Raw genomic sequence first — 115,343 nt, 5'->3', positions numbered from 1 at the left:
AGCAAACGGTCGCGCATCGCAATGGCCGTCGCCTCCGGGACATAAAGCCCGCCCGCATCGCCCATCACCGGATCGCAGGCATAGAACAAATCAGGGTTCTTCACGCGCAAGGCTTCAACGAGGCGGGCAACGCCCTCTGCCTGGTGGGCTCCAGCGAGATAGCCGGACAGGACCGCGCGGACTTCGCCCGTCCACGGCGCGCGGATCAGATCGTCGATCAACCGGTCGAAATCCTCGGCACCCACCGTCACCCGCGTCGACGGACCATGGCCGGGATGCCAGGGCAGGATAACCGTCGGCACAGCCCAGACCGGATAGCCCAGCGTCTCAAGCGCAAAGACGGCTGCGCGATTGCCAACGGATCCGCGAATCACATGGCTGGAAATGACGATGACGGCGCCGGGGGCAGGCTCGGACATTTCTGATTTTCCGCTGTTTCGACCTGTCCAGATCGCCCGACAGTCATGCCGCTGTCAACTGCGGCTGCCAAAAGATCGGAAGGCTCATTTCGGCCTCGTCCATGAGGACAATGAAATATGCGAATACAACCGATTGAATTCGAAAATCGGCGAGAACTTGCCGAAAATTTCATAAAGCCATTCCGATTTGGATCAATCTGACCGAAAAATGGCCACAAAAACAATCGCTATGGGCAATTCTTCTGGTAGGTTCGGCCAAAATGGTGATTGCGGGGAGTTACGTCATGGGCACCAAATACAATCCGAAAAAAGACCGTCATTTCGAAGCAGTCAGTGAAGCCGGCAAGGTCCTGGGGCTAAAAATGCTCGCTCCGGAAATCCTGTTTCGCCGCGCCAGCCATGATGATCTGGATGCCTATACGCCGGAGATGCTGGCGCTGACCGCCGCCCACGCGCTGACGGCGATCAACCGCAAGGAAAGCGACCGTCCGGTGATCAGCGTGGAGACCATCGAGGGCATTGCCCCCAATGGCGACGACGTTTCGGTTCTCTCCGTGACCGATCGCAACATGCCATTCCTCTACGACTCGATCATGGGTGAGGTGACCAGCACCCATCGCGACATTCTTCTTGCCGTGCATCCCATTCTGGTTCTTGAGGCCGGGAAGCCAGCTAAGATCTTCGATCCGGAAGAGAAGAGCGATCCGGCTACACGGATCAGCCATATCCAGATTCATATGACCCGCCTGACCGGCACCGAGGCCGAAGACCTGAAGGAGCGGATTGCCAACGTGCTATCCCAGGTTCATCAGGCAGTCGGCGACTGGACCCCGATGACGGCGCTGCTCGACCAGGCCATGAACGAACTGGAAAACCACGCACCAAGCCGCAAGAAGGGCGACCGCGATGAGGCGCTGGCTTTCCTGCGCTGGCTACGCGGCAACAATTTCACCTTCCTCGGCATGCGCGAGTATACCTATTCCGGCAAGGGCGACGATGCCGTGGTGGAACGCGGCGAGGGCCGGGGCCTCGGGATTCTCTCCAATCCCGATGTGCGCGTACTGCGCCAGGGTAAGGATGCCGTGCTGACGACCCCGGAAATCCTGGCCTTCCTCAACGGCCCGGATTTCCTCATTATCACCAAGGCCAATGTCAAATCGGTCGTCCACCGCCGCGCCTATATGGACTATATCGGGGTCAAGCGTTTCGACGAGGCCGGCAATGTCACCGGCGAACTGCGCATCGTTGGCCTGTTCACGTCCAGCGCCTACACGAGGCCTGCCGCAGACATTCCGCTCTTGCGCTTCAAAGTCGAGAAGATCGTCGATCATTTCGGCTTCGATCCGCAGAGCCATTCCGGTAAGATGCTGACCAATACGCTCGAATCCTATCCGCGCGACGACCTGTTCCAGATCGACGTCAGCCTGCTGGCCAGTTTCTGCGAACAGATCAACGAACTGGCCGACCGGCCACGAACCCGGGTTCTGCCGCGTATCGACCATTTCGATCGTTTCGTTTCCGTTATCGTCTATGTTCCACGCGAACAGTATGATTCGGATGTCCGTGAAAAGATCGGGCTCTATCTGAAAACCATCTATGACGGCCGCGTCTCCGCCTATTACCCGGCTTTCCCGGAAGGCGGCCTTGCCCGCGTGCATTTCATCATCGGCCGTTCCGGCGGCAAGACGCCGCGCGTGGCGCAGGCAAAGCTTGAAGACGCGGTTCGCGATATCGTCACCCGCTGGATCGACCGGTTCAATTTGCTGGCCCGTCATGACGGGGTGTCGATCTCCGTCAACGCCGCCTATCAGGCAGCCTTTACGCCAGCCGAAGCCCATAGCGACCTCGCCGATATCGCTGCATGCTCCCTGGATGACCCGATCCGCATCGCCTTCTACCAGAAGCGTGGCAAGGGCCCAGAATCGCTTGAACTGAAGATTTTCCATGCCGGCGAACCGGTCTCGCTCTCGCACCGCGTTCCATTGCTGGAAAATCTCGGCTTCCGGGTCATCAGCGAACAGACCCATGACATTATCGTCTCCTGCGCCAAGGGCGGTGATCGCCTCGTTGTTCTGCACGATATGGAATTGATCCATCGCGATGGGCACCTGCTCAATCTCGACAAGACCGGCCCGATGCTGGAGGAAGCCTATCTTTCCGCCTGGAACGGCGTCATCGAGGATGACAGCTTCAACCGGCTGATCCTGCTTTCCGGCCTGAGTGCCCGCGAAGTCACGGTGCTGCGCGCCTATGCGCGCTATCTGCGCCAGACCGGCATCACCTATTCGCAGGGTTACCTCGCCGATACGCTGAACAAATATCCGGCCATCGCTACAAATATCTTCAAGCTTTTCGTCACCCGCATGGACCCCACGCTGGAAGATAAGCCGAAAACGAAGCGTACGACAGCGCTGAAAGCAGCGATCGAGGAGGCCCTGAACGCCGTTCCGAGCTTGGACGAAGACCAGATCCTGCGCCGCTACGTCAACGCCATCGAGGCGACGCTGCGTACCAACTATTTCCAGCGCGACGCCGACGGTAATCCGAAGGTGATGCTGGCTTTCAAGCTCGATCCGAAGATCCTCGATGGCCTGCCGGAGCCGCGGCCTTTCCGCGAAATCTTCGTCTATGGCACCCAGGTCGAAGGTGTTCACCTGCGCTTCGGCAAGGTGGCCCGTGGCGGATTGCGCTGGTCGGACCGTTCGCAGGATTATCGCACCGAAGTGCTTGGCCTGGTCAAGGCGCAGCAGGTCAAGAACGCCGTCATCGTGCCGGTCGGCGCCAAGGGTGGCTTCTATCCGAAGCAACTGCCCGCCGGCGGCACCCGCGACGAGATCTTCAAGGCCGGCACCGAGGCCTACAAGACCTATATCCGCACCATGCTGTCGATCACCGACAACATTGTCGGCCAGGACATCGTGGCACCGGCCGATACGCTGCGGCTGGATGGTGACGACCCCTATTTCGTCGTTGCCGCCGACAAGGGCACGGCAACCTTCTCCGACACGGCCAACGGCCTCGCGCAGGAAGCCGGCTTCTGGCTGGACGACGCCTTCGCCTCCGGCGGTTCTGCCGGCTACGACCACAAGAAGATGGGCATCACCGCGCGCGGCGCCTGGGAAACCGTCAAGCGGCATTTCCGCGAGATGAACATCGATATCCAGACGACGCCGTTCAGTGTCGCCGGTGTCGGCGACATGTCGGGCGACGTGTTTGGCAACGGCATGCTTCTGTCGGAGAAAATCCGCCTGATCGCCGCCTTCGACCATCGCGACATCATCATCGATCCTGATCCGGATATCGAAAGATCCTTTGCCGAGCGCAAGCGCATGTTCAACCTGCCGCGCTCGAGCTGGCAGGACTATGACCGCTCGACGCTTTCGGACGGCGCGATGATCATTCCGCGCACGGAAAAGTCGGTAACGCTGACGCCACAGGCGATGGCAGCGATCGGCATCGAGAAAAGCCAGGCGACACCGTTCGAAATCATGACGGCGATCCTGAAAAGCCAGGTCGATCTGCTCTGGTTCGGCGGCATCGGCACCTATGTGCGCGGCGCGACCGAAACCGACGCTGATGTCGGCGACCGCGCCAACGACCCTATCCGCATCACCGCTGACGATGTCGGCGCCAAGGTGATCGGCGAGGGCGCCAATCTGGGTGTTACCCAGCGCGGCCGCATCGGCTTTGGCCTCAAGGGCGGGCGCTGCAATTCCGACGCCATCGACAACTCCGCCGGCGTCAATTCGTCCGACGTGGAAGTGAACATCAAAATCGCGCTCGCCTCTGCCATGCGCGACGAGCGGTTGACACGCGCCAAGCGCAACACGCTGCTCGCTTCGATGACTGACGAAGTGGCGGCACTGGTGCTGCGCAACAACTACGAACAGTCTCTGGCGATCTCGCTGACGGAAATGCTGGGTGCCGGCAACCGGACGGCTCTTGCCCGGCTCATGACCCGGCTGGAAGCCGACGGCCATCTCAACCGCAAAGTGGAGGTGCTGCCGAACGATCTGGCCCTGAGCGAGCGCTACCAAAGCGGCAAGGCCCTGACACGCGCTGAAATTGGCGTACTTGTGTCCTATGCCAAGATCGTGCTGTTCGACGAAGTCGTCGCCAGTGAACTGCCGGACGACGACTATCTCGCGACAACACTACGTGATTACTTCCCGGCGAAAATGCACAAGGCGCATGCCAATGACATCAATGAACACCGGCTGCGCCGCGAGATCATTGCCACGGTTCTCGCCAACGACGTCATCAATCGCGGCGGGCCGGCTTTTGTCAGCACACTGATCGACCAGACGGGCTTCATGCCGGCAGACGTGGTCAAGGCCGCAGTTCTGACACGTGACGGCTACGACCTGAAGCGCATCTATGGCGACATCGACGCGCTCGACAACGTCATCAGCGGCGCGGTGCAGAATGAGCTCTACCAGGAGGCGGCACGTATCTTTGCCATCGTCACCGAACGGACGCTCAGGACCAAGGCAATGCAGGCGCCGCTCGGCGAGGCGATCGAGCAGCTGCGCGAAGCCTTGCAGAAACTGAAATCGGCCCTGCAAAGCTCGATTCCCGAGGACGCAAAGGCGGATGTACGGCAAAGGGCCGACTATTTCATCGAGCGCGGCGTGCCGCCGGCACTTGCCGAAGAAATCGCGGCTCTCGCCGTGCTGACCTTCGTGCCGGAGATCATCCAGATCACCGCCGATACCGGCGTGACGCTGGCACGCACGGCACAGAGCTACTTTGGCGTAACCCAGAATCTGCGGATCGCCCGGCTGCTCGCCGCCGCCGAGCGGGTTTCGGCAACCGAGCAATACGAGGCCATGGCCCTTTCGCGCAGCATCAACGACATCTCTACCGCGCGCAAGGACATCACCATCGCGGTGCTGACGAACAAGAAGGATGAGCGCAATCCCGTCGGCGCCTGGCAGGACAGCGATCTCAGCCGGATTTCCCGCGTGACCGACCAATTGACCCAGCTGACGGAAAAGGGAGAAACCACGCTCGCCAAGATCACCGTCGCCGCTGGCCTCTTGAGCGATCTTGCGCAGAACAGGATGAGGTGACACTGTCCGCGCCAGACGGGGCGGGCAGACGGTGGAGAATCAGGTGAGCAGCATCTCGGTGGAGGCTGGCGACGAGCCAAAGGTATCGCGCGCTGGCCTCGGCGGCTGGATGCTGTTCGACTGGGCGGCCCAGCCGTTCTTCACCGTGATCATCACCTTCATCTTTGGCCCCTACTTCGTCTCGCGGCTGACCGACGACCCGGCTTACGGGCAGGCGATGTGGGGCTATACGCTGACCATCTCCGGCATCGTCATCGCCGTGTTGTCGCCGGTACTCGGGTCGATCGCCGACCAGACCGGCGCGCGAAAGCCCTGGATCGCATTCTTTGCCGTCATCAAGATCATTTCACTGGCGCTCCTGTGGTTCGCCGTGCCGGGATCGTCGCTGATCTATCCGTTCATCTTCATTATTCTGGCCTCGATCGCAGCGGAATTCTCGATTGTTTTCAACGATTCGATGATGCCGCGCCTGGTCGGCGAAAAAGAGATCGGCCGTATCTCCAACATGGCCTGGGGGCTTGGCTATCTCGGCGGCATGATAGTCCTGATTGCCGTTGTCACGCTACTTGCCGGAAGCCCGGAATCCGGCAAAACAATTCTCGGAATAGACCCGCTGTTCGGGCTTGATCCGGCAACTGGCGCCGATGCGCGGGTCACGGGGCCGATCTCAGCCCTCTGGTATCTGGTTTTCATCCTGCCGATGTTCCTGTTCACGCCCGATGCCCAGAAGGCCGCTATGCCGGCTATGACCGCGGTGCGCGCCGGACTGACTGAACTGCGCCATACGATCGGCGAACTGCGCCACCGCTCCGGAATCCTGCGTTTCCTGATTGCCCGGATGATCTTTCAGGACGGGGTCAACGGCCTTTTGGCGCTGGGCGGCACGTTTGCTGCCAGCATGTTTGCTTGGCAGACCGTCGAGCTTGGCGTCTACGGCATCATTCTTAATGTCGTGGCGATCGGCGGCTGCCTCTATGCCAGCCGGCTCGATGCAAAACTCGGCTCCAAGGTGATCGTTACCGTCAGCCTGATCTGCCTGACCATCGCCACGCTCGGCATCGTCTCGACTGGACCCGGCTACACATTGTTCGGGCTGCTACCGCTGCCAACCACCGATTCCGGCGCGATGTTCGGCACGGCAGCAGAGAAGGCCTACATCGTCTTTGGCCTTCTGGTCGGGATTGCTTTCGGTCCGGTCCAGGCCTCGTCCCGCTCCTACATGGCGCGCAGTGTCAGCGCCGATGAGGCAGGGCGCTATTTCGGCATTTACGCGCTCTCTGGCCGTGCAACGACCTTTCTGGCGCCCGCCGCCGTTGCCACCGTTACCCTGATGACGGGATCGGCCCGCATCGGCATGATGGCCCTGGTCGTTTTTCTGGGTGCCGGCCTTCTGATCCTCATCCGCACGCCTTATCCGGCGAATAAGCCCGCATAAAAAAACCCGCCGGAAGGCGGGTTTCTTAGCCGGTGATTGATGGATCAATGCCGGAAATGGCGCATGCCGGTAAACACCATCGCCACGCCAGCCTCATCGGCGGCGGCGATGACTTCCGGATCGCGCATCGAGCCACCCGGCTGGATAACGGCAGTGGCGCCAGCTGCGATCATCGACAGCAGACCATCGGCAAACGGCAGGAAAGCTTCCGAGGCAACGGCGGAACCGCGGGTGAGCGGCGCAGCAAGTCCGAGCGCCTTGGCGGCTTCTTCGGCCTTCAGGGCGGCGATGCGGGCTGAATCCACACGGCTCATCTGGCCCGCACCGATGCCGACGGTCTGACCGTCCTTGGCATAGACGACAGCGTTGGATTTCACATGCTTTGCCACCTTGAAGGCGAACTTCATGTCTTCCAGTTCCTGCGCTGTCGGTGCGCGCTTGGTGACGACCTTGAGATCGAGATCCTCGACCATGCCATTGTCACGCGTCTGCACCAAGAGGCCGCCGGACACCGTCTTTGCCGTCAGGCCGGGTATGCGCGGGTCGGGCAGAGCGCCGGTGATCAGCAGGCGCAGGTTCGGCTTGGCGGCGATGACCACCTTGGCGACGTCGCTGACCGACGGGGCGATGATGACTTCCGTGAACAGCTTGACGATTTCTTCCGCCGTGGCGCCATCCAGCTCCTGGTTGAGAGCGATGATGCCACCGAAGGCGGAGGTGGAATCGCAGGCAAGCGCGCGCTCATACGCCTCGAGCAGGGTCGCGCCGGTCGCCACGCCGCAGGGGTTGGCATGCTTGATGATGGCGACGGCCGGGGATTTTGCAACCGGGAACTCGGCAACCAGCTCGAAGGCGGCGTCGGTGTCGTTGATATTGTTGTAGGAGAGCTGCTTGCCCTGCAGGAGCGTCGCTGTTGCTACGCCCGGGCGGTTTTCGCCGGTGATGTAGAATCCGGCTTTCTGATGCGGGTTTTCGCCGTAGCGCATCTCTTCCTTCAGTACGCCGCCGATGGTGCGGTGAATCGGCATTGGCGTATCCAGCACCTCGGCGAACCAGCCTGAAATGGCGGTATCATAGGCGGCGGTGCGGGCGTAGGCCTTGGCCGCCATCTTCTGGCGGAAGGCGAAGGATGTGGCGGCACCGGCGCCCAGTTCGGCCAGAAGCCCCGCATAATCGGAGGCGTCGGTGATGACGGTGACATAGGCGTGGTTCTTGGCCGAGGCACGGATCATTGCCGGGCCGCCGATATCGATATTTTCGACCGTCGTCGGATAATCGCCGCCCTTGGCGCGGACATCCTCGAAGGGATAGAGATTGATCACGGCCAGATCGATGCCGGTAATGCCATGCGTCGTCATCGCCTGGACATGATCTTCGTCATCGCGGATCGCCAGAAGCCCGCCATGGACGCCAGGATGCAGCGTCTTCACCCGGCCATCCATCACTTCCGGAAAACCGGTGAGTTCGGACACGTCGGTGACCGGCAGGCCGGCATCGGCGAGAGCCTTGTGCGTGCCGCCGGTCGAAACAAGATGAACGCCCTTCTGGTGCAGGGCGCGCGCCAGATCGACGATGCCGGTCTTATCGGAAACGGAGAGGAGGGCGGTGCGGACAGTGACCTGATCCGGGGCGGGAATCTTCTTGGAGGCGACAGCCATCATCAAGCTCCTTGGCTTAGGCGCCGGATATCGGGAGGGTCTTCCGGCAAATGTCCGCCTGCCGTTAACACAGCTTTTCACCTGAAGAAACCGCAGTCACGGCAATGAGCGCTCTACCAAGGATATTGTCACCCTTCGCGCGAAAAAATCCACTGGATTTCCGGCTGTGAGGCCGCCGCGAAGGTGACGGTCAGTTGCGACGACTTCCGAACGCCGGAGGGATCGGCAAAGAAGATATCTTCCTCGACCAGAACCTCGCCGTCGCGGCACGTGAACAGCCAGACTTCGCCGTCCGGCGCGCTCAGATAGACCTCATGAGCGCTGTGCTGGCGGATATTGATCGACGGATGAATATGAAACCGGGCAACGGCGACGGCGCTGTTGCTTTGCGCCGGTTCCGAACCATCCGGCTGAAACAGCCGGTCGCGGCCGCGAACCGCATTTGCCTGGCCGTTGACGCTGATGTCGCGCTCGTGCAGCAGGCCAAAGGCCTGCGCGTAGCCATCATGGCTGGCGATGACAGCATCCGGCTGGCCTGCGCGTTCCTCGCGGCGGACCGCAACCTTGGAGACGCCGCCGGTGACGATGGGGCCGAGAAACCCCGACTGCGACAGGCGTGACGACGAGCGGTCATTGATTGTTACGGTCGAATGCGCCGCAGTCGAGCGCGCCAACTGGCGGAATCGTTCGCCGGCAAACTTTGGTGATCCGGAATTGATCACGAACCGGTGTCGGCCCGACGACATTTCGAACGACAGGCAACCCGCATGTGCCGTGCGCGACAATTCCGGCGACAGCGGCTTTCCGGTATCCATGATGACGACGACATTGTTATGCGCTAGCCGTTCATACTGAAGATGCGGCAAGGCCTTGAAGGGCGCACCAGCCGTTTCGTCATAGCGCAGGACGGCCATCAACTCATTGGCGAGCGTCGAGGTGGCGCCGTTGAACAGAGCCAGTTCACCTCCCTCGTGACGGAAGAACCGCAGCGCCGGATACATCCGGTCGATGCACGGGATCAACTTTGCCGGCACCTCATGACCGAGATTGACATAGGTCTGACGCAACGGCAGCAGGTCGATCAGCAATTCCAGACCCGTGCGCGGGTTACGCGAACTGTGGCCGCCATCGGGAAGAATTTGCCGGTCAAGCTCCACATCGAGATTGCGGGCGGCTTTGCGGATCGTCGCCTCGGACGCCGGCATGGCAACAGAGGCCATGGCGAGCGCGATCCGCGCGCGCAAGCGCGCGTCGCCGTCGCAGGTCGTGTCGGTTATGTGGCGCAGATAGCGCACCTGGAAGGCAAGGCTTTTCAGGAACCGCCGATAGAACGGATGCTCGGCATTGCGCAGGATGATCGGCGAATGTGACAGCCAGGCAATCAGGCGTTGAGAAATGATATCCGCTTCCCATGCTATACCGCCGATGTAGCGCCCGTGCGTGATGATCCAGTCATTGACGATATGGCGCAGATGCGCAAACGCCTCATCTTCCTTGACCGTGCGCATATGCCGGACCCAACCGAAGGAATGCAACCTTACGGCGAATTCATGCGATGGAAGATCTATCTCGAATGGCGATTCGCCCGCCGTATCCAATACGCGGCCCGCCAACGGGAAGCGGCCTTGCAGAATTTCCTGCGCCACGAAAGGATCAATGGCGCGCAGGTCGGTGGGAGCGACGATCAGCCGGTCAGGCGCTGTTCCGGTAAAGCGGAATGCGGTGTTGCGGCCCAAGGCGAGGCGGCGCGAGAAGCGGCGCCAGCCCTCACGCGCATACAGATAAAGAAGCCTTTGCCGGTCTGAAATCTGCATTTTCGACGCCTGCGCGTCTCCCTACTCCCGAACTGGCTTCATGCGGCATTGAAAACCGGAATGAGTGCTGTCCGTACCGGATACTCCAGGACGGTGATCGTGCCTGAAAAACCGTTAAACTTTTATGGATCGTACCCGTATTGTTTAGGGCAAAGGCACAAGGAGCGTCAATTGACGCCCGTCATGTGCCTGTTGACAGAGATGTCCCTAAATCTTGCGGCGCAGGACGACGGCATAAAAACCATCGAGACCACCTGCGAACCCGTCCTGCGGATCGATCATGGCCGGCGTGGTGCGGAATTCGCCGAGCGAAGTCACCGCATTTTCGAGACCAGGCCAATCCGCCGGGTTAATCGCTACCCGTTCGCAATGGCCATCAGCCAGGACGCGTTCGGTGACGACTTCGCCTTCGCGTGTATCCAGCGAGCAATTTGAAAAGACCACAAGGCCGCCGGGCTTGACCAGGGTCAGGGCATGACGCAGCAGCTTTTCCTGCAAAACGGCCAGCTTTTCGATATCCTCCGGCCCCTTGGTCCACAGAACATCCGGATGGCGGCGGATCGTGCCGGTCGAGGAACAGGGCGCATCAAGCAGGGCGGCATCGAACAGCTCTTCGGTGCGGAAATCAGCCATGTTGATTTCCTGGGTGGTCGCTTCCAGCCCCAGACGGGCAAGATTGCCCTGAAGCCGCTTGAGGCGGCTCGCCGATTGATCGAGTGCCGTCACCTCGGCACCGGCGAGAATGAGCTGTGCCGTCTTGCCGCCGGGTGCGGCGCAGAGGTCGATGACACGCTTGCCAGCAAGGGGGCCGAAAAGCCTGGCGGGAAGGGCGGCGGCGGCATCCTGTACCCACCATTCGCCATCATCGAATCCGTCCAGCGAAGGAACCGCGCCGGAAAACCCGGCAAGACGCACAGAACCGGTCGGCAGAAGGCGGCCATTCAGCCGCTCCGCCCAGCTCTCCGGGTTGGATTTGACGGTCAAATCGATAGCAGCAGGGGTCAAAAGTGCGTCGGCGATGCGGCCTGCCTCGTCGGCACCGTAATAGGAGACCAGCCGTTTGTGGAACCAAGCCGGAATCGCCGGGATCTTTTCACCGATATTTTCAAGCAGATCCCGCTTTTCGCGGGACATGCGGCGCAGCACGGCATTGACGAGACTGGCGAAACGCTTGTTGCGCGGATCGATCTGCGCTTGCTCGACTGCAAGATCGACGGCGGAATGATCGGGAATATCCAGATAGAGGATTTGCGCCGCGGCCACCGTCAACACATGATCAAGCGCACGGGCGCCTTCCGGCAGCGGATTTTGCAGCAAGGAGCCGATCATCGCCTCGATGCGCGGCAATTGCCGCAGGGCCGAGTTCAGGATCGCGCGAACCAGCGCACGGTCGGCCTCATTCAGCTCGCGATAGACCGGATTGCCGTTGCCGGCATCCAGCATGCCATCCAGCGAGGTTTTGCGATCGACAACGGCGGCAAGCATTTTAGCGGCGGCCTGCCTGGCCCGGATTCCGGGCTTGTCACTGCGTTCGAACGCCGGATTCTCCGAACCATCGCCGCGCGAACGGGCAGGGCGTTTATTTCGTTTCGGGCGCGAATCATTTCTATTGTCGTCAGACGTCAAGACCAGGGACCTTTTTTCGGTGGTTCAGAACCACCGCGACCCCAGCCTGTCGGCGGCACGGAGCGCGATTTGCGCACGGGATTATCAGCCCTGACCGGCCGCGTCGAGACCGGCTGCATTTCTTGCGCCATCTGTTGCAAGGCAGCGATGCGGTTTTCCGTCGCCGGATGGGTGGAGAACAGGTTGTCCATGCGCTCCCCCGACAATGGATTGATGATAAACATATGCGCCGTGGCCGGATTGCGTTCGGCTTCGGCGTTCGGCACCTGATGGGCGAAATTGGAGATTTTGGCCAGTGCCGATGCCAGGGCCAAAGGCTTGCCGCAGATCTCGGCACCGCGCCGGTCGGCCGAATATTCACGCGTCCGGCTGACGGCCATCTGCACGATCATCGCCGCGAACGGCGCGACGATCATCGCCACCAGCACACCGATGAAGCCGAGCGGATTGTTGTTTTCACGATTGCCGCCGAAGAAGAAGGCGAAATTGCCGAGCATCGAGATCGCGCCGGCAAGCGTCGCCGTCAGTGTCATGGTCAGCGTGTCACGGTTTTGCACGTGAGCCAGTTCATGCGCCATGACGCCTGCTACTTCATCATAGGTCAACGCATTCAACAACCCGGTGGATGCGGCCACCGCAGCATTTTCGGGATTGCGGCCGGTGGCAAAGGCATTCGGCTGCGGATTATCGATGACGTAGACCTTCGGCATGGGCAGTCCGGCGTTCCCCGCGAGATCACGGACGATACCGTAATATTCCGGGGCTGTACGCTCGTCGACTTCCTGGGCGCGGTACATGCGCAGCACCATGCTGTCGGAGTTCCAGTAGGAAAAGAAGTTCATACCGGCCGCAATGACAAGCGCGATCATCATGCCGCCCCTTCCGCCGATGAGGAAGCCGACCGCCATGAACAACGCGGTCATGAAGGCCAGAAGCATCGCGGTGCGCATCAGGTTCATCAGTCAGATCTCCAAAGTTGCCGATGTTTCACGTGAATCATGGTTTCGCTTGAACAAAGGTTTCCTATATGATGGGGACATTAGGCGCATTCTTCAACTTTTTCGCGGAAATTCGCATGCAAAACGACAACGACAATTCGGCACTGGAGCCGCGCAAACCCCTTTCGCCCGCAGCAAAGCGCGCGCTGGCCGAAGCTGACGAACGCCGCAAGGCGCAAAAGCCGGTCGAACTGCCGGAAGAACTGGGCGGGCGTGGCGGCGCGGAGCCATCGCGCTTTGGTGACTGGGAGATCAACGGCCGGGCAATCGATTTCTAAGGAAATAATTCCTGTTGATCTGCCGTCATGAACGGTATATTTTCCTATTCATGATGTTTCGCTCGATCCCGTTTTCCGTCGCCACTCTGGCAACCATTTCCCTGGTCGGCTCTTCGCATGCCTCTGAATCCGGCAAACGAATCGAAATCGCCGGGCCGGTGACTGCAGACGTCATCCGTGTCATCGATGGCGACACAATTCTGGTGGCGGCGAAACCCTGGCCGCAACAGACCATGGAAGTCTATGTCCGGCTGCGCGGCATTGATGCGCCGGAGCTTAAATCGGCCTGCGCAGCCACGCGCGATGCCGGACGGCAGGCGCGGTCAGCGCTTGCAAGCCTGACCAGCGAACAGGGCGAAATCCAGTTGACGCATATTTCCGGCGACAAGTATTTTGGCCGGGTCGTCGCCGATGTCAGCCTTTCGGATGGGCGGAATCCGGCTCAGGAAATGCTGCTGGCGGTTATGTCTCGCCTTATGATGGCGGACGAAAATCAAAGGCCTGTACGTCGTTTTGGTGAATCAGCGGGGTTATCCACTTCTCCCCAGCGGGGAGAAGTGCCGAACGGGTGCGAGGCGATGGGGGGCACGGCACATTACGAGCGCTTGGTCCCTCATCCGGCTTCGCGCCACCTTCTCCCTATGGGGAGAAGAGGGAACATGCTGACCTTTCAGCGCTCTATTTCTTGTTTTGACGGTTGGTGATCAGGTCATCGACAACCGCCGGATCGGCGAGCGTCGAGGTATCACCGAGCGAGCCAAAATCGTCTTCGGCGATCTTGCGCAGAATACGGCGCATGATCTTGCCGGAGCGGGTTTTTGGCAGGCCGGGGGCGAACTGGATCTTATCCGGCGAAGCAATGGCGCCGATTTCCTTGCGGACATGGGTGACCAGCGCCTTGCGCAGATCGTCCGAACCGGTTTCGCCGACCATCAGCGTCACGTAGCAATAGATGCCCTGGCCCTTGATGTCGTGTGGATAGCCAACAACGGCGGCTTCCGAGACCGAATCATGGCTGACAAGCGCTGATTCGACTTCCGCCGTGCCCATGCGATGGCCGGAGACGTTCAACACGTCATCAACGCGGCCGGTGATCCAGTAATAGCCATCATCATCGCGGCGGCAGCCGTCACCGGTGAAATACTTGCCCTTGTAGGTGGCAAAATACGTCTGGATGAAGCGCTCGTGATCACCATAGACGGTGCGCATCTGGCCCGGCCAGCTGTCGGTGATGCAGAGATTGCCATCGGCCGCTCCCTCGATCACCTTGCCTTCGCCATCGACCAGCTGCGGCTGCACGCCGAAGAAGGGGCGGGTGGCGGAGCCCGGTTTCAGGGCAGTCGCGCCGGGCAGGGGGGTAATCAGGATCCCGCCGGTCTCTGTCTGCCACCAGGTATCGACCACCGGGCATCGGCCGTCGCCAACCACGTGATAGTACCATTCCCACGCTTCAGGATTGATCGGCTCGCCGACCGAGCCGAGCGTGCGCAGGGATTTGCGCTTCGAGCGGGTGACGAAAGCGTCGCCTTGACCCATCAGTGCCCGTATGGCGGTCGGTGCGGTGTAGAAGATGTTGACCTGATGCTTGTCGACCACGTCCCAGAGACGGCCGGCGTCCGGATAGGTCGGGACGCCCTCGAACATCAGCGTCGTGGCGCCATTGGCCAGCGGACCGTAGACGATATAGGAATGGCCGGTGACCCAGCCGACATCGGCGGTGCACCAGTAGATGTCGCCTTCGTGATAATCGAAAACATATTGATGCGTCATCGACGCATAGACGAGATAACCGCCGGTCGTGTGCAAGACGCCCTTCGGCTTTCCAGTCGAACCGGACGTGTAGAGGATGAACAGCGGATCTTCGGCATTCATCGGTGCCGGCGGACAAATCGCTTCGACGTTGGCGACGGCCTGATGGTACCAGATATCACGCTCGGAGAACCAAGCGATCTTGCCGGCTGTGCGGCGAACGACGATCACCGACGTGACCTCGACGCCGCCGCGCGAAGCGATCTCGATAGCCTGGTCGGTATTGGCTTTCAGCGGGATCGGCTTGCCGCCGCGCAGGCCCTCATCGGCAGTGATGACGACCGTGGATTCGCAATCGACGATACGGCCGGCCAGGGCATCCGGCGAAAAACCGCCGAAAACGATCGAATGCACCGCACCGATGCGCGTGCAGGCGAGCATCGCATAGGCGGCTTCCGGGATCATCGGCATGTAGATGGTGACGCGGTCGCCTTGTTTGACGCCGTTTGCCTTCAGCACATTGGCGAGGCGGCAGACGTGCTCATGCAGCTCGCGATAGGTGATCTTCTTGTCGTCATACGGATTATCGCCTTCCCAGATGATCGCCACCTGATCGCCGCGCTTTTCCAGGTGTCGGTCGATGCAGTTGTAGGAGACGTTGGTGACGCCATCCTCGAACCACTTGATCGACACATCACCGTCGAACGACGTGTTCTTGACCGTCGTGTAGGGCTTGAACCAGTCAATGCGCTTGCCATGCTCGCCCCAGAAAGCTTCAGGGTTTGTGACACTTTGCTGGTACCACGCCTGATAGGTCGCATCGTCGATAAGCGCGCGCTTGCGGGCGGATTCCAGGATCGGATAGGTTTTGGCAGACATGATGATTTCCTCCCTGCACAGGCAGTTTCAGGCGGCGCATCTCCTCGCGCTCGCCCGCTTCGGGCGCCATACATATCAGGTCAAGGCACGGCGTCCATTAGACAAAAGGTCATTTCTTCAAGAAGAATTGCATTTCTGAGAGGACGAGGGTATAGAGGCGCTAATTTCCCGGAAATTAAGTGGTTACACCCCCACGGCCCGCGACACCGGCGCGGACGGACAGAAGGACTATATCCATGGCTCAACAACTGCTTATGCCCAAAGCGACGGCCGTATGGCTTGTTGACAACACTGCCCTGTCGTTCGAACAGATCGCCACGTTCTGCAAGCTGCACCCGCTGGAAGTCAAGGCAATTGCCGACGGCGAATCCGCGCAGGGCATCAAGGGCCTCGATCCGATCGCCACCGGTCAGCTGTCGCGCGACGAGATCGCCCGCGCCGAAGCCAATCCGAACCACAAGCTGAAGATTTCCGAACCGAAGGTTCGCGTCCCGGACAGCAAGCGCAAGGGCCCGCGCTACACCCCGGTTTCCAAACGCCAGGACCGCCCGAACGCCATTCTGTGGCTGGTACGCAACCATTCTGAACTGAAGGATGCCCAGATCTCGCGTCTCGTCGGCACCACCAAATCGACGATCGAGCAGATCCGCGAGCGCACCCACTGGAATTCGACCAACCTGACAGCCATGGACCCGGTTACGCTTGGTCTCTGCACGCAGATCGACCTCGACCTGGAAGTTGAACGCGCCAACAAAGGCCGTCCTTTGCCAACCGCAGCCGAACTTGGCGCCACTCTGGAAGCCTCGAAGGAAACGGAAAAGCTGCCGTTCTCCTACGATCGCGAAGAGGAAAAGGAAATCGACGCCGACGCCGTCTTCTCCAAGCTCAAGGCCCTCAAGTCCGATCGCAAGGACGAAGACGAAGACGACGCCTTCTGATTGGAGAATATAGTTTCCAACAACAAAACCCGGATCGGCTGATCCGGGTTTTTTGTTTTCTGCGGCATGTACTGACGGTTAAAACGGCAATCTGCCTTGGGAAGGCTCAAATAGATCCGGCAACAATCGCCGGAGCGGCTCAACTGGCCACATACCCGGGCTTGCGATCATTCCAGCGATGGGGAAGGATAGCGGGCACGAATCTTGCTTCGCTCTCAGTATCGGTCTGCCCCGCCTTGGGGCAAATCGTTTCCCTTCACGCCAAATCCAGGATCCCGCATGCCTCGTCTCCTTTCCGTCCTCGCGCCGATCGCGGCTGCAGCCTCGGCTGTTCTTTCCACGGCCACGATCGCTTCCGCCGCAGATGCCGTTGCGCCAAAAGTTCTCGTCGTCACCATGTTCGGCGAAGAAGCCAAACCCTGGATCGAAGCGCGCAAGCTTGAGACGAAGATAAAGGTTCCGGGCCTTTCGAAGGAATATCCGGATGTCGCCTGCGACGCCGAGGGCCTGTGCGTCATGACGACCGCCATGGGCTTCGCCAATGCCGCAAGTTCCGTATCCGCCGTGGTCTACAGCGGTCTTTTCGACCTCAAGCAGACCTACATCCTGATCGCCGGCATTGCTGGCGTCGATCCGAACGACGCAACACTCGGCTCCGCACTCTGGGCTCGCTATGCCATCGATGGCGGCTTGCGGCACGATATCGACCCGCGCCAAATTCCCGCCGACTGGCCAAACGGCATGGTCGCGCTGGGCGCCAAACATCCGGGCGAGAAACCCAAATGGGGTTCGGGAACCGAAGTCTACAAGCTCGACGAAGCATTGCTCGAAAAAGCGTTTGCGTTGACAAAGACGATCGAACTCGCCGACGGCGACAAGGCAAAAGCCTACCGCGCCACCTACCCGGCAGGCCCGGGCAGCAGCGCCCCGATCGTCGCGATCTGCGACACGGTCTCCATCGACACCTACTGGCATGGCTCGAAGATTGCCGAGGGCATGCAGGAATGGGCGTCCTTGGTGACCGACGGCAAGGCGAACTATTGCACCACCCAGATGGAAGACAACGCGTCACTGACGGCACTGCGCCGAGGCGCTGACGCCGGACTTGTCGATTTCAACCGGATCGCCCTTTTACGCACCGCCTCCAATTTCGACCGCGAGGCACCGGGACAGACAGCTGTCGAATCCCTATCGGCAGAGTCCGGCGGCTTTCTTCCCTCCACCGCCAATGCCTACCGTGTCGGCTCGACATTTGCGAATGCCGTCATCACTGATTGGGCTGAATGGTCAAAGGGCGTACCCGGCAAATAATGGCAACAGAGATGCACCCGATCGCCGATGGCGATCGGGTGTCCGGCATCCATGTGGAAGCAGAGTTTTGGAGCCCACTGGCCAGCGGAGCCTCACCTCTCTCCGATCGAGGCTCTGACCATCATCCCGGACTCCGGCTAATGGTCGTTGCCTGTTGCTAGAGACCGATACCGCGCGTCTGCAGCACCGCGGCGATTTCGTCGAGCACGGCCGGATCGTCGATGGTCGCCGGCATCTTCCAGTCTTCGTGATCGGCAATCTTCTGCATCGTGCCGCGCAAGATCTTGCCCGAACGCGTCTTGGGCAGACGCTTGACGCAGATCGCCATCTTGAAGGCTGCCACAGGGCCGATGCGCTCACGAACAAGACCAACGACCTCCCTCTCGATATCGGCTGTTTCACGGGAAACATTGGCATTGATGACCAGGAAACCGGCGGGCACCTGACCCTTGATCGGATCGGCAATGCCGATGACCGCGCATTCGGCCACATCGGCGTGGCTGGCGCAGATTTCCTCCATGGCGCCGGTGGAGAGGCGATGGCCGGCGACATTAATGATATCGTCGGTGCGCGACATGATGAAGATGTAGCCATCCTGATCGATATAGCCGGCGTCGGCCGTTCGATAGTAACCGGGGAATTCGGCAAGGCACGTGTCGTGAAACCGCTGATCGGCGTTCCAGAATGTCGGCAGGCAACCCGGCGGCATTGGCAGCTTGATGACGACATTGCCCAGCGTTCCGGATTCCACGGGGTGACCGGCGTCATCCAGCACCTGCACGTCATATCCCGGCAGCGGCACGGCGGCAGAGCCATACTTCACCGGCAGCAAACCGAGCCCGATCGGGTTTCCGGCCACGGGCCAGCCCGTTTCCGTTTGCCACCAATTGTCGATGACGGGAACACCGAGTTTCTCTTCTGCCCAGGCGACCGTATCCGGATCGGCGCGTTCGCCCGCCAGAAAGAGGGCCTTAAAACTCGACAGGTCGTAACGGTGGATCAATTCGCCCTGCGGATCCTCCTTGCGGATGGCGCGAAAAGCAGTCGGCGCCGTAAACAGCGTGGTCACGCGATGCTGTTCGATCACGCGCCAATAGGCGCCAGCATCGGGCGTGCCCACCGGTTTTCCTTCATAGAGGATTGCCGTCGAGCCGTTCAGCAGCGGCCCATAGACGATGTAGCAGTGGCCAACGACCCAACCGATATCAGATGCCGCCCAAAACACCTCGCCCGGCTTGATACCGAAGAAATGCTGCATAGACCATTTAAGCGCGACCATGTGGCCGCCATTGTCACGCACGACGCCTTTCGGCTGGCCCGTAGTTCCCGACGTATAGAGGATATAAAGCGGATCAGTGGCCAGAACCGGCGTGCAGGGCACGTCGGCGCCTTGCTGTTTGGCTGATGTAACAGCGGCGGCGAAGTCTATGTCGCGGTCCGCTTGCAACTCGGCCTTCAACATGGACCGTTGAAAGACAAGGCAATGCTCCGGCTTGTGCCGGCTGATCTCGATCGCCGCATCGAGCAACGGCTTGTAGGCAATCGTTTTACCAGCCTCGATGCCGCAACTGGCCGATAGGACCAGCTTTGCCTCGCAATCGGTGATGCGGGTTGCCAGTTCACTCGCCGCGAAACCACCGAAAACAACGGAGTGAGTGGCACCAATACGGGCCGAAGCGAGCATGGCGAACACGGCCTGCGGGATCATCGGCATGTAGATGATGATCCGGTCGCCCTTGCCTATCCCCAGATCGCGATAGACGGAAGCGAGCGCCACGACCTCATCAAGCATGGCCCGGTAGGTCCAGTGTTCGACGGTGCCGGTCACCGGACTGTCGTAAATCAACGCGTTCTGATCGCCGAGCCCCACTGCTACCTGGCGATCGAGGCAATTGAAACAGGTATTGGTTTCACCCCCGGGAAACCAGCGCCCGTAAACGCCCTGACCGGGATCGAAAACCCGATCGAACGGCTGGAACCAGTCAATCTCGCGGGCTGCTTCGGCCCAGAATGCCTCCGGCTCCTGTTTCCATGCACTGTAAACACCGGAATAGCTGCTCGCCATTGCCGTCTCCTCCACTTCCATACCGGATGAACCGGCCTCCGCAGAGAAGCATAGGAGATTGCCGGAGCAGGGAGAAGCCAGACGAAAGCGTTAGACCTTCAGAACGAGCTGACGGTTCAGCGTGTCCCGAAGATCGCCGAGCCGACACGAACGCTGGTGGCGCCAAACTGTACGGCAATATCGAAATCGCCGGACATACCCATGGAGAGCTTTTTCAGGCCGCACCGTTCTGCAAGCTTGGCAAGCAGCGCGAAATGCGGGCCGGGATTTTCATCCGCCGGCGGAATGCACATCAACCCTTCCACCGGAATGCCGATCGTTTCTCTGCACAGTGTGACGAAAGCCACGGTATCATCCGGTGCGATGCCTGCCTTCTGCGGCTCAAGCCCGGTATTGACCTGGACATAGAGGCGAACGGGCTTGCCTTGCCGTGTGATTTCCGCCGCAATGGCACGAGCGATCTTCTCGCGATCGATGGTCTCGATAACATCGAATAGCGCTACGGCATCCGCCGCCTTGTTGGATTGCAGCGGGCCGATCAGATGAAGCTCGATGTCAGCGGTTTCCGCCTTCAGCTCCGGCCACTTCCCCTGCGCTTCCTGGACGCGGTTTTCGCCGAAAGTCCGCTGGCCTGTTGCAATCACGGGACGGATAGCATCGGCATCGAAGGTCTTGGAGACCGCAACCAGCGCAGCGGTTCCAAACGGACGACCAGCGGCATCCTCTGCATCGCGAATCCGGCTCAAGACATCATTCAACCGTTCTTCCACGTTCATCGCCATCATCTCCATCACTTTCAGCCTGAGGGGCGCAATAGTCAAACTGAACAGGACTGCCAAGCCGTAATCACCGGATGTCGGCCAAATGCTTCAAAGTTTTGCCTCAAAGCCTTCCAAAACTTGACGCTACGCTTGTTTCATGGTGAAGGTCACGCCAAATATCCAGGGGACTGATTTCCCCTCGCCCAATTTCCGGAACATCGATCATATGGCTACCGAACGTTACAATCCGCGCGATTCTGAACCCCGCTGGCAACAGGAATGGGAAAAGAACAACGTCTTCACCACGGACAACACCGATCCGCGCGAAAAATATTACGTCCTCGAGATGTTCCCGTATCCGTCGGGCCGGATTCACATGGGCCATGTCCGCAACTACGCCATGGGCGACGTCGTGGCGCGCTACAAGCGGGCACGCGGCTATAACGTCCTGCATCCGATGGGCTGGGATGCTTTCGGCATGCCGGCGGAAAATGCCGCGATGGAACGCGGCGTGCACCCGGCCGCCTGGACCTACCAGAACATTGCCTCGATGAAGGCGCAGCTGAAGGTCATGGGACTGTCGCTTGACTGGTCGCGTGAGTTCGCCACCTGCGACGTCGAATATTACCAGCATCAGCAGCACCTGTTCGTGGATTTCCTCGAAAAGGGCCTCGTCTACCGCAAGCAGTCGAAGGTCAACTGGGATCCGGTCGATAACACCGTTCTGGCCAATGAACAGGTGATCGATGGACGCGGCTGGCGCTCCGGTGCCTTGGTCGAACAGCGGGAACTGACACAATGGTTCTTCCGCATCACCGATTTCAACCAGGACCTGCTCGATTCGCTCGACACGCTGGATCAGTGGCCGGAAAAGGTCCGTCTGATGCAGAAGAACTGGATCGGCCGCTCCGAGGGTCTGACCATCCGCTGGGAAATCGTTCCAGGCACCGGTGCAGCAGACACGACCGAAGTCGCCGTCTACACGACCCGGCCGGACACGCTGTTTGGCGCCTCCTTCCTGGCCATTGCCGCTGATCATCCGCTGGCGCGCCAGGCGGCGGCCGGTAACGCAGAGATCGAAACCTTCTGCGAGGAAACCCGCCGCGCCGGCACATCGCTGGCAGCGCTGGAAACGGCTGAGAAAAAGGGCATCGATACCGGCATCCGCGTCAAGCACCCGCTTGACCCGAGCTGGGAACTGCCGGTCTACGTCGCCAATTTCGTGCTGATGGACTATGGTACCGGCGCGATCTTCGGCTGCCCGTCTGGCGACCAGCGCGACCTCGACTTCGCCCGCAAGTACGGACTGCCGGTTGTTGCCGTGGTGATGCCGAAGGACGGCGACGCTGCAAGCTTTACGATTGGCGATGAAGCCTATGTCGGCGACGGCGTGATGATCAATTCACGCCATCTCGACGGCCTGACGATCGAAGAAGCCTTTGACAAGGTGGCCTCGGGCCTGGAGCAGGCCTCGCTCGGCAATGCACCGCAGGCTGAGCGCAAGGTCAATTTCCGCCTGCGCGACTGGGGCATTTCCCGCCAGCGCTATTGGGGCTGCCCGATCCCGGTTATCCATTGCGACGATTGCGGCGTCGTCCCCGTGCCAAAGGCTGATCTGCCGGTCAAGCTGCCTGATGACGTCACTTTCGACAAGCCGGGCAATCCGCTCGACCGTCACCCCACATGGCGTCACGTGTCCTGCCCGCAATGCGGCAAGGACGCACGCCGCGAAACCGACACGATGGACACGTTCGTCGATTCCTCCTGGTATTTTGCCCGTTTCACGGCCCCATGGGAAAGCAAACCGACCGATCCGGCAGCAGTCGATCACTGGCTGCCGGTCGACCAGTATATCGGCGGCATCGAGCATGCGATCCTGCATCTGCTCTATTCACGCTTCTTTACCCGGGCAATGAAGGCCACGGGGCATGCCGGTCTCGACGAGCCCTTCAAGGGCCTGTTCACCCAGGGCATGGTCGTGCACGAAACCTATAGCCGCGGGCAGGGCGCTCAGCGCGAATGGGTGACGCCGGCCGAAATCATCATCGTCGAAACCGACGGCAAGCGGCAGGCAAGCCTAATTGAAACCGGCGAACCCATTACCATCGGTTCGATCGAGAAAATGTCGAAATCGAAGAAGAACGTTGTCGATCCAGACGATATCATTGCTTCCTATGGCGCTGATACCGCGCGCTTCTTCGTACTTTCCGACTCGCCCCCCGATCGCGATGTGATCTGGTCGGAAGCCGGCGTCGAAGGCGCCCACCGTTTCGTCCAGCGCCTGTGGCGGCTGGTGTCCGAAGCGTCGGACGCACTGAAAGCCGTTGAAGCAAGACCCGCTTCCACTGGTCCTGCTCTGGCGATCTCGCAGGCCGCCCACAAGACGCTGAAAGCCGTTCAGGCGGACTATGACAAGCTCGCCTTCAACAAGGCCGTGGCGCGGCTCTATGAGCTCGTCAATACCCTTGCCAATCCGCTGACGCAGGTTGCGACGGGAACAGCGGATCAAGAGACCACAGCGGCCGCCAAGGATGCCGTGTCGATCCTGATCAGCCTGGTCGCTCCGATGATGCCGCATCTCGCCGAGCAATGCTGGCAGGAGATCGGCGGAGCGGGCCTGGTCGCCCAGACGGCCTGGCCGGCCTACAGCGACGCGCTGGTTGCCGAAAACGAAGTGACCATGCCTGTGCAGATCAATGGCAAGAAGCGCGCCGATTTGACAATTGCGCGGGATGCAGATCAGACTGCAATCGAAGCTGCCGTTCTGGCGCTCGAGCCGGTCAAGACCGCATTGAACGGACAAAACCCGAAAAAGATCATCGTCGTGCCGCAGAGGATCGTGAATGTCGTTGTCTGAAAAAGCTCAAAGATACGCGCAGATTCTGGCTTTCGGCACTCTTGCGGTCCTCGCCGGTTGCCAGGTCAAGCCGCTCTACTCGGATGGCCCGCAAGGCAAACCGGCAAAAGCACTTGCATCGATCGAGATTTCCGAAGCGGACGACCGTGTCGAGCAGGAAGTCCGCAATGCGTTGATCTTCCTGACATCGGGTGGTGCTGGCGAACCGAAGAACGCGCAATACAAACTGGCTTTGAACGTCACCAGTGAAATCCAGGGCGTTTTGTATGATCAGGACACCACCGACGACAATACCGACACCGCCGGTGCTGGCCGCGTCGTCGTCGCCGCCGACTATAATCTGACACGTGCCGATACCGGCGAAACCGTTCGCTCCGGTAACCGTACGGCCGTCTCGCTCGTCGACTTTCCGGACCAGGAATTTGCCAAGGTTCGGGCGAGACGCGATGGCGAAAAGCGGGCTGCCAAAGAACTGGCCGAGATCATCCGCGCCGATCTCGCAGCGGCACTCGGCCGCTGACCTATCAGCGGCCTAAGGTGGCGGTATGACCGAAATCAAATCGCACGAATTCGAGCAGTTCCTGCAGCGCCCGCTGCGGGACAACCGCATCTACCTGATCTATGGCCCCGACCGTGGCCTCGTCTCCGAGCGCGCCGGGCAGATCGCCGCAAAAAGCGGCGTCGCGCTCGACGATCCCTTTTCCCTGATCAGGCTTGACGGTACAGACCTTCAGCAGAGCCCCGGACGCCTGCTCGACGAGGTCAACACGATCGGCCTCTTTGGCGGTGAAAAACTGGTCTGGATTCGCGCTTCGGGCACCGAAAAAATGCTGGTTGATAGTCTCACCGTGCTGTCGAAGGAACCTCCGCAGGCGAGCTATGTCATCATCGAGGCCGGCGATCTCAAAAAGGGAACAGGTGTCCGCAAAATCGGTGAAACCAGCCGGTCGATCGTATCGATCGCCTGCTATAGCGACGACGCCCGGGCAGTCAATGCGCTTATCGACCAGGAACTGGGGGCCGAAGGCCTGCGTATATCACCGGCCGCACGGGAGCGGCTGAATGAGGCTCTTGGCGGCGACCGTATCGCCTCACGCAACGAGATCCGCAAGCTGGCACTCTATTGCCGCGGCATGGGCTCGATCGAAGAGGACCACGTGCTGGAAATCGTCGGCGATGCCAGCGCCGTTTCGGTCGATGACGCCATCGATGCCGTTCTCAAGGGCGACGCCGACGGTCTTCAGCACGCCATCCGCAAGATAGCCGCGTCCAAGACGGCAATCTTTCTCGTACTTCAGGCCTGTTTGAAGCAGTTTCAGTTGCTGGATCTGATGCGCGCCGAGATGGACGACAAGCGTCAGCAGCCAACGCAGGTTGTGGCGGCACTCGGCCGCCATCTGCACTTCCGCCGCAAGCCCCTGATCGAAGCTGCGTTGAGAACCTGGACGCTTCCGGCAATCCGGCGGGAACTCGGAAGGTTGCAAGCGGCAATTCTCCAGAGCCGTACCCGTCAGAGCCTGGAGGACAGCATCGCGATGCAGACATTGCTGGCAATCACGTTGCAATCCGCCCGCAGATAGAATTCATCTATCTGATATTCCTACATTTTCTCTATTTGTTTCGAGTCCGAATCGATATCAGCGCCGTTCGAGCAAGCGGCAGATCTCTTCCAGCTGGTCGAGCGTCTTGTAGGAAATCCGCAACTGTCCACCGGAAGCCTTGTGATTGACCGTCACGTCCAGACCGAGGCTATCGGAAAGGGTACGCTCAAGCGCCAGCGTATCGGCGTCCTTTTCCTCCTTGGGGGAAGGCTTGCCATAGGATGGATCGCTCTGGGCGCGGATATCGTTCTGCGCCAACCGTTCCGTATCACGCACCGACAAGCCCTTGGCGACGATTGAGCGGGCGAGCGTGACCGGATCGGACGTCGGGATGAGGGCGCGTGCGTGGCCCGCCGACAAGGTACCCGACGACAGCATATCGCGGACGGGCTCCGGCAGCTTCAGCAACCGCAGACTATTGGCCACATGGCTGCGGCTTTTGCCGATGATTTCACCAAGGTCGTTCTGCGTATATCCGTGCTCAGCAATCAGTTGATCATAACCAAGCGCTTCTTCAAGCGGGTTGAGATCGGATCGCTGGACATTTTCCACGATGGCGATTTCCAGGGCGGTGCGGTCGTCGACATCACGAACGATCACCGGGATATCGGTAAAGCCTGCCAGCTGGGCGGCACGCCAACGGCGCTCGCCGGCGATGATTTCATAGCGTTCATCGGCAATGGTGCGAACGACGACAGGCTGGACGATGCCGTGCTGCCGGATGGAGCTTGCCAAATCCTGCAGTTCAGCTTCGTCAAAGGTGCGACGTGGATTACGCGGATTGCGAGCGACAAACTCGATCGGAATACGTCTGTCAGCATTGACCGGGGCAACAGGGGTGCTTGCCTGCAAAGGCTGGTCCATTTCGCCGATCAACGCCGCGAGGCCGCGGCCAAGTCTTCTTCTCGAATTGTCGTCATTCATCGTCAGTACTCACACTTATCGTTACGATGTCGAATCGATTGCGGTTCAAGCTGCCTTGCGCAACCGCTCCCGCTGGATCACTTCCGATGCCAGCTGAAGGTAGGCCTGGCTACCGGCACATTTCAGATCGTAGAGAATTGCCGGCTTACCATAGGAAGGCGCCTCGGAAACCCGCACATTGCGGGGGATCAACGTATGGTAGACCTTTTCACCGAGATGGGTCCGGACGTCGTTAACGACCTGCTGCGCCAGATTGTTGCGGGAATCGAACATGGTCAGCACGATACCCTGGATATCCAGGGTAGGATTGACCGACCGCCGAACCTGATCGACGGTCTCCAGCAACTGGCTCAACCCTTCCAAGGCAAAGAACTCGCATTGCAGCGGAACGAGCACCGAATGTGCAGCCGCCATTGCGTTCATCGTCAGCAGATTGAAGGATGGCGGGCAATCGACAAGCACGTAGGAATAAGCGAGTGCTTCAGGTGAGGCGAGTGCCTTGCGTAAGCGAAAGACCCGGTCGCTGGCCGCCGAAATTTCCATTTCTATGCCGAGCAGATCCATGGTCGATGGAACGATCGACAGATTGGGAACCACGGTATCCTGAACGATCTCGGCGACATTGTGGGAACCGATCATCAACTCATAGGAAGACAGCTTTCGATCACGCCGTTGAATGCCAAGTCCGGTGCTGGCATTGCCCTGCGGGTCCAGATCAACGATCAGGACCTTTTCGCCAATAGCCGCCAAAGCGGTTGCAAGATTGATGGCTGTCGTGGTTTTGCCCACGCCACCCTTCTGATTAGCAATGGTGATAATTCTGTTCTTCTCGCCTATCATGCCGCATTCCGCCGTTATTGAGTTTTCCGCGAAAGATTTGCGATTTCGAGAACCACAGAGTCAGGCTCGACGACGCTTTGATGTTTTACCAGATCAAACTGGAAGCGGCTAACGGCTTTGTCGACTTCCTGCTGATAATCCCGGCCTTTATGGAAGAACGCGGGCGGTTTGTGCTCTGCAGTCATCCACGGAGCACAATATTCAAGAAGTTGGTTGAGATCTGCGAGTGCACGGGCCGAAATCACATCGCATTGAGGAATAGTAGCAACCGCATCTTCAATCCGAATCGGATGCACGGAACCGCGAGCTCCGGTTTCATTCAGCGCCACACGAAGGAACGCCGCTTTCTTGTTATTGCTTTCGACGAGATGCACCCAGCCATCCCCGAGCTCCGCCAGGAAAATGGCAGTAATAATGCCAGGAAACCCGCCACCGCTGCCAAGATCCACCCATCGCTTCGGCCCCGGAGACAATTGATAGATCTGAGCGCTGTCGGCAATATGCCGTTGCCACAAATCCGACAGCGTCGATGGCGCCACAAGATTGATTGACTTGGCCCATTTTTGGAAAAGACTGGCAAAATGTTCGAGCCTATCCGACGTTTCACGTGAAACACGCAATCCGTTTAGCTCACTGGAAGGACTCGCAATCATTGAATCGCCTGTTTGAAATGCTCTGTCTGGCTGTGACTACCCTTGCGCATATGCGCCAGGATCAGTGATATGGCAGACGGGGTTATCCCGTCCACTTTCATGGCTTGCGCCAAATTACGCGGTTTCGCTGCCTTCAGTTTGTGCTTCAGTTCGTTTGACAGACCGGAGAGAGATTGGAAATCAAAGTCCTCAGGGATGACCCGGCTTTCCTCGCTACGAACGCTGGCAATATCTGATGCCTGCCGATCCATGTAAACCGCATAGGTAGCGTCTATCTCAAGCGCCTCGGCCAGCTTACTATCGATCGAATTCAGTTCTGGCCAGACCGTACTCAGCGACTGTATCGAGTGTTCGGCATAGGAAAGAAGCTCGAACGCGGAACGGCGTTGGCCGTCCAAATTCAGTTTCAGTCCATGTGTGCGTCCCTCGGTTGGCGTCACCGTCAGCGACTTCAACAGCTCTCTATTGCGATCGATATCTGCAATCCATTGAGCGAACTTGGCAGTGCGCCCGGTCGAAACACATCCAAGCGCAATCGCTTCCGGCGTCAGTCGAACGTCCGCATTGTCAGCTCGGAGTGAGAGGCGGTACTCGGCACGCGATGTAAACATCCGGTACGGCTCGGCCACCCCACGCGACGTCAGATCGTCGATCATCACACCAATGTACGAATTGGTGCGGCTGAACAGATAGGGTGTATTGCCGGCACAGAGCAGCGCAGCATTCAAACCGGCGACCAATCCTTGCGCACCGGCCTCCTCATAACCGGTCGTGCCATTGATCTGTCCAGCGAGGAACAGCCCGGGGATTTTGCGGACTTCCAAGGATAGCGACAGCTCGCGCGGATCGACATGATCGTACTCGATAGCATATCCCGGCTGGATGATGGTGACATGCTCCAGGCCCGGGATTGTTTGGATGAAGGCCTGTTGCACATCTTCTGGCAGGGATGTTGAAATCCCGTTCGGATAGACGGTATCATCATCAAGCCCTTCCGGCTCCAGGAATATCTGATGGCCGTCGCGTTCGCCGAACTTGACAATCTTGTCTTCGATCGACGGGCAATATCGGGGGCCGACACCTTCGATCTGTCCAGAATACATTGCCGACTTGAGCAGGTTATCCGAGATGATCTTGTGCGTTGCGTCGGTAGTCCGCGTTACGCCGCATTCAATCTGACGGTTACGAATGGCGTCCGTCATGAAAGAGAAGGGAACTGGATCCTCATCAGCGCCTTGACGCCCGACAGATTGCCAGTCGATGGTCTTGCCATCGAGTCGGGCGGGCGTCCCCGTCTTCAATCGTCCCAAACGCAAACCAAAACGTTCAAGCGTTCCGGACAACCCGGTGGAGGGCTCTTCGCCAACACGGCCGGCCGGGATCTTGCGATTGCCAATATGGATGAGACCACGCAGAAAGGTGCCGGTGGTCAGTACCGCGGCGCCACAGGAAATGGTGCGCCCGTCAGCGAGAACGATTCCACTAACGCGGCCTTTATCCAACTGCAGATCAAACGCATCGCCTTCGATAACGTGGAGGTTTTCGATCGCTGCGATCTCGACTTGCATGGCCTGGCGATAGAGTTTTCGGTCCGCCTGGGTGCGCGGGCCGCGCACAGCGGGACCTTTTCTGCGGTTTAACAACCGAAACTGTATTCCGGCGGCATCAGCCACGCGGCCCATGAGGCCGTCCATCGCGTCAATTTCCCGTACGAGGTGACCTTTACCCAGACCACCAATGGCCGGATTACAGGACATAACTCCAATCGTATCCCGCTTATGCGTCACCAAAGCCGTTTTGGCTCCCATGCGCGCGGCAGCACTGGCCGCCTCGCAACCGGCATGGCCGCCGCCGATAACCACAAGATCATAATCGAACATCAAAAACCGTCTCCATCACGGTGTTACGGAAGCGAATCGTTTCACGTGAAACATTTGTTGAGACTCGCCAACGTTGTATGCGCAGTTGTATCTCACTTGCCGATGCAGAATTCGGAAAAAATGACTCCGAGAAGATCCTCGACATCAACCCGGCCGGTAATTCTCCCGAGAGCATCGCCAGCTTGCCGCAAGTATTCTGCCTGAATATCAAGTCCGCGATTTGATTGCACCAAACTCATCTCGATCGCTGAGAGCGTTTGTTTGAGGCAACTTACGTGCCGCTTTCGTGTCGGTAACGATAACGCGTTCCGGCCGGAGAGATCGGGCAGTTGCTCTACAAGAAGTTCTAGAAGCCGGTCAATCCCCGCGCCCGTCTCAGTTGAGATCAGCACGTCGGCATCGGCCTTATCCCATAAATCGGGGGACCGATCAATCTTCGTGCCGATCCGGATAAGCGGTTTTGTCCGCTGGTCCTCGCCCAGAGCGGCAAAGCCATGGGGCGTATCTGCCAGCAAGAGAACAATGTCAGCCTGGTCAATGCTCAGATAGGCACGCCGGATACCTTCCTGCTCTACTCTATCATCGGTCTCTCGCAGGCCAGCCGTATCAAATAACTGAACACGGAATCCGGCTAAGGATAAATCCACCGAAAGAATGTCCCGCGTCGTACCGGCAATATCAGTGACGATAGCAACATCGCGGCGCGCGAGGTGGTTGAGCAGGCTCGACTTTCCGGCATTCGGTTCGCCGGCAATGACGATCTTCAAACCGTCCCGGATAATCTCCGCAACACCAGCCCCGTCGAGATGCGCTTCGATCTCGGTTTTCAACAGGCGCATATCCGCCCAGATTCGATCAGCGACGGAGCCCGGTACGTCATCCTCGTCAGCGAAATCCAGCTCAGCTTCGATCATCGCCCTGGCATGGGTCAACCGGCGGGTCCAACCGTCATAGACCATCGAGAGATGGCCACTGGAATGCTCCTGCGCCAACCGCCGCTGCATCTCGGTTTCGGCAGCAATCAAATCGGCAAGGCCTTCGATTTCGACGAGATCAAGTTTACCATTGTGAAATGCACGGCGAGAAAACTCGCCAGCCTCGGCATGCCTCAGGCCCGGAAACAGCTCAAGTTCAGCGAGGATCGCATTGACCACCGCGCGGCCGCCGTGAACCTGCAGCTCGGCGCAGTCTTCGCCCGTAAAGGAGGCTGGTGCTGCAAAATGGAAAATGAGGCCCTGATCAAGCACATCACCGTTTCGATTGCGAATCGATCTGAGCACAGCCTGGCGCGGTAACGGCAGGGAACCGCACAAGGCGGTCAGAACGTCCGGCGTATGAGGTCCACTGATGCGAACGACCGCAACACCAGCCGGCAACGCACCGGAGGACAGGGCATAAATCGTATCGGACAGTGGCTGCTGCGACTGGTTCAATTTAAAGTCCTTGCGTGCTGGTCCGCCAGATAAGTGATTTCTTTTCATCACATTTGGAATCCGGGCAATGAATCCGGCTATCTAGTTTGCGCCAGAAACACAAAAGCCCAGGATAAACCTGGGCTTCGTGCAAAATATGACCGACGGTCAGGTGTTCATCGAATCGAAGAAATCACCATTGGTCTTGGTCTGCTTCAGCTTGTCGATCAGGAACTCGATCGCATCGGTCGTTCCCATCGGGGCAAGAATACGGCGCAGAACGAAGATCTTCTGCAGATCCTGACGCGGTACCAACAGGTCTTCCTTACGGGTACCCGACTTGAGGATATCCATCGACGGGAAGATACGCTTGTCAGCGACCTTGCGGTCAAGAACGATTTCGGAGTTACCAGTGCCCTTGAATTCTTCGAAGATGACTTCATCCATGCGGCTACCGGTATCGATCAGGGCCGTCGCGATGATCGTCAGCGAGCCGCCTTCCTCGATATTACGGGCGGCACCGAAGAAGCGCTTCGGGCGCTGCAGCGCGTTGGCATCCACACCACCGGTCAAGACCTTGCCCGATGACGGAACGACCGTGTTGTAGGCGCGGCCGAGACGGGTGATCGAATCCAGCAGGATGACGACGTCACGACCGTGTTCGACAAGGCGCTTCGCCTTCTCGATGACCATTTCAGCGACCTGGACGTGGCGTGTTGCCGGCTCATCGAAGGTCGAGGAAACGACTTCGCCCTTCACCGAGCGCTGCATGTCGGTGACTTCTTCCGGCCGCTCATCGATCAGGAGAACGATCAGATAACATTCCGGATGATTGGCGGTAATCGAATGAGCAATGTTCTGAAGGAGAACAGTCTTACCGGTGCGCGGCGGCGCGACAATCAGGCCACGCTGGCCCTTGCCGAGCGGCGCAATCAGATCGATGACGCGGGCGGACAGGTCCTTCGAGGTCGGAACCTCCAGTTCCATCTTGAAACGCTCGTTCGGATAGAGCGGCGTCAGATTGTCGAAATGGACCTTGTGGCGGATCTTTTCAGGATCCTCGAAATTGATCGTGTTGACCTTGAGAAGTGCGAAATAGCGTTCGCCCTCTTTTGGGCCGCGGATCGGGCCTTCGACCGTATCGCCGGTCTTCAGCGAGAAGCGGCGGATCTGTGAGGGTGAGATATAGATATCGTCGGGACCGGGCAGATAGTTGGCGTTGGCCGAGCGCAGGAAGCCGAAGCCGTCCTGTAGCACCTCGACGACGCCTTCGCCGATAATTTCGACGTCCTGACTTGCCAGCATTTTCAGGATCGCAAACATCAGTTCCTGCTTGCGCATGACACTGGCGTTTTCGACCTCAACCGACTCGGCAAAAGCCAGGAGATCGGTTGCAGTTTTGTTTTTAAGTTCTTGAAGCTTCATTTCAGCCATGAAGGGGACCACACTTGGAATTCGGAAAGGAAAGTCGGCGTGCTTGATGTAAGGGGAGCTGCAGCGGAAGGGGCAGGCTCGTAACGTTTACACATGCCACGAAAGAGGAGATGGCGGGAAAATAGCGACTCACTCGTTGCGCCGCAAGGGGGCAACGAAAATTACCGGAAGTTTCCTTCTACAACGCGGCCGGATCAAAAAGGTTTCACCACTGCCATGATGACGATGAGGATCATCAGGATTGTCGGCGCTTCGTTCATCAGCCGCCAATAACGGGCGCTACGGGTGTTTTCATCCCGGGCAAAAGCTCTGACCGCACGGCTGAACATCACGTGGACCCCGGTCAGAAGAATAACCAGCAGAAGTTTGGCATGCAGCCAGCCGCCCTGAAAACCATAGACGCTCCACGCAAGATAGAGGCCAAGCACCCAGGTGATCATCATCGCCGGGTTCATGATGACCTTCAAGAGCCGCTGTTCCATCATCTTGAAGGTTTCCGACTGTTCCGAGCCTGGTGCCGCGTCGGTGTGATAGATAAACAGCCGCGGCATGTAGAGCAGGGCGGCCATCCAGGACATCACGGCAATGATGTGCAGCGCCTTGATCCAGAGATAGAGATTATCCGGTTGCCAGACGAACAGCCCGGCCAAAAGCGCGACGAACAAGCCGATCGCGATGAAGGCGCGGGTACGCGCTTTTTTCCCTGGCCGGATATCCGTCTGACGCTCGATCATTGGCCCATCCCGCGAACACGGGCGACCAGTTGAGAAACATGGTCGGGATTGGCCTGTGGTGTAATACCGTGGCCGAGATTGAAGATCAGCGGCCCATTTCCAAGCTTCTGCAGGATCGCATCGATCCCGTCATCCAGCGATTGTCCGCCGGCCACCACCCGCATCGGATCGAGGTTGCCCTGAACAGGACCATCCCTCTGCAGCTCGGCGGCAAACGACAATGGCACGGACCAGTCGAGACCGATGGCATCGGCGCCGGTTGCCTGGCGGTAATCCTTGAGCAGAATTCCAGCGCCCTTGGCAAAGGCAATGATCTTCGCCTGAGGGCGACGGGAACGAACGCTGTCGATCATCCGGCGCACCGGATTGACGGCGTAGCGGCGGAATTCTTCCTCGCCCAGAACGCCGGCCCAGGAATCGAAGATTTGAACTGCATCCGCACCGGCATCGATCTGTTCGACCAGATAGTCCGCAGAGACCTCAGCAAGCACCGCCAGCAGCCGATCGAACGCTTCGGGGTTCTGATAGGCAAAAAGCCGTGCCGGGGCCTGGTCGGGCGTTCCGTGCCCGGCAATCATGTAGGTGGCAACTGTCCAGGGCGCGCCACAGAAGCCGAGTAGCGTCGTTTCATCCGGTAGTTCCCGGCGCAAACGGCGAACCGTCTCCATGACCGGCTGCAAATGGGCGGATACGGGCTTCACATCGAGTGAGGCAATTTCCGAAACGTCGATCGGATCCATACGTGGTCCATGCCCTTCTTCGAAGCGAACATTACGCTTCAGGGCATCGGGAATGACGAGGATGTCAGAAAACAGGATGGCTGCGTCAAACGCATAACGCCGGATTGGCTGCAGCGTCACCTCAACAGCCATATCGGGCGAATAACAGAGATCGAGGAAGCTTCCGGCCTTGGCTCGTGTCTGCCGGTATTCGGGAAGATATCGACCAGCCTGCCGCATCAGCCAGATTGGGGGAGGTGAGAGTGTTTCACCCTTCAACACCTGTAGGACCTTACGGCTTTGCGCAGTCACCGGACACGTTCTCCCATTCTAAAAGATATCTATATCTAAGGATTCTATTTCTTAGAGTCTGTGACTATCAAGGATTAAACCCCGTCCGACTCTTTTCCACATGCTGGCCCGTTCAATAGAATCTCTTGGCCGATTTTGCCATGCGACAGATAGGAGCGGGAACAAACTTGAAAAAATGATGAAGAGTCATAAGGTTCGCTCATCATGTGCGTCGGCAAACGAATGTGGATGGCTTGTGGATAACGTTGCGGCTTCAAAGCGTGATGAGTCTTCTCCACATGCTTCAGGAATCCAGTTCCCCGGAATCCAGATTGTGAATAACCCGCAGGTTTTCCCCTTGCCTTTGAACCTCGCCGGTCCTTAGCTATCGCTGTCCCGGTTTATCAACAGCCCTCGGAGAATAGCGTGGAGAACCAGAAAAACTATTTCCACCTGCACCTGATCTCCGATTCGACCGGCGAAACGCTGATCGCCGCGGGCAGGGCGGCCGCCTCGCAATTCCAGTCGGCGCATGCGCTTGAGCACGTCTATCCGCTGATCCGCAATCGCAAGCAGTTGATGCAGGTGATGGAAGCGGTCGATGGCGCGCCTGGGATCGTGCTCTATACGATCGTCGATCGCGAGCTTGCCGACATTATCAATGTGACCTGCAAGGAGATGGGGCTGCCCTGCGTCTCGGTTCTGGAGCCGATCATCGATCTCTTCCAATCCTATCTCGGCGCGACCTCGCGGCGGCGGTCCGGTGCGCAGCATGTGATGGACGCCGATTATTTTGCCCGCATCGATGCGCTGAATTTCACCATGGATCATGACGACGGCCAATTGCCGGCGGATTTCAATGATGCGGATGTCGTGCTTGTCGGGATCAGCAGGACATCGAAAACGCCGACCAGCATCTATCTCGCGAATCGCGGCATCAAAACCGCCAACATCCCGATCGTTCCCGGCGTCTCGCTGCCGGACCGGTTGATGGAAGCAACCAAGCCGCTGGTGGTGGGCTTGATTGCGACGGCGGACCGGATTTCACAGGTTCGCCAGAACCGTATCCTGGGTACTGCGACGCATAGTTATCACGCCGAGGACTATGTCGACCGTGCCTCTATTACTGAAGAATTGAAATATGCGCGGTCGATTTGCGCCCGCAACAACTGGCCGATGATCGATGTGACGCGCCGCTCGATCGAGGAAACCGCCGCCGCCATCGTTGCCCTACGGCCCCGCCTGCGTTAAGGCGAATCCGGTCAAACAGGATAAATGACAATGGCAGGTTCTCTTGTCCTCGCTTCGGCGAGCCCGTTCCGTCGCATGCTGCTGGAAAATGCCGGCATCGCTTTCCAGGCGAAAGCAGCCGATATTGACGAGCGGGCGATTGAAGGCGAGGTCGAACGGCAGGGGTCGTCGCCGGAAGAGGTTGCGCTGATCCTGGCCGAAGCCAAGGCGAGAAATGTCGGGGAGGCTTTTCCGGACGATATCATCATCGGCTCGGACCAAACCATGTCGCTCGGTGCCAGGGTCTACCACAAGCCCCGCGATATGAATGAGGCGCGCGATCATCTGCTATCGCTGTCCGGCCGGGTTCATCAGTTGAACAGCGGCATTGTGCTGACACGCGGACATGACATTCTTTGGAAGCATGTGTCTTCGGCACGGATGTCGGTTCGGGCTCTAAGTCCGGAATTTATCGACGCGCATCTCGCCCGCGTCGGAAAAAAGGCACTCTCCAGCGTCGGCGCCTATCAGCTCGAAGGCGAGGGCATCCAACTTTTCGATAAAATCGACGGCGATTATTTCACCATTCTCGGGCTGCCTATGCTGCCGCTGCTCGCAAAACTCAGGGATCTACGGGTGATCGATGCGTGATTCACGTGAAACATTTGTTAACCACGCCTTCGTCACGGGCTATCCGATCAAGCATTCGCGCTCTCCGCTGATCCATGGATATTGGCTGAAACAGCTTGGTTTGCCGGGAAGCTACAAGGCTCATGCCGTATCTCCGGAGGGGTTCCCCGATTTCATCGCGTCGCTGAAAAATGGCCAATCCGGTTTCACGGGCGGCAATGTGACGATCCCTCACAAGGAGCTGGCTTTCGCCCTGTCCGACCGGCCGGATGCGTTGAGCACTGAACTCGGCGCTTCCAACACATTGTGGATCGAAGACGGCCTGGTGCATGCGACCAATACGGATGGGCATGGCTTTAGCGCCAACCTTGATGAACGCGCTCCGGGCTGGGACCAATGTCAAACCGCTGTCATTCTTGGCGCTGGCGGTGCCAGTCGGGCGGTGATCCAGGCGGTGCGCGATCGGGGCGTCAAGACAATCCATGTCGTCAACCGCACGGTTGATCGCGCCCGGGAACTCGCCGACCGGTTTGGGCCAGCCGTGCATGCGCAGCCGATGGCTGCGCTGGCCGAGGTCATGACCGGAGCTGGCCTTTTCATCAACACTACGTCGCTCGGGATGGATGGGACGGAAGTGCCGCAGATCGATTTTACGGTCATGGCTTCCAGCAGTATCGTGACGGATATTGTTTACGTGCCGCTGAAGACGCCGATCCTCGCACAAGCCGAGGCACAGGGTTTTGCCACGGTCGATGGGCTTGGCATGCTGCTGCACCAGGCCGCACCCGGGTTCGAGAAATGGTTCGGCAAGAGGCCGACGATCGATGAGACCCTGCGCCAGATCATCATCGATGATATGGCGAGCCACGCATGATCATCCTCGGGCTCACCGGATCGATCGGCATGGGCAAGTCGACCACGGCTGCGATGTTTGCCGAGATGGGTGTGCCGGTGAATGATGCCGATGCGGTCGTGCACGCCCTCTATCAAGGTGAAGCTGTGGCGCCGATCGAGGCGGCATTTCCGGGAACGGCGAAGGCGGGTTCGGTCGACAGGACCGAACTCTCCCGGCAGTTGGCTGCCGATCCATCCTTGTTCAAGACGCTGGAAGCGATTGTCCATCCGCTGGTGCGCGAGAAGGAGCGGGCGTTTCTCGATCATCATCGAGCGGCCGGTGCGCCACTTGTCCTCCTCGACATCCCGCTTCTGTACGAGACGAATGGCCAAAGCCGCGTCGATGCCGTCGCCGTCGTCACCTGCGATCCGGAGATCCAAAGGGAGCGGGTGCTGAAAAGACCGGGGATGACGGCGGAAAAATTCGCCCTCATCCTCTCGCGTCAGGTCCCCGACCAGGAAAAACGTGCGAAAGCCGATTACATCATCGATACGGGCCACGGACTTGATTCGGCCCGCGACCAGGTGGCGGCGATCGTCCAGAGGCTGACAAGCCAGAAGAGGCCATGATGCGCGAAATCATTTTCGATACGGAAACGACAGGTCTCGACAACAAGCTCGATCGGGTCATCGAAATTGGCGGCATCGAACTCGACAATCATTTTCCAACCGGCCGCAGCTTTCACGTCTATATCAATCCGGGCGACCGCAAGGTGCATCCGGACGCGCTGGCTATCCATGGCATTTCCGACGAGTCGCTGAAGGACAAGCCGAACTTTGCCGGTATCGTCGATGAACTGCTCGAATTTTTTGGTGACGCCCGATGGGTAGCGCATAACGCAACCTTCGACATGGGTTTCATGAATGCCGAATTTACCCGGCTGGGCCTACCGGTAATCACCAACGATCTGGTCACGGATACGCTCGCACTCGCGCGCCGCAAGCATCCAATGGGTCCGAACTCGCTCGATGCGCTTTGCCGTCGCTATGGCGTCGATAATTCGCACCGGACGAAACACGGCGCGTTGCTCGACTCCGAGCTTCTGGCGGAAGTCTATATCGAGCTGATCGGCGGGCGGCAGACAACGTTCGGTCTGCACTCCAGCGACAATGGCGGTCAGGCTGACGAAGCCGACGAGGCTATCGCGGTTGCCGGGCAACGGCCACGTCCGCTTGGTGCGCGCCTCACCGTTGGCGAGGCCGACGCCCATGCAGCCCTTGTCGCGAAGATGGGCGCCAAGGCTATCTGGGCAAAATACGAACCGGCCAAATAAAAATGCCCGGTCGAAACCGGGCATTGAAACAATCAGATCCAGATTTCAGCCAAATCAGTTCGCGGTGGTGGAAACCTGCGAGCGAACCTTTTCCTCAGCCATACGCTGGGTGAACATCTGGGCAAAATCGATCGGGTCGATCATCAGCGGTGGGAAGCCGCCGTTGCGTGTCGCGTCGGAAACGATCTGGCGGGCAAACGGGAAGAGCAGGCGCGGGCACTCGATGAAGAGCAGCGGCAGCATGTGTTCCTGCGGGAAACCGGTAACGCGGAAAACGCCGCCATAGGAAAGCTCGACATTGAACAGCATCTTGTCGCCGTCCTTGGCTTCTGCGTTCAGTGTCAGGATGACGTCAAATTCCGCATCCGACAATGGATTGGCGTTGACGTTGACATTGATGTTGATCGCCGGAGCCTTTTCGCGTGCCTGAAGCGAACGCGGCGCACCCGGGTTTTCAAAGGAAAGGTCCTTGATGTACTGGGCCAGGATGTTCAGGGACGGGCTTTCGGCAGAGCCGTTTGTCGGGGATGCGGTATCGGTCATAAGGCCATTTCCTTCGGACATGAAATTTGGTGAGGCATCTAGCATTTCGCACCCGGGCTTACAACCCGGTGCCGCCGTTCACTTGAGGCGGTCGCGCTCGTTGGGATCGGTGCGGCCCCGGCCATCGGTGCGGGAAAATTCGTCGTCGTCGAGGTCGATCACCTGGGGACCCCCATTGCGGGAAGCGCCACGCTCCGGTTCCGGGCCGCGAGAAAAGCCACGCGAGCCTCCCGCCATGCCGGTTGTAACGATCGTCAGGCGGTTCTTGACGAACGACCAGCCAAGATCCCGAACCGCCGGTATGAACAGCAGCAATCCGATGATGTCGCTGATGAACCCCGGAATGATCAACAGCAAGGCGGCGATCACGATCATGACGCCGTGCACCAATTGCCGGCCTGGATCCGTGCCGGTTTGTGATGCCTGCTGTATCTTTCTAAGAACCCCGAACCCCTGGATACGCAACAAAAGCGCGCCAGCAACGGCACTGGCCAGAACAAGAAGAAGCGTCATGCCGACGCCGATTTCACGGCCGACGACGATGAAGGTCGCGATCTCCGCGATCGGCATCAAAAGGAAAAGAATCGGGATGATCAGGGAGCGCATTGATATCTACTCAGGTGAATATGATTGAGCCGAACCGCACCGGCAATTGCAAAGAAGTGATATAGCCATTTGAATGATCGTGTCATGCAGACTATATGGGATGATCGCACGGCATATTAACAGCGGTTCTGGGTGGAAATGGGCTCTTTCGACTTCGTCACATTGTTTTTCTTGGTCGCCGCGGTGATCATATTCCTCCAACTGCGCAGCGTCCTGGGCAAGCGGACCGGCAACGAACGTCCGCCGGTCGATCCCTATTCGCCGCGCGAAGCCGCCGATGGCCCTGAAGCGTCCGGCAAAGTGGTGCAATTGCCACGCCGCGATGGCGCCGGCGAGGAGATTTCCCGTTACGCCGAGATTGATGCCTTCACAAAGGCTGGCACGCCGCTGAACGACGCACTGCGCCGCATGGTCGATAACGATCCGTCCTTCGATCCGAAGGAATTCGTCAATGGCGCCAAGATGGCCTATGAGATGATCGTCATGGCTTTCGCCGATGGCGACCGCAAGACGCTCAAGGGTCTCTTGTCCCGCGACGTCTATGACGGTTTCGACGCCGCGATTTCCGAACGCGAAAGCAAGGGCGAAGTCGTCAAGTCTACCTTCGTCGGCATCGAGAAGGCCGATATGGTGCATGCCGAGATCAAGGATAGCGAAGCCAACATCACGCTGCGCATCATCAGCCAGCTGATTTCCGCGACCTATGACAAGGCCGGCGCGATCGTCGATGGCGATGCCGAAGCGGTTTCCGAGGTTAACGATCTCTGGACCTTCGCGCGCGATACCCGTTCCCGCGATCCGAATTGGAAGCTGATCGCGACGGAATCGGAAAACTGATCAGGACGTAAGGCGCGGCGGCGATGGATTTCGATTTGCAACGGGTCGACTTTTCCGACCTTCCCGGTTGGCAGTCCGACGATCCATCCCCGCTTCTGCCGGCGCTTGAACGCTGTCGCCGGCAGGTCACCCAGGTCAAGCCACACAAGACGGCATCGCTTGGCATTTCCACTGCCGATCTGATGCCGGCCTATGAAGCGGCCGAAGCCACACAGCCCCGCAATGCGAGCGAAGCCCGCGCTTTCTTTGAACAGCATTTCGTTCCGTTCAAGATTATTCGCCATGATGGTAAGCTTGGCTTCGTCACGGCTTTTTTCGAGCCCGAAGTTCTGGTCAGCGCGACACGGGACGAGACCTTCCGTTTCCCTTTTTATAGCCGTCCGGACGATCTCATCGATATCGATGATGGCAACCGCCCCGGCGGCATGGATCCGTATTTTGCTTTTGGGCAGCAGACGGATGGGCAAATTTCCGAATATCCGGACCGCAAGGCGATAGAGCAGGGATACCTTGCCGGCCGCGGGCTGGAGATCGCCTATGCCAAATCCAAAACCGACGTGTTCTTTGCCCATGTCCAGGGTGCCGCCCGGCTCGTCTATCCCGATGGCGCGATGAAGCGGGTGACCTATGCGGCCAAGACCGGCCATTATTTCTCCGCCACCGGCAAACTTCTGATCGAGCGTGGCAAGATCGACGCCGCAACCGTGTCGATGCAAACGATCAAGCAATGGTTGGACGATCATCCGGACGAGGCGGGCGAAGTTCTGTGGCATAATCGGTCGTTCATTTTTTTCCGTGAGGCCGAGGTCGATGATACCGGGCTCGGACCGGTCGCGGCTGCAAAGGTAGCGCTGGAACCTGGCCGTTCGCTCGCTGTCGACCGGCTCATTCATACGTTCGGGGTTCCCTTTTTCATCTCCAGCGACAGCCTGACCTCGATCGAGGGTGGCCGGCCTTTTCGAAGGCTGATGCTGGCGCTCGATACCGGGTCGGCCATCGTCGGTCCTGCGCGGGGCGATATCTTCACCGGCTCCGGTGACGAGGCCGGACGGCTGGCTGGTGCCGTGCGCAACGAGGCTGATTTTTTCATTTTCATTCCGAAGGCCGCAGCCGCAAGATACGGCCATGGTTAAGGGAAAGAAGCTCACCAGCGAAGACCGCATCCTGTGGGGCAAGGTCGCGCGCACGACGCGTCCGCTGCCGGGGCGAATGGATGAGCTGGCGGAATTCGAAGAGCCAAAGCCCGAACCCCAGCCCGAAAAATTGCCGATGCCGGTGATCAAGGAGGGAAAATCGCTTGCCGAAGCTTTCGGCGCTGCCCCGCCCGAGGCTCCGAAAAAGACCGTCCGTATGCATCACCCACTGGAAAAGCCGGTGAAGCGCAAACTTGCCAAGGGCCATCTCGCCATCGAGGCGCGGATCGACCTGCATGGCATGATCCAGAGCGAGGCGCATGGTTTGCTCTTACATTTCCTGATGCGCGCCTATGATCGCGGCCTGCGGCATGTTCTGGTCATCACTGGCAAGGGAACGTCGCTTGGCAGCGATGGCGCGCTCAAGCGAGCGGTGCCGATGTGGTTTTCGCTGCCGGAATTCCGCATGCTGATCTCGTCCTACGAGCCGGCCGCCCGCAATCACGGTGGCGACGGCGCGCTCTATGTCCGTCTGTCGCGCCCGAGAGGCGTGGCCCCATGACCCCCTTCGGCGACGCGGTGCGCCGGCTACGGCAAAAGAAGGGTGTTTCGCAAAAACAGATGGCAACGGCGATCGGCGTATCGCCCGCTTATCTTTCGGCTCTGGAGCATGGCAAGCGCGGTGCGCCGAGCTTTGAATTCCAGCAAAGGGTCGCCGGTTACTTCCACGTCATCTGGGACGATGCCGACGAACTGTTCGGGATTGCCGCCCTTTCCGACCCGAAAGTAGTGCTGGATACTGCCGGTTTACCGTCGGCTCACACGGCCTTTGCCAACCGACTTGCCGGCTGTATCCGTGGCCTATCCGGCGAAACCATCCGCATTCTGGAAGATGTTTTGGAAAAAGCCCGCTTTCCTGATAAGGAACTCTGATGATCCCCTGATTTCTGCCGCTTTCAGGCTGCATGGGATTTGGAACTATGGACAAAATCCCTATATTCGGGGAGCGCCATCGAGGGGTGATTCGCACGGAATCCGATCCCGAAGACATGGCATCGTAACCTGGAAAGACCTATAGCCGAATGACCGATTTGCCTGAAACCGAAGCCGGCGCAAGCGCCGAATATGGTGCCGATTCCATCAAGGTTCTGAAGGGCCTTGATGCCGTCCGCAAGCGGCCGGGCATGTATATCGGCGATACCGACGACGGTTCCGGCCTGCATCACATGGTCTACGAAGTCGTGGACAATGCCATCGATGAGGCGCTGGCTGGCCACGCTGATATCGTCACCGTGACGCTCAATCCGGATGGTTCGGTCACCGTGACTGACAACGGCCGCGGCATCCCGACCGACATTCACAAGGAAGAGGGCATCTCGGCTGCCGAAGTGATCATGACGCAGTTGCATGCGGGCGGCAAATTCGACCAGAACTCCTATAAGGTTTCCGGCGGCCTGCACGGCGTCGGCGTCTCGGTCGTCAACGCGCTCTCGGTCAAGCTGACGCTCAAGATCAAGCGTCAAGGCAAGATCCATGAGATCAGCTTCACCCATGGCGTCGCCGACGCACCCCTGAAAGTGATCGGCGACAGCAACGGCGAGACTGGCACGGAAGTCACCTTCCTGCCGAGCACCGAAACCTTCACGATGATCGAGTTCGATTATGGAACGCTGGAGCATCGCCTGCGCGAGCTCGCTTTCCTGAATTCGGGTGTTCGCATTCTTCTGACAGACAAGCGTCATTCCGATATCCGCGAGACAGAGATGATCTATGACGGCGGCCTCGAAGCCTTCGTTGCCTATCTCGATCGGGCGAAGAAGCCGCTGGTCAACCGGCCTGTCGCCATTCGCGGCGAAAAGGACGGCATCACCGTCGAAGTGGCGATGTGGTGGAACGACAGCTATCATGAAAATGTTCTCTGCTTCACCAACAACATCCCGCAGCGCGACGGCGGCACCCATATGGCCGGATTCCGTGGCGGCTTGACGCGCCAGATCATTTCCTATGGTGACAGCTCCGGCATCATGAAGAAGGAAAAGGTCACGCTCACCGGCGAAGACTGCCGCGAAGGCCTGACCGCCGTTCTCTCCGTCAAAGTGCCTGATCCGAAGTTCTCGTCGCAGACCAAGGACAAGCTTGTCTCCTCCGAGGTTCGCCCCGTTGTCGAAAGCCTCGTCAACGAAGCGCTCAGCACCTGGCTTGAAGAACATCCGGGCGACGCAAAGATCCTCGTCGGCAAGGTGATCGAGGCCGCCGCTGCTCGCGAAGCAGCCAAGAAGGCGCGCGAACTGACCCGCCGCAAGGGCGCTCTCGACATTTCGTCGCTGCCCGGCAAGCTCGCCGACTGCTCCGAGCGCGATCCGGCCAAATCCGAACTCTTCCTGGTGGAAGGCGATTCCGCCGGCGGTTCGGCCAAGCAGGGCCGTTCGCGTGAAAACCAGGCGATCCTGCCGCTGCGCGGCAAGATCCTCAATGTCGAACGCGCCCGTTTCGACAAGATGCTGTCCAGCCAGGAAATCGGCACGCTGATCACAGCGCTCGGCACGTCGATCGGCAAGGACGAGTTCAATCCGGACAAGCTGCGTTATCACAAGATCATCATCATGACTGATGCTGATGTCGACGGCGCCCATATCCGCACCTTGCTTTTGACCTTCTTCTTCCGGCAGATGCCGGAACTGATCGAGCGCGGGCATCTCTTCATCGCCCAGCCACCGCTCTACAAGGTGGCGCGCGGCAAGTCGGCGCAATATCTGAAGGACGAAAAGGCGCTGGAAGATTATCTGATCTCCACAGGCCTCGAAGACGCGGCCCTTGAACTCGGCTCCGGCGAAGTCCGGGTCGGGCAGGATCTGCGTGAAGTCATCATCGATGCGTTGCGGTTGCGTACGCTGATCGAAGCGCTGCATTCGCGCTACAGCCGGTCCGTTGTCGAGCAGGCGGCAATTGCCGGCGCGCTCAATCCGGAACTCAACCAGCATGCCGAGCAGTCGGCAGCAACGGCAGCCGAGGTTGCCAAGCGCCTCGATCTGATCGCCGAGGAAACAGAGCGCGGCTGGACGGCCGTTGTTGCTGGTGATGGTGGCCTGAAATTCGAGCGCATGGTGCGCGGCGTCAAGGAAGTCGCCTCGCTCGACATGGCGCTGATCGGATCGCAGGATGCGCGTCACATTGATCTGATGACTCCGCGCCTCAAGGAAATCTATGCCATCCCGCCGGTTTTGAAGCGCAAGGACGGTGCGATCGAGATCAGCGGTCCGCGCGCGCTTCTCGACGCCATCTTCGCCAGCGGCCGCAAGGGCCTGTCGATGCAGCGTTACAAGGGTCTTGGGGAAATGAATGCCGAGCAGCTCTGGGAAACGACGCTCGATCCGAACGTCCGTTCGCTGCTTCAGGTCCGGGTATACGATGCCACCGATGCCGATGGTCTGTTCTCGCGCCTGATGGGTGACGAGGTCGAGCCGCGGCGCGATTTCATCCAGGAAAACGCGCTCAGCGTCGCCAACCTGGATATCTGAGGTAGGCGCAGCCTCCCTTGTGACTTATTGAAAACCGCGCCTCCCATCTGGAAGGCGCGGTTTTTGCTTTTTAACTTAGCCGGCGATGAACGTGCCATTGAAGGCAATTTCCGAAAGCGGGCGGCGCGGGCTTGGCGTTTCGCGGGCCTGCAGATAGTCCGGCAACTGGGCCTTATCGCCTAGGCGGCCGATAGCGGCTGCGGCTTCGACGCGATAGCCTTCCGGAATACCGAGGATTTCAACAGCCTTGTCGAAATGCAGGCCGGTCATGCCGTGGGCCTGCAAGCCAAGCAGATGGGCCTGATGGGCGATCGCTCCCCAGGCGGCACCGGTATCGAAGCTGTGGCTATAGGACAGGGCTTCTTCGGCAGCACCCGGTGCTGCGAAATGGGTCTTGGAGACCAGGATCACCAGTGCCGACGCGGATTTTGCCCAGCCCTGGTTGAACTCGTTGAGGATCGGGAAGATCTTGTCCCATTGTTCAGTGCCGCGCAAAGCATAGACAAAGCGCCATGGCTGGGAATTGTAGGCGGAAGGCGCCCAGCGGCCGGCTTCGAGAATTGTCAGCAGTTCCGTTTCGGCAATGGTCTCGCCGGTGAAGGCGCGCGGCGACCAGCGATTGAGGAAGCTCGGCTCGATGGGATAGTCTGCCTGGCGGTAGTTGCTGGTTGTTGTCATGGCATGTTCCTGTCTTGGGAGGTCGGAGGGCCGGAATTCGATTAGCGGACGAAGTCCGCATATAGCGATTGGATAGTCTAGTAATAGACTCCAGTTTGTTGATGGACTGTTTCCAATTCGGCGACAGCGGTTGCGTGGCCGACTGCCGGGGACGTGGCGAAACAGACTGCAGAAACGTTCTTCTGGGTTATTGTCGAACGCCAGAAAAAAGTTGTATAAGTTCTGTAGATTTTTCGAAGCAAAGGATTTGCTGCTGATGACCGTGACCTTGAAAGACCCTTCGCTGTTCCGCCAGGCCGCGCTCGTCGGCGAAAACTGGATCGAAGCCGACCCGAAAAATGCCATCGAGGTGAACAATCCGGCGACTGGAGAGATCATCGGCCGGGTGCCGAAGCTCGGTGCAGCAGAAACAAAGGCAGCCATCGAGGCGGCGCGCACTGCGCAGAAGGGATGGGCCGCAAGAACAGCCAAGGATCGCTGCGCCGTCCTGCGCAAATGGTACGACCTGATGATCGAAAACAAGGACGATCTCGGACGCATCCTGACGCTTGAACAGGGCAAGCCGCTGGCGGAAGCGACCGGTGAAATCGTCTATGGTGCCAGCTTCATCGAATGGTTTGCCGAGGAAGGCCGCCGCATCTATGGTGACATGATCCCCGGCCATCAGCCGGACAAGCGTATCATGGTGATGAAGCAGCCGATCGGCGTCGTCGCGGCGATCACACCGTGGAATTTCCCCAATGCGATGATCACCCGCAAGGCCGGTCCAGCCTTTGCTGCCGGTTGCGCCATGGTTCTGAAGCCGGCTTCGCAGACGCCGTTCTCGGCTATCGCCATCGCGGTTCTGGCTGAACGTGCCGGTCTGCCGAAGGGCCTGTTCAGCGTCATCACCGGTTCGGCCGCCGCCATCGGAGGCGAAATGACCTCCAACCCGACCGTCCGCAAGCTGACCTTTACCGGCTCGACGGAAATCGGCACCGAGCTTTACAAGCAGAGCGCCCCGACCATCAAGAAGCTCGGCCTCGAACTGGGCGGTAACGCGCCTTTCATCGTTTTCGATGACGCCGATCTCGATGCGGCCGTCGATGGCGCGTTGATCGCCAAGTATCGCAACAATGGCCAGACCTGCGTCTGCGCCAACCGTATCTATGTTCAGGACGGCGTCTACGATGCCTTCGCCGAAAAGCTGGCAACAGCCGTCGGCAAGCTGAAGACCGGCAACGGTTTTGATGAGGGTGTCATTCTTGGGCCGCTGATCGACAAGGCAGCGCTGAACAAGGTCGAGGAGCACATTGCCGACGCCCTGAAAAAGGGTGCGCGCATCCTGCAGGGCGGCAAGCCGCACGCGCTCGGTGGCACCTTCTTCGAGGCGACGATTCTTGCCGATGTCACAAAGGACATGGCGGTAGCGAAGGAAGAAACCTTCGGTCCGCTGGCGCCGCTGTTCCGCTTCAAGTCTGAGGCGGATGTTATCGAGCAGGCGAATGATACCGAGTTCGGCCTCGCCTCCTATTTCTACGCCAAGGATCTGTCCCGCGTCTTCCGGGTTGCCGAAGCGCTGGAATACGGCATGGTCGGCGTCAATACCGGCCTGATTTCGACGGCCGAAGCGCCGTTCGGTGGCGTCAAGCTCTCCGGTCTTGGCCGTGAAGGCTCGAAATACGGCATCGAGGAATTCACCGAGATCAAATATGTCTGCCTCGGTGGCATTGCCTGATTTGCAGGTCGAGACCTGATCTGCCAGTCAGGTTTTGGAGCGAACCGGCCGGATAACTCTGGCCGGTTTTTTCGTTTGACGGTACAAAGCCATAGTGACAGCAGGAGACAGCCATGCCCGCCCCAAAAAACACGTTCAAGGCCGCGATCCGTGAGGACCGTTTTCAACTGGGTCTCTGGGTCGCTCTGGCCAGTCCCTATGCGGCGGAGATCGTTTCAGGCAGCGGCTATGACTGGCTGCTGATCGATGGCGAGCATGGGCCGAACGATATTCCGCTTCTGTCGGCGCAGATCCAGGCTGTCGCCCGCTCCGGCAGCCATCCGATGGTCCGGCTTCCGGTCGGCGAAACCTGGCTGATCAAGCAGATCCTCGATACGGGTGCCCAGACATTGCTGATCCCGATGGTGGAAAGTGTCGAACAGGCGCAGGCTCTGGTGCGTGCCGTGCGTTATCCGCCGCATGGGGTGCGCGGTGTCGGCGCAGCGCTTGGCCGCGCATCTCAGTTCAGCCGGATCAGCGATTACCTCGAAACCGCCAATGACGAAATCTGCCTGATCGTGCAGATCGAGAGCCGTGCCGGTCTCGCAGCACTTGATGATATTGCAGCGCTTGATGGGGTCGACGGGTTGTTCATCGGCCCATCCGATCTGGCGGCGGACATGGGTTATCTTGGCCAGCCGGGGCATCCAGACGTAACCGCGGCAATCAAGGACGCTTTTGATCGCATCGGCAAGGTGGGCAAGGCGCGTGGCATCATGACGCTCAGCCTCGACCAAGCCCATATGTACCGGGAGATGGGCGCGGACTTCATGGCGATCGGAACCGATGTGACGCTTCTTGTCAGCGCCACGACAAAACTGCGTGACGATTTCCTGGCCGGCGGGAAAGGTGATGCCAAGCCGGTTGCCGGCTACTGATCAGCGGCTTTCAATGATCGCAGTGAGATTCGGCATGCCAACATCCGGGCTCCAAGCCCTGAAATCGGCAAGTCGCCGGGTGACTTTTTCCGCATGGTGATTGGCTATGTCGCGGATGCGGTGGTCCAGAAACGGATTGCGAAAGCGGTCGAGCGTCAGAGCGACGTAACTGGTAGCCTCGCTGCCGAGATTCTTCGCGGCAAAGCCGGGAATCACTTCGGTTTCATAGATTTCTAGCAGAGCGGCGAGCACGACCGGGTCTTTCAGGATGGCTTTCACGGTTTCATCCTGAGGACGGCCGGTCTTCAGCCAGATATCGGCCAGCACGGTATGGCCGAGATTGAGGATATGCAGCTTGAGCTTTTCGTATGGGGTGAGGTCGTCCACCACCTGGATGGAAGGATGCGTGCAAGGCGGTTTCAATCCAGGCTGGGCTTCGATCGCCCAGAGCGCATAGGGTTCCGCCACCGCACCAGCCGGATCCAAAGGTTCCGATACGATCCGGTCGACCAGCGTGTTCCCCCAGATGACGTGTGTTTCCAGCCATTGCGCGAAACCCGCATCCGCAACTCGCGCGGACTGAAGGCGCAGGACCACAGCCTTCAAGGTATCGCCGTTGCGGCTCATCAATTCGCAAGGCAGCACGGTGATGGGCTTACCTTCGACGCGATAGCGTTCGTGAAGCAGGAACAGCAATTTTCCGGGAAATGACGCTGGAATTTCCGTTTCCAGGTCGTCGTTGCCGACGGCATAGCCTGTGTCACCGGTGTTTGAGATCAGCACTTCAGCTTCCGTGGCGACGATGCGCTTGATCGCCTCCCAATCGGATGCCGTGGACAGCGCCCGGGCAACACTTGCCACCTGCTGGATACGATCGATTTCGGTACCCTCGACGATCCCTCGAACGATAACGGGAAAACCGCCCGGGGCCGCCAGCGCCTTCAGCCGTCCGGCGCGTTCCGCCGAGCCTGTGGTCTGGACGACAGTGATCTTGCCGAGTGCCTCACCCTTTTCCAGCGCCTCGCTGACAAAAAGGTCGGCATGGGCTTGCAGGAAGCGGCTGGTTCCAAACTGGACGATGGGTGTGATCATCATATTGGTGAATCCGGCTATTGAATGGATTGGAGCAGGGTTTCCCGTGCCGATTTCAGATGGCGGCGGCAAGCTGTCTCGATGCGTGCCGGATCACGGGACCGTAGCGCGGCGATATAGTCGAGATGTTCTTCGAGCGCCCGGGCATTGCGCTCACGCGCATTCGTCTTGTTCCACTGATAGTGATAGTGAAAGACGATGGTGATGATGTCGTAGAAATCGACGATGAAGCGGTTGCTGGACGATGTGTGCACCAGGAGATGGAAACGCTCATCGAGTTCCGAGAATTCCTTGTAGCGATTGTCGATGTCGGCAAGGATTTCGTGATGCAGGGTCTCGATCCGGTTGAGGTCCGCCCAGGCCGGATGATCGGGGGCAAGAGCAGCAAAGCTGGCGGCCGAGCGCAACTCGAACATTTCACGGACTTCCGTCAGTTCCAGCGCAAATTCACGGGTAAACCCCTTGAGGATCCAGTGGCTGTTCGGGCGTTTCTCGATCAGGCCGAAGCGGCTGAAACGGATCAGGAATTCGCGTACGCTGGTCGTGCCGGTACCGATATCGCGGGCCAGTTCCAGCTCGTTGATCTGCATGCCGGGCTCGGCGCCGCCGGCCAGAATCCGGCGCATGAAACTGCGCTCGATGATATCGGACAGCGAATCGGTTTCTTCCGCCGGATAATAATCCTCCGGCTTCGGCTGGCGCAGAACCACCTTTGCCCGCTTGTCCCAGGCCAGCAACTGCAGCTCTTCCATGCGCGTCAGGATGGCGCGGATGGTGGTGCGGCTGACGCCGAGCGTCGTTCCAAGCTCGGGCTCGGACGGCAGGCTGGAGGTTTCCGCCAGCAGCTTGAGGCAGCGGTTGAAGGCGTCCTTGAAGACGGTATTCTGTTTCGCCATGGCTGTATCGACCAGATAGGAGTTTCTGTCAGCCCAACTGGGGGCAGGTTTTCAGGCTGCTCTATCCGGTCCGTTTGATCCTGTCTTCGATTTTGCTCTTGCGGTTCACGTGTTTCGTCCCTGATTTTGTTTTGGTGCAGTGGTTGCGGATTGGTACCGCGCCGCGGCCCCATAATACCCATTGACGGCAAACTGTCTATTGTGGATAAAAGACAAAATGAATGACAGGCTCATTCGGATAAAAACCGTCCAGGGAGATACCAAGGGTGACCGCACCTTCCTTCATCGTTTTGTCGCCGGAAGACAATATCGCCGTCGCGTCGCTGGCCATCGAGGCAGGTGGTGAACTGCCGGGCGGCGTCCGCGCAAACGGCAAGATCGATCCCGGCCACAAGGTGGCGATCCATCCCGTCCATATCGGTGAACCGGTGGTGAAATACGGCCAGGCGATCGGCCGTGCGACCATCGAGATCGCCGCGGGCGACCATGTCCATTCGCACAATCTCGCCTTCGATCAGGACCGGTTGTCGATCGGCGCGCCGGTGCCGCCGGAAGCCGCCAGCATCGCGGACAAGGCCCGGACGTTCATGGGCTATCGCCGGGCCGACGGCCGTGCGGCGACCCGCAATTTCATCGGCATCATCGCCAGCGTCAACTGTTCCACCACCGTCTGCCGTGCCATCGCGGAGGAGGCCAACAAGGTCATCCTGCCGCGTTATGACGGCATCGACGGTTTCGTCCCGATCGTCCATGATCAGGGCTGTGGCATGAGTTCGACTGGCGATGGCATGAAGAACCTGCACCGCACCCTTGCCGGCTATACGCGCCATGTAAATTTTGGCGGCGTGCTGATGGTCGGTCTCGGCTGCGAGGTCAACCAGTTGACGCTGTACGGTCAGTCGGGTGCCGGTGCCGGCAAACGGCATTTCAATATTCAGGATGCCGGTGGTTCGCGCCGCGCCGTCGCCCGCGCCCTTGGCGTGCTCGAAGAAATCGCCCAGGAGGTCGGGACGGCGAAGCGCACCGCGATCCCGGTCAGCGAAATCATCGTCGGACTGCAATGCGGCGGCTCGGATGGGCTTTCCGGCATCACGGCGAACCCGGCTTTGGGTGCGGCAGTCGATATTCTCGCCGGTGCCGGCGGTACGGCTATCCTGTCGGAAACCTCGGAAATCTATGGTGCCGAGCATTTGTTGCGCAGCCGCGCTGTCAATGATGGTGTCGCGGAAAAGCTCGACGGGTTGATTACCTGGTGGGAAGAGTATGTCGCCATGCACGGCGCATCGCTCGATAATAATCCTTCGCCGGGCAACAAGCGCGGTGGCTTGACGACCATCCTTGAAAAATCGCTGGGGGCCGTCGCCAAGGGCGGCCGGTCGCCGCTGACGGCGGTCTATCATTATGCCGAACGCGTGACGGAACATGGCCTCGTCTTCATGGATACACCCGGCTACGATCCCGTCTCGGCGACGGGGCAGGTGGCGGGCGGCGCCAATGTCATCACGTTCACAACCGGCCGCGGCAGCTGTTTCGGTTCGCGGCCCTGTCCGTCGATCAAGCTGACCAGCAACACGGCGCTCTATCGCGCCATGGAAGAGGACATGGACATCGATTGCGGCACCATCGCTACCGGCGATGCAACGATTGCCGGGATGGGCCGTGAAATCTTCGACCTGATCATCGACACGGCGTCCGGCAAGAAAACCAAGAGCGAGCTGTTTGGTTACGGCGACAATGAATTCGTGCCCTGGCATCTGGGCGCGACACTCTGACGGGGAACTGTCGGAGCGGAGGAGAAGATCATGCAACTCAGAAAAATCGGCCGGACGGATCTGTCCGTCACCGAATACAGCTTTGGCACGGCGCCGCTCGGCGGCATGTACCGGGCCTGCCCGCGTGAAACGGCGATGGAAACGCTGGAGGCTGCCTGGTCTGCCGGGCTGCGGTTCATCGACACCGCGCCCTGGTACGGCTTCGGTCTTGCCGAACGCCGCGTCGGTGATTTCCTGCGCGACAAGCCGAAGGGCAGTTATGTTCTGTCGACAAAGGTCGGCCGACTGCAGCGGCCTGTACCCGACGACAAAGTTCCAAGCTACGGTTTTGTCGATCCGCTGCCGTTCGATACCGATTACGACTATTCCTATGACGGCATTATGCGGTCGGTGGACTTCAGCTATGCCCGTCTCGGCCTCAACCGCATCGATATCCTGTTCGTCCACGACATCGGCGTCTACACGCATGGCGCCGAGCGTAACGCGGTCTATCTTCGCCAGCTGCTGGATGGTGGTTTGAAGGCGCTGGAACAGCTGAAATCAAGCGGCGCCATCACCGCCTATGGGCTGGGTGTCAACGAGGTGCCGGTCTGCCTCGATGTGATGCGCGAGGCGGATATCGACTGCATTCTTCTGGCCGGGCGCTATACGCTTCTCGATCGCACCGCCACCGCCGAACTGTTGCCGCTGTGTGAGAAAAAGAAAACATCGCTGGTGGTTGGCGGCGTATTCAATTCGGGTATTCTGGCCACCGGTCCGGTCGAGGGATCGCATTTCGACTACATGCCGGCGACGCCGGACGTGCTCGACAAGGTGAGGGCGATGGAAACGATTGCGCGATCACAGGGACTGCCATTGGCGGCACCCGCCATCCAGTTTCCGTTGCAGAGCCCAGCGGTCGCCTCTGTCCTGCTCGGTACGGCCAAACCGTCGAGCCTGATGCGCAATATGGAACTGACGGAGCAGCGTCTGCAGCCGGGTGATTTCACGGCCTATGACGCACATACGCTGGTCGCCCCGGAACTCGGCACGGATGCCGTCCGGGTTTAGCCGGCTTTCAAGAGACAAAGGAAAACCGAATGCTCAAGGGAATACATCCATTGCTCGGCCCGGAATTGCTGCATGCGATCCGCACGATGGGGCATGGGGACGAAATCGTCATTGCCGATGCCAATTTCCCGGCCAGCAGCATGGGTCCAAAGGTCGTGCGCGCCGATGGTGTCGATGCGCTGGGTATTACCGAGGCCATTCTGGCGCATATGCCGCTCGACACATTCGTGGATGAATCCGCCTGGCGCATGGAAGTTGTCGGTGACCCGCAGGCGGTGCCGGAGGTCTGCGTCGAATTCCAGAATCTGGTCACCAAACTCGCCGGTGATTTCAAGGTCGTACCGATCGAGCGCTTTGCCTTCTACGAGCGCTCGCGCAAGGCAGCCTATATCGTCGCGACGACCGAATTCCGGCTGTATGGCAATATCATCCTGAAGAAGGGCGTTGTGCATCCGCAGGAACTCTACCGCGTCTGACGCGGCATACAACCCGGCCCATGGAGGTGGGCCGGTTCATCTTCGTGATGAAAAACAAAGACTTGGCGTTGGGAGGAAAACAATGTTCAAGGGAAGTTTCGAACGCTTGCAATTTCGAAAATGCTGAGATAGCTTGCCAAAGCGAAATGTTTTTTATGGATAAAAGATCGAACTGTTAGCGTCTTGCAGCCCGGTCTGAGGAGAACTGAACAAGACGTTGTTGGAGGAGAACAACACCATGACCCTTATGAAGAATATCCTGTCCCGTCGCGCTTTTACCAGCCTGGCCGGCGCTGCAGTCTTTGCAACCATGATGCCGGTGGCGTCGTTCGCGCAGGACGTCACGATCCCGATCATCGTCAAGGATACGACATCGTTCTACTGGCAGATCGTTCTGGCGGGCGCCCGCGCGGCCGGCAAGGATCTCGGCGTCAACGTGCCAGAACTCGGCGCTCAGTCGGAATCGGATATCAACGGCCAGATCACCATTCTGGAAAATGCCGTTGCCGGCGCACCTGCTGCCGTCGTCATCTCGCCGACCGAATTCAAGGCGCTCGGCAAGCCGATCGATGAGGCGGCCAAGGCCGTGCCGATCATCGGCATCGATTCCGGCGCCGATTCAAAAGCGTTCACGTCCTTCCTGACTACCGACAACACACAAGGTGGCCGCATCGCCGCTGACGGTCTTGCTGCCGCCATCAAGGAAGCAACCGGTAAGGAAGAAGGCGAAATCGCCATCATCACCAGCCTGCCGGGCGTCGGTTCGCTCGATCAGCGCCACGAAGGCTTCGTCGAAGTCATCGCAGCCAAGTATCCGGGCCTCAAGGTCGTGGCTGACAAATATGCTGACGGTCAGGCAACCACCGGCCTCAACATGATGACTGACTTGATCACCGCTAACCCGAACCTCGTTGGCGTCTTCGCGTCGAACCTGATCATGGCACAGGGTGTTGGCCAGGCGATTGCTGAAAACAAGCTCGGCGACAAGATCAAGGTCATTGGCTTCGATAGCGACGAAAAGACGGTCGGCTTCCTCAAGGAAGGCGTTCTGGCTGGCCTCGTCGTCCAGGATCCGTACCGGATGGGCTATGACGGCATCAAAACCGCGCTTGCCGCTTCGAAGAAGGAAAAGGTCGAGGCCAATGTCGATACCGGTGCAAATCTGGTGACCAAGGCCAACATGGCCGATCCGAAGATCGACGCTCTTCTGAACCCGAAGGTCAACTGATCGAAACAACGCGGTAGGCCGTTCAAAGCGGCCTGCCGACTGTCGCATAACACCATCCGGACCTGTTTCAGCAAGGCCTGACCGTGTTGAAGCAGATATCGGATTGGGGAGGAGAGCCGCCATGACAGGACTTTATGATGTCAGCCACCGGCACGACGATGGCGCGACAACAATTGCCAAGCATCCTGTCCCCAAGGGGCAGCCCATCCTGGAATTGCGCGGCCTGCAGAAGAAATACGGTGCTGTCGAGGCCCTGAAACCGGCCAATATCACCTTCCTTTCGGGCGAAATCCACGCCATCGTCGGAGAGAATGGCGCGGGCAAATCGACCCTGATCAAGCTTCTGACCGGTGTTATCCGGCGAACGTCCGGCGAGGTCTTCTGGTGCGGCGATGCGGTGCAGCTCGCCACGCCGAACGAGGCGATTTCCCGCGGTATCAATGCCGTGCATCAGGAAGTCGTGCTTTGCCGCCACCTGTCCGTCGCGGCCAATATGTTTCTCGGCGACGAGATCAATAAGAACGGCCTGATGCGTAAGCGCGCCATGACCGATGCGGCCCAGGCCGTGCTCAACGATCTCGGCTTCAATCTGCCGGCTGCCGCCCTTCTGAGCGACCTGACGATCGGCCAGCAGCAGCTGGTGGCGACGGCGCGCGCGGCGATGCGTGGTACCCAGTTCTTGATTTTCGATGAGCCGACCGCTTACCTGACCCGCCAGGAATCGGCACAGCTCTTCCGCCTCATTCGCCGGCTACAGGCTGAAGGCGTGACGATCGTCTATATCAGCCATCGCATGGAAGAGGTTTTCGAGCTGGCCGACCGGGTTTCGGTGCTGCGCGACGGCACCCATATCGGCACGCGCAAGATTGCCGAAACCAATGATGCCGAACTGATCTCGATGATGATCAACCGCACCATCGAGCAGATCTATCACAAGGAAACGCTGCCGATCGGCGCGACGATTGTCGAGACGCGCGGCTTGTCAGGTCCAGGTTTCACGGATGTCTCGCTATCGGTGCGAGCAGGGGAAATCGTCGGGCTTTATGGCCTGATCGGTGCCGGGCGCAGCGAATTTGCGCTCGGGCTCTATGGCCGCCAGCCGCTGAGTGCCGGGGAAGTCCATTGGCAGGGCAACAAGGTCAGGATCCGCAACGAGCGTGATGCGATGGACCTCGGTATTGCGCTCGCGCCCGAAAGCCGCCGCGATCAAGGGCTCTGCCTCAATCTGCCGATCGGCCTTAACATCAACCTGCCGGTGTTCGACCGGCTGTCACGGGGTCTCACCATCAATCGCGGGCGTGAGATCGAGAACGCCGACCGGCAGATCAAGGATCTGAAAATCAAGACGCCGACACGGCGTGTACTGGCTTCAGCCATGTCCGGCGGCAACCAGCAGAAGATCGTCATCGGCAAATGGCTGAGCCATGGCGCCAAGCTGTTCATCTTCGACGAGCCGACGGTTGGCGTCGATGTCGGCACCAAGGCGGAAATCTATCGGCTGTTTGCACGGCTTCTGGAACAGGGGGCCGGTATCATCCTGATCTCCTCCTATCTACCGGAAGTCTATGAGCTTTCGGATCGGCTGCATGTGTTTCGCCAGGGAAGGCTCGTCGCCAGCCACACCTATCGTAGCGCCTCGCACGAGGAAGTGCTGACCCAGGCCATCGGCGTTTAAAATTCAGAAAAGACCGGACAAGAAAATGCGTGGAGGGAAATCATGAGCGTAGAGACAACAACGGAAACCGCACCGGTGCCGAAGAAGGGCATGAACATCCTGTTCGGCCTGACCCTGCTCGGGCTCTTGCTGTTTCTCTGGCTGCTTCTCGGTCTCTCGACCACGAGTTTCTGGACCTCCAACAATATCAGCAACCTGCTGCGCCAGGGGTCTATGACGGCGATCCTTGCCGTCGGGCAGACATTCGTCATCATCACGGCCGGTATCGATCTGTCGGTCGGTGCCGTCGTCGGTTTCTCCAGCGTCACCGTTGCCTGGCTGTTGCAGCAAGGCGTGCCGCTCTGGCCGGCCATGGGCATTACGCTCCTGGTTGGCGTGGCGATCGGCGCCTTTCACGCCTTCGGCATCGTCCGCATGGGCCTTCCCGCCTTCATCATCACGCTGGCGACGCTGACTTCGCTCCGCGGCATCGGCCTTCTGGTGACCAATGGCTCGACAATCTCGATCAGCAACGAGGCCTTCACCAACTTTTCCCGCGCCGATTTCCTCGGCATTCCCAGCCTGTTCTGGATGGTCATCGCCGTGGCGATACCGGCCTACATCTTCCTGCACTTGAGCCGCTGGGGCCGTTATCTCTTCGCCGTCGGCTCCAACAGCGAAGCCGCGCGTCTCTCCGGCGTCAATGTCAACCGGACGATCTATCTCGCCTATATCCTGTCTTCCACCTGCGCCGCCTTCGTCGGCCTGCTGCTCGCCTCGCGTATCGGCATCGGTAACGCCACCCAGGCTGAAGGCTGGGAACTGCAGGCGATTGCTTCCTCGGTCATCGGCGGTACCAGCCTGTTCGGCGCGGTCGGCTCGGTGCATGGGCCTCTGCTCGGCGCCTTCATTCTGGCGACCATCAATAACGGCGCCAATCTGCTCAACGTCAATGCGTTCGTGCAGCGCATCATCACCGGCGTGCTGATCATCGTCATTGTCTATTTCGATCAGTTGCGCCGCCGCGGTTCGCGCTGACCAATCCGGCACCCGGCCGGTTCTATCCCGGTCGGGTGCTGCTGCCATCCACCCATCTGTGAATAGAGACTGCAAGGAACTGCCTGCCATGAAAGCGGCTATCTGCCCGGAACCCGGGCGCCTGGATATCATCGACAGACCAGCGCCGGGCGCGCCGCCAAAAGGCTGGGCGCGGCTGGCGGTCAGCCATGTCGGCATCTGCGGCACCGACTATCATATTTTCGAGGGCAAACATCCCTATCTCGAATATCCCCGGATCATGGGGCATGAAATCTCGGCAACGGTGATCGAATCCGGCGAAGGAGTTTCGCTGACACCGGGCACGGCCGTCATCGTCAATCCGTATCTTTCGTGCGGGACCTGCGTCGCCTGCCGCAAGGACAAGCCGAACTGCTGCACCGCAATCAAGGTTCTGGGCGTGCATACGGATGGCGCGCTCTGCGAGGAAATCCTCGTCCCCGAAACCAATCTTTATCCGGCTGGCGATCTTTCGCTGGAAGCGGCGGCAACTGTTGAGTTCCTGGCCATCGGTGCCCATGCGGTTCGACGCTCGCTGGTGCCTGCCGGGTCACGGGCTCTGGTCATCGGCGCTGGGCCGATTGGCCTCGGCACTGCGCTGTTCTCCCGCATCGCCGGCCATCAGGTCACGTTGCTCGATGCCAGCGCCGAGCGTTTGCAGATGGCCGAAGAACGGTTGGGTTTTGCGGAAGGAATATTGGCCGGGGATGGCGCTTTGGACGCCGTATTGTCGGTCACAGGTGGCGACGGTTTCGATGTTGTCTTCGACGCCACCGGCTTTGGCGGTTCGATGGAGAAATCCTTCTCGTTCGTTGCCCACGGTGGCTGTCTGGTTTTCGTCAGCGTCGTGAAGGACGACATCCGCTTCTCCGATCCCGAATTTCACAAGCGAGAAATGATGCTGGTCGGCAGCCGCAATGCCACCCGGCAGGATTTCGAGCATGTGGCGGCATCCATCCGTGCCGGGCATGTTCCGGTCTCCTCGCTGATCACACATCGGACAACTCTGGACGCCGTCGTCACCGACCTGCCACGCTGGGCGCATGAAAAGGCCGGACTGATCAAAGCTGTGGTCAAGGTTTCCTCTTAGCCAAATGGTTGAGCGATGCGGTCTCTCGCGTCGATAGTCTCGGGCAAGCACCTTTACTTACTATCAAGTCCTCTGTGGCAGGCTGAACCTTGTCACAGAAGCGTTGCGGCATATTTATTGCGTCGCACAAGAAAAGTGCTAGTGTCGGCCTCGCTTGCGGACACGAACAAGAAGAATTGCAAGGTTGCGTCCGGTTGGGAGCGGCGTTGTCGTTTACGGTAACAAGGAGAACGCTTCCAATGTTCTACCAGCTTTACGAATTGAACCATGCAATGATGGCCCCCTGGCGCGCTGCGGCCGACGCCATGCGGCTGGCCTATGCCAATCCGCTCAATCCTATTTCACATACCTATATGGGCAGGGCGGCCGCTGCCGGTCTCGAAGTCTTCGAACGCACAACGCGCCGCTACGGCAAGCCGGAGTTCGGCCTGCCCGAAACCGTTGTCGATGGAGTCCCGGTTGCGGTGCGGGAACGGATCATCTGGCGCGAGCCGTTCTGTAATCTTATCCATTTCCAGCGCGCGTTACCGAAGGGCCGGGCATCCGATCCCAAGGTTCTGATCGTCGCGCCGATGTCCGGCCACTACGCCACGCTGCTGCGCGGTACCGTCGAAGCGCTGTTGCCGCAGTCGGATATCTACATCACCGACTGGATCGATGCCCGCACGGTGCCGTTGACCGAAGGGACGTTCGATCTCGACGATTACATCGACTACGTCATCCAGATGCTGCATTTCCTTGGGCCTGACACCCATGTTATCGCCGTCTGTCAGCCGGCGGTGCCGGTGCTGGCGGCAGTTGCTTTGATGGAAGCCAATGACGATCCGCTGTCGCCGTCTTCGATGACGCTGATGGGTGGGCCGATCGATACGCGCATCAACCCGACAGCAGTCAATCAGCTCGCCAAGGACAAGCCACTCAAGTGGTTCCGCGATAATGTGGTGATGCCGGTGCCGTTTCCGCAGGCGGGTTTCATGCGTCCGGTCTATCCGGGCTTCCTGCAGTTGTCCGGCTTCATGTCGATGAACCTCGACCGCCACCTGACAGCCACCAAGGATTTCTTCGAACATCTCGTCAAGAACGACGGCGACGCTGCCGAAAAGCACCGCGATTTCTATGATGAATATATGGCGGTGATGGATCTGACGGCGGAATTCTACCTGCAGACCGTCGAAACCGTCTTCATGCGCCATGCGCTGCCGAAGGGCGAGATGATGCATCGGGGCCAGCGGGTGGATACGACGGCGATCCGGAAAGTGGCCCTTTTGACGGTCGAAGGCGAGAACGACGATATTTCCGGCGTTGGCCAGACGCAGGCGGCGCAGACGATCTGTACCAATATCCCCGACAGTATGCGCCTGCACTACATGCAGCCGGATGTTGGCCATTATGGTGTTTTCAACGGTTCGCGTTTCCGCCGCGAAATCGCACCGCGCATCGCCGCGTTCCAACGCGAACATGCCCGCAGCGCCAAGCCGGTACGCCGGGTCATCAAGGGCGGCAAAACCGCCTGAGCGCATAGCATATCGATTTCATGGATGGATATCAGAGGCTTGCCGGATTTTGCGGACAATTGTCTTGTACACCGCTGGGCCTCTTCCCATCTCGTAATAAGCGGGCCCAAGGAGAGGCCCACTTTTAGCGAGGACTTCTGAACATGAACCAATCTGCATTGATCCGTCCTGACTGGACGCCAGCGACCATTGCCATGATGGTGCTCGGTTTCGTGATTTTCTGGCCGCTTGGGCTTGCCATGCTTGCCTATATCCTGTTCGGCGAACGGCTGAAGGGCTTCAAGAGGGATGCCAACAACAGCGTCGATGGCTTCTGCTCGTCCTTCAAGCGCAAAAGCCAGCGTTATGGCCGTCCGAACTTCGGCACCGGCAATGTCGCCTTCGACGACTGGCGCGATGCCGAGCTCGCCCGCCTTGACGAGGAACGCCGCAAGCTCGACGAAATGCGCGAACAGTTCGACGACTACGCCCGCGAACTTCGCCGCGCCAAGGATCAGGAAGAGTTCGACCGCTTCATGCGCGATCGCAATTCCGGCGGTTCAGGCTCGGTCCCGGGCTTCCCGGCCAATTGATCGGGTCATCCGCAAAACAAACAAAACCGGCATCCGCAAAGGTGCCGGTTTTTCTTTTCTATGCGGTCTTGCTTGTTCAGGATCATGCGTCCTTCAAACGAATCGGTTATCAAGACACTCATGTTCTCCCTGCTTCGAAAGCCGCGTCAGCCCAAATCCCCGCCGCCACCGGTGACGCGGACGATTGACGTTGCCGGCAAGGTGATGCCGTTGACCATTCGCCAGAATGCGCGGGCAACACGGATGACCTTGCGTATCGAACCGGGTGGCCGCGCCTTGAAGATGACCATTCCGGCCGGATTGCCTGAGCGCGAGATCAACGCTTTTCTCGATCGCCATCAGGGATGGCTGATGACCAAGCTTGCCCGGTTTTCCGGCGAGAGTGTTCTGGAAGAGGGGGGCACTATTCTGTTGCGCGGCGTTGCCCACCGGATCGAGCGGACTGGCAAGCTGCGCGGATTGACGGAAGCCGTAACCATTGATGACGAACCGGTTTTGCTCGTCAGCGGTGCCGAGGAGCACCTACGCCGCCGGATTGCGGATTTCCTGAAGAAGGAAGCCCGCAAGGATCTGGAGCGTCTGGTGTCGGTTTATGCCCGGATGGTCGGCCGCAAGGTGAAATCGCTGAGCTTCAAGGATACCCGTAGCCGCTGGGGCTCCTGCGCCGCCGATGGTGCCCTGAGCTTTTCCTGGCGCATCGTCATGGCGCCGCCGAAAGTGATCGACTATCTCGCCGCCCATGAAGTCTCGCATCTGCGCGAGATGAACCATGGGCCGGACTTCTGGGATTTGTGTGAAGAGCTTTGCCCGGCGATGGACGATGCCAAGCGCTGGCTGAAGCGCAATGGCACGATGCTGCATGCAATCGACTTCGATTGAGCCCGTGTGGCCTTAGCGCCGGTACTGGCTGCCCAGCGCTTCCCTGATCTTCTCGTCGGTCTTGTACTGGCTGAGCGCATAGACCGACCAGATCGCGGCTGGAATCCAGCCGATCAGCGTAATCTGCAGAATCAGGCAGACAATGCCGGCAATCGGCCGGCCGATGGTGAAAAACTGAAGCCAGGGCAGGATGAGGGCAAGCAGAAGGCGCATGATGGTCTCCGTGATCGTCAAACGCGATATGGGTCCACCATCCTGCATATGCAATGGTGGAAGCCCGTTCACGCCGCCTTTTGCCGTGTTTTGCGCTCGACTCCGACGGAATTTCATGTCAGTTCGCTGTGCATGAAAACGGAAGTCAAAATTTGCGGACTGAAGACTGAAGAGGCCGTGGATCGGGCCGTGGCGCTCGGTGCGGGCTACACGGGTTTCATCTTCTTTCCGAAGAGCCCGCGTAATATCGAGCCTGATGATGCCGGCCGGCTAGCTGAGCGCATTCGAGGCAAGGCGAAGATCGTCGCGGTCACCGTCGATGCGGATAATGACGATCTAGACGAAATCGTCTCGGCGCTGTCGCCGGACATTCTCCAGCTTCACGGCAACGAAAGCCCCGAGCGTGTCCTGAACGTCAAGGCGGTCTACGGATTGCCGGTCATCAAGGCGCTGTCCATTCGCGACGCTGATGATCTGAAGCGGATCGAACCCTATATAGGGATTGCCGATCGCTTTCTGTTCGACGCCAAGCCGCCGAAAGGCTCCGATCTGCCGGGTGGCAACGGTGTGTCTTTCGACTGGAAGCTTCTCGATACGCTTGACGCAAGCGTCGATTACATGCTTTCCGGTGGCTTGAACGCGGAGAATATCGGTGAAGCCCTGGCTTTGACCGGCGCTAAGGCCATTGATACGTCCTCCGGTGTCGAAAGCGCGCCGGGTGTCAAGGATCTGGGCCGCATGGAAGAATTTTTCGATGCCATCGCCCGCGCGGAAGCGGATATGGCCGGAGCATCGGCAGGGAGAAGCAAGTGAACGAGACGCCAAACCTGAATTCGTTCAAGACCGGACCCGACGAGGATGGCCGCTTCGGCATTTTCGGCGGCCGTTTCGTTGCCGAAACCCTGATGCCCTTGATCCTCGACCTGCAGGACGAGTGGAACAAGGCGAAAACCGATCCGGAATTTCAGGCTGAGCTGAAACATCTCGGCGCCCATTATATCGGCCGCCCCAGTCCACTTTATTTCGCTGAGCGCCTGACGGCCGAGCTTGGCGGCGCCAAGATCTACTTCAAGCGCGAAGAGCTCAACCATACCGGTTCGCACAAGATCAACAATTGCATCGGCCAGATCCTGCTCGCCAAGCGCATGGGCAAGACCCGCATCATTGCCGAAACCGGTGCAGGCCAGCATGGCGTGGCCTCCGCCACTGTTGCTGCTCGCTTCGGTCTTCCTTGCGTCGTCTATATGGGCGCCACCGATGTCGAGCGTCAGGCGCCGAACGTCTTCCGCATGAAGCTGCTCGGCGCTGAGGTCAAGCCGGTGACGGCTGGTTCCGGCACGTTGAAGGACGCGATGAACGAGGCGCTGCGCGACTGGGTCACCAATGTCGACGACACCTATTATCTGATCGGCACGGCAGCTGGCCCGCATCCCTATCCGGAAATGGTGCGCGATTTCCAGGCCGTGATCGGCACGGAGGCCCGCGCGCAGATGCTGGAAGCCGAAGGCCGCCTGCCGGATCTGGTTGTCGCGGCTGTCGGTGGCGGATCGAATGCGATCGGCATCTTCCATCCGTTCCTGGACGATGAATCTGTCAAGATCGTTGGCGTCGAGGCTGGTGGCAAGGGGCTGGAAGGCGACGAGCATTGCGCATCGATCACGGCCGGATCGCCGGGCGTGCTGCATGGCAATCGCACCTATCTGCTGCAGGACAGCGACGGGCAGATCAAGGAAGGCCATTCGATTTCGGCCGGCCTCGATTATCCCGGCATCGGCCCGGAACATTCCTGGCTCGCCGATATCGGCCGCGTCGAATATGTGCCGATCATGGACCACGAGGCATTGGAAGCCTTCCAGACGCTGACGCGCCTCGAAGGCATCATTCCAGCGTTGGAGCCGAGCCACGCGATCGCCGAAGTGATCAAGCGCGCGCCCAAAATGCGCAAGGACGAGATCATCCTGATGAACCTCTCCGGCCGCGGCGACAAGGATATCTTCACCGTCGGAAAACTGCTTGGAATGGGGCTGTAACAGCATGACCGCACGCATGGACAAACGATTTGCCGATCTGGCAGCCGAAGGCCGGCCGGCGCTGGTCACCTATTTCATGGCAGGCGATCCGGATTTCGAGACGTCGCTGGCGATCATGAAGGCGCTGCCGTCGGCCGGTTCCGATATTATCGAGCTCGGCATGCCCTTTTCTGATCCGATGGCCGACGGCCCGGCAATCCAGCTGGCCGGTCAGCGCGCCCTGAAGGGCGGCCAGACGCTGGTCAAGACGCTGGAAATCGCCCGCCGTTTCCGCGCCGACGACCAGGACACGCCGATCGTTCTGATGGGGTACTACAACCCGATCTATATCCACGGCGTCGACCGTTTTCTCGACGATGCGCTGGAAGCGGGTATCGACGGCCTGATCGTCGTCGACCTGCCGCCGGAAATGGATGACGAGCTGTGCATCCCGGCGTTGAAGAAGGATATCAACTTCATTCGCCTGGCAACACCGACCACCGACGACAAGCGGTTGCCGAAGGTTCTCGAAAATACCTCCGGTTTCGTCTATTATGTCTCGATGAACGGTATCACCGGCTCGGCTCTGCCGGATCCCGCCCTCATCGGCGGTGCCGTGCAGCGGATCAAGGGGCACACGAAACTTCCGGTCTGTGTCGGCTTTGGCGTCAAGACGGCTGAACATGCCCGCGCCATTGGCGCGTCGGCGGATGGTGTTGTTGTTGGCACCGCCATCGTCAACCAGGTGGCGTCCAGCCTGACCGAGGACGGACACTCAACAGGGGCAACGGTGCCAGGCGTGGAAACGCTGGTTCGTGGCCTCGCAGCCGGCGTTCGTTCCGCGAAACTTGTCGCGGCCGAATAAATGCCCATATTCTGGGCCACGACCGGTTTTGACTATTCAGGAGTTTGGATTTGAACTGGATCACAAATTACGTTCGACCGAAGATCAACTCGATGCTCGGCCGCCGGGAAGTTCCGGAAAATCTCTGGATCAAATGCCCGGAAACCGGCGAGATGGTGTTTCACCGCGATCTCGAGGAAAACAAGTGGGTCATCCCCGCCTCTGGCTTCCATATGAAGATGCCGGCCAAGGCGCGGTTGAAGGACCTGTTCGATGATGGCGTCTACGAGGCCCTGCCGCAGCCGAAGGTGGCGCAGGACCCGCTGAAGTTCCGCGATTCGAAGAAATATGTCGATCGCCTGCGTGACAGCCGGATCAAGACTGATCTGGAAGACACGATCGTCGCCGGTGTTGGCCGCTGCCGCGGCGTCAAGCTGGTTGGCGTCGTGCACGAATTCAACTTCATGGGCGGCTCGCTCGGCATGGCTGCCGGGGAAGCGATCGTCAAGGCATTCGAAAAGGCCATCGCTGAAAAGTGCCCGCTGGTGATCTTCCCGGCTTCGGGCGGCGCCCGCATGCAGGAAGGCATCCTTTCGCTGATGCAGCTGCCGCGCACGACCGTTGCGGTGCAGATGCTCAAGGAAGCAGGCCTCCCCTATATCGTCGTGCTGACAAACCCGACCACGGGTGGCGTCACGGCATCCTATGCCATGCTGGGCGATCTGCATCTGGCCGAGCCGGGTGCTGAAATCTGCTTTGCCGGCAAGCGCGTCATCGAGCAGACCATTCGCGAAAAGCTGCCGGAAGGTTTCCAGACCTCGGAATACCTGATGGAACACGGCATGATCGACATGGTGGTCAAGCGTCACGATATTCCAGACACGCTGGCTCGCGTGCTGAAAATCCTGACGAAGAAGCCGGTGGATGCTGCAAAGCTCAACGGCAGTGCAGCGCTTGCCGCCATTCCAATGGCAGCCAGCGCCTGAGTTGCCACGCGTAGGGCGGTCGGGATTGACCGGTCGCCCGCAAGCTATTTAAATCATTTGAGATTGGCGCGTCTTGAGCGCGCTTGAATGCGCGCCCGGCGCTCCAGCGGCAGTTGGAGGAGCGGTGATGACGGCGGTACAGGTCTCTGAAGCGGGGCAGGAAATCGACAAGCTGCTGGCGCTTCATCCGAAGGGCTTCGATCTTTCGCTTGACCGGATCACCCGGCTTCTCGATGTGCTTGGCAATCCGCAGGACAGGCTACCGCCGGTCATTCATGTTGCCGGCACCAATGGCAAGGGGTCGGTCACGGCCTTTTCCCGCGCCATCCTTGAGGCCGCCGGCCTCAGCGTCCACGTCCATACATCGCCGCATCTGGTCAATTGGCACGAGCGTTATCGTCTCGGCAAAAAAGGCGAACGCGGCGCGCTGGTCAGCGATGCCGTCTTGGCCGATGCCGTTCGCCGTGTCGGCGAAGCCAATGCCGGGCAAAAAATCACCGTTTTCGAAATTCTCACAGCCGTCACCTTCGTATTGTTTGCGGAGCATCCGGCCGACGTCGTCATCATCGAAGTTGGCCTCGGCGGACGTTTCGATGCGACCAATGTCATCAAGGCGCCGGCCGTTTCCGTGATCATGCCGATCTCGCTCGATCATCAGGCCTACCTCGGCGATCGCGTCGAATTGATTGCTGCCGAAAAGGCCGGGATCATGAAGCGCGGCTGCCCGGTGGTGATCGGTCATCAGGAAGAAGACACCGCGCGGGATGTTCTGATCTCGATTGCCGAACGGCTGAAATGCCCCCTCTCGGTCTATGGGCAGGACTTTATGGCCCATGAGGAATTCGGACGTCTGGTCTATCAGGATGAATTCGGTCTGGCCGACCTGCCGGTACCGCGTCTGCCCGGGCGCCATCAATACGCCAATGCGGCTGCCGCCATCCGGGCAGTGAAAGCTGCCGGGTTCGATATCTCCGATACTGTCATCGATAAAGGTTTGACCACTGTTGAATGGCCTGGCCGCCTGCAGCGCTTGACAGAAGGCAATCTGGCGCGTCTGGCGCCGGAAGGGTCGGAAATCTGGGTTGATGGCGGGCACAATCCCGGCGCCGGTCAGGTTATCGCCGAAACCATGGCCAATCTGGAAGAGCGAGACCCGAGGCCGCTGTTCATGATTATCGGCATGATCAATACAAAGGATCCGGCCGGGTATTTCCAGGCCTTCAAGGGGCTCGCCGAACAGGTGTTTACCGTGCCGATTCGCGGTTCCGATGCGGGCATTGACCCGGTGGCGCTCGCCGATGATGCAGCATCGGCCGGATTTGAAGCCGGAGCTATGTCTTCGGTTGCCGAGGCGCTGGCCGCGATCACGGCAATGTTCGATGACGATCCGGTCGCGCCGCGTATCCTGATCGGTGGCTCGCTCTATCTGGTTGGCGATGTTCTGGCCGACAATGGTACACCGCCGAAATAAAGCGGCGGCGCCACCATTCTGAATTTTTGAACAGAGAAGATGAATGCGCGACAAGAATCCTGAACTGCCAGAGGGCTATTCGCCTGTGCCGGCCGGCAAGGTTGCCAATGTGGTGACATTTCTGGAGATGCGTCAGCGTCCGGCGGAAATGGCTGATTTGCCGGAACTGCCACTGACGCTGATGCGCCTCGGCCCTGAGAATCTGGATATCTACCGGCGGCTGTTTCGCGAGGTCGGCGAGGATTGGCTATGGGGCTCGATGCTTGATGTCAGCGATGAGGACGTGCGCGGCATTCTCGCCAATCCGTCAATGGAGACCTATTCGTTACGCGACGGTGGCCGTGATGTCGGCCTGCTCGAACTCGATTTCCGCGTGTCCGGCGAATGCGAAGTGGTCTATTTCGGCGTGATCAAAGATGCGATCGGCAAGGGTACGGGACGCCTTCTGATGAACCAGGCGATTACCAAGGCCTGGGCGCATCCAATAAATCGGTTCTGGCTGCACACCTGCACGTTCGATCATCCGGCCGCCGTCGGCTTCTATCAGCGCTCCGGCTTCAAGCCTTACAAGCTGATGGTCGAGGTCCACGATGATCCGCGTCTGACAGGCCTGCTGCCGAAAACCGCCGCACCACACGTTCCATTGCTGGAACCTGCAACCGGCGCTGAATGATCTGATAAACGAAAAAAGCCCGGTTTCCCGGGCTTTTTGATTCCACTTGGAATTTCACTTACGCAGCAGCGTTGGAAATCCACGAGGTCAGGGCTGTCTTCGGTGCGGCGCCAACCTTGATGTCGGCAACTTCGCCGGCCTTGAACATGGCAAGTGTCGGGATCGAGCGAACGCCATACTGGGCGGCGATTTCCGGGTTCTCGTCGATGTTGACCTTGGCAACCTTGACCTTACCGGCCAATTCAACAGAAATTTCTTCCAGGCTCGGAGCGATCATCTTGCACGGGCCGCACCATTCGGCCCAGAAATCAACGATGACAGGCTCGACGGAGTTCAGGACTTCGTCCTGAAAATTGGAAGTATCGACTTTTACGGTAGCCATAGGCTGCTCCTTGGTTTCGAAATCGGCGTTCTTCGAACGGTTACCCATCATGTGATGGTTGAGCGTCAGCTTTTCAATCCCATTCCTATCTCACTTTGTCGCGAGGTCCACAAGACTCCTGTCCAGCATCGCCTCCGGCAGCGCGAGAACGGTGGGACCTCCGGTATAAATCAGAGCACATTGAATGTTGTGATCAGGATAGAGCGGCTGCAGCAGCGCGCGATAAATGGCCAGCTGGGCGCGGTAAACGAAAGGGATGGCTTCAGCGGAGGCGGGAATCTCGCGATTGGTCTTGAAATCAGCAATGATGATGGTGTTTGCCGATACTGCCAGCCGGTCGATCCGGCCCGACACCGCAAAGTCCCTGGCGCCGAGTTTGAGTGTGCCCATGACAGACACCTCCGCCCGGCTGCCTTCGGAAAACAGTTCGGCGAGTTCCGGGTGATCGATCACCCTCAACACCGATTCGGTCAATGCTTGCCGTTGCGGGGCGGACCAGCGCGGCACCGAGCGAAGCAGGTAACGTTCCGCTGCTGCCCGCCGTTCTTCCGGTGCGATCGACGGCAGCACCTGCAGGAACCGGTGCAGGATCGCTCCGCGCAGTAGTGACGTATCGGCGCCGGGCTTTTGCGAGAACAGGGCTGAGCCGACGACAGCTCCGCTATCCTCCTCATCGATCACCGCACCTGCGCCGGAAGGACTGAGGGGCCGGGGCAGATGCTTTTGCGGCGGCAACGGCTGCAACAGCGCCGGCGGCAGGCCGACGCGTTGAACCTCAACGGTTTCCCCGTCCTGTTCCTGCATTTGCAGGTCCCGGCCGGACGCGGAAACCTGCCAGCGATAACCGGTCCACTCCTGATCGCTGGCGGCAAATGTCATTGGTGCACTGCGGCCGCGCTCATCGGCGGAAAGGCTGGCGGTAACCATGGCATGCCAGCTTTCGGGATTGGCGCGTTTGCCCTGATAGCCACAGACGATCAGCCGGTCGGCGGCGCGCGTCATGCCGACATAGAGCAGCCGGCGGTATTCTTCCTCGGCCGCTGTTTTCAGCCGGTCGGTGTCCGCATCCACCAGCGCATTCGATGTGGCGCCCGGCGGGCGCCAGACCGGCAGCGGCATGGCGTGATCGCCCTGCTTGATCATCCTGAGGCCAGAGACATGCTGTGAATTAAAGGCCTTGCCGCCGCCATCGACCAGAAAGACGACCGGCGCTTCCAGGCCTTTGGCGGCGTGGACCGTCATGATGCGGACTTCGTTGCGCTCCTTGTCCTGCTCGCGCTTGACCGTCGGCGCTTCCATTTCCAGGCCGGAAATGAACGCCTGCAGGCCGGGAAGGCCGTTCTTTTCGTGGTCGAGGGCAAAGGTCAGGAACTCGTCGAGGATATCGCTGACCTCACTGCCCAGCCGTCCAAGGTAGGCGGCGCGTCCACCGTCCTGACCCAGAATCTGGGCGTAAAAATCATGAACGGGCAGGGTGCGCGATAGAGCCCTGTAGCGCTGCAGCTTCTGCAGGGCGGGATGATAACCGCTCGCCTCGTCGGCGCCGGAATCCAGAAGGCTTTTCCAGACACTGACGGATGGCAACCTTCCCACGGCCAACGCGGCGATATCGTCTTCGCCAAGGTTGAACAGCGGGCTTTTCAACAGGGCAGCCAGCGACAGGTCATCCTGTGGCAGAAGAACGAAACGGCCGAGCGCCATCAGGTCCTGCACCGCGATGTGGTTGGTCAGCACCAACCGGTCGGCACCGGCAACGGGAATGTTCTGCCGGGTCTTCAGAGCACGGGTCAGCGCATTGACGAACGCGTCGCGCTTGCGCACGAGAACGATGACATCGCCCGGTTGCATCGGCCGTTTGACGCCTTTCTCGATCACCGTTTCCCGGCCGATCCAGTCGGCAAGCACAGCGGCAATGCGCTGCGCCAGAATATTGGCCGGTGCATCTTCGGGCGTTGCGTCGAAGGCTGCTGTCCAGTCGTCTTCCTGAATGCTGTCGGCCGGCGCGATTGCTTCCCAGACCTCAACGAGACCGGGATGGCCGATGCGGTTGGACGCGTGCACCACGGCATCATTGCGGGCGCTGAGGCCACGGGCATGGACCGGATTTTCAAACACGGTATCGACGGCTGAGAGCACATCTTCGGTCGAGCGGAAGGAGAGCTGCAGCCGGATCGGGCTGAAGATCTTGCCGCCATCGCGAACCCGCCGCTCGGTCTCGATGCTCTCATTGGAAAACCGTTCGGGCCGGGCGCCCTGGAACGAGTAGATCGACTGCTTCTCGTCGCCGACGGCAAACATCGTCCGGTTGCCGCCGCGCGCCGTTTCGCCGGAGAAGAAGTCCTCGGCGAGCGACTGGATGATCGTCCATTGTACAGGGCTGGTATCCTGCGCCTCATCGACGAGGATATGATCGATGCCTTGGTCGAGCTTGTAGTGGATCCAGCGGCTGACATCACCGCGTGACAGAAGCGTCGCCGTGCGGTTGATCAGGTCATCGAAATCCAGCTGGCTGCGGCTTTTCTTGATGTCCTCATAGTCGTTGTTCAGCCGGTCGGCGAGCACCAGCGCGGCCTTGGTTGCGTCGAACATCGCAATCAGGTTGAGCCTGTCTATGGCAGCGATGACATGATCGCGGGCAGCATTGACAATGCCCTCCAGATCCGGCGCCTTGTCGCGTATTCCCTTGGACAGGAACGTCGAATCGGCCCTCGGTTTTCCGGACTTGGTGAAGAACAGGTCCTTCAGCGCGTTATAGCGTTGCAGCGGCTCGACGAGCTTGGCGGCTGCGCGCAGGCCATCGGCAAAATCCGTAACCTTGGTGCCACCGCTTGAGAGTGCAATGCCGATGTAACGCTCTAGCGCCGCGCCGTTCAGTCCCTTCAACGGCCAGAAGCCGGCTATTGCTGTTTGCGTTGTTTCATCGGGTTCGAGCCCCAGAGCCAGGCGAAGCGCCGGATCGATGCCGCCCTTGCTGGCGGCATCATCGAGAAACAGTTGGATCGGCGTGCGTTGCGCAACGATCGCCGACAGCAGTTTTTCCAGCCCGGTGTCATCGGCAAGATCGAGCACCGTGGCAAAGGCCTCGGTCAACTCGTGGTCGTCCTCGCTTGCGGTAGCCGTCAGCAGCGCCCGCCGTGCATCGGCCAACAATGTCGCAGAAGCGCGGTCGTCCAGAACGGAAAAATGACCGGCGACATTCGCTTCCAGCGGAAATTGATGCAGCAGGGCTTCGCAGAAAGCGTGGATCGTCTGGATTTTCAGGCCGCCGGGTGTTTCGAGCGCCCGCGCAAACAGGCGGCGGGCTTCCTGGCGTTTCAGAAGATCGGGCCGCTCGCCCTCGATCGCTGCGATCCTGTCGTCCAGGGCGTCATCATCCAGTGTCACCCATTCGGCCAGCCGTTCGAATACCCGGTTCGACATTTCCGACGCCGCCGCCTTGGTATAGGTCAGGCAGAGGATCGCCGAAGGCCGGCAGCCGGAGAGCAGAAGCCGGATAACCCGCTGCGTCAGCACATGCGTCTTGCCCGAGCCGGCATTGGCCGACACCCAGGCGGAGCGGGCGGGGTCGGAAGCGAGCGCCTGTTTGGCTGAGGTCCAGTCGAGCCAGGCCTGCGGCGTCGGCTCGAGCGGGCCGAAATCGTCATCCGTCATTGCTGTCATCCTCGCCTTCCGCCGTTGCCCATTCGGCAACGCGGGCCAGATGGTCGTATTCGCCGCCGTAATCGCGCTCCTTCTGGACGATCAGGCGGGAGGCGAAGCCATATTTGCCGCTCATCAGGGCAGCCAGAAGCCCGGTCAGCTCCTTCAGCGAATCCTCGGCCAATTGCTCGGCCGACTTGTTCTCGACATTGGCGCGCTCCTTGGCATGCTCGTTGTTGACCTCCTGAACGGCAAATCGTTCGCCGGGTTTCAGGCGGACGTAAAGCAGTGATTGCGGATGCTTTGCCCCGGTCTTCTGGAAGGCACCGGCCTTGAGCGCTGCGGCTTCCAGCGCCAGCTGTGGATCCAGCAAGGCGCGAGCCTCGTTGGTCGAGGGATTTGATCCAGTCTTGTAATCGATGATGACAGCGCTGCCATCGCCGAGAATATCGATGCGGTCAGCAATGCCGGTCAGCTTGATGCCGGACACGCCAAGCTCCATCGATGCGTAGAGTTCGGTAAAACTGTTCCGGATATCGGCCTGGCGGCTGATTTCCCAGTCGATAAAGGCCTTGCCGACGGCGGCAAAGCGCGGCCGCCAGACGATGTCGATATGAGCGGGCAGGGCCTGCTCGTTAAAAGCCGCGTCAAGAATCCGGCTCATTTCCTCTTGCGCTTGTGGCGATGCGGCATCCAGCTTCGCACGCACGAACCGCTCGACGATCTTGTGATACAGCGTGCCGCGTTCGGCGGCACCCGGATCGCGGTTGAATGGATCAATCGGCTGCAGGTGCAGGATGCGCCGCGCATAGACGGCATAGGGGTCGCGCCGTAGCCGGCTCACTTCGCTGAAGGAATAGCTGCGCGGCTGGTGCTCTGGCGATGGTTTCGGTTCCGGCCGTTTGGCCAGCGGCTGGGTCACACCCTGATCGAGCATTCCGGCCCATTGCTGATAATCCCGCCCGTTGTCCCGAAGCGTTGCCGCAAACGGCTTGCCGCCGACCGCCAGAAGCCGCTGCAGCCAGCGGGAGGCGACGGTCGGGGTGGCACCCTTGCGCATGGCGCGGGTCAGAATGAGCTTGCGCGTGCCGCAAGCCATCTGGAAATCGTGGGCCAGCTGGCCAATCCGCCGTTCCGGCGGTTCAAGCCCCATTGATGTTTTCATGGTGCGTGACAGGAAGGGATCGTTTGCCGTCTGGCCGGGCCAGGTGCCTTCGTTCATGCCGCCGAGAACGACCAGATCGACGCTTTGAAGGCGGGATTCGAGTGCGCCGAAAATGAACACACGCGGATGACGCATCGAGCGCGGCTTGATCGATTCGCTTGCCGACAAGGCCTCGACAATATCGCCCCATTGCGGCCCGTCTGCCATCAGCTGGCCTTCTGTCTCGATGACGGAGCGCAACTGTGTTGCCAGTGCTTCGCCGGCTTCACCTGACCACAGCCCGGCGAGACTGCCCTGTTCATCGACGGCAACGGCTTCGAGAGCAACCCCGGTTTTTTCGGCCCATTGCGACAGCGGCAAGGCTGCCGTCAGCCCCCTGCCGCTTCTGTGATGGCGCACTAGGGTCCCCGCCAACGGCTCGGCTGCCGCGGCAATGCGCCGGGCAAGATCGCGGGCCTGTTCGATGGCCGCGTCATCGATCTGGCCGCGCCATTCCGGCAGGTGTTTCTTGCCGATTTCGTGCTGCAGCGTCTGATCGAGAAGGGTTTCCAGCTCCGAAATATCGGCGCTGCCAGTGCCGCCGCGCAGCGCCATCAGCTCCAGCGTCGTGGCGGCAGCGTTCATCGCCTCGGCCGAGAGGCCGAAACGGGCGAGCGGATGTTTGAGGAGTGCCACAATCGATACCGGGTCGCCCGGCCGCAACGCTGCTTCAAGCAGCAGACGGGTCAGGCTGCCTGGTCCGGTGGACGAGAGCGGCGTGCCGGCGGAATCGTCGGCCTCGATCCCGAAGCGCATCAGCTCAGTGGCCACGCGACGGGCCAGATCGCGGTCTGGCGTGATCAGCGCCGCCTGGCTGTCATCGTTGCCATGCAGCGCAAGCCGCAAGGCTATTGCGATAGCCGTTGCCTCCTCACGCTCATTGGTCGTTTCGATCAGCGCCGCATCGGAGAACGCAGCGGTTAGCTGAATGGGATCGATATCACCGCGTAGAGCCGTCCAGCCGCTGGTCGCCTGCACCGGCAAAAGGGCATGGGAGATCAGCTCAGCCCGGTAATCGAGATCAGGCTCCGAGTTGCCAAGAACCGAAACGTCCTGACGCGAAACCTCCATGAGCTTCAGCAGGCGGAAGAATCCGTATTGCGGATGGCTGCGGCTGGCCGAATCCGGCCTGCCGGTCAGCGTCCCGGTTTCTGGCGCGATCATCATCCACTCGGCGTCGCTCATCGTCTGGTCGAGGCCGGGAAGGACGATGGTGCCATTGGGAAGTTTCTGGACCGCCGCGATCAGCTTGGCGGTTGCCGGGATCGAGCCGGTGGAGCCGGCAATAATAATCGGACCGGTGACCTTGCCGTTCGCGATCCGCAAGGCTTCGGCCTCAAGGATGGCGTTGCGGTGGCGGGCGGGAGAGGACTGTTTCAGTTCCTCCAGCCGTGCTGGCCAATAGGTGCTGGCAATTTTCAGGAATGCCAGCGTCAGCTGCCACCAGAGTGCATGGTCAGCGTCATCGAGCTTGTCGAGCGCGTTCCAATCCAGCTCTTCCGTCTCCATCGCGTCGATGATTTCGGAGAGATTGCGGGCCAGCCAGATGGCATCGGCAGGGCTTGCCGGAGCGATCAGCGGACTTTCCGCGTGCACGTCGAGCACGGCCTTCGGCAGCTGGTTTCGCCAGGCAAGAATGAGACAGCCGAGCTCGATAAGCCGCGCAATGTTGGGCAAGGGTGGTGCGAGATCGAGGATCGCCGGGATTTCGGCATCGAAGAAGCCACTGTCATCATCGGTTTCGCCGAGCGCCCGGATCATTGGCAGGATCGCCGAGCGCCCACCAAGGCAATCCACCAGTTCAGAGCGCAGCACGCGGGCCGAGCGCCGGGTCGGCACGAAAATGGTGACGCCAGCAAGCGACAGCGGGTCGGCCGTGTCGTAGCGGAAACCCGGAACCAGTTCGCCGGAACACAGCTTCTCGACAACGGTCTTCAGGAAGGGAAGGCCGGGCGGAATGGTGAAGACGTTGGAGACCGCGTCCGTCACGTCATCAGGCTCCTGTTACAAGCTGGCGGATCGCATCTTCGGCCTGGCCGATCGCCTCGGGCGTGCCGACGGTTAGCCAGTGACCATCGAGAACGATGCCGGAAAGCCGGTTCCGGGCGATTGCCCGGTCGAAATAGATATTGAGGTTGAAGGCGTCATCCGGAGCGTCAGCGAAAAGGCCACTGTGCAGCGCGATGGCGCCGGCATAGACGACGGGATTGTCCATACCGTCTTTGTAACGCGACAGTCGCCCTTCTTGATCGAGCGAGAAATCCAGCTTGCCATTGTGTCCGGTCGTATCTTCGTTGCGCACGCAAAGCAGCGCCATGTCCATCGTTTCGGGATCGAAGAAGGATGCGAGCCGTTCGAGATTGGAGGGCGCATCCGACTTTTCTCCGACCCAGAACAGGTCGGCATTCATCACCAGAACCGGCCCCTCCGGCAGAAGCTTCAATCCCTTGGCCAACCCACCACCGGAGTTCATCAGCGCCGCCCGCTCGTCGGAAATCACGATGTTTGGCCGGCTTCGCTCAGCCAGATGCGCTTCCATCCGGTCGGCAAAATGATGGACGTTGACCGCCGCCGTCGTCACGCCTGCAGCCTCCAGAAGATCGAGCACATAGTCGATCATCGGCATGCCTGCGATCGGAACCAACGGTTTCGGCATGGTGTCGGTAATGGGGCGCAGACGGGTTCCAAGCCCCGCGGCAAGCACCATGGCGTTTTCGATGATGGACATGGGCACACGCATTCCGCTGAAGCTTCAGCCGTTGATTCGGCTTAAAGGATTCCAGCCTTTATGCACCAATCGCGCAAGGGTGCGAGCGCTTCGTGTTGCAGCGCCACTTCGAGATAGGAAAATGTCCGCGGCATGTGCTTCATGTAGAGAGGCTTGCCGTCACGCTGCATCAGCCGCACCCAGATGCCCACGAGCTTGCAATTACGCTGCGCTGACATCAGATGCCAGTCGCGCCGGAATGTCGCTTCATCGAAGGAGCCAAGAGCGTGGCGTTCGGAGCAATAGAGCGACAGCATCGCATCGCGCAGCTCTGGCTCGATCGTGACGCGGGCATCCTGCGAGATCGAGGCGACGTCATAGGCGGTCGGGCCGATCATCGAATCCTGGAAATCGATGATGCCGATCCGCTCAAAACCTGCGTGATCACCGCGCCAGATGATGTTCGGCGAATGGAAGTCCCGCAGCAGCAGTTTCTGTTCTGACGAACCCAACAGATCGATCAGTTGGTCCCAGACCGCGAAATAACCATGACGCTCGGCATCGGAAGCTTTTTCGCCGCGCTTCCAGGGCAGGTACCAGTCGAGCAGCAGACTGGTTTCGATCTTCATCGCCGTGCGGTCGAAATCGGGGATGTGGTGGGTGACGGCGCCGAGGGAAATATCCCGTGTCACGGGCTGCGCATGCAGATGCGCCAGCACGCGGGCGCTTTCCAGATAACGCTCGGCAATCGGTTGTCCCTCTGCGTCGAGAATACCCTCACTGCCGAGGTCTTCGATCAGCAGGATGCCGGCATCGAGATCGGCCTCATAGATATCCGGTGCGCAAAAGCCCTTAGTCCGAATATCGTGGGCGACGGCGACGAAGGGGATGACATCTTCGGCGATATGGGCGAGCTGCTGATAATATTTGCCGTCCTGAAGGATGGGGCCGGGCTTGTGACGGGCCGAGTCCATCAGGATGCGGGCGGGTTCGCCGGGCATGAGAATGCGTTCATAGGCACGTGCGGAAGCGTCGCCGCTCAGATGCCGGCGCTTGGCATCGCCAAGACCCTGCTGTTTGAGAAAAGCGCGGATGGCAAGGCTGCGTTCAATCCGCGCAAGGGCGGAAGCTTCGCCGGTGATCGTGACGGTGCGTCCGTCACCAAGATGAGAAAACGTGGCGGTCAGCCGTGACTTCGGCAGCGCTGCCAGGGCATTTTCCGGCCATTCCACCAGGCAGATACCCTCGGACAGGGCCTCGTCGAAACCTAGCTCGTCGAGTTCCGAAACGTCGGCCAGCCGGTAGAGATCGAAATGCGAAACCGGAATACGAAGGTCGTAGCTTTGGACCAGCGTGAAGGTCGGACTTGGAACCTCCAGCATCTCGTCGTCGGCCATGGCGCGCAGGAAGGCGCGTGCCAGTGTCGATTTGCCCGCACCCAGATCGCCCGACAGGGCGAGACAGTCGCCGGCCTTCAAGGCCAGCGCAAGGTCTTCGCCGAGCTCGATGGTCGCCGCCTCGTCCTTGAGGGTGAGCTCGATCACCTGCATTATTCCGCCGCGGCGATCTGTGGCAGTTCGCCGGATGGGATGCGGCAGGTCACTTCCGTTCCTTCGCCTTCGCGGCTTCGGATTGATACAGTTCCGTGATGCAGGCTGACGAAACTTTCGACGATTGACAGTCCAAGGCCGGCGCCACCATGCTGGCCATGGCTTTCGAACCGCTTGAATACGGTGTCGAGCACATCCTGCGGAATGCCGGCGCCGCTGTCGGTGACGCTGAACACAAAATCGCTGCCCTCGCGGCGGCACTTCAGGCTGACGGTGCTGCCGTCAGGGGCAAAATTGGCGGCGTTGGTCAAAAGCTTGATGAGGATCTGCTTCAGACGTTGATGATCGGCGACGAACAGACCCAGCATATCCGGCGTATCGATCTGCAGGGTGACGGCGCTTTCCTGCAGCCTGTCGGCCATCTGCAGCGACACTTCATCGAGGAAGTCGGTCAGGTTGATTTCCGAGAGGTCAAGCTCGACGATGCCCGCATCGACGGTTGCCAGATCGAGAATATCATTGACGATCGTCAGAAGCAGTGAGGACGAGGTGGAAATGTGATCGACATATTCCGCCTGCCGTTCCGTCAGCGATCCGAAGGTGGGCGTTTTCAGGAGGTCGGCAAAGCCGATGATATTGGTCAGCGGTGAGCGCAGTTCATAGGATACGTGCTGGACAAAATCGTTTTTCAGATGGTCCGCCATCCGCAGCGCATCGTTCTTTTCGGTCAGTGCGCGCTCGACCCTTGCGCTGTCGGTGATGTTGACGAAGGTCAGCATCGTCTGGGCGTTGGGTAGCGGGATGACGGCGAAATCGAGGATCAGGCCGGTGCGCAATTCGAGAATACCCTGGCAGGACGGGCGTTCGTCGTCGAAGCTGGTGATAAGATGCGAAAACTGCTTCCAGCCATCCGGCTGGTCGTAGGACGGCGCACAGGCCTGCTCGATGGAGCGGATATGCGTCCCTGGCTTTGCCTCGAGCTCGGTGACGCCCCAAAGTGCGCGGAAGGCCGGATTGGATAGCTTGATGCGGCCGTCGGGGCCGAACACGGCGACGCCTTCGGACAGATGGTCGATGGTCTCGCCCTGGACCTGGACCAGCGTGTTGTAGCGGGTTTCCAGATCGACTTTCTCGGTCAGGTTCTCAAACACCCAGGTTGCGCCGCCTTGCGGGCGGGCGGTGGCGAACACACGCAGGGTCTGGCCGTTGGGCAGATGCCAGAGGTCGGATTGCGTCTCGATCGCCTGATAGACAGCGAGCGCCCCATCCTTCCATTGCTTCCAGTTCAACTGTTCGGGCAGTTTGCCGGCGGCGCGCAGCCGGTCGAGGATTTCGCCATTGCCGGGCTTGCGCTCAAGGAAGCCCATGTCGAGGTCCCACAGGCGCTGGAAAGCCTGGTTGTAGAACTGCAACTGCTGACTGCCATCGAAGATCGCGACGGGCGTTGCAAGATGATCGAGCGTTTCGGCGTGGCTCTTCAGGGTGCGGTTGAGCTCCTCGCGAACGGCCTCGACATCGGAGACGTTGATCGCCATGCCGGCAGAACCGCTGGTGCTCTTGGCGTCAACCACGTCGAAGAACGTCCGGTTTCCACGCACGACGGTGGAGACCTTGTCGCGATAGGGCGAATCATAAGTGCTGATGACGCGGATTTTCTCACGGGCTACAGTTGCCAGAAGCTCACGGCTCTCCTTGACTGCAGCGGACGGATCGGCGGCTTCAACGGCTTCGGCATAGGCGTCGTTCACCCACAGAAGGGCGCCGTCCGGCCCACGCTGCCAGACAGGCAGATCGATCGCATCGAGCAGCGTGTGCAGGTTAGAAAGCGAGCCGTGCAGGCGGTCGCGTTCCATTTTCACTTCCGCAAGCTCGGCTCGCAGATTGTTCAGCGCCACGAACCGGACGAAGGCACGGCCGCCGGAAACGCGGCCCTGGGTTTCTATGATTTCGCTCCGGCTGGTTTCGACGATGAGGTCGAAGCTCTCGGCATTGGAGCGCAGCAGTTCGATGGCTCTTTCCAGCTCGGATGCCGATTGCGATTTCATCCAGCGGCCGAAAGCGAGGAAGTCACGGTCATCCTGGGGTGCGCCGGTTTCGGCCGGTAGCTGGCCGAGAAATTCGGGTTTGTTCGACTGGCCTTCCCAGACGACAATGCGCCGGTTCTTGTCGGCGATCAGCGCCTGGAATCGCGAAATCCGATGGTTGGCATCGGCCAGCGCCGTGTTCAGTTCCCGGTTGTCGATTTCCATATTGCCGCGCTGGCGGATCAGCCAGATAGCGGAGAGCATTGCCGCAGAAACGATGCCGATCAGCACGGAAAAGGTGACGACTTCGGACGAACCGAAGAGGTTGGCTGTTGCGACGCCCTCAGCCGCCGCAAAAGCAGGGCAAGCAAAAGCGACGAGCGTCGAGCTTGCCATGAACCGGCGCAACAGGGACGGAATCCGGCTGCCGACGCGTTTCAAAGGACCTGTTTCCATGGCGTGCTTCCCCGTTTGCACCACATATGACCAATGTGCCGGAAAACCCGAATCACGTGATCATCTGTGTATTCAATACCTTGAAGCGTGCCCCGGCCTTTCGGCCAGGTAACGTTCAAAGCTCATTCGCCTGGGTGCAAATCGCCACGCAGTACCAAATCGAAATCCCGCCAGGGCAGGCCTCGTTCAAATCCGATTGCAGTCCGGCATGTCTTCGTCTGTTTGCCGCCTCAACGACAAGACATCCCATTCGCGACGCGTCTGTTCCGCATCTTCGTCACGAATCATTGTGCCAAAAACATACGCCTTCGGGGAATCCTCGGGAAGGGCAGGGCAAAAAAAGAGGCCACGATCTTTTGTCAAGATCGCGGCCTCTATATGTTGTGGATTATCCGGGTAAGGACTAGTAGCGGTAGTGTTCAGCCTTGAACGGGCCTTGCGGCTTAACACCGATATAGCCGGCCTGTTCTTCCGAAAGCTCGGTCAGCTTGGCGCCGAGCTTGGCGAGGTGAAGGCGTGCGACCTTCTCGTCGAGGTGCTTCGGCAGGATATGAACGCCCTTTTCGTACTGATCACCCTTGGTGAACAGTTCGATCTGGGCCAGCGTCTGGTTGGTGAACGAAGCCGACATGACGAAGGACGGGTGGCCGGTGGCATTACCGAGGTTGAGCAGGCGGCCTTCCGACAGAAGGATCATGCGGTTGCCCTTGGGGAACTCGATGAGGTCAACCTGCGGCTTGATGTTGGTCCATTTCAGGTTGCGCAGTGCGGAAACCTGGATTTCGTTGTCGAAATGGCCAATGTTTCCAACGATCGCCATGTCCTTCATCTCGCGCATGTGGTCCATGCGGATGACGTCCTTGTTGCCGGTCGTCGTGATGAAGATATCGGCCGAAGACACAACGTCTTCCAACTGAACGACTTCAAAACCGTCCATGGCGGCCTGCAGGGCGCAGATCGGGTCAACTTCCGTGACCTTGACGCGGGCGCCAGCGCCAAGCAGCGAAGCAGCAGAGCCCTTGCCGACGTCGCCGTAACCGCAAACGACTGCAACCTTGCCGGCCATCATGACGTCGGTGCCGCGGCGGATGCCGTCGACCAGCGATTCCTTGCAGCCATACTTGTTGTCGAACTTCGACTTGGTAACCGAATCGTTAACGTTGATCGCGGGGAAGGGCAGCAGGCCCTTGGCATGCAGCTGGTAGAGACGGTTGACGCCCGTTGTGGTTTCTTCGGTCACGCCCTGGATGGCATCGCGCTGTTTGGTAAACCAGCCCGGCGAAGCGGCCAGGCGCTTCTTGATCTGGGCAACGAGGATTTCTTCTTCTTCCGACTCCGGCTTCGAGAGAACGTCCTCACCGGCTTCGGCGCGGGCACCGAGCAGGATGTACATGGTGGCGTCGCCGCCGTCATCGAGGATCATGTTGGAAACGCCGCCGTCGGCCCACTGGAAGATCTGGTCCGTGTAGGTCCAGTAGTCTTCCAGGCTTTCACCCTTGATGGCGAAGACCGGGACGCCAGATGCCGCGATCGCGGCGGCAGCATGGTCCTGCGTCGAGAAGATGTTGCAGGAGGCCCAGCGAACTTCCGCACCGAGCGCGACCAGCGTCTCGATCAGGACAGCCGTCTGGATGGTCATGTGCAGCGAACCGGTGATGCGGGCGCCCTTCAGCGGCTTGGACGCGCCGAATTCCTCGCGGCAGGCCATCAGGCCCGGCATTTCCGTTTCGGCAATGATGATTTCCTTGCGGCCGAAATCGGCAAGGCCGATATCCGCAACAACATAGTCGTTTTTCGTGCTCATGAGAGTCTCCGGGCTGGTGCCATGCACGAAGTCCTGACGTTTTGGCAGGGCCGGGCAGGGCGCACTATAATTCGGCACTTCCCGCAGTCTGCAGGAGGTTTGTTCCTCAATTATCAGGAAAAGTGAACAGGAGCAACAGGACATAAAGAAGTCTTTATGTCTTTATGTGTTTCCGCCCGAGCCTAGATTTCTTCGCCGAACTTGTCGGCAACCAGTGCGTCGAGAGCATCGAGAGCCTCCTGTGCCTGACGGCCGCTGGAGGTGACGGAAACCGAACAGCCGGTGCTGGCAGCCAGCATCATCAGGCCCATGATCGAAGTGCCGCCGACAGTCATACCGTCCTTCGAGACGTGGATTTCGGCATCGTAGCCTTCGACCGTCTGTACGAACTTGGCAGACGCGCGGGCATGCAGTCCGCGCTTATTGACGATCAGGAGGTCGCGGGAGAGGGTCATGACCGGAGTCCCGTTATTTTCCACTGAGGACACGGCTTGCGACATTGATGTATTTCCTGCCTGCTTCGGACGCTTCGACGAGTGCCTTGTCCATATCGCTCTCGCCTCGGACTCCGGCCAGTTTGATCAGCATGGGAAGGTTGACACCGGCAATCACTTCAACGGTGCCACTCTGCATGACCGAGATTGCCAGGTTGGACGGCGTGCCGCCAAACATGTCTGTAAGGATAATAACGCCATTGCCTTCATCGGCAGCAAGAACAGCGTGCAGGATATCCTGCCGGCGCTGATCCATGTCATCCTCGGGGCCGATGCAGACAGTCTCGATTGACTTTTGCGGACCAACGACATGCTCCAGCGCATGACGAAACTCTTCAGCCAGCTTGCCGTGTGTGACAAGCACAAGTCCGATCATGGTGTCTTCGCTCCAACTGCATCTGCAAATCTATAAGGAGGGTCAGATATCGCAATGCAGCAATTTCGTCCACCTTAGGGCGGCCATCTTGGCAAGGAAAAGCCGAATGGCAAGTTAAAAATCCGCAAATGCTGCTTTAAAAGGCATCAAAGTCCTTGAAAATTGGCATTTTGAGGTAAAATAAGCCGCAGAATTTCAAAGGAATTCAAGCCTTCGGCCATGGGAAGGCGGTACAAGGGTAAAAAATCACCGGACGGCAAAGAAAACCTCTCGTTTTCCGGGGGTAAACGCGGCTCAAACGGCGATTTGACCGGCAGAATGGCAAAATCGATTGCGGCGGCCGGTATCGTCTCGACGGCAAAGATCCCTGCACCGCGGACTTCGGCAAGGCCTGCAATCGCGGCGGGCCGGCGGGCGATAATGTGCCCGTCATGCACTGAGATCAGCACCTGATCATCCGAGACGAGCGCCGCAAACAGCCCGCAATTCCTTGCCGCCGACAGGCAAGAGAGCGCCAGCATTGACTTGCCTGCGCCGGACGGGCCAACAAACAAAAAACCCTGGGTTCCAAGCACCACGGCGGTCGCGTGAACATTGACCGCCGGGTGGGTCATGCGTGACTTTCGATCGGAAGCGAAAGAATGAAACGGGCGCCGGTAATCTTGCCGCTCGCATCCATCATGTTCTCGGCCTTCAGCGAGCCGCCATGGGCTTCGGCGATCTGGCGGGAGATGGAAAGACCAAGGCCCGAATTCTGGCCAAAATCCTCGCCGTCGGGACGGTCCGTGTAGAAGCGTTCGAAAATCCGGTCGATGTCTTCGGCCTGGATGCCCGGGCCGTTATCCTCGACATAGATGATGCAACGGCTGCGGGTCCGGGTCAGGCGCAGGACGATGCGTCCACCCTGGTCCGGAACGAATGACCGGGCATTCTCGATCAGGTTGGTGATGATCTGCCCAATGCGCAACTCGTAGCCGCCCACATCGAAGCGCGCCTTCGGATTGTCCTTGCGCTCGACGACGAAGCTTAGTTCGACGGCCTTCTTGCCGCTGCGGATCTGCCGGGAGATATCGACAAGGCCACCGAGCAGCTTTTCCAGATCAACGGCTTTTGCGTCGCTGCGGGCAAGCTCGGCATCGAGCCTCGAGGCATCGGAAATATCGCTGATCAGCCGGTCGAGGCGGCGCACGTCGTGCTGGATGACGTCCATCAGCCGCTTCTTGGAATCGTCGGTGCGGGCGAGCGGCAGCGTCTCGACGGCGCTGCGTAGCGAAGTCAGCGGGTTCTTCAGTTCGTGGCTGACATCGGCGGCAAAGTTCTCGATCGCGGCGATACGATCGTAGAGCGCCGTCGTCATTTCGCGCAGCGCAACCGACAGGTTGCCGATTTCGTCCTGGCGGGAGGAGAAATCCGGGATTTCCTCACGCTCCTTGGCGCCGCCGCGCCGCACGCGGATGGCAGCTGCCGACAGCCGGCGCAAGGGGTTGGCAATGGTGCTCGACAAGAGCAGCGACAGGATGACGTTGACGAGGGCGGCGACGCCGAAGACGCGAATGATCGCCAGCCGCTCGGCGTGAACGATCTTGTCGATATCACCGGCCTGCGTTGACAAAAGCAATACACCGAGAACCGCACGGAAGCGCTGAACAGGCACGGCAACAGAGACGATCAACTCGCCCTTTTCGGTGACGCGCACAACAGCGCCACGAACACCGGTCAACGCATTCATGACTTCGGGATAGATCGCGCCGTTCCCGCCCGGAGGTTCCTTGTAAAGCGGCAGATTACCCGGTTGCAGCACGCGGTTGAACCAGGAGTTGAACCGTTCGGACCATGTCGCGGCTTCCGGCTCGATCGGTGGCAGGTCGAAACGCAGCACCTGGCCACCGGTATAGAGATGGCGGGAATCCAGCAGCAGGTCGGCGTCGGCATCGAACAGACGGGCGCGGGTGCGGGTCGGCGAGATCAGCCGCCGCAGCACCGGTGCCACACGTTCCTGATTGATCGGGAATTCGAGATCCTCGTCGCTGGGCAGCGGCGTGATGCTTTGGCCGGCCTGCAGTTCCAGGAGTTTTTCAGGATCGATGGTGATCGAGTTGGTATCGACGGAAGCAGACGCCGCAATGGCGCCGGCGATGATTTCTCCTTGTGTCAAAAGACTTTCGACGCGTGCATCGATCAGCCCCTCGCGGAACTGGTTCAGGTACATGATGCCGCCGACAAGCACGACCAGTGCGACGAGATTGAAGAACAGGATGCGGCGCGTCAGGCTGGAAAAGACGGCGTTGCCGAAGATGCGGCGAATCAGCGTGAAGGGATGCGCCCACTTGCGGCCCGCTGCCGCCCGTGTTTCGCTGTCATCCATATCGATGTTTCGCAAGACTTCGACCAAGCCTTCAACTCCCGCTTTCGCGGCCCCTGTATGTCAATGGCAGGTTACTGCCGTCCGCCCGGGGGCGGAATGGAGATTACGCTCTTGTATCTCACGTTGGCGCGGAGCCGTATCATACAGCTCCGTCCTTGGCCACGCCAGACATGCACATCAGGGTAGATGCCCGGCGTGGTCAGGAGACAAGGCTGGGCTTCAGGCGGATTCGCGGAAGCGGTAACCGACGCCGTAGAGCGTTTCGATCATGTCGAAGTCGTTGTCGACCATCTTGAACTTCTTGCGCAGCCGCTTGATGTGGCTGTCGATGGTGCGGTCATCGACATAGACCTGCTCATCATAGGCAGCGTCCATCAAGGAATCACGGCTTTTCACCACGCCGGGGCGCTGCGCCAGCGAATGCAGGATCAGGAACTCGGTGACCGTCAGGGTCACGGGTTCGTTCTTCCAGGTGCATGTGTGGCGCTCCTGGTCCATCGACAGCTGGCCGCGCTCCAGCGAGCGGGCCTGGATATCGGCTGCACTCTTGGCCGCGCCGCTGCCAGTGCTCGCGGCGGCCGCTGCTTCCCGGTTGGCCGAGCGGCGCAGGATCGCCTTGACGCGTTCAACCAGCAGTCGCTGCGAGAATGGCTTGGTGATGAAATCGTCGGCGCCCATCTTCAGGCCGAACAACTCATCGATCTCCTCATCCTTGGAGGTCAGGAAGATCACCGGAATATCGGATTTCTGGCGCAGGCGGCGCAGAAGCTCCATGCCGTCCATGCGCGGCATCTTGATATCGAAGATGGCGAGCTGCGGCGGCCGGGCAAGCAGACCGTCGAGCGCCGAGGCACCGTCGGTATAGGTTTCGACCTTGTAGCCTTCCGCCTCCAGTGCAATCGACACCGAGGTCAGGATATTCCGGTCGTCATCGACAAGTGCAATCGTCTGCATCGTATAGGGCTCCACCATTTCGCTGCGCCTCCGAGGCCAGCCCGGTTGTCCGGGCTCTGCTGCGGCAAGACGCGTTTCATGAGTATAAAGGTGGAACAAATTGTGGCGAAGTAAAATGCAAAAGCAACGAGCCGGATGCCGAGAGGGTGTTTCCGGCAAAAAAAGGATGTCTGAAAACGCGCGATTCAACCGATTAAAAAAGCGATATTTTCTTTTAAATCGATTAATATACTGAAATCATTATATTTTTTACGACAGCAATCTTGTCTTTTTGCCTCCGTCCTTTTATGGTCGCTAACATTCAACGTTCTGTCGGCAAACCACGGAGGAAAGCTGGACCATGCAGGAGCTCGGCATTCGCAACCCATCCCTTGGGCTGGAATCAATCGGTTTCAACAACCTGGACACGGTTCGGTACAACTTTGGCACCGCTGAACTCTACGAGGAAATCCTGCGCCGCAGCGAAGCGCAGCTGACCGCAGACGGGGCCGTGCGCGCCCTGACGGGCCAGCACACCGGCCGCTCGCCAAAGGACAAGTTCGTCGTTCGCGACGAAAATACCGCGGACGAAATCTGGTGGGACAACAACAATGCAATGTCGCCGGAGCATTTCGCCATCCTGCACCAGGACATGCTTGATCATGCCGAGGGCAAGTCGCTCTATGTGCAGGATCTGATCGGCGGTGCCGACGCGGAAAATGCCCTGCAGACCCGCGTCATCACCGAATTTGCATGGCACTCCCTGTTCATCCGCAACCTGCTGATCCGGCCGGAAACGGCGTCGCTCGCCAACTTCGCGCCGAAGCTGACGATCATCGACCTGCCGGATTTCAAGGGTAATCCTGCCCGTCATGGTTGCCGCACCGAAACCGTGATTGCCTGCAACTTCACCAAGGGCATCATTCTGATCGGCGGCACGTCCTATGCCGGTGAGATGAAGAAGTCTGTCTTCACTATGCTCAACTACCTGTTGCCGGCCAAGCGCGTCATGCCGATGCACTGCTCGGCCAATGTCGGTCCGGACGGCGACGCAGCCGTATTCTTTGGTCTTTCGGGTACGGGCAAGACGACGCTGTCGGCCGATCCGAAGCGCACGCTGATCGGTGATGACGAGCATGGCTGGGGCGAAGATGGCATCTTCAATTTCGAAGGTGGCTGCTACGCCAAGACCATTCGTCTGTCGGCAGAAGCCGAACCGGAAATCTTCGAGACCACCCGCCGTTTCGGCACAGTGCTTGAAAACGTCATTCTCGATGAAAACCGCAAGCCGGACTTCAACGATGGTTCGCTGACCGAAAACACCCGCTGCGCCTATCCGCTCGATTTCATCCCGAATGCCAGCAAGTCGGGAACAGCCGGGCATCCGGGCACGATCATCATGCTGACGGCCGATGCTTTCGGCGTCATGCCGCCGATCGCCCGTTTGACGCCAGACCAGGCCATGTATCACTTCCTGTCCGGCTACACCGCAAAGGTTGCTGGTACGGAAAAGGGCGTGACTGAGCCGGAAGCCACCTTCTCCACTTGCTTCGGTGCGCCGTTCATGCCGCGTCATCCGTCGGAATACGGCAATCTGCTCAAGGCTTTGATCGCCGAACATGGTGTCAATTGCTGGCTGGTCAACACCGGCTGGACTGGTGGCGCCCATGGCACGGGACATCGCATGCCGATCAAGGCAACGCGGGCGCTGCTCGCTGCAGCGCTTGATGGTTCGCTGGCCTCGGCCGAATTCCGCACCGACAGCAACTTCGGCTTTGCCGTGCCGGTTGCGGTACCGGGCGTCGATACCAGCATCCTTGATCCGCGTTCCACCTGGAGTGACGGCGTTGCCTATGACGCGCAGGCCCGCAAGCTGATTGATATGTTCGTTGCCAACTTCGCCAAGTTCGAAAACCATGTCGACGGCAGCGTCCGCGACGCGGCTCCCGGCGTGAAGCTCGCAGCGGAATAAAACAACCCTCACAGAGGGTTGCAGATGATGATTCACGTGAAACCCGGCACGAAAGTGCCGGGTTTTTGCGTTGCCGGTGGGTTCGCGCGTTTTCAACGCCTGTTTCCTGTGAGATAGAGCGATGGAAGGATGAAAACCACATGGCCAGCGATCCGCTTTACATCAACGACCGCATTGTGATCGCCGGCTGGGAGCTGACGGAGCAATTCGTGCTGGCCGGGGGGCCTGGTGGGCAGAACGTCAACAAGGTCTCGACCGCAGTTCAGCTGTTCTACGGCATCGCCGCTTCGCCGGCCTTGCCGGAGCGGGTGCGCGACAACGCCATCAAACTGGCGGGCCGCAAGGTTTCCAAGGATGGCGTGCTGATGATCGAGGCCAGCCGCTTCCGCAGCCAGGAGCGCAATCGCGAGGATGCGCGCGAACGGTTGAAGGAGCTGATTTTCAAGGCCGCCGAGCCGCCACCGCCGCCGCGCCGGAAAACCAAACCGACCAAGGGCTCGATCGAGCGGCGGCTGAAGGAAAAGACCGGGCGGAGCGAAGTCAAGAAGATGCGCGGCCGCCCGCAGAACGATTGATCGCGGCAATTTTCATCCGGGCCTTGTTTTTTTCCCATCACTGCACTCTGTTAGGGTTGAAGAAACCCGCAAAAGGAGATGCGCCATGGGTCTGTTCAGCTTTATCAAGAATGCCGGCAAGAAGCTCGGCATCGGCGGCGATGACGACGCACCGGATGTCGAAGCGGTGAAGAAGGAGCTGGCCTCCCACGATCTCGGCACCGATAAGGTCGATGTTGCGGTCGAAGGCGACAAGATCGTGCTGACCGGCGTGGTGAAGGACCAGTCCGCCTTTGAAAAGGCCGTTGTTGCCGTTGGCAATACGCTTGGCATCTCGAAGGTGGAAGCCGCCGAGCTCAAGGTCGCCGATGGTGCTGCGGCGCCCGTCGCGGCCAAGGAGCCGGTCTTCTACACTGTAAAGAAGGGCGACAACCTCTGGAAGATCGCCGAATCGCAGTACGGCAAGGGCAAGGGGGTGAAGAATACCGTCATCTTCGAAGCCAACAAGCCGATGCTGACCCATCCGGACAAGATCTATCCCGGCCAGGTCCTGCGTATTCCGGCGCTGGATTAAGCTTCATGAAAAGGCTCAGCGCGGTTCTGCTGGTTTTCCTGGCTGCTGCGGCAGCGATATTCAGCGGACCTGCGCTGGCTTTGACGTTCCGCGAGCCCGCCAAGGGATCGGCGGAGCGGGCTGCCATTATGGATACCCTGCGCCCGGCGGTGGAGGCCGAGATGCGCGGCCCGGTCGAATTCGTGGTCACCACCATCCGGGTGACGCCGAACTGGGCCTTTGTGCAGGTCGAGCCACAACGCCCCGGCGGCGGCGTGATCGATCCCGAGGAAACCGGTTTTGCCGGCGATACCGACATGATGGACGGGCTGACGGTCTATGGGTTGATGGGCTTTCAAGCCGGCCGCTGGAACCTGATCGACCATATGGTCGGCCCGACCGACGTCGGTTACGCCGACTGGCAGCAGCGTTACGGCGTTCCCGCTGCCTTGCTCGGGCTGGAATAGGTTTCCGATGAAGGCGCTGCCCCAAGGTGTCCGGCACATTCCGGATTTTCTCGACCGGGAAAAACAGGAAGCTCTGGTCGAGAGCATCCGGACCGTCGTGGCGGAAGCCCCGCTGTTCGTTCCGGCCATGCCCCGCACCGGCAAGCCGATGTCCGTGCGCATGACCAATTGCGGCTCGCTCGGCTGGGTGACGGACAAGGAACGCGGCTATCGCTATCAGCCGCACCATCCGGTCACCGGCAAACCATGGCCGGCAATGCCCGATGTGCTACTCGATATTTGGCGCGCGGTTTCCGGTACCTCAAAGGAGCCGGAGGCCTGCCTCGTCAATTTCTATGCCGATGATGCCCGCATGGGCCTGCATCAGGATCGTGACGAAAAGGATCTGGAAACGCCGGTCGTGTCGATTTCGCTGGGAGACAGCTGCCTGTTCCGCGTCGGCGGCACCGAGCGCAGCGGCGGAACGCTGTCGTTCAAGCTGTCGAGCGGCGATGTCGTCGTGTTGGGCGGCGAGGGGCGTCTCGCCTTTCACGGCGTCGACAAGATCTACCCCAACACGTCGACATTGCTGAAAAACGGCGGCCGCATCAACCTGACGCTCCGCCGCGTCACGCTGTAAGCGTCAGAGTTTGCGCAACGCCACTGTCTCGGTCAGGTGATTGGGGCCTTTTTGAAGAATAAGATCAGCACGCGGCCGGGTCGGCAGGATGTTCTGGCGCAGGTTCTTCAGGTTGATGTTCTGCCAAAGCCCCTCGGCGATCGTCAGGGCTTCCTCTTCGCTCACCTGCGCATAACGCTTGAAGAACGAATCCGGATTGCGGAAAGCGGTCTGGCGCAGCCGCATGAAGCGGTTGACGTACCAGGTGTGGATCAGACTCTCTTCCGCATCGATATAGATCGAGAAATCGAAGAAATCCGACACCATCGGCACGATCTTGCCGTCAGCGGGCAGATTGCGTGACTGCAGGACATTGATGCCCTCAAAAATCAGGATGTCGGGACGGTCCACCACCTGGAACTGGTCTGGCAGAACGTCATAGCTGAGATGGGAATAGCTTGGCGCCTGGACATTCGGCTGCCCGGCCTTGATCGCCGACAGGAAACGCAGCAGCGCGCCGATATCGTAGCTTTCCGGAAAGCCCTTGCGGTCCATCATGTTTTCCCGCAGCAGCGTCGCGTTGGGATAGAGAAAACCGTCCGTCGTCACCAGATCGACCTTCGGGCTCGATGGCCAGCGCGACAGAAGCTCGGCCAGAATACGCGCCGTCGTCGATTTGCCGACGGCAACGGAGCCGGCGATGCCGATCACAAACGGCGTCTTGGCATCGTTCGACATGCTGAGGAAAGCCTGGCGCTGGGCAAACAGCTTTTGCGAGGATTCCACGTGAGTCGACAGAAGACGGGATAGCGACAGGTAGATGCGCCGGACTTCGCTGAGATCGATCGGGTCGTTCAGCGAGCGCAGCCGCTGGACTTCATCGGCCGACAGGGTCAGCGGCGTGTCTGCCCGGAAATGCGACCATTCCTCAGCCGAAAAGAACCGGTAGGGCGAATAGTCCTTGTTGTCGAAATGATCCGGAATATCGGCCGGCGCGATGTCTTTTGCGGCGATGGTCATGACGTCTACCGGCTTGCCTTTTCCTGGAGGCCCGACTGGCTGGTGCGCCGTTCGAGTTCATCCATCACATCCTGCAACGGAATATCAGCAATTTTCAATACGACCATCAGATGATAGACCAGATCGGCACTTTCGGCGATCAGGTTGGTCCGGTCATTGGAAATCGCCGCGATCACGGTTTCGACGGCCTCCTCGCCAAGCTTCTTGGCGGCCTTCGCCTGCCCATGGGCAACGAGTTTGGCGGTCCAGGATTCGTCGGGTGACGCTTTTGCCCGCGTGGCGACGATCGCTTCAAGGTCGGAAAGGCTGAAATTGCTCATCTGTCTTTGTCCTGAAGCTCAATCGAGCCGCATGGCAATGCCATGCTCTGCCATATAGCGCTTGGTTTCGCCGATGCTATAGGTGCCGAAATGGAAGATCGACGCCGCCAGCACCGCGGTCGCATGGCCGTCGCGAATGCCTTCGACCATATGATCGAGCGTGCCGACGCCGCCGGACGCGATGACCGGCACGGACACACGGTCAGCAATGGTCCGGGTTAGCGCGATATCGTAACCGGCCTTGGAGCCGTCGCGGTCCATCGAGGTCAAAAGCAGTTCACCGGCGCCAAGCTTGACCATCTTTTCCGCAAACGTCACCGCGTCGATGCCGGTCGCATTGCGGCCACCATGGGTGAAGATCTCCCAGCGGTCTTCCTCGCCAGGCTTCGAGACTTTCTTGGAATCGATCGAGACGACGATGCATTGGTTGCCGAACTTGTCGGCTGCTTCAGCGACGAAATCCGGATTGCTGACAGCAGCGGAGTTGATCGACACTTTGTCGGCTCCGGCCAGCAGAAGCTTGCGGATATCGGCGACGCTGCGCACCCCTCCACCAACGGTCAGTGGCATGAAGCAATGATCGGCGGTGCGGGCCACAACATCGAAGATCGTGTCGCGATTATCGGAGGAGGCGGTAATGTCGAGGAAACAGAGTTCGTCAGCACCGGCAGCGTCATAGGCCTTGGCCGATTCGACGGGGTCACCGGCATCGATCAGGTCAAGGAAGCTGACACCCTTGACGACACGGCCGTCCTTGACGTCGAGGCAGGGGATGACACGGGCTTTAAGGGTCATGCCGCTTTTCCTTTCGCACTCTGGATGAGTGCCAGCGCTTCGGCCGGATCGATGCGTCCATCATAGAGCGCCCGGCCGGAGATCGCGCCTTCGAGCTTTGCCGCATCCGGCTGAACCATGCGGCGGATATCGTCCATTGAGGCAAGGCCGCCCGAGGCGATGACGGGGATGGAAACGGCATCGGCCAGTTCCAGCGTCGACTCCCAGTTGATGCCTGTCAGGATGCCGTCACGGTCGATATCGGTGTAGATAATGGCTGAAACACCGGCCCCTTCGAATTTCTGCGCCAGTTCGATGACACCGAGTTCGGAGGCTTCTGCCCAACCCTCGACCGCCACCTTGCCGCCCTTGGCATCGATACCGACGGCGACCTTGCCGGGGAATTTTTTACAGGCCTCGATCACCAGCGCCGGATCGCGCACGGCAACGGTGCCGAGAATGACACGCGCGAGGCCACGCGACAGCCAGTTCTCGATATGGTCGAGCGTGCGAATGCCGCCACCGAGTTGCACCGGGTTCTTCGTGGATTTCAGGATGGCATCGACGGCAGCACCGTTGACGGTCTCACCGGCAAAGGCGCCGTTCAGATCGACCACGTGGAGCCATTCGAACCCCTGGTCCTCGAAGGCCTTGGCCTGGGCGCCGGGGTCGGGATTGTAGACGGTCGCCTGTTCCATGTCGCCGAGCTTGAGGCGCACGCACTGGCCGTCTTTAAGGTCGATAGCGGGAAAAAGGATCATGTCAGGGCTTCCAGCGCAGAAAATTCGAAATGAGGGCGAGGCCGAGCGTCTGGCTCTTTTCCGGATGGAACTGGGCGCCTGCCGTGTTGTCCCGGGCAACAAACGCCGTCACCGTGCCGCCATAGGCCGTGGTGGCGATCAGGTCGTCCGGGTTTTCGACGGCCAGATGGTAGGAATGGACGAAATAGGCGTGCAATCCGTCCTCGCCGGTGGTGATGCCGTCAAACAGCGCATGCGGCTTCCTGAGTGTCAGCGTATTCCAGCCGATCTGCGGGATTTTCAGTGATGGGTCGGAGGGAACGATTTCGACGACGTCGCCCTTGATCCATCCAAGCCCCTGCGTAGTGGTCTTTTCCAGGCCGCGCGCCGACATCAGCTGCATGCCGACGCAGATGCCGAGAAACGGACGGGCGGATTGCTCGACGGCGTGCGCCAGTGCTTCGCGCATGCCGTCGACAGCATCAAGGCCGCGGCGGCAGTCGGCATAGGCGCCAACGCCGGGCAGAACGATCCGGTCGGCGCTGGCAACCCGGTCCGCCTTGTCGGTCAGCTCGATCGTGGCGTCGATGCCCGCTTCACGTGCAGCCCGTTCGAACGCTTTGGTGGCCGAGCGCAGATTGCCGGATCCATAATCGATGATCGCAACGCGCATCAGCGTTCTCCATAATTCTCAAAAAGGCCGACAGCAGCGCGATTGCCGCCGGTGGCTACCGTCGTAGCGGCCGGCAAGACCGGCGGCTGCCAGGTATCGGCGGCATCGGCGGTTTCCGCCGTTGTGTGGTCGTAGATCATTTCGGCGGTCGGCAGGTCATCGGCGGTGATGACCGATTGCAATGTCCAGCCCGCAGCCTCCAGGCGGCGGGCAATAAAGGCCGGACCTTCAAGCGCGACCAGCAGGCGCAAGGCCAACTCAATCAGGAAACCGGCCAGGCTCGGCTCCGGGGTCGCAAAGGCAACCAGCCCCTGCAGGATGGCGACAGCAATACCTGCCACCCATTGGCGCTGGAACAGAAGCCAGATTGCCGGGAAGATGAAGGCAATCCAGGAAAACTTGTCGGCGATGAACCGGGCGTCCACGTCGGTTCGCGGTGCGCCGGGAGATGTCAGAACCAGATAGGAGGCCATATCAGCCAACTTTCAAACTGGGCCGGATCAGACCAGCGTACCCTTGGTCGAGGGAACGCGGCCTGCCTGGCGCGGATCGATCTCTGTTGCCGTGCGAAGCACGCGGGCAACGGCCTTGAAGCAGGTTTCGGAGATATGATGGTTGTTGGCGCCATAGATGTTCTGCACATGCAGCGTGATGCCGCCGTGCTGGGCCAGCGCCTGGAAGAATTCGCGCACCAGTTCGGTATCGAACGTGCCGATCTTCGGCGCCGAGAAATCGACGTTCCAGACGAGGAACGGCCGGCCGGAGACGTCGACGGCCGCACGGGTCATCGTTTCGTCCATGGCAAGATCGAGCGAAGCGTAGCGGGTGATGCCGCGGCGGTCGCCAAGCGCCTTGGAAAGGGCCTGGCCGATGGCGATGCCGGTGTCTTCCACGGTGTGGTGGTCGTCGACATGGCGGTCGCCCTCGGCAACGATATCCATGTCGATCAGCGAATGACGGGAAAGCTGCTCCAGCATATGGTCGAAAAAGCCGACGCCGGTGGAAATCTGCGACGTTCCGGTGCCATCGATATTGACGGACACGGTCACCGAGGTTTCGTTGGTCTTGCGCGAAACGCTGCCGGTGCGGCTCACTTGCTTGTCGGCCATCAGGTTCTCCCGAATGTAATAGAGCCGCTCCTTATCAGGCGGTGGGCGAAATATCCAGAACTGCCGCCATGATTCTCGCAAGCGCGAAATGGTGCCGGATCGAGGCGGAGCATGGGAGCGCGGCGTGGGCTATTTGCAATCGGCAAAAGCGCTCTTACATAGGTTTCAACAGGGCCGATGTACGGCTCTTCGAAAAGCCCGCAAGCCGGGCAGGGTGGTTTCATGACAACGATTATTACCGTCCGCAAGGGCGGACAAGTGGTGATGGCCGGTGATGGCCAGGTGAGCCTCGGCCAGACCGTGATGAAGGGCAATGCCCGCAAGGTTCGCCGCCTCGGCAAGGGCGATGTTATCGCCGGGTTTGCCGGTGCAACGGCCGATGCCTTCACGCTGCTGGAGCGGCTCGAATCCAAGCTCGAGCAGTATCCGGACCAGTTGATGCGCGCCGCCGTCGAGCTTGCCAAGGACTGGCGCACCAACAAGTATCTGCGCAATCTCGAAGCGATGATGCTGGTGGCCGACAAGAACATTACCCTCGCCATCACCGGTAACGGCGATGTGCTTGAGCCGGAACACGGCACGATCGCCATCGGCTCGGGCGGCAACTACGCCTTCGCGGCGGCCCGCGCGCTGATGGATACCGATAAGAGCGCCGAGGAAATCGCCCGCAGGGCGATGGAGATCGCCAGCGATATCTGCGTCTACACCAACGGCAATATCATCGTCGAAAAGCTCGATGCCGCGTAATCGCGACGCAGTTCCGCGTAACCGGCGTATTTTTGAAAGAAGACCATGACCACATTTTCCCCCCGCGAAATCGTGTCGGAGCTCGACCGGTTTATTATCGGCCAGCACGATGCCAAGCGCGCCGTCGCCATCGCCTTGCGCAACCGCTGGCGCCGCCAGCAGCTTTCTGATGAGCTGCGCGACGAAGTCATGCCGAAGAATATCCTGATGATCGGCCCGACCGGCGTCGGCAAGACGGAGATTTCCCGCCGTCTGGCCAAGCTCGCCGGCGCGCCCTTCATCAAGGTCGAGGCAACGAAATTCACCGAAGTCGGCTATGTCGGCCGCGATGTCGAGCAGATCATTCGTGACCTCGTCGAAGTCGGCATCGGCCTGGTGCGCGAAAAGAAGCGCGCTGACGTCAAGGCCAAGGCGCATCTGAACGCGGAAGAACGCGTGCTTGATGCCTTGGTCGGCGCGACCTCCTCGCCCGCCACCCGCGACAGCTTCCGCAAGAAGCTCAGGGCTAATGAGCTGGACGACAAGGAAATCGACATCGAGATCGCTGATACGGCAACGCCGGGCGGCGGCTTCGAAATCCCCGGCATGCCCGGTGCCAATATCGGCGTTCTCAACCTGTCGGAAATGTTCGGCAAGGCGATGGGACAGCGCACCAAGAAGGTTCGTACAACCGTCAAGGAAAGCTATGGCATCCTGATCAACGACGAATCCGACAAGCTGCTCGACAATGAGGAGATCCAGCGCGAAGCGGTACGTTCGGCGGAGAATGACGGCATCGTCTTCCTCGACGAGATCGACAAGATCGCTGCCCGCGATGGCGGCATGGGCGCCGGTGTTTCACGTGAAGGCGTGCAGCGCGATTTGCTGCCGCTGGTCGAAGGCACGACGGTCGCGACCAAGTATGGCCCGGTGAAGACCGACCATATCCTGTTCATCGCGTCCGGTGCCTTCCATGTTGCCAAGCCGTCGGATCTTCTGCCGGAACTGCAGGGCCGCCTGCCGATCCGCGTCGAGCTGAAGGCGCTGACCAAGGAAGATTTCCGCCGCATCCTGACGGAAACCGAGGTCAGCCTGATCCGCCAGTACAAGGCGCTTCTGGAAACCGAAGGCGTCGATCTGGACTTCACCGAAGACGCGCTGGATGCGCTGGCCGATGTTGCGGTCAAGCTCAACACCAGCGTCGAAAATATCGGTGCGCGCCGCCTGCAGACGGTGATGGAGCGGGTTCTCGACGAAATCTCCTACGCAGCACCGGACAAGTCCGGCGAAGCGCTGAAGATCGATGCCGATTATGTGCAGAAGCATGTTGGCGATCTCGCCGCCAATACGGACCTGTCGCGTTACATTCTGTAAATTTGCAACGGACGTTTGTTAACGATTGGGGCACTTGCTATAATGGCTGGTGCCCTTGTTGTTTGTGATATCCATACGCGATAAGGCTTTCGCCGGTGCCGGGCACAATTCCGGCACGATTTTGCCGCAGCGTCCCGGTGCATCCGGAACGTCAAGATTGCTTCACAGGAAACAGAGCGTGCGCCCCATCCTTCACATGCTTCTCGTCGCGGCAATGATTGCCGTTACCGGCCCCGCCATGGCGGACGGCATTCGTGTGGTGCCTGAGGGCAACCGGTATCAGGAGCAGCCGAATGTCCCGGGCGCATCCGTGCGCCGGACCAAGGCCGGTAAGACCTCGTTTGATGCGAAATACGACAAGGTGCGCAATCTGCTGGCCAATGACGGCAAGCTGATGGGCAAGATCAAATCGACGGCGCGCGCCTATGGTATCGACCCGATCCACATGATCGGCGCCATCGTCGGCGAGCATACCTATAATGTCGACGCTTATGACCGGCTGCAGTCCTATTACGTCAAGGCCGCAGCCTATGCCGGCGACAGTTTCCGCTTTGGTTATGAAGGCGAAACGGTAGCGCAGTTCGTGGCGCGTCCGGAATTTTCAAAATGCGAAGCCAAGAAAAGCTCCTATGCGTTGTGGACCTGCCGCGAAAGCGTCTGGGACAGCCAGTTCCGCGGCAATACGGTCGGCGGCACGTCCTATCCGAACAATCGCTTCAGCGCAGTGTTCTTCCAGCCGTTCTTCGCTGGCCAGACCTTCGGCCTTGGCCAGATCAATCCGCTGACCGCCCTGATGCTGACCGACATGGTGTCGCGCGTGTCCGGCTATGACCGTCTCGACGAAAACGATGCGGCGGGCGTCTACAAGGCCATCATGGATCCGGACCAGTCGCTTGCCTATATGGCTGCCTCGATCCGTCATTCGATCGACGCCTATAAGTCGATTGCCGGTATGGATATTTCCGACAATCCCGGCATCACCTCGACTCTCTACAATGTCGGCAATCCCGACCAGCGCGCCGCTGCACTTGCGGCGAAGAACAAGGGCGGCGCGGTGCAGTGGCCGGAGGAAAATTATTACGGCTGGCTGGTCAACGACAAGCTTGCTGAGCTGAAGGGCCTGCTCTAGTTTTCCTGAAATAGCCACACCTTCGTGCGAGGGTTGCGGCTGGAGCTGCCAGCCGGTGGCGGCGTCCGGAAAGCTGTCGCCCCATGGACATGAGACCCGAACCGTTCGAACCACCTGCGCCAATCCCGCGCACGGTGCCGCCGTCGCGTTTGCAGATCATCCGCACGGTCATGCGCAATCCGCTGGAACTGTGGGGCGAGCCTTCCTACACGCTGCCATGGATCAATACGAAATTCGTTACCCAGCGCACCCTGATCGTCAACGATCCCAATCTGATTCGCTATATCCTCGTCGAGAATGCCTCGAATTATGAGATGTCCAAGGTTCGCCGCCTCATCCTGCGGCCGATCCTGCGCGACGGGCTGCTCACGGCCGAAGGGGAGGTCTGGAAGCGGTCGCGCAAGGCCATGGCGCCGGTGTTCACGCCACGCCACGCACGCGGCTTTGCCAAGCAGATGCTGTCGAAGACCGAGGAATATGCCGCCAAATATGACGAGGCGGCATCGGCCGGGGAAACCGTCAATATCGCCACCGATATGACAGAGCTGACCTATCAGATCCTGTCGGAAACCCTGTTTTCCGGGCAGATTGCCGCCGAGACCGAGGGTTTTGCCGATAGCGTCGAGCGGTTGCTGCACCGCATGGGCCGTGTCGATCCGATGGATATTCTGCTCGCGCCGTCCTGGGTGCCGCGGCTGACCCGCATCGGCGGCGCTAAGGTGATGGCGGAGTTCCAGGGCATCGTGGCGGAAACCATGGATCAGCGGCGGCACTTGATGCGCACGGACCCGCGAGCAGCGCCACAGGATTTCCTGACGCTGCTGCTGCAACTGGAGCGGCCACAGGGCCTTTCGACTGACGAGATCGCCGACAATATCCTGACCTTTATTGGTGCCGGCCATGAAACCACGGCGCGGGCACTCGCCTGGACACTTTACTGCGTCGCCAATTCCCCGCATGTGCGCGAAAACATGGAAGCCGAGATCGACACCGTGCTGTCGAGCGGCGCCGAGCCGGTCGACTGGCTCGACCTGATGCCGCATGTCCGTGCTTCCTTCGAAGAGGCGATGCGGCTCTATCCGCCGGCGCCCTCGATCAATCGCGCCGCCATCGAGGCCGATTCCTGGACGTCGCCCGATGGCGAGCGGGTGGATATTCCCAAGGGCATCGCGGTTCTGGTCATGCCGTGGACCCTGCATCGCCACGCACTCTATTGGGAAAAGCCACGTGCCTTCATGCCGGAGCGCTTCCTGCCGGAAAATCGCGACAAGCTGCACCGGTTCCAGTACCTGCCGTTCGGAGCCGGGCCGCGCATCTGTATCGGCGCGACGTTTGCCCTGCAGGAAGCGGTGATCGCGCTCGGCGTGTTGATGAAGCGCTTCCGGTTCGATGTGACGCCGCAGACAAAGCCCTGGCCGGTTCAGCGGCTGACCACCCAGCCTAGGGGCGGGCTGCCGATGAGGGTGTCGGCGCGCTGAAGGTTTTTCCAGGCGTCTCCGATTGCACGGCGCGGATCGGCGAATCGGAAGCCACCGGCTCCTGCATCTGCTTCTTTGGCCGCTTGATCGTCTTGATCGCCGCACAGGTTGCGTCACCAACGCCCTCGCAGGGCTTGTAGACGACGATTTCGCTGCCGGCGCCATCGTCCCAGACGGCCTGGATCGCGAGCGTCTTTGCCTCTCCGGCCGGCAGCGAGATGTAGATATACTCGTTGGTACTGCTGTCGGGCAGGTTGAACGGAATCTGCGGATTGCATTTGCCAAGCGGAAAGCGCTTGTCGAGCGCGTCGGAATTGACCGAGTAGCGGATTTCAGACAGCCGGCAATGCATGGTCTGCAGCGCGGTGAAATAGATCAGCTGCTTGTCGTCGTAATTGCGGAACTGGATCCAGCCGGTGGTCTTATTGGCATCCAGCATCGCCTTGTAGATGGCGACATCCGGAAGCACCGGCTTGTATTCTTCGTCGTCGTTGGCCTCCTGCGCAAAGGTGGGCAGCGAGAGCGCAGGCGCGCCTGCAATCGCAAGAGCCAGAAAGAGCATGCGTGAGAAACCAGTCATGCCATTATCCTTGCTTTTGACAGTGTCGCGCAGCCTCGTTGCTATGTCGGCGAAGCGATGGCCTTTCGCTGATAGATGTCATATCACCTCGTGCATATCCTTTGAAGCCGGGTTTCCGGTCTTGCCCGAATGGACGCTCTCGTGACTGATCATCTTCTCCTCGGTATCGATACCGGCGGAACCTATACCGACGCGGTTCTTTTCAGTGAAACCGAAGGCGTCGTCGCCAAGGCAAAGGCACTGACAACGCGCCACGATCTTTCTGTTGGTATTGCCGGTGCAGTGGAGGCCGTGCTGGAACAGGCAAAGGCGCCTGCATCGGCGATCAGCCTTGTGTCTCTGTCCACGACGCTTGCGACCAACGCGCTGGTTGAGGGACAGGGCGGCCGCGCCGGTCTTGTCATGATAGGATTTGGTCCGGAAGACCTGAAGAGGGATGGCCTGCAGGAAGCGCTGGGCTCCGATCCTGTGATCTTTCTGCCCGGTGGCCATAATGTCCATGGCGGCGAAACATTGCTCGACATGACGCTGCTTGACGAAGCCCTGCCTGAGCTTGCAACACAGGTCGCGTCCTTCGCCGTGGCCGGTTATTTCGCCGTGCGGAATCCGGCTCATGAGCAGCGCGTGCGTGAGCGTATCCGCGAAATGTCGCATCTGCCGGTCACCTGCAGTCATGAGCTGTCCTCCAAACTTGGCGGCCCCCGCCGGGCGCTGACGACCCTTCTCAATGCCCGCCTGGTCTCGATGATCGACCGGCTGATTGGCGCCTGCGAAGGTTTCCTGAAAAGTCGCGGCATCGATGTACCGATGATGGTCGTGCGTGGCGACGGCGCGCTGATATCGGCGTCGGAGGCGCGGCTGCGGCCGATCGAAACCATTCTCTCAGGCCCCGCTGCAAGCCTTGTCGGTGCCCGGCATCTGACTGGCCTCGACAATGCCGTTGTTTCCGACATCGGCGGTACCACCACCGATGTCGCGGTGCTGGATCAGGGCCGTCCCCGTCTGGATGGCGAAGGCGCTGTCGTCGGCGGGTTTCGCACCATGGTTGAGGCGGTGGCGATGCGCACCTTTGGCCTCGGCGGCGATTCGGAAATCCGTATCAACGATCGCGGCCTGCAGGCGAAGATCGATCTCGGCCCGCGCCGCTTCCTGCCGCTCAGCCTTGCGGCTGTGGAGCATGAGGATGCGGTTATTTCCGTGCTCGAGCGCCAGTTGCGTACGGCCCACGTCGGGCGTCACGATGGCCGCCTGGCCGTGCGGACCGGGCTTCCCGATCATCTGGCTAGCGGCCTGCAGCCGCAAGAAACGGCTCTGTACGAACGGATCGGCGCGGTGCCCGTGGCGCTGGAGAGCCTTTTGACCAGCACCTTGCAGAAAGCAACGCTGGACAAGCTGGTGGCGCGTGGCCTCGTCCATATCTGCGGCTTCACCCCATCCGATGCCATGCATGTGCTGGGGCGGCAGAACCAGTGGAACGCCACGGCGGCCCGGCTGGGCGCGGAACTTGCAGCCCGCATCAAGGATGGATCCGGCAAGCCGATCGCTTCTTCTGCGGAAGTGCTGTCGGAAATGATCGTCGCCCGCCTGACCCGCCAGTCCGCCGAAGTCATTCTCTCCTCCTGCCTGGCGGAAGACGGAGCGGCCATCGATCCCACTGTGTCGCTAGCCGTCGACCGGGCGTTGAAGCGTGAGCCGGGCATTGTCGCATTTTCGCTGTCGCTCGATCGTCCGCTGGTCGGGCTTGGGGCGTCCGCCCCGGTCTATTATCCGGCAATCGCCGATATGCTCGGCGCTGAATCGTCGATCCCCCCGGAGGCCGGGGTCGCCAATGCCGTCGGCGCCGTCGTCGGCCAGGTGCGGGCTTCGGTTACGGTGTTTGTCACGGCGCCGGAAGAGGGTATCTTCATCGTCAATGGTGCCGGTCCGAGCAGCCGGTTCCTGGATCAGGAACAGTCTTTCGCGTTCGCCCGCGATCGGGCGCAAGCCGCAGCCTTGGCATCGGCCCGGTCAAACGGCGCAGACGAGCCGGCCTTGGTCATGCGGGAGGAAATCGACGCTCCGGAAACTGAGGGGAGCCGAAAGCTGATCGAGGCGCGGTTCACCGCGACTGCCAGCGGCCGCCCGCGTGTGGCCAATGATTGATTTGTTCTGATTTGGAAATAATTCTTCGCATTTTTGCTGGATTGACAGAGAATGAAACCGTGAGAGACTGCGGCCTCTCAAATTCAAGCGTTAATTCATGGAGTTGCCGATGGGCCGGATAGAAAAGAATGGGTTGGGAATCGATGCGGATTTGCACGAATTCCTCGTCAAGGAAGCGTTGCCCGGCACCGGAATCAATGTGGATCAGTTCTTCGCGGCCTTCTCGCAGATCGTCCATGATCTCGCGCCGAAAAACCGCGAGCTGCTGGCCAAGCGTGATGCGTTGCAGGAAAAGCTCGACAACTGGTACCGCCAGAACGGCGCGCCGGTCGATATGGCTGTTTACGAAGGTTTCCTGAAGGAGATCGGTTATCTCCTGCCGGAAGGTCCGGATTTCACGGTTTCCACCAGCAATGTCGATCCGGAGATCGCTACCATTGCCGGGCCGCAGCTCGTCGTTCCTGTCATGAATGCGCGCTATGCGCTGAACGCCGCCAACGCGCGCTGGGGTTCACTCTATGATGCGCTCTACGGCACCGACGCAATTGCCGAGGATGGCGGCGCGGAAAAGGGCAGGGGTTACAACCCGGTCCGCGGCCAGAAGGTCATCGCCTGGGCGCGCAGCTTTCTTGATGCCAGCGCACCGCTGTCGGCCGGCAGCTGGAGTGACGTCACGGCATTGACCGTCGATGGCGCAGTCCTGTCGATCTCGACCGCCTCAGGCGCGGTCAAACTCGCGGACGCCGCTCAATTTGCCGGCTATCGGGGTGAAAAGGCCTCGCCGTCACACGTTCTTCTGAAGAAGAACAACCTGCATATCGAGATTGTCATCGACGCCTCGACGCCAACCGGGAAGGACGATCTCGCCCACATTTCCGATGTCATCCTCGAATCGGCCATCACGGCGATCATGGATTGCGAGGATTCGATTGCTGCCGTCGATGCCGAAGACAAGATCGTCGTCTATCGCAACTGGCTGGGCCTGATGAAGGGTGATCTGCAGGAAGAGGTCACAAAGGGCGGCAAGACGTTTACGCGCAAGCTCAATGCGGATCTCGGCTTTACGGCGCCGCAGGGTGGCGAGATTTCGCTGAAGGGCCGCGCGCTGATGCTGGTGCGCAATGTCGGTCACCTGATGACCAATCCGGCCATCCTCGATCGCGATGGCAACGAGGTTCCGGAAGGCATCATGGATGCCATGATCACCGGCCTGATCGCGCTCTATGATATAGGACCAAACGGACGCCGGATGAACTCGCGCGAAGGCTCGATGTATGTCGTCAAGCCGAAGATGCACGGCCCGGAAGAGGTTGCCTTCGCCTCGGAAATCTTCGGCCGCGTCGAGCAGGCGCTCGGCATGGCTGCGAACACCATGAAAATGGGTATCATGGACGAGGAGCGCCGCACGACGGTCAACCTCAAGGAATGCATTCGCGCTGCCAGGGAGCGCGTCGTCTTTATCAATACCGGCTTCCTCGATCGCACCGGCGATGAGATGCACACCTCGATGGAAGCGGGTCCTATGATCCGCAAGGGTGACATGAAGCAGGCGGCCTGGATCGCGGCTTATGAAAACTGGAACGTTGATATCGGCCTGGAATGCGGCCTGTCCGGGCATGCGCAGATCGGTAAGGGCATGTGGGCGATGCCCGACCTGATGGCGGCGATGCTGGAGCAGAAGATCGCTCATCCGAAGGCTGGCGCCAATACCGCCTGGGTTCCGTCGCCAACGGCTGCGACGCTGCATGCGACGCACTATCACAAGGTCGATGTTTCAGCCGTTCAGGCAGACCTGAAGAGCAGGGCTCGGGCGAAACTGAGCGACATCCTTTCGGTTCCGGTCGCCTCGCGGCCGAACTGGACGGCAGACGAAATCCAGCGCGAACTCGACAACAACGCGCAAGGTATTCTCGGTTACGTCGTGCGCTGGGTTGATCAGGGCGTCGGTTGCTCCAAGGTGCCTGACATCAACAATGTCGGCCTGATGGAAGACCGCGCTACCCTGCGCATCTCCGCCCAGCACATGGCCAACTGGCTGCATCATGGCGTCGTTACCGAAGCGCAGATCGTCGAGACGATGAAGCGCATGGCTGCGGTCGTTGACTGCCAGAATGCCGGGGATGCAGCCTATACGCCGATGGCCGGCAACTTTGATGGTTCGATCGCATTCCAGGCGGCGCTCGAACTGGTCCTGAAGGGACGCGAGCAACCAAACGGCTACACCGAACCTGTCCTGCACCGCCGCCGTCTGGAGCTGAAGGCAAGCCAGGCTGCTTAGCAAGGCTTTCTGTTCCACGTGAAACCCGCCCAATTCCGACACTTAGCTCAAGGCCCTTCTTATCTCCCTCGAGGAATGAGGAGGGCCTCGAAGTATTGGTGTCTTTTCGCAGCGCCAGGATGTGCAGCTAAATCGCTGTGTCAAAAACAAAAATCCCCGGACAAGCCGGGGATTTGAAAACGCTACATGGTTTGAACGGCAATTACTGCTGGACGATGACGTGGGTGTTCTTGCCCGGACGTACGCGCGCGTAAAGGTCGATGATGTCCTGGTTGATCATGCGGATGCAGCCGGACGAAGCGGCGGTGCCGATCGAGGCCCATTCCGGCGAACCGTGGATGCGGAACAGCGTGTCCTTGCCTTCATCGTTGAACAGGTACATGGCGCGCGCGCCGAGCGGGTTGCGCAGGCCCGGGCCCATGCCGTTTTCGACATACTGGGCAACGTCCGGCTTGCGCACGGCCATTTCCTTCGGCGGATGCCATGTCGGCCATTCCTGCTTCCAGGCAACATAGGCGCGGCCTTCCCATGCAAAGCCGGCCTTGCCGACGCCGATGCCATAGCGAACGGCCTTGCCGCCGGGCAGCACGAAATAGAGGAAGCGGTTCGGCGTGTTGACGATGATCGTGCCGGGCTTTTCAGCCGTGGCATAGTCGACGATCTGGCGGTGAAAACGCTCGTTGACCTTGTTAATCGGGATAGCCGGGAGGGCGTAGCCATGATCTTCGACCGGGCCGTAGCCGTCCGAGAAAATCTGGTTTGTCGCTACTTTTTCGCCGATGGGAGCGATCGGCGCCGTGGAGCAACTGGCCAAGGCGAGTGTAGCCGCGAGGCTGCACAGCAGAACTGCATTGCGGAAGCGCATGGGTGTCTCTTGTAATGAAGTTAAGAATATCTGGGCTGATTCGACCATCAGCGATTATGGTTTATTTTCGATTGGTCTCATGATTGCAAGTGAATGCGGTGCAGCATGCCTGCAGGATGATTCAAAAACTCCACGGAGTGTTTTTTTGCAACAAAAGCGGCCTTGTGCCAGAGTCTAAAGCATGGCGATTCTCTCTATCCACAACGATAGTCCTTTGATTGACGGCCGTCAGTCGCAGCGCGCCATGATGGTGCGTCGCGGTGTCCAGCGTTACTTGCATGAAATGCGCCATGCGGTGCTGCCGGAACTGACGCTTGCCAGCGGCAGGCGTGCCGATCTGATCTCGATTTCCCCCAAGGGCGATATCTGGATCGTCGAGATCAAGACGTCGATCGAGGATTTCAAGGTCGACCGCAAATGGCCGGACTACCGGATGCATTCCGATCGGCTCTACTTCGCCACCCATAGCGGCGTGCCGCTCGATATCTTTCCGGAAGAATGCGGGCTGTTGCTGTCGGATGGCTATGATGCCGAGATGATCCGCGATGCGCCGGAACACAAGCTGCCTGCGCCAACCCGCAAGTCGGTGACCACGAATTTCGCCCGCGTCGCCGCCCAGCGGCTGATGCTGGCGGAATGGTCGGCAGACAGGGCAGGCGACACCAGTCCGAATATGCGCGACATCGTTTCGGGCTCGCTGGACGGCGAAAGCTGAGGCGCGCCGTTACTTCGGCGCGCGCTTGGCCAGGATTCGCTGCAGCGTACGGCGATGCATGTTGAGCCGGCGCGCGGTCTCCGACACATTGCGTTCGCACATTTCGTAGACGCGCTGAATATGCTCCCAGCGCACACGGTCGGCCGACATCGGGTTTTCCGGCGGTTCGGCGCGCTCGCCGGTCCTTTGCACCAGTGCTGCGAAGATATCGTCGGCATCGGCAGGCTTGGCGAGATAGTCGACGGCCCCAAGCTTCACCGCGTTGACGGCGGTCGCGATATTGCCATAGCCGGTCAGCATGATGATGCGTGTGTCGTCGCGCCGGGCGCGGATCGCTTCGATGACGTCGAGGCCGCTACCGTCGCCGAGCCGCAGATCGACGACCGCATATTTCGGCGGACGAGTCTTGGCCTTGGCGATGCCTTCGGCAACCGATTCGGCGATATCGACGGCAAAGCCACGGGTTTCCATGGCGCGGGCCAGACGGCGCAGGAAAGGTGCGTCGTCATCGACGATCAAAAGGGACGTGTCAGTGCCGATCAGCGCAGCATCACTCGGGGCGGCGTCTGCCTGTTCGGGAAGTTTTTCCGTCATGTCGCAATCCTTGATGCAGTCTCTTATTCCTGCACTCTATGTAAGTTCGCTTATTCGCGCTACCGGACGGCGTAAAGTCATTTTGACAGTTTCGTATCCATCAAACTGCGCGGCCATTCGACGCTGACACGGGCGCCGGGCTTCTCGGGGCCGCGGTTCTCGAAGGTCAGTTTGGCGCCCGATCGCTCCAGCAGCGTCTTGGCGATAAACAGGCCAAGGCCCAGGCCTCCGGCGCTGTCGTCCTTCTGGCGCTTGGTGACATAGGGTTCGCCGATCCGGCTAAGGATATCCGGCGCATATCCGTCGCCATCGTCCTCGATCACTACCGAAACGATAGAAGGCGTATGGGTGACTGTCACCGTCACTTCCTTCTTGGCATAGTCGACGGCGTTCTCCAGCAGATTGCCGAGCCCATAGAGAATACCGGCATTGCGGTTGCCGACGGGTTCGGCTGCACGGTCTCCGCGTTCAACGAGGTTGATCTGGATGCCAAACTCCCGATGCGGCGCCATCACCTCCTCCACCAGCGAGGAAAGCGGCAGGTTGCGCATGTGATCTTCGTTCTCCGAAGACAAGGTCGTCAGACGCCGCAGAATATCACGGCAACGTTCGCTCTGGCTGCGCAGCAGGTGAACATCCTCGCCGAAGCGCGGGTCGTCGCCGAGTTCCCGCTCCATCTCCTTGGCAACGACGCTGATCGTGGCGAGCGGCGTGCCGAGTTCGTGAGCGGCGGCGGCGGCAAGGCCGTCGAGCTGCGACAGGTGCTTTTCGCGCTGCAAGACCAGTTCCGTCGCGGTTAGTGCTTCCGACAACTCGCTGGCTTCCAGAGAGACGCGATAAGTGTAGAAGGCCGCGAATGCCGTGGTCGCAACGATGGCGAACCAGATGCCGGCAGTGAGGACCGTTGGCATCTGGAGGACGAGACCGGGATACCAGGGTAGCGGGAAGGGTGAGAAGGCAAGTGCGGTAATCCCGAGGATGGCAAGGCTTGCCAAAGCAATGCTGTGCCACTTCGGCTGCGAGGCAGACGAGATGATGACGGGAACACAGACCAGCGGCGCAAAAGGATTGGCAAGACCGCCAGTAATGAACAGAAGTGCCGTCAGCTGGGCAAGATCGATACCGAGCAGCGCAAAGGCGGCCGGTGGCTGCAACCGGTGCGTCGGAGGATAGCGGATGGTGAGGTAAGCGTTCACCCAGGCAAGAAGGGCTATCAGCGAGCAGCAGGCAATCAACGGCAGCGGAAATTGCAGCCAGAAGGCGGTGATCGTCACCGCGATCGATTGCCCGCCAACCGCCAGCCAGCGCAACCGCACGATTGTCTGCAGACGCAGAACGCGGCTTGTGGTGGCTTCTTCCCCGTCGAGTGCGGCCGTCGTCATCCGGTTTCCTGTCGTCATTGCCATTGAAGCCTCATGTACCACGCGGTTTTGCCCGTGTCGTTGGCGGCGCGTTTGCCGGATCTTCCGGCCAGGGGTGTTTCGGATACCGGCCACGCATATCGGCGCGAACATCCTTCCAGGACCCGGCCCAGAAACCGGGCAGATCACGCGTCATCTGCATCGGCTTGTGGCCCGGCGAGATCAGCTCCAGAAGCAGCGGTAATCGCCCGCCGCCAATCGACGGATGCGTCTTCAGCCCGAACAGTTCCTGAACGCGGATCGACAGAACCGGCTCGTCGCCATCATAGCGGATCGGATGGCGCTGTCCGGTCGGTGCTTCGAAATGGGTCGGGGCCAAACGTGCAAGATCGCGGGCGATATCATGCGGCACCAGCGACTGCAGCCCTTCGGAAAGGCTGCCCGCGCTGATATCGTCGATACCGCGTGTATCTCGCTGGAAGGGAACGAACCACTCATACAGCCGCGACAGCAAGCTCTCATCCGACATATCCGGCCAAGGCTCGCCGAGGGTGCGATAGAGAAAGCCGATGCGGTCGCGCAATTGCGCGGCTTCCTTGGAGAATGGCAAAACCGCAAGCCCAAGCTGGCGAACGCCATCCGCAAGCGCGCGGGCGGCCGGTTCGCCCTTTGGCTTGCTGAGTGGCGTTTCGTCAAAAATGATCGCGCCAAGCCGCGTCACCCGCCGCGCCCGGACCTGTAGGCTCGGCCGGTCGAAGAAGGTCTGGTCTTCCTGGACGATTGCTTGCGGCATATGCGCTTCGACATCGGCGCGGGTGATTTCCGCTGCGGCGAGAATGCGCTGCCCGCCCGCCCGGCCGGTCAGGTCGGCGATAACAAGCATGGAGGCGCCGGCCAGCCGCTCGGTCTCCGGCAGTTCGGCTCCACGGCCATTGGCCATGACGAAGCGTCCGCGGCCGCCGCGCTGCAATGCGATCCGGTCGGGAAAGGCCTGCATCAAGAGAATGCCAGGTTGAACCGCCTCGCTGGAATCCTTTCTCGCACTCAAGCCCTTGGCCATCCGGCGGGCCAGCCCCCGCGAGGCATCGGCACGGTCGCCGCGCTCGGACTTGAACCGCCGCAACCGGTCCTCGAGATCGATGCTGTTGCCGCCGAGACCCTGCTCGGTCAAAACCACGGCCAGAAGGCATGCTTCGTATGCCTGACCATCATCCGCTGCGGCAACAGCCATGGCGGCAAGACGGGGCGGCAGTGCCAGTTGGCGGATCTGTTTTCCCCGCGCCGTCAATGCGCCGGTGCTATCGAGCGCCCCGAGCTGAACAAGCAGCGCCTTTGCCTCCTGCCATGTCGTCACCGGCGGCGGATCGAGAAAGCCAAGACCGGATGGATCTGTCACACCCCAATGGGCGAGATCCAGCACGAGACCCGATAGATCGCTTGAGAGAATCTGAGGCGGGGTAAACGCTGGCAGAGCCGCCGTCTGTCCCTGATGCCAGAGACGGATGGCGATGCCAGGCTCGGTGCGCCCGGCGCGACCCGCCCGCTGATCGGCAGAGGCGCGTGACACGCGCACGGTTTCCAGCCGGGTGATCCCGGTCGAAGCCTCAAAGGCGGGAAGCCGCTGCAGGCCACTATCGATGACGATGCGTACACCATCAATGGTGATCGATGTCTCGGCGATCGACGTGGCCAGCACGATCTTGCGCGTTCCCGCTGCAGCTGGGCGGATTGCCGCGTCCTGCTCTTTCTGGCTGAGGTTACCGAACAGCGGCGCGATGATGGTTTCCGCGCCAAACCGGCCGGTCAACCGTTCAGCCGTGCGGGTGATTTCCGCCTGTCCCGGCAGGAAAGCCAGGATCGAGCCGGTTTCCTCGCGGTGTGCCTCGATGATGGCGCGGGTCACGGCATCTTCCACGCGTTCCGTCGATGGCCGTTCGCGATAACGAACCTCCACCGGAAAACTGCGCCCCTGGCTCTCGATCACAGGAGCTCCGTCCAGCAGCTGCGCCACCCGGCCGACATCCAGCGTCGCCGACATGACGATCAGTTTCAGGTCGTCGCGCAGCACCTGCTGCACATCGAGTGCCAGCGCCAGCCCGAAATCCGCATCCAGCGAGCGCTCGTGAAACTCGTCGAACAGCACCGCCGACACTCCTGGCAATTCCGGATCGTCGAGCAGCATCCGGGCAAACACGCCTTCGGTCACCACCTCGATACGGGTCCTTGCCGAAATCCGGCTGTCGAGCCGCATGCGGTAGCCGACCGTATCGCCAACACTTTCGCCAAGCAGGCTTGCCATGCGCCCGGCAGCGGCGCGGGCCGCCAGCCGGCGTGGTTCAAGCAGGATGATCCGGCCATCGCCGCGCCAGGGCTGGTCCAGTAGAAACAACGGCACAAGCGTCGTCTTGCCTGCACCAGGCGGCGCCGACAGCACGACCGCCGGAGCCTGCACCAATGCTTCGCCGAGTGCTGGCAAAATGGCTTTAACGGGCAGATCGGGGAGTGCGTCCATCATGTTCATCGGCGGTTATCCTCGCCGATCACGATGACAGGTCCGCCAGCGGCGTCCGCGTCCGCCTGATCATGCGTGACCAGAACAACCGGCAGGCCAGCGGATTTTGCGCGCGCGAAGATCAGTCCGCGGGTTTGCTGTCGCAGGTCGCTGTCAAGTTTGGAAAAGGGTTCATCAAGCAGCAGCAAGCGCGGCGCCGACAGCATCACCCGCTGCAGCGCCACCCGGGCTTTCTGCCCACCGGAGAGCGTGGCGGGATCCCGGTCGTAAAACCCTTCGAGCTCCACATCGATGAGTGCCTGCTCGACCATTCGCCGCCGCTGGTCACGCTGTGCGATCGAAGGGGTCAGCCCGAACAGGAGATTGCCGCCAACCGAAAGATGCGGAAACAAAAGCGGGTCCTGGAACAGCATGCCGCACCGGCGTTTTTCAGCGGCAATGCCGGTCAGGTCGCCTCCATCGATCAGGATACGGCCGCTGCCGGTGAAAACTGGATCAAGAAAGCCACATATGTAAGCAAGCAGCGCCGATTTCCCGGCGCCGGATGGTCCCATCACCGTCAGGATTTCGCCCGGCCGGACATGGGCCGACAAAGACAGCAGCGTCCGGCCGTCAAGGGCGATTGAAATCGTCTCCAGATGCAGGCCGTCTGTCGTCTTGGGTGTCATTCAAATCCTCATCGCGCGCCGGCCGCGGAATAGCAAGTGCGGCACCAGCGATGCAATCAGAAATCCGCCGAAGGGAACCAGCGTCTGCAAAAGCGCATAGACCCCGATCGCCCGGCGGTCGCCACCGGACGATAGGGCCACCGCCTCCGTGGTGATGGTGACGATCCGCCCGGCGCCGATCAGAAGCGTCGGGAGATAGAGCCCGGCAGAAACCGCGAAACCGACGGCGAAGGCCGTCAGGCATGCCCGCGTCAGCATCGGCAGGCGGATTTGCAGCAGGATCTGTAATGGCGATTTGCCGATCCCTGCCGCCAGCGTTTCGTAACGCCGGTCGAGCGCCCGCCAGGGCTGCGACAGGGAGAGAACGACATAAGGCAGCACGAAAATCAGGTGCACGAACAAAAGCAGAGGAAAGGACGCGGCAAACCCGAGCGTCACGCTGAGGATCTGCAGGCCGAAGACGAAGCAGAGCTGCGGCATGATCAACGGCAGATAGAGCACGCTGCCCATCGGGTGGCCGTCGCGATGGCCGCCTTGCCACAACAGGCCAATCGCCAGCAGAAGGGCGATGGCCGCAGAACTGCCGGCAAGCGAGATCGTCGTTGTGATCGCCACCCCGGCCTGCGGGAGGGCGCGCAACCAGGGCTGAAGCGTAAAACTGTCCGGCAGCAGCGCGGGAAACGGCCAGAGACCGGCAATCGACCAGACGAGGAGCGTGGCAAGACCGAGGAAGACGAGGCCCGCCGACAGGGCCATGACGGCGCAGGCTGAGCGGCGTAACAGCCGGTCGTCAGCCTTGCGAACACCGGAACCGGACATCCGTCGCAGCAGCACGGATCCGATCTGCTCAAGGGCCAGCCACGTCACCATCGCCGCCATCGTCAGCCCAAACTGTAACAGCGCCCCCGCCGATGCCAGGAACCGCATCCGCAGATCGCTATCGGCCATCCATTCGGTGATGCGTACGGCCAGTGGCGCCGGCAACGCCGGGCCGAGGATCATCGCCACATCGACGACCGAGCTGGCATAGGCGACAACGGCAAAGACCGGTAGCCGGATCTGGCGGTAGAGAAGCGGCCAGACGCTGATCAGGAAACCCCGGATGCGGCCATAGCCAAGGCTGGCTGACAATTGCCGCGCCTGGAGGAGGGGCACCTGCGGCAGGGCCGCCAGCGTCACCAGAAACAGAAACGGCATTTCCTTGACGATCAGCCCCGCCATCATCGTCAATCCCAGCGGGTCTTGTGGCACCAGCCAGTCGGGCGGGCTGACATAACCGGTGAGATCGGGTGAGACGAGACGCATCGCCAGGCCAGAGGGTGCGACAAGGAAAACAAGGCCAAAGGCTGCGGCGGCATGCGGGATGGCGAGCAATGGTGAAACGAGGTGCTGGATGCGGGAAAACATCCGGGTTCCGGCATATCCGGCGGTAAACAGCATGACGATGGCGAGCGACAGGCCGGTGGTGACGATTGCCGTCGAAAAACTGATCTGCATCGAGCGCAGCAGGTGCGGCTGCGCTGCAAGTTCCGCAAAATGGGAAAGGGTCAGATGATCGCCGCCAAGTGCCGGCAACAGACCGAAGGCAGGTCCGACCGTACCCGCTAGCCCGGCCAGGATCGGCAGGCCGATCATGACCAGTACGACACCCGATAGGCTGAACCGGCGGCTCACGGTTTTGCCGTTGGCCAGCGGCCGGCCAGGATGGTCCTCAGTTCGCCGCTCCATAACGCTTGATCCATTCGGCCTCGATGCGCGTCATCCAGTCGGGATGCGGTTCGGCCAGCGCCGGCCCGAGCTTGTCCGGCGGCAGTGTCGCGACACCCAGATCAAGTGCTGCAAACGCCACCCTGTCGGCCTCCGGCAGCTTGCCCAAAGCCAGCACCGTCGGGTCCCCCCAGACTTTCGGGTCCTGTTTCCGCACCTGCGCTTCCGGCGACAAAAGGAAGTTGGCCAGCACCAGAGCACCTGCCTTGGCGTTGGCATTATAGGGGATGCCAACGAAATGTGTGTTGCCGAGCGTTCCCTTCGAAAACACGAAGGAGCGGACGCTGCCGGGCAGTTCACCGGCGGCAATTCCGGCCGAAGCCTCCGCCGGATTGAAGGCGAAGATGATGTCGAGTTCACCATCGGCCAGCTTCTGCTTCATATCGGGATAGTTCTTTGGGAAAGCCTTGCCCTTGCGCCACAAGAATGGATGCAATTGGTCGAGATAGGCAAACAGCGGCGCCACATCCGCATTGAACGTCACATCATCGACCGGTTTCTGCAGTTTTTCCTTGTCGGCGATCAATTCGCTCAGCACCTGCTTCAGAAACGACGAGCCGATGAAATCCGGCGGCTGCGGATAGGAAAACCGGCCGGGATGCGCTTGGGCAAAGGACAGCAGGTCCCTCGCCGAATCCGGCAGGTCTTTCCGTGCCGTGCGGGCTTCATCATAGAAGAACACCAGTTTTGCTGCCCCCCAGGGGCTTTCCAGCCCATCGGTCGGAATAGTAAAATCCGTCAGGGTGGTCGGCTGGTTGTCGATATCGACCAGACCCCAGTGGGGTAGCTTCGTTGCCCAGTCCGGAGAAAACAGCAGGCCCTGGCGCTTCATCGCGGCAAAATTTTCGCCATTGATCCAGATGAGATCGACGGACCCGTGCTGGTCGCGCCCGGCCGCCTTCTCTGCAAGCACCGTCGTCACCGCCTTGGCGGTATCGTCCAGCTTGACCTGCACGACCGTGACGCCGTAGCGCGCCTTCACCAAGTCGCCGGCCCATTGGATATAGGCGTTGATATTGGCCGAGCCGCCCCAGGCATTGAAATAGACAGTCTCGCCGCGCGCCTCGGCCAGCACCTGATCCCACCTGGCCGCATCTATGGCCATCGCCGGTCCAGTCGCCGTGAGCGCAAGCGGAACCAAAAGCGCCACCTGTATGAACATCCGCCGTGTCGACCTGATCATTCTTCCCCCAACCTGCGCTTGAAATGTGCGCTCCAACCTAAGCCAAGGCCGCGATCCGTCAACGCCGGCAGGTGTCAACCGCCATCACGATCCGGTGACGGGTATTCAGCTGCGCCGTGACCGCTCAAAGGCAAGAACAGCACCAGCGAGATCCTCGAGCGCTGCACCGACGGATTTGAACAGGGTGATTTCGTCCGGGCTGGTTCGGCCCGCATGACGGCCGCCGGTCAGCTCGGCCAGGTCCGCCCGAACGGAGCCTGCGGCAATGATCTCGGCCCGCAACGGCTGGACCAGGTCGCCGCCTTCGGTGAGTGCCCCGTCGCGCGTATCGACGAACAGTGTGGCGCGCTCGACGGCGCGGTCGTCGCTCTCGCGCATGCTGGGCTTGAAGGCGCCGACAAGGTCGAGATGCGCCCCGTCCTTCAGCCAGCCGCCGCGGATCAGTGGTTCGGATGAGAGAGTTGCGCAGGAGATGATGTCGGCCTGGCGGGCGGCGGCCTCTATATCCGTGGTAACGGAGACGGTGATACCGGGGAGATCGAGTTGTGCCGCCGTTGCCTCCGCCTTGCTTCTGTCGCGGGCCCAGATCGTCACCTCGGAAATCGGCCGCACTGAAGCATGCGCCTCGATCAGGTTCTGCGACAGCCGGCCGGCGCCCACCATCAACATGCGGCGCGCATCCTTGGCTGCGAGGTAGTCTGCGGCAAGCGCCGAAGCGGCGGCGGTCCGGCGGGCGGTGAGCTCCGCGCCATCGATGATCGCCAGAAGCTGACCGGTCTTGCCGGACGAAAGCAGATAACTGCCATGGATGGCCGGCAGGTTCCGCGCGCTATTGCCTGGAAACACCGACACCATCTTGACCCCGATATAGCTGCCCGGCTGCCAGGCCGGCATCAGAAGCAGGGTCGCGGCATCTTCTCCTGGCACCTTCACATCATGATGATGGCGCACCGGCATTTCGCAACCGTCGCGAAACATTATGCGCAGTGCCGCGATCAGATCGGGCCAGGGCAGGGCGGCGCGTGTTTCGGCTTCATTCAGGACCAACATCTGTCTCTCCCATGATAAATGTCGATGGACATTAACAGGAGTTTTTAAGGGGACCAAAGGACGGGATGTTTTGATGTTGTGCGGGCTGGGCATAACTGGAGAAAGGGGCCAACCGGCCCGTTTCCTAATTTTGACCATTTGGGAAAGATTTTGGCTGTTGGATTCCGGGTATTTTTGGTGGATTTTGTGGGTTGTTTTGGTTGTTTATGAAATATCTCATATAAATCAGTTAGTTATAAGAAACTTCATTTTTTTGAAATTGGTGTGTTGACTTCGTTTGGGGGGTGGGACTATAAACCGCTCACCAACGAGGGCGGCGGCGCTGCTGGCGACCGACGAACTCGCTCTGAAGTTTCTTACGAAAGTTTGGTGCGGATTTGGGGTTTCAGGCGGGAACGCTTCGGGCT

General features: G+C 59.9%; 100 protein-coding genes (1 of these 100 running past the window's edge). 49 read left to right on the top strand and 51 right to left on the bottom strand.

Translation table 11 applies throughout. The annotated features are described in order from the left end of the window. Positions 1-419, bottom strand: partial view of a pyridoxal kinase PdxY gene (gene pdxY / locus ASC96_RS08110; RefSeq protein ID WP_060502526.1) — the 5' portion only. Its footprint begins 457 nt before the window's first position; the window shows 419 of its 876 coding nt (coding positions 1-419); its start codon is at positions 417-419; its stop codon lies beyond the left edge, outside the window. A 284-nt stretch (positions 420-703) separates the two neighbouring features. Between pdxY and ASC96_RS08105 the strand changes: the two genes are divergently transcribed. Together ASC96_RS08105 and ASC96_RS08100 are read left to right on the top strand one after the other, a co-directional pair. Then, on the top strand, positions 704-5,491 hold the full coding sequence (locus ASC96_RS08105) for an NAD-glutamate dehydrogenase (protein WP_060502525.1): 4,788 nt from the start codon (positions 704-706) through the stop codon (positions 5,489-5,491). Between the two features lie 43 nt (positions 5,492-5,534). Then, positions 5,535-6,926 (top strand): MFS transporter, encoded by a 1,392-nt coding sequence (locus ASC96_RS08100; protein ID WP_244481945.1) that lies wholly within the window; start codon positions 5,535-5,537, stop codon positions 6,924-6,926. Positions 6,927-6,970: 44 nt separating this feature from the next. On the opposite strand, the gene purH is transcribed toward ASC96_RS08100, so the two are convergent. From purH to htpX, 4 genes are all read right to left on the bottom strand, one after another. Beyond that, positions 6,971-8,584, bottom strand: a complete 1,614-nt coding sequence (purH, locus tag ASC96_RS08095; protein WP_060502838.1) for a bifunctional phosphoribosylaminoimidazolecarboxamide formyltransferase/IMP cyclohydrolase — start codon at positions 8,582-8,584, stop codon at positions 6,971-6,973. 128 nt (positions 8,585-8,712) lie between these two features. Further along, complete coding sequence (locus ASC96_RS08090) at positions 8,713-10,398, bottom strand: heparinase II/III family protein (protein WP_060502524.1); 1,686 nt, start codon at positions 10,396-10,398, stop codon at positions 8,713-8,715. A gap of 207 nt (positions 10,399-10,605) precedes the next feature. Further along, entirely contained in the window at positions 10,606-12,024 is a 1,419-nt protein-coding gene (locus tag ASC96_RS08085) for an RsmB/NOP family class I SAM-dependent RNA methyltransferase (RefSeq protein WP_060502523.1), read from the bottom strand. Next, the gene (gene htpX / locus ASC96_RS08080; RefSeq protein ID WP_060502522.1) at positions 12,021-12,983 is read right to left on the bottom strand and encodes a zinc metalloprotease HtpX; all 963 of its coding nucleotides are present in this window, start codon (positions 12,981-12,983) and stop codon (positions 12,021-12,023) included. Before htpX ends, ASC96_RS08085 begins: the two co-directional genes overlap by 4 nt. Positions 12,984-13,099: 116 nt before the next feature. Between htpX and ASC96_RS08075 the strand changes: the two genes are divergently transcribed. After that, a complete protein-coding gene (locus tag ASC96_RS08075) occupies positions 13,100-13,300 on the top strand; it encodes a DUF1674 domain-containing protein (RefSeq protein ID WP_112834679.1) in 201 nt (66 codons plus the stop codon). A 14-nt stretch (positions 13,301-13,314) separates the two neighbouring features. Continuing rightward, a complete protein-coding gene (locus ASC96_RS08070) occupies positions 13,315-14,004 on the top strand; it encodes a thermonuclease family protein (RefSeq protein WP_244481943.1) in 690 nt (229 codons plus the stop codon). Here ASC96_RS08070 and acs read toward each other — a convergent pair. Next, positions 13,979-15,928 carry an acetate--CoA ligase gene (acs, locus tag ASC96_RS08065; protein WP_060502520.1) on the bottom strand — a complete coding sequence of 650 codons (1,950 nt, stop codon included), beginning with the start codon at positions 15,926-15,928 and terminating at the stop codon, positions 13,979-13,981. The genes ASC96_RS08070 and acs overlap by 26 nt on opposite strands. Positions 15,929-16,164: 236 nt before the next feature. On the opposite strand from acs, the gene ASC96_RS08060 reads away from it, so the two are divergent. Together ASC96_RS08060 and ASC96_RS08055 are read left to right on the top strand one after the other, a co-directional pair. After that, positions 16,165-16,866 carry a DUF1013 domain-containing protein gene (locus ASC96_RS08060; RefSeq protein ID WP_060502519.1) on the top strand — a complete coding sequence of 234 codons (702 nt, stop codon included), beginning with the start codon at positions 16,165-16,167 and terminating at the stop codon, positions 16,864-16,866. 279 nt (positions 16,867-17,145) lie between these two features. Further along, positions 17,146-18,177 (top strand): purine nucleoside permease, encoded by a 1,032-nt coding sequence (locus ASC96_RS08055; RefSeq protein WP_060502518.1) that lies wholly within the window; start codon positions 17,146-17,148, stop codon positions 18,175-18,177. Positions 18,178-18,334: 157 nt separating this feature from the next. On the opposite strand, the gene ASC96_RS08050 is transcribed toward ASC96_RS08055, so the two are convergent. Continuing rightward, the gene (locus ASC96_RS08050; protein WP_060502517.1) at positions 18,335-20,242 is read right to left on the bottom strand and encodes a propionyl-CoA synthetase; all 1,908 of its coding nucleotides are present in this window, start codon (positions 20,240-20,242) and stop codon (positions 18,335-18,337) included. Between the two features lie 116 nt (positions 20,243-20,358). After that, complete coding sequence (locus ASC96_RS08045) at positions 20,359-21,018, bottom strand: YggS family pyridoxal phosphate-dependent enzyme (protein WP_060502837.1); 660 nt, start codon at positions 21,016-21,018, stop codon at positions 20,359-20,361. A 211-nt stretch (positions 21,019-21,229) separates the two neighbouring features. On the opposite strand from ASC96_RS08045, the gene leuS reads away from it, so the two are divergent. Genes leuS through holA form a run of 3 tightly spaced genes read left to right on the top strand, consistent with a single transcriptional unit; the run spans position 21,230 to position 25,440 of the window. Then, positions 21,230-23,860, top strand: coding sequence for a leucine--tRNA ligase (gene leuS / locus ASC96_RS08040; RefSeq protein ID WP_060502836.1), 2,631 nt, complete (start codon positions 21,230-21,232; stop codon positions 23,858-23,860). Beyond that, positions 23,847-24,380 (top strand): LPS assembly lipoprotein LptE, encoded by a 534-nt coding sequence (gene lptE, locus ASC96_RS08035; RefSeq protein ID WP_060502516.1) that lies wholly within the window; start codon positions 23,847-23,849, stop codon positions 24,378-24,380. The genes leuS and lptE overlap by 14 nt, the downstream gene beginning before the upstream one ends. Before the next feature lie 25 nt (positions 24,381-24,405). Continuing rightward, entirely contained in the window at positions 24,406-25,440 is a 1,035-nt protein-coding gene (holA, locus tag ASC96_RS08030; RefSeq protein WP_060502515.1) for a DNA polymerase III subunit delta, read from the top strand. Between the two features lie 57 nt (positions 25,441-25,497). On the opposite strand, the gene ASC96_RS08025 is transcribed toward holA, so the two are convergent. The 8 genes from ASC96_RS08025 to hemE form a co-directional block, all read right to left on the bottom strand. After that, a complete protein-coding gene (locus ASC96_RS08025; protein WP_060502514.1) occupies positions 25,498-26,385 on the bottom strand; it encodes a ParB/RepB/Spo0J family partition protein in 888 nt (295 codons plus the stop codon). 45 nt (positions 26,386-26,430) lie between these two features. Further along, the gene (locus ASC96_RS08020) at positions 26,431-27,225 is read right to left on the bottom strand and encodes a ParA family protein (RefSeq protein ID WP_060502513.1); all 795 of its coding nucleotides are present in this window, start codon (positions 27,223-27,225) and stop codon (positions 26,431-26,433) included. A 14-nt stretch (positions 27,226-27,239) separates the two neighbouring features. Continuing rightward, on the bottom strand, positions 27,240-27,878 hold the full coding sequence (gene rsmG, locus ASC96_RS08015) for a 16S rRNA (guanine(527)-N(7))-methyltransferase RsmG (protein WP_060502512.1): 639 nt from the start codon (positions 27,876-27,878) through the stop codon (positions 27,240-27,242). Further along, a complete protein-coding gene (mnmG, locus tag ASC96_RS08010) occupies positions 27,875-29,758 on the bottom strand; it encodes a tRNA uridine-5-carboxymethylaminomethyl(34) synthesis enzyme MnmG (RefSeq protein WP_060502511.1) in 1,884 nt (627 codons plus the stop codon). The genes rsmG and mnmG overlap by 4 nt, the downstream gene beginning before the upstream one ends. A gap of 92 nt (positions 29,759-29,850) precedes the next feature. Then, entirely contained in the window at positions 29,851-31,239 is a 1,389-nt protein-coding gene (mnmE, locus tag ASC96_RS08005) for a tRNA uridine-5-carboxymethylaminomethyl(34) synthesis GTPase MnmE (RefSeq protein WP_082511984.1), read from the bottom strand. A 99-nt stretch (positions 31,240-31,338) separates the two neighbouring features. Beyond that, complete coding sequence (gene rho / locus ASC96_RS08000; RefSeq protein ID WP_099050890.1) at positions 31,339-32,604, bottom strand: transcription termination factor Rho; 1,266 nt, start codon at positions 32,602-32,604, stop codon at positions 31,339-31,341. Between the two features lie 194 nt (positions 32,605-32,798). Then, complete coding sequence (hemJ, locus tag ASC96_RS07995) at positions 32,799-33,338, bottom strand: protoporphyrinogen oxidase HemJ (protein WP_112834680.1); 540 nt, start codon at positions 33,336-33,338, stop codon at positions 32,799-32,801. Further along, on the bottom strand, positions 33,335-34,369 hold the full coding sequence (gene hemE / locus ASC96_RS07990; RefSeq protein WP_060502509.1) for a uroporphyrinogen decarboxylase: 1,035 nt from the start codon (positions 34,367-34,369) through the stop codon (positions 33,335-33,337). The genes hemJ and hemE overlap by 4 nt, the downstream gene beginning before the upstream one ends. A gap of 405 nt (positions 34,370-34,774) precedes the next feature. On the opposite strand from hemE, the gene ASC96_RS07985 reads away from it, so the two are divergent. From ASC96_RS07985 to dnaQ, 5 genes are read left to right on the top strand one after another with little or no spacing between them, the layout of a single operon-like run. Beyond that, positions 34,775-35,599 carry a pyruvate, water dikinase regulatory protein gene (locus ASC96_RS07985; protein WP_060502508.1) on the top strand — a complete coding sequence of 275 codons (825 nt, stop codon included), beginning with the start codon at positions 34,775-34,777 and terminating at the stop codon, positions 35,597-35,599. A 30-nt stretch (positions 35,600-35,629) separates the two neighbouring features. Continuing rightward, positions 35,630-36,229, top strand: a complete 600-nt coding sequence (locus ASC96_RS07980) for a Maf-like protein (RefSeq protein ID WP_112834681.1) — start codon at positions 35,630-35,632, stop codon at positions 36,227-36,229. Further along, on the top strand, positions 36,222-37,082 hold the full coding sequence (locus ASC96_RS07975) for a shikimate dehydrogenase (protein WP_060502506.1): 861 nt from the start codon (positions 36,222-36,224) through the stop codon (positions 37,080-37,082). The genes ASC96_RS07980 and ASC96_RS07975 overlap by 8 nt, the downstream gene beginning before the upstream one ends. Continuing rightward, positions 37,079-37,672, top strand: coding sequence for a dephospho-CoA kinase (coaE, locus tag ASC96_RS07970; RefSeq protein ID WP_060502505.1), 594 nt, complete (start codon positions 37,079-37,081; stop codon positions 37,670-37,672). Before ASC96_RS07975 ends, coaE begins: the two co-directional genes overlap by 4 nt. Next, a complete protein-coding gene (dnaQ, locus tag ASC96_RS07965; RefSeq protein WP_060502834.1) occupies positions 37,672-38,376 on the top strand; it encodes a DNA polymerase III subunit epsilon in 705 nt (234 codons plus the stop codon). Before coaE ends, dnaQ begins: the two co-directional genes overlap by 1 nt. Positions 38,377-38,430: 54 nt before the next feature. Here the strand turns inward: dnaQ and secB are convergent, their stop codons facing one another. After that, positions 38,431-38,919: a protein-export chaperone SecB gene (secB, locus tag ASC96_RS07960; protein ID WP_162246337.1), complete on the bottom strand. Its 489-nt coding sequence runs from the start codon at positions 38,917-38,919 to the stop codon at positions 38,431-38,433. Between the two features lie 78 nt (positions 38,920-38,997). Beyond that, the gene (locus ASC96_RS07955; protein ID WP_060502503.1) at positions 38,998-39,525 is read right to left on the bottom strand and encodes an FxsA family protein; all 528 of its coding nucleotides are present in this window, start codon (positions 39,523-39,525) and stop codon (positions 38,998-39,000) included. Positions 39,526-39,663: 138 nt separating this feature from the next. On the opposite strand from ASC96_RS07955, the gene ASC96_RS07950 reads away from it, so the two are divergent. From ASC96_RS07950 to gyrB, 5 genes are all read left to right on the top strand, one after another. Then, positions 39,664-40,362: a Tim44/TimA family putative adaptor protein gene (locus ASC96_RS07950; RefSeq protein ID WP_060502502.1), complete on the top strand. Its 699-nt coding sequence runs from the start codon at positions 39,664-39,666 to the stop codon at positions 40,360-40,362. 23 nt (positions 40,363-40,385) lie between these two features. Continuing rightward, on the top strand, positions 40,386-41,495 hold the full coding sequence (locus ASC96_RS07945) for a murein transglycosylase A (RefSeq protein ID WP_060502501.1): 1,110 nt from the start codon (positions 40,386-40,388) through the stop codon (positions 41,493-41,495). Further along, on the top strand, positions 41,488-42,057 hold the full coding sequence (locus ASC96_RS07940; RefSeq protein WP_060502500.1) for a Smr/MutS family protein: 570 nt from the start codon (positions 41,488-41,490) through the stop codon (positions 42,055-42,057). The genes ASC96_RS07945 and ASC96_RS07940 overlap by 8 nt, the downstream gene beginning before the upstream one ends. Beyond that, positions 42,054-42,428: a helix-turn-helix transcriptional regulator gene (locus ASC96_RS07935; protein ID WP_060502499.1), complete on the top strand. Its 375-nt coding sequence runs from the start codon at positions 42,054-42,056 to the stop codon at positions 42,426-42,428. Before ASC96_RS07940 ends, ASC96_RS07935 begins: the two co-directional genes overlap by 4 nt. A gap of 149 nt (positions 42,429-42,577) precedes the next feature. Further along, positions 42,578-45,013 (top strand): DNA topoisomerase (ATP-hydrolyzing) subunit B, encoded by a 2,436-nt coding sequence (gene gyrB, locus ASC96_RS07930; RefSeq protein ID WP_060502498.1) that lies wholly within the window; start codon positions 42,578-42,580, stop codon positions 45,011-45,013. Between the two features lie 75 nt (positions 45,014-45,088). Here gyrB and ASC96_RS07925 read toward each other — a convergent pair whose 3' ends face one another. Next, entirely contained in the window at positions 45,089-45,691 is a 603-nt protein-coding gene (locus tag ASC96_RS07925; RefSeq protein WP_060502497.1) for a nitroreductase family protein, read from the bottom strand. A 262-nt stretch (positions 45,692-45,953) separates the two neighbouring features. Between ASC96_RS07925 and gabD the strand changes: the two genes are divergently transcribed. Together gabD and ASC96_RS07915 are read left to right on the top strand one after the other, a co-directional pair. After that, positions 45,954-47,408: an NADP-dependent succinate-semialdehyde dehydrogenase gene (gabD, locus tag ASC96_RS07920; protein WP_060502833.1), complete on the top strand. Its 1,455-nt coding sequence runs from the start codon at positions 45,954-45,956 to the stop codon at positions 47,406-47,408. A gap of 113 nt (positions 47,409-47,521) precedes the next feature. Then, the gene (locus ASC96_RS07915) at positions 47,522-48,325 is read left to right on the top strand and encodes an HpcH/HpaI aldolase/citrate lyase family protein (protein ID WP_060502496.1); all 804 of its coding nucleotides are present in this window, start codon (positions 47,522-47,524) and stop codon (positions 48,323-48,325) included. Here the strand turns inward: ASC96_RS07915 and ASC96_RS07910 are convergent, their stop codons facing one another. Beyond that, on the bottom strand, positions 48,326-49,420 hold the full coding sequence (locus ASC96_RS07910; protein ID WP_244481941.1) for a mannitol dehydrogenase family protein: 1,095 nt from the start codon (positions 49,418-49,420) through the stop codon (positions 48,326-48,328). Between the two features lie 14 nt (positions 49,421-49,434). Continuing rightward, positions 49,435-50,313 (bottom strand): GntR family transcriptional regulator, encoded by an 879-nt coding sequence (locus tag ASC96_RS07905; RefSeq protein ID WP_060502495.1) that lies wholly within the window; start codon positions 50,311-50,313, stop codon positions 49,435-49,437. Positions 50,314-50,579: 266 nt separating this feature from the next. On the opposite strand from ASC96_RS07905, the gene ASC96_RS07900 reads away from it, so the two are divergent. The 10 genes from ASC96_RS07900 (at position 50,580) to ASC96_RS07855 (ending at position 61,604) form a co-directional block, all read left to right on the top strand. Then, on the top strand, positions 50,580-52,085 hold the full coding sequence (locus tag ASC96_RS07900; protein ID WP_060502494.1) for an altronate dehydratase family protein: 1,506 nt from the start codon (positions 50,580-50,582) through the stop codon (positions 52,083-52,085). Between the two features lie 30 nt (positions 52,086-52,115). Then, complete coding sequence (locus ASC96_RS07895) at positions 52,116-53,135, top strand: aldo/keto reductase (RefSeq protein WP_060502493.1); 1,020 nt, start codon at positions 52,116-52,118, stop codon at positions 53,133-53,135. A gap of 29 nt (positions 53,136-53,164) precedes the next feature. Next, positions 53,165-53,611 carry an RbsD/FucU domain-containing protein gene (locus ASC96_RS07890; RefSeq protein ID WP_060502492.1) on the top strand — a complete coding sequence of 149 codons (447 nt, stop codon included), beginning with the start codon at positions 53,165-53,167 and terminating at the stop codon, positions 53,609-53,611. A gap of 238 nt (positions 53,612-53,849) precedes the next feature. After that, on the top strand, positions 53,850-54,839 hold the full coding sequence (locus ASC96_RS07885) for an ABC transporter substrate-binding protein (protein WP_060502491.1): 990 nt from the start codon (positions 53,850-53,852) through the stop codon (positions 54,837-54,839). A gap of 121 nt (positions 54,840-54,960) precedes the next feature. Further along, positions 54,961-56,514 (top strand): sugar ABC transporter ATP-binding protein, encoded by a 1,554-nt coding sequence (locus tag ASC96_RS07880; protein WP_060502490.1) that lies wholly within the window; start codon positions 54,961-54,963, stop codon positions 56,512-56,514. Between the two features lie 42 nt (positions 56,515-56,556). Beyond that, on the top strand, positions 56,557-57,531 hold the full coding sequence (locus ASC96_RS07875) for an ABC transporter permease (RefSeq protein WP_060502489.1): 975 nt from the start codon (positions 56,557-56,559) through the stop codon (positions 57,529-57,531). Positions 57,532-57,619: 88 nt separating this feature from the next. Then, a complete protein-coding gene (locus ASC96_RS07870; protein ID WP_060502488.1) occupies positions 57,620-58,639 on the top strand; it encodes a zinc-binding alcohol dehydrogenase family protein in 1,020 nt (339 codons plus the stop codon). Between the two features lie 239 nt (positions 58,640-58,878). After that, positions 58,879-60,153 carry a polyhydroxyalkanoate depolymerase gene (gene phaZ, locus ASC96_RS07865; protein ID WP_060502487.1) on the top strand — a complete coding sequence of 425 codons (1,275 nt, stop codon included), beginning with the start codon at positions 58,879-58,881 and terminating at the stop codon, positions 60,151-60,153. Positions 60,154-60,296: 143 nt separating this feature from the next. Beyond that, complete coding sequence (locus tag ASC96_RS07860) at positions 60,297-60,725, top strand: DUF2852 domain-containing protein (RefSeq protein WP_060502486.1); 429 nt, start codon at positions 60,297-60,299, stop codon at positions 60,723-60,725. 120 nt (positions 60,726-60,845) lie between these two features. Continuing rightward, complete coding sequence (locus ASC96_RS07855) at positions 60,846-61,604, top strand: M48 family metallopeptidase (RefSeq protein ID WP_060502831.1); 759 nt, start codon at positions 60,846-60,848, stop codon at positions 61,602-61,604. Positions 61,605-61,616: 12 nt separating this feature from the next. Here ASC96_RS07855 and ASC96_RS07850 read toward each other — a convergent pair whose 3' ends face one another. Further along, positions 61,617-61,817 carry a YqaE/Pmp3 family membrane protein gene (locus ASC96_RS07850; protein ID WP_060502830.1) on the bottom strand — a complete coding sequence of 67 codons (201 nt, stop codon included), beginning with the start codon at positions 61,815-61,817 and terminating at the stop codon, positions 61,617-61,619. 132 nt (positions 61,818-61,949) lie between these two features. Here ASC96_RS07850 and ASC96_RS07845 point away from each other — a divergent pair, with 132 nt between their 5' ends. The 6 genes from ASC96_RS07845 (at position 61,950) to ASC96_RS07820 (ending at position 67,800) form a co-directional block, all read left to right on the top strand. Next, on the top strand, positions 61,950-62,630 hold the full coding sequence (locus ASC96_RS07845) for a phosphoribosylanthranilate isomerase (protein WP_060502829.1): 681 nt from the start codon (positions 61,950-61,952) through the stop codon (positions 62,628-62,630). Beyond that, the gene (gene trpB / locus ASC96_RS07840) at positions 62,627-63,847 is read left to right on the top strand and encodes a tryptophan synthase subunit beta (RefSeq protein ID WP_060502485.1); all 1,221 of its coding nucleotides are present in this window, start codon (positions 62,627-62,629) and stop codon (positions 63,845-63,847) included. Before ASC96_RS07845 ends, trpB begins: the two co-directional genes overlap by 4 nt. Before the next feature lie 4 nt (positions 63,848-63,851). Continuing rightward, entirely contained in the window at positions 63,852-64,691 is an 840-nt protein-coding gene (trpA, locus tag ASC96_RS07835; RefSeq protein WP_060502484.1) for a tryptophan synthase subunit alpha, read from the top strand. Positions 64,692-64,741: 50 nt separating this feature from the next. Next, positions 64,742-65,656, top strand: a complete 915-nt coding sequence (gene accD / locus ASC96_RS07830; protein ID WP_060502483.1) for an acetyl-CoA carboxylase, carboxyltransferase subunit beta — start codon at positions 64,742-64,744, stop codon at positions 65,654-65,656. 127 nt (positions 65,657-65,783) lie between these two features. Then, positions 65,784-67,127 carry a folylpolyglutamate synthase/dihydrofolate synthase family protein gene (locus tag ASC96_RS07825; protein WP_060502482.1) on the top strand — a complete coding sequence of 448 codons (1,344 nt, stop codon included), beginning with the start codon at positions 65,784-65,786 and terminating at the stop codon, positions 67,125-67,127. 43 nt (positions 67,128-67,170) lie between these two features. Then, positions 67,171-67,800, top strand: a complete 630-nt coding sequence (locus tag ASC96_RS07820; RefSeq protein WP_060502481.1) for a GNAT family N-acetyltransferase — start codon at positions 67,171-67,173, stop codon at positions 67,798-67,800. 58 nt (positions 67,801-67,858) lie between these two features. On the opposite strand, the gene trxA is transcribed toward ASC96_RS07820, so the two are convergent. The 12 genes from trxA to ASC96_RS07760 all read right to left on the bottom strand — a co-directional run bounded on the left by trxA (position 67,859) and on the right by ASC96_RS07760 (position 85,755). Beyond that, positions 67,859-68,182, bottom strand: a complete 324-nt coding sequence (trxA, locus tag ASC96_RS07815; protein ID WP_037097525.1) for a thioredoxin — start codon at positions 68,180-68,182, stop codon at positions 67,859-67,861. Between the two features lie 90 nt (positions 68,183-68,272). Beyond that, positions 68,273-71,833 (bottom strand): double-strand break repair helicase AddA, encoded by a 3,561-nt coding sequence (gene addA / locus ASC96_RS07810; protein WP_060502828.1) that lies wholly within the window; start codon positions 71,831-71,833, stop codon positions 68,273-68,275. Next, positions 71,823-75,014 carry a double-strand break repair protein AddB gene (gene addB / locus ASC96_RS07805; RefSeq protein ID WP_060502480.1) on the bottom strand — a complete coding sequence of 1,064 codons (3,192 nt, stop codon included), beginning with the start codon at positions 75,012-75,014 and terminating at the stop codon, positions 71,823-71,825. The genes addA and addB overlap by 11 nt, the downstream gene beginning before the upstream one ends. A gap of 4 nt (positions 75,015-75,018) precedes the next feature. Then, a complete protein-coding gene (locus ASC96_RS07800; RefSeq protein WP_060502827.1) occupies positions 75,019-75,753 on the bottom strand; it encodes a nucleotidyltransferase family protein in 735 nt (244 codons plus the stop codon). Positions 75,754-75,794: 41 nt separating this feature from the next. Next, positions 75,795-77,282 (bottom strand): tRNA (adenosine(37)-N6)-threonylcarbamoyltransferase complex ATPase subunit type 1 TsaE, encoded by a 1,488-nt coding sequence (gene tsaE / locus ASC96_RS07795; RefSeq protein WP_060502479.1) that lies wholly within the window; start codon positions 77,280-77,282, stop codon positions 75,795-75,797. Further along, on the bottom strand, positions 77,282-79,762 hold the full coding sequence (locus ASC96_RS07790; RefSeq protein WP_060502478.1) for a PAS domain-containing sensor histidine kinase: 2,481 nt from the start codon (positions 79,760-79,762) through the stop codon (positions 77,282-77,284). Before ASC96_RS07790 ends, tsaE begins: the two co-directional genes overlap by 1 nt. A gap of 403 nt (positions 79,763-80,165) precedes the next feature. Then, positions 80,166-81,566, bottom strand: a complete 1,401-nt coding sequence (gene ahcY / locus ASC96_RS07785) for an adenosylhomocysteinase (protein WP_060502477.1) — start codon at positions 81,564-81,566, stop codon at positions 80,166-80,168. A 182-nt stretch (positions 81,567-81,748) separates the two neighbouring features. Then, positions 81,749-82,021: an HPr family phosphocarrier protein gene (locus ASC96_RS07780; RefSeq protein ID WP_037096716.1), complete on the bottom strand. Its 273-nt coding sequence runs from the start codon at positions 82,019-82,021 to the stop codon at positions 81,749-81,751. Positions 82,022-82,034: 13 nt separating this feature from the next. Then, on the bottom strand, positions 82,035-82,436 hold the full coding sequence (locus ASC96_RS07775) for a PTS sugar transporter subunit IIA (protein ID WP_037096714.1): 402 nt from the start codon (positions 82,434-82,436) through the stop codon (positions 82,035-82,037). 146 nt (positions 82,437-82,582) lie between these two features. Beyond that, positions 82,583-83,050 carry a serine kinase gene (locus ASC96_RS07770; RefSeq protein WP_060502476.1) on the bottom strand — a complete coding sequence of 156 codons (468 nt, stop codon included), beginning with the start codon at positions 83,048-83,050 and terminating at the stop codon, positions 82,583-82,585. After that, positions 83,047-84,801 carry a sensor histidine kinase gene (locus tag ASC96_RS07765; protein WP_244481962.1) on the bottom strand — a complete coding sequence of 585 codons (1,755 nt, stop codon included), beginning with the start codon at positions 84,799-84,801 and terminating at the stop codon, positions 83,047-83,049. Before ASC96_RS07765 ends, ASC96_RS07770 begins: the two co-directional genes overlap by 4 nt. 219 nt (positions 84,802-85,020) lie before the next feature. Beyond that, positions 85,021-85,755, bottom strand: coding sequence for a response regulator transcription factor (locus ASC96_RS07760; protein ID WP_037097523.1), 735 nt, complete (start codon positions 85,753-85,755; stop codon positions 85,021-85,023). A gap of 340 nt (positions 85,756-86,095) precedes the next feature. On the opposite strand from ASC96_RS07760, the gene ASC96_RS07755 reads away from it, so the two are divergent. The 5 genes from ASC96_RS07755 to ASC96_RS07735 all read left to right on the top strand — a co-directional run bounded on the left by ASC96_RS07755 (position 86,096) and on the right by ASC96_RS07735 (position 89,899). Beyond that, positions 86,096-87,706 carry a phosphoenolpyruvate carboxykinase gene (locus tag ASC96_RS07755; protein WP_060502474.1) on the top strand — a complete coding sequence of 537 codons (1,611 nt, stop codon included), beginning with the start codon at positions 86,096-86,098 and terminating at the stop codon, positions 87,704-87,706. A gap of 140 nt (positions 87,707-87,846) precedes the next feature. Further along, a complete protein-coding gene (gene arfB, locus ASC96_RS07750) occupies positions 87,847-88,281 on the top strand; it encodes an alternative ribosome rescue aminoacyl-tRNA hydrolase ArfB (RefSeq protein ID WP_060502473.1) in 435 nt (144 codons plus the stop codon). A gap of 85 nt (positions 88,282-88,366) precedes the next feature. Beyond that, the gene (gene lysM / locus ASC96_RS07745; protein ID WP_060502472.1) at positions 88,367-88,834 is read left to right on the top strand and encodes a peptidoglycan-binding protein LysM; all 468 of its coding nucleotides are present in this window, start codon (positions 88,367-88,369) and stop codon (positions 88,832-88,834) included. 5 nt (positions 88,835-88,839) lie between these two features. Continuing rightward, positions 88,840-89,280 (top strand): hypothetical protein, encoded by a 441-nt coding sequence (locus ASC96_RS07740; RefSeq protein ID WP_060502471.1) that lies wholly within the window; start codon positions 88,840-88,842, stop codon positions 89,278-89,280. 7 nt (positions 89,281-89,287) lie between these two features. Further along, a complete protein-coding gene (locus ASC96_RS07735) occupies positions 89,288-89,899 on the top strand; it encodes an alpha-ketoglutarate-dependent dioxygenase AlkB (RefSeq protein ID WP_060502470.1) in 612 nt (203 codons plus the stop codon). A 3-nt stretch (positions 89,900-89,902) separates the two neighbouring features. On the opposite strand, the gene coaA is transcribed toward ASC96_RS07735, so the two are convergent. From coaA to hisB, 7 genes are read right to left on the bottom strand one after another with little or no spacing between them, the layout of a single operon-like run. Beyond that, positions 89,903-90,898 carry a type I pantothenate kinase gene (coaA, locus tag ASC96_RS07730; protein WP_060502469.1) on the bottom strand — a complete coding sequence of 332 codons (996 nt, stop codon included), beginning with the start codon at positions 90,896-90,898 and terminating at the stop codon, positions 89,903-89,905. A 5-nt stretch (positions 90,899-90,903) separates the two neighbouring features. Continuing rightward, positions 90,904-91,218, bottom strand: coding sequence for a phosphoribosyl-ATP diphosphatase (locus ASC96_RS07725; RefSeq protein ID WP_037096695.1), 315 nt, complete (start codon positions 91,216-91,218; stop codon positions 90,904-90,906). 18 nt (positions 91,219-91,236) lie between these two features. Continuing rightward, positions 91,237-92,013 carry an imidazole glycerol phosphate synthase subunit HisF gene (hisF, locus tag ASC96_RS07720; RefSeq protein ID WP_060502468.1) on the bottom strand — a complete coding sequence of 259 codons (777 nt, stop codon included), beginning with the start codon at positions 92,011-92,013 and terminating at the stop codon, positions 91,237-91,239. After that, positions 92,010-92,753 carry a 1-(5-phosphoribosyl)-5-[(5-phosphoribosylamino)methylideneamino]imidazole-4-carboxamide isomerase gene (gene hisA / locus ASC96_RS07715; RefSeq protein ID WP_060502467.1) on the bottom strand — a complete coding sequence of 248 codons (744 nt, stop codon included), beginning with the start codon at positions 92,751-92,753 and terminating at the stop codon, positions 92,010-92,012. Before hisA ends, hisF begins: the two co-directional genes overlap by 4 nt. Before the next feature lies 1 nt (position 92,754). Beyond that, positions 92,755-93,405, bottom strand: a complete 651-nt coding sequence (hisH, locus tag ASC96_RS07710; RefSeq protein WP_060502466.1) for an imidazole glycerol phosphate synthase subunit HisH — start codon at positions 93,403-93,405, stop codon at positions 92,755-92,757. After that, positions 93,405-93,878 (bottom strand): DUF2628 domain-containing protein, encoded by a 474-nt coding sequence (locus tag ASC96_RS07705; protein ID WP_060502465.1) that lies wholly within the window; start codon positions 93,876-93,878, stop codon positions 93,405-93,407. Before ASC96_RS07705 ends, hisH begins: the two co-directional genes overlap by 1 nt. A 27-nt stretch (positions 93,879-93,905) precedes the next feature. After that, on the bottom strand, positions 93,906-94,514 hold the full coding sequence (hisB, locus tag ASC96_RS07700; RefSeq protein ID WP_060502464.1) for an imidazoleglycerol-phosphate dehydratase HisB: 609 nt from the start codon (positions 94,512-94,514) through the stop codon (positions 93,906-93,908). A 222-nt stretch (positions 94,515-94,736) separates the two neighbouring features. Here hisB and hslV point away from each other — a divergent pair, with 222 nt between their 5' ends. The 4 genes from hslV to ASC96_RS07680 all read left to right on the top strand — a co-directional run bounded on the left by hslV (position 94,737) and on the right by ASC96_RS07680 (position 99,221). Next, positions 94,737-95,261: an ATP-dependent protease subunit HslV gene (hslV, locus tag ASC96_RS07695; RefSeq protein WP_060502826.1), complete on the top strand. Its 525-nt coding sequence runs from the start codon at positions 94,737-94,739 to the stop codon at positions 95,259-95,261. Between the two features lie 45 nt (positions 95,262-95,306). Beyond that, complete coding sequence (hslU, locus tag ASC96_RS07690) at positions 95,307-96,614, top strand: ATP-dependent protease ATPase subunit HslU (RefSeq protein WP_037096682.1); 1,308 nt, start codon at positions 95,307-95,309, stop codon at positions 96,612-96,614. A gap of 196 nt (positions 96,615-96,810) precedes the next feature. After that, a complete protein-coding gene (locus ASC96_RS07685) occupies positions 96,811-97,743 on the top strand; it encodes a DUF1402 family protein (protein WP_112834683.1) in 933 nt (310 codons plus the stop codon). Positions 97,744-97,826: 83 nt separating this feature from the next. Continuing rightward, the gene (locus ASC96_RS07680; protein WP_060502462.1) at positions 97,827-99,221 is read left to right on the top strand and encodes a cytochrome P450; all 1,395 of its coding nucleotides are present in this window, start codon (positions 97,827-97,829) and stop codon (positions 99,219-99,221) included. On the opposite strand, the gene ASC96_RS07675 is transcribed toward ASC96_RS07680, so the two are convergent. Next, positions 99,184-99,801: a hypothetical protein gene (locus tag ASC96_RS07675; protein ID WP_060502461.1), complete on the bottom strand. Its 618-nt coding sequence runs from the start codon at positions 99,799-99,801 to the stop codon at positions 99,184-99,186. The two genes, ASC96_RS07680 and ASC96_RS07675, sit on opposite strands and share 38 nt — an antisense overlap. A gap of 141 nt (positions 99,802-99,942) precedes the next feature. On the opposite strand from ASC96_RS07675, the gene ASC96_RS07670 reads away from it, so the two are divergent. Beyond that, the gene (locus tag ASC96_RS07670; protein WP_060502825.1) at positions 99,943-101,943 is read left to right on the top strand and encodes a hydantoinase/oxoprolinase family protein; all 2,001 of its coding nucleotides are present in this window, start codon (positions 99,943-99,945) and stop codon (positions 101,941-101,943) included. A 109-nt stretch (positions 101,944-102,052) separates the two neighbouring features. Further along, the gene (locus tag ASC96_RS07665) at positions 102,053-104,221 is read left to right on the top strand and encodes a malate synthase G (RefSeq protein ID WP_060502824.1); all 2,169 of its coding nucleotides are present in this window, start codon (positions 102,053-102,055) and stop codon (positions 104,219-104,221) included. 202 nt (positions 104,222-104,423) lie between these two features. On the opposite strand, the gene ASC96_RS07660 is transcribed toward ASC96_RS07665, so the two are convergent. After that, positions 104,424-105,086 (bottom strand): L,D-transpeptidase, encoded by a 663-nt coding sequence (locus ASC96_RS07660; RefSeq protein ID WP_060502460.1) that lies wholly within the window; start codon positions 105,084-105,086, stop codon positions 104,424-104,426. Between the two features lie 181 nt (positions 105,087-105,267). Between ASC96_RS07660 and ASC96_RS07655 the strand changes: the two genes are divergently transcribed. Then, on the top strand, positions 105,268-105,801 hold the full coding sequence (locus tag ASC96_RS07655; RefSeq protein WP_060502459.1) for an MmcB family DNA repair protein: 534 nt from the start codon (positions 105,268-105,270) through the stop codon (positions 105,799-105,801). A 9-nt stretch (positions 105,802-105,810) separates the two neighbouring features. Here the strand turns inward: ASC96_RS07655 and ASC96_RS07650 are convergent, their stop codons facing one another. From ASC96_RS07650 to ASC96_RS33505, 8 genes are all read right to left on the bottom strand, one after another. Beyond that, positions 105,811-106,395, bottom strand: coding sequence for an ActR/PrrA/RegA family redox response regulator transcription factor (locus tag ASC96_RS07650; RefSeq protein ID WP_060502458.1), 585 nt, complete (start codon positions 106,393-106,395; stop codon positions 105,811-105,813). Positions 106,396-106,472: 77 nt separating this feature from the next. Beyond that, positions 106,473-107,777, bottom strand: a complete 1,305-nt coding sequence (locus ASC96_RS07645; RefSeq protein ID WP_112834684.1) for an ActS/PrrB/RegB family redox-sensitive histidine kinase — start codon at positions 107,775-107,777, stop codon at positions 106,473-106,475. A gap of 31 nt (positions 107,778-107,808) precedes the next feature. Next, the gene (gene hrpB, locus ASC96_RS07640; RefSeq protein ID WP_200954927.1) at positions 107,809-110,268 is read right to left on the bottom strand and encodes an ATP-dependent helicase HrpB; all 2,460 of its coding nucleotides are present in this window, start codon (positions 110,266-110,268) and stop codon (positions 107,809-107,811) included. A gap of 5 nt (positions 110,269-110,273) precedes the next feature. Next, complete coding sequence (locus tag ASC96_RS07635) at positions 110,274-110,936, bottom strand: ATP-binding cassette domain-containing protein (RefSeq protein ID WP_060502456.1); 663 nt, start codon at positions 110,934-110,936, stop codon at positions 110,274-110,276. Then, positions 110,937-112,571: an ABC transporter permease gene (locus ASC96_RS07630; RefSeq protein ID WP_112834697.1), complete on the bottom strand. Its 1,635-nt coding sequence runs from the start codon at positions 112,569-112,571 to the stop codon at positions 110,937-110,939. 76 nt (positions 112,572-112,647) lie between these two features. Further along, positions 112,648-113,886: an ABC transporter substrate-binding protein gene (locus ASC96_RS07625; protein WP_060502455.1), complete on the bottom strand. Its 1,239-nt coding sequence runs from the start codon at positions 113,884-113,886 to the stop codon at positions 112,648-112,650. Positions 113,887-113,991: 105 nt separating this feature from the next. Continuing rightward, entirely contained in the window at positions 113,992-114,936 is a 945-nt protein-coding gene (locus ASC96_RS07620) for an ornithine cyclodeaminase family protein (RefSeq protein ID WP_060502454.1), read from the bottom strand. 225 nt (positions 114,937-115,161) lie between these two features. Beyond that, positions 115,162-115,343, bottom strand: a 182-nt coding sequence (locus tag ASC96_RS33505) for a hypothetical protein (RefSeq protein WP_210171862.1), incomplete at its 5' end; no start/stop codon positions are given.

Source organism: Rhizobium sp. Root1204, from assembly GCF_001424965.1.
Lineage (GTDB): Bacteria > Pseudomonadota > Alphaproteobacteria > Rhizobiales > Rhizobiaceae > Pararhizobium.
This window is presented reverse-complemented; position numbering and strand designations above follow the sequence as displayed.

What these genes read in the sequence shown, in the direction of transcription:
- coaA (WP_060502469.1), bottom strand. Translation starts at nt 90,898, where the DNA reads ATGACCATCGCCGCAAAAGACATCGCGCCGGCCGATATTCCGGATCAT.
- mnmG (WP_060502511.1), bottom strand. Translation starts at nt 29,758, where the DNA reads ATGTTCGATTATGATCTTGTGGTTATCGGCGGCGGCCATGCCGGTTGC.
- hisH (WP_060502466.1), bottom strand. Translation starts at nt 93,405, where the DNA reads ATGCGCGTTGCGATCATCGATTATGGATCCGGCAATCTGCGCTCGGCC.
- ASC96_RS07765 (WP_244481962.1), bottom strand. Translation starts at nt 84,801, where the DNA reads ATGGATGACAGCGAAACACGGGCGGCAGCGGGCCGCAAGTGGGCGCAT.
- leuS (WP_060502836.1), top strand. Translation starts at nt 21,230, where the DNA reads ATGGCTACCGAACGTTACAATCCGCGCGATTCTGAACCCCGCTGGCAA.
- ASC96_RS07770 (WP_060502476.1), bottom strand. Translation starts at nt 83,050, where the DNA reads ATGACCCACCCGGCGGTCAATGTTCACGCGACCGCCGTGGTGCTTGGA.
- ASC96_RS07660 (WP_060502460.1), bottom strand. Translation starts at nt 105,086, where the DNA reads ATGCGCTTCCGCAATGCAGTTCTGCTGTGCAGCCTCGCGGCTACACTC.
- ASC96_RS07935 (WP_060502499.1), top strand. Translation starts at nt 42,054, where the DNA reads ATGACCCCCTTCGGCGACGCGGTGCGCCGGCTACGGCAAAAGAAGGGT.
- ASC96_RS07650 (WP_060502458.1), bottom strand. Translation starts at nt 106,395, where the DNA reads ATGACGGAAAAACTTCCCGAACAGGCAGACGCCGCCCCGAGTGATGCT.
- ASC96_RS07890 (WP_060502492.1), top strand. Translation starts at nt 53,165, where the DNA reads ATGCTCAAGGGAATACATCCATTGCTCGGCCCGGAATTGCTGCATGCG.
- ASC96_RS07910 (WP_244481941.1), bottom strand. Translation starts at nt 49,420, where the DNA reads ATGATGATCACACCCATCGTCCAGTTTGGAACCAGCCGCTTCCTGCAA.
- ASC96_RS07655 (WP_060502459.1), top strand. Translation starts at nt 105,268, where the DNA reads ATGGCGATTCTCTCTATCCACAACGATAGTCCTTTGATTGACGGCCGT.
- ASC96_RS07945 (WP_060502501.1), top strand. Translation starts at nt 40,386, where the DNA reads ATGGATTTCGATTTGCAACGGGTCGACTTTTCCGACCTTCCCGGTTGG.
- ASC96_RS07630 (WP_112834697.1), bottom strand. Translation starts at nt 112,571, where the DNA reads ATGATCGGCCTGCCGATCCTGGCCGGGCTAGCGGGTACGGTCGGACCT.
- secB (WP_162246337.1), bottom strand. Translation starts at nt 38,919, where the DNA reads ATGACCGATACCGCATCCCCGACAAACGGCTCTGCCGAAAGCCCGTCC.
- mnmE (WP_082511984.1), bottom strand. Translation starts at nt 31,239, where the DNA reads ATGAAAAGAAATCACTTATCTGGCGGACCAGCACGCAAGGACTTTAAA.
- ASC96_RS07735 (WP_060502470.1), top strand. Translation starts at nt 89,288, where the DNA reads ATGAAGGCGCTGCCCCAAGGTGTCCGGCACATTCCGGATTTTCTCGAC.
- ASC96_RS07975 (WP_060502506.1), top strand. Translation starts at nt 36,222, where the DNA reads ATGCGTGATTCACGTGAAACATTTGTTAACCACGCCTTCGTCACGGGC.
- ahcY (WP_060502477.1), bottom strand. Translation starts at nt 81,566, where the DNA reads ATGAGCACGAAAAACGACTATGTTGTTGCGGATATCGGCCTTGCCGAT.
- rsmG (WP_060502512.1), bottom strand. Translation starts at nt 27,878, where the DNA reads ATGATTGCGAGTCCTTCCAGTGAGCTAAACGGATTGCGTGTTTCACGT.
- ASC96_RS07705 (WP_060502465.1), bottom strand. Translation starts at nt 93,878, where the DNA reads ATGGCCTCCTATCTGGTTCTGACATCTCCCGGCGCACCGCGAACCGAC.
- ASC96_RS07760 (WP_037097523.1), bottom strand. Translation starts at nt 85,755, where the DNA reads ATGCAGACGATTGCACTTGTCGATGACGACCGGAATATCCTGACCTCG.
- ASC96_RS07675 (WP_060502461.1), bottom strand. Translation starts at nt 99,801, where the DNA reads ATGACTGGTTTCTCACGCATGCTCTTTCTGGCTCTTGCGATTGCAGGC.
- ASC96_RS07845 (WP_060502829.1), top strand. Translation starts at nt 61,950, where the DNA reads ATGAAAACGGAAGTCAAAATTTGCGGACTGAAGACTGAAGAGGCCGTG.
- ASC96_RS07885 (WP_060502491.1), top strand. Translation starts at nt 53,850, where the DNA reads ATGACCCTTATGAAGAATATCCTGTCCCGTCGCGCTTTTACCAGCCTG.
- ASC96_RS07855 (WP_060502831.1), top strand. Translation starts at nt 60,846, where the DNA reads ATGTTCTCCCTGCTTCGAAAGCCGCGTCAGCCCAAATCCCCGCCGCCA.
- ASC96_RS07950 (WP_060502502.1), top strand. Translation starts at nt 39,664, where the DNA reads ATGGGCTCTTTCGACTTCGTCACATTGTTTTTCTTGGTCGCCGCGGTG.
- ASC96_RS07870 (WP_060502488.1), top strand. Translation starts at nt 57,620, where the DNA reads ATGAAAGCGGCTATCTGCCCGGAACCCGGGCGCCTGGATATCATCGAC.
- ASC96_RS08090 (WP_060502524.1), bottom strand. Translation starts at nt 10,398, where the DNA reads ATGCAGATTTCAGACCGGCAAAGGCTTCTTTATCTGTATGCGCGTGAG.
- hrpB (WP_200954927.1), bottom strand. Translation starts at nt 110,268, where the DNA reads ATGGACGCACTCCCCGATCTGCCCGTTAAAGCCATTTTGCCAGCACTC.
- ASC96_RS07925 (WP_060502497.1), bottom strand. Translation starts at nt 45,691, where the DNA reads ATGACAACAACCAGCAACTACCGCCAGGCAGACTATCCCATCGAGCCG.
- ASC96_RS07800 (WP_060502827.1), bottom strand. Translation starts at nt 75,753, where the DNA reads ATGTCCATCATCGAAAACGCCATGGTGCTTGCCGCGGGGCTTGGAACC.
- holA (WP_060502515.1), top strand. Translation starts at nt 24,406, where the DNA reads ATGACCGAAATCAAATCGCACGAATTCGAGCAGTTCCTGCAGCGCCCG.
- ASC96_RS07880 (WP_060502490.1), top strand. Translation starts at nt 54,961, where the DNA reads ATGACAGGACTTTATGATGTCAGCCACCGGCACGACGATGGCGCGACA.
- ASC96_RS07625 (WP_060502455.1), bottom strand. Translation starts at nt 113,886, where the DNA reads ATGATCAGGTCGACACGGCGGATGTTCATACAGGTGGCGCTTTTGGTT.
- ASC96_RS07780 (WP_037096716.1), bottom strand. Translation starts at nt 82,021, where the DNA reads ATGACCCTCTCCCGCGACCTCCTGATCGTCAATAAGCGCGGACTGCAT.
- ASC96_RS07740 (WP_060502471.1), top strand. Translation starts at nt 88,840, where the DNA reads ATGAAAAGGCTCAGCGCGGTTCTGCTGGTTTTCCTGGCTGCTGCGGCA.
- dnaQ (WP_060502834.1), top strand. Translation starts at nt 37,672, where the DNA reads ATGCGCGAAATCATTTTCGATACGGAAACGACAGGTCTCGACAACAAG.
- ASC96_RS07790 (WP_060502478.1), bottom strand. Translation starts at nt 79,762, where the DNA reads ATGGAAACAGGTCCTTTGAAACGCGTCGGCAGCCGGATTCCGTCCCTG.
- coaE (WP_060502505.1), top strand. Translation starts at nt 37,079, where the DNA reads ATGATCATCCTCGGGCTCACCGGATCGATCGGCATGGGCAAGTCGACC.
- ASC96_RS07755 (WP_060502474.1), top strand. Translation starts at nt 86,096, where the DNA reads ATGCAGGAGCTCGGCATTCGCAACCCATCCCTTGGGCTGGAATCAATC.
- tsaE (WP_060502479.1), bottom strand. Translation starts at nt 77,282, where the DNA reads ATGCAGGTGATCGAGCTCACCCTCAAGGACGAGGCGGCGACCATCGAG.
- ASC96_RS08055 (WP_060502518.1), top strand. Translation starts at nt 17,146, where the DNA reads ATGCCTCGTCTCCTTTCCGTCCTCGCGCCGATCGCGGCTGCAGCCTCG.
- phaZ (WP_060502487.1), top strand. Translation starts at nt 58,879, where the DNA reads ATGTTCTACCAGCTTTACGAATTGAACCATGCAATGATGGCCCCCTGG.
- ASC96_RS08025 (WP_060502514.1), bottom strand. Translation starts at nt 26,385, where the DNA reads ATGAATGACGACAATTCGAGAAGAAGACTTGGCCGCGGCCTCGCGGCG.
- hslV (WP_060502826.1), top strand. Translation starts at nt 94,737, where the DNA reads ATGACAACGATTATTACCGTCCGCAAGGGCGGACAAGTGGTGATGGCC.
- ASC96_RS07905 (WP_060502495.1), bottom strand. Translation starts at nt 50,313, where the DNA reads ATGGCGAAACAGAATACCGTCTTCAAGGACGCCTTCAACCGCTGCCTC.
- hisA (WP_060502467.1), bottom strand. Translation starts at nt 92,753, where the DNA reads ATGATCCTTTTTCCCGCTATCGACCTTAAAGACGGCCAGTGCGTGCGC.
- lptE (WP_060502516.1), top strand. Translation starts at nt 23,847, where the DNA reads ATGTCGTTGTCTGAAAAAGCTCAAAGATACGCGCAGATTCTGGCTTTC.
- ASC96_RS07940 (WP_060502500.1), top strand. Translation starts at nt 41,488, where the DNA reads ATGGTTAAGGGAAAGAAGCTCACCAGCGAAGACCGCATCCTGTGGGGC.
- ASC96_RS07825 (WP_060502482.1), top strand. Translation starts at nt 65,784, where the DNA reads ATGACGGCGGTACAGGTCTCTGAAGCGGGGCAGGAAATCGACAAGCTG.
- purH (WP_060502838.1), bottom strand. Translation starts at nt 8,584, where the DNA reads ATGGCTGTCGCCTCCAAGAAGATTCCCGCCCCGGATCAGGTCACTGTC.
- trpA (WP_060502484.1), top strand. Translation starts at nt 63,852, where the DNA reads ATGACCGCACGCATGGACAAACGATTTGCCGATCTGGCAGCCGAAGGC.
- ASC96_RS07915 (WP_060502496.1), top strand. Translation starts at nt 47,522, where the DNA reads ATGCCCGCCCCAAAAAACACGTTCAAGGCCGCGATCCGTGAGGACCGT.
- ASC96_RS07820 (WP_060502481.1), top strand. Translation starts at nt 67,171, where the DNA reads ATGCGCGACAAGAATCCTGAACTGCCAGAGGGCTATTCGCCTGTGCCG.
- ASC96_RS07955 (WP_060502503.1), bottom strand. Translation starts at nt 39,525, where the DNA reads ATGCGCTCCCTGATCATCCCGATTCTTTTCCTTTTGATGCCGATCGCG.
- arfB (WP_060502473.1), top strand. Translation starts at nt 87,847, where the DNA reads ATGGCCAGCGATCCGCTTTACATCAACGACCGCATTGTGATCGCCGGC.
- gyrB (WP_060502498.1), top strand. Translation starts at nt 42,578, where the DNA reads ATGACCGATTTGCCTGAAACCGAAGCCGGCGCAAGCGCCGAATATGGT.
- addA (WP_060502828.1), bottom strand. Translation starts at nt 71,833, where the DNA reads ATGACGGATGACGATTTCGGCCCGCTCGAGCCGACGCCGCAGGCCTGG.
- ASC96_RS08105 (WP_060502525.1), top strand. Translation starts at nt 704, where the DNA reads ATGGGCACCAAATACAATCCGAAAAAAGACCGTCATTTCGAAGCAGTC.
- trxA (WP_037097525.1), bottom strand. Translation starts at nt 68,182, where the DNA reads ATGGCTACCGTAAAAGTCGATACTTCCAATTTTCAGGACGAAGTCCTG.
- ASC96_RS07620 (WP_060502454.1), bottom strand. Translation starts at nt 114,936, where the DNA reads ATGTTGGTCCTGAATGAAGCCGAAACACGCGCCGCCCTGCCCTGGCCC.
- ASC96_RS08060 (WP_060502519.1), top strand. Translation starts at nt 16,165, where the DNA reads ATGGCTCAACAACTGCTTATGCCCAAAGCGACGGCCGTATGGCTTGTT.
- ASC96_RS07895 (WP_060502493.1), top strand. Translation starts at nt 52,116, where the DNA reads ATGCAACTCAGAAAAATCGGCCGGACGGATCTGTCCGTCACCGAATAC.
- ASC96_RS07645 (WP_112834684.1), bottom strand. Translation starts at nt 107,777, where the DNA reads ATGACGACGGCCGCACTCGACGGGGAAGAAGCCACCACAAGCCGCGTT.
- ASC96_RS07725 (WP_037096695.1), bottom strand. Translation starts at nt 91,218, where the DNA reads ATGAGCAATTTCAGCCTTTCCGACCTTGAAGCGATCGTCGCCACGCGG.
- hslU (WP_037096682.1), top strand. Translation starts at nt 95,307, where the DNA reads ATGACCACATTTTCCCCCCGCGAAATCGTGTCGGAGCTCGACCGGTTT.
- lysM (WP_060502472.1), top strand. Translation starts at nt 88,367, where the DNA reads ATGGGTCTGTTCAGCTTTATCAAGAATGCCGGCAAGAAGCTCGGCATC.
- ASC96_RS07775 (WP_037096714.1), bottom strand. Translation starts at nt 82,436, where the DNA reads ATGATCGGACTTGTGCTTGTCACACACGGCAAGCTGGCTGAAGAGTTT.
- ASC96_RS08075 (WP_112834679.1), top strand. Translation starts at nt 13,100, where the DNA reads ATGCAAAACGACAACGACAATTCGGCACTGGAGCCGCGCAAACCCCTT.
- ASC96_RS08045 (WP_060502837.1), bottom strand. Translation starts at nt 21,018, where the DNA reads ATGAACGTGGAAGAACGGTTGAATGATGTCTTGAGCCGGATTCGCGAT.
- hisB (WP_060502464.1), bottom strand. Translation starts at nt 94,514, where the DNA reads ATGGCCGACAAGCAAGTGAGCCGCACCGGCAGCGTTTCGCGCAAGACC.
- ASC96_RS07850 (WP_060502830.1), bottom strand. Translation starts at nt 61,817, where the DNA reads ATGCGCCTTCTGCTTGCCCTCATCCTGCCCTGGCTTCAGTTTTTCACC.
- hisF (WP_060502468.1), bottom strand. Translation starts at nt 92,013, where the DNA reads ATGACCCTTAAAGCCCGTGTCATCCCCTGCCTCGACGTCAAGGACGGC.
- ASC96_RS07665 (WP_060502824.1), top strand. Translation starts at nt 102,053, where the DNA reads ATGGGCCGGATAGAAAAGAATGGGTTGGGAATCGATGCGGATTTGCAC.
- ASC96_RS07875 (WP_060502489.1), top strand. Translation starts at nt 56,557, where the DNA reads ATGAGCGTAGAGACAACAACGGAAACCGCACCGGTGCCGAAGAAGGGC.
- hemJ (WP_112834680.1), bottom strand. Translation starts at nt 33,338, where the DNA reads ATGATCGAGCGTCAGACGGATATCCGGCCAGGGAAAAAAGCGCGTACC.
- acs (WP_060502520.1), bottom strand. Translation starts at nt 15,928, where the DNA reads ATGTCTGCCAAAACCTATCCGATCCTGGAATCCGCCCGCAAGCGCGCG.
- ASC96_RS07680 (WP_060502462.1), top strand. Translation starts at nt 97,827, where the DNA reads ATGGACATGAGACCCGAACCGTTCGAACCACCTGCGCCAATCCCGCGC.
- rho (WP_099050890.1), bottom strand. Translation starts at nt 32,604, where the DNA reads ATGGCTGAAATGAAGCTTCAAGAACTTAAAAACAAAACTGCAACCGAT.
- htpX (WP_060502522.1), bottom strand. Translation starts at nt 12,983, where the DNA reads ATGAACCTGATGCGCACCGCGATGCTTCTGGCCTTCATGACCGCGTTG.
- ASC96_RS07635 (WP_060502456.1), bottom strand. Translation starts at nt 110,936, where the DNA reads ATGACACCCAAGACGACAGACGGCCTGCATCTGGAGACGATTTCAATC.
- ASC96_RS08020 (WP_060502513.1), bottom strand. Translation starts at nt 27,225, where the DNA reads ATGATAGGCGAGAAGAACAGAATTATCACCATTGCTAATCAGAAGGGT.
- ASC96_RS07980 (WP_112834681.1), top strand. Translation starts at nt 35,630, where the DNA reads ATGGCAGGTTCTCTTGTCCTCGCTTCGGCGAGCCCGTTCCGTCGCATG.
- ASC96_RS07685 (WP_112834683.1), top strand. Translation starts at nt 96,811, where the DNA reads ATGCTTCTCGTCGCGGCAATGATTGCCGTTACCGGCCCCGCCATGGCG.
- ASC96_RS07860 (WP_060502486.1), top strand. Translation starts at nt 60,297, where the DNA reads ATGAACCAATCTGCATTGATCCGTCCTGACTGGACGCCAGCGACCATT.
- ASC96_RS08050 (WP_060502517.1), bottom strand. Translation starts at nt 20,242, where the DNA reads ATGGCGAGCAGCTATTCCGGTGTTTACAGTGCATGGAAACAGGAGCCG.